Raw genomic sequence first — 115343 nt, 5'->3', positions numbered from 1 at the left:
GCCCTGACAAGGTTAATGATCTGTTCATAAAACAGAAACTGAGGTGACATTTTCGTTTTATAAGTTCAGCCGTAGATCGTCGGTATCACAAACCCACCAAAAACCACTCTATCAATGTGGTTTATTTATACTCCGCTGTATTCGCACACTATTTTGACGCTGCGCAAAAAAATTTTTGCCACAAAGGTGTATTTAAAAGCCGTTCTGAATTCCCGTCAAATTATCGATAAGGAGGACAATACATGAAAACCTACGATCGTAACCGTAACGCTATCTCTACCGGCAGCATGGTTATGGTGGCTGACAATGGCGCGACGGGCGTCATTAAAGCCATCCACGCTGACGGTAAAACGGCTGAGCAGACTCGCCGTGCTGAGTGCGTGGAAATTGAAGGTCATCAGGGGCTATATTGCCCGCTGAGTCTTATTCGTCTGGGCTTTAATTAATCTTAAACGCGGTCACGGAAATAAAATCACCGACCAGCGGTTTGTAAAAGGTCACAAAATAGTGGCCTTTTCCATTCCTGTATTCATTCAATTTGATCCCATCGAGCGTTTTCATACGTTAAGCGGCGTATTATCGCGCCTCTTCAACCCGCTACGGGTAATATACCTTCTGAGTTCAGAGGCATCTTCATGACATGGCAACAATTCAAACAGGCGTGGCTGATTAAATTCTGGTCGCCCGTTCCCGCTGTTATTGCAGCAGGTATCCTCTCCACCTACTACTTCGGTATTACCGGCACCTTTTGGGCCGTCACCGGCGAATTCACCCGCTGGGGCGGACAATTATTGCAGCTAATCGGCGTGCATAGCGAAGAGTGGGGGTATTATAAGCTGATTCATCTCGACGGCTCCCCGCTCACCCGAATCGACGGCATGATGATTATCGGCATGTTCGGCGGCTGCTTCGCCGCCGCGCTATGGGCCAATAACGTTAAGCTGCGTTTTCCTCGCAGCCGGATCCGTATTCTCCAGGCCGTCGCCGGTGGGATTATTGCCGGATTCGGCGCGCGCCTGGCAATGGGCTGCAACCTCGCCGCGTTCTTCACCGGTATTCCGCAGTTTTCTCTTCACGCATGGTTCTTTGCCATCGCCACCGCAATAGGTACATGGTTCGGCGCCCGCTTTACCCTGCTCCCCATCTTCCGTATTCCGGTAAAGATGCAGAAAGTGTCGCAAGCGTCTCCGCTCACGCAAAAACCTGACCAGGCGAGGCGTCGTTTCCGTCTCGGGATGGTCGTCTTTTTCGCCATGATTGCCTGGGGTCTGCTCACTGCGGCTAACCAGCCGAAGCTCGGCTTGGCGCTGCTGTTTGGCGTCGGTTTTGGTCTGCTTATCGAACGCGCGCAGATTTGCTTTACCTCCGCCTTCCGCGATATGTGGATCACCGGTCGTACCAATATGGCAAAAGCGATTATTTTCGGCATGGCCGCCAGCGCCATCGGTATCTTCAGCTATGTGCAGCTCGGCATGGAGCCAAAAATCATGTGGGCGGGCCCCAATGCGGTTATCGGCGGGCTGCTGTTTGGCTTCGGTATTGTGCTGGCGGGCGGCTGCGAGACCGGCTGGATGTACCGTGCCGTAGAAGGCCAGGTGCACTACTGGTGGGTTGGGTTGGGCAACGTGATTGGTTCGACAATCCTCGCATATTACTGGGACGGTCTTTCCCCTGCACTGGCCACTCACTGGGATAAAATCAACCTGTTGGCCACCTTCGGTCCCTTCGGCGGCTTGCTGGTCACCTATCTCTTGTTGCTTGTCGCGCTGATCCTGGTTATTGCCTGGGAAAAACGATTCTTCCGCCGCAAAACCCTCGCGGCCACGGCCGTTAAGGAAACCGCATGAAAACTCTCGTACCCAATTATCGCCTTGATATGGTTGGTGAACCCTGCCCCTATCCGGCCATCGCCACTCTTGAAGCGATGCCTTCGTTAAAGAAAGGCGAAATTCTCGAAGTGGTCAGCGACTGTCCGCAGTCGATTAACAATATTCCGCTGGATGCGAAAAATCACGGCTATACCGTTCTCGACATTCAGCAGGATGGGCCAACCATCCGTTATCTGATTCAAAAATAGCAATAATAAAGCCGGTAGTGATGAGCTACCGGCTGAAGAAACGCTAAAAGCTGCCCGGAGGCGACCGGATTACCAGCCCTTAACCGCATCACCTTTATATAGCTTTTCTGCTGCCGCGGCGACTTCATCGCTCTGGTAAGCTTTGACCAGGTTTTTTACCTTTTCACTGTCTTTATTTTCAATACGACTGGCAAAGATATTCACGTAAGGTGAATCTTTGCTTTCAACAAACAGGCCATTGCGCGACGGCGATAGCCCCACCTGGCTTGAGAAAGTCGTATTGATAATCGCCATGGTTATCTGCTGGTCGTCCAGCGCACGAGTGAGCTGCGGCGCTTCAATTTCGACAATTTTTAGATTTTTCGGGTTGTTGATAATATCCAGAGAAGTTGGCAGCAGACCCACGCCGTCCTTCAGCGTAATCAGCCCCTGTTTTTGCAGCAGGAGCAGAGCACGTCCGAGGTTAGTCGGGTCATTCGGGACCGCAACCTGCGCGCCATCCGGCAGTTGGGCGACCGAGCTGATTTTCTTCGAGTAGGCGGCTATCGGGTAAACGAAAGTCGTTCCCACCTGCACCAGTTTATAACCACGCTCCTGAATTTGTTTGTCGAGATAAGGTTTGTGCTGGAAAGCGTTAGCATCCAGATCGCCATTGTTAAGCGCTTCGTTGGGCAAAACGAAATCATTAAACGTCACCACCTCAACGTCGAGGTTGTACTTCTCTTTCGCCACTTTCTGCGCCACCGCCCATACTTCCTGATCAACGCCTGCGCTAATGCCCACTTTGATGTGATTGGGGTCCTGCTCTCCAGGTTTGCAGGCTGCGAGCAGCAGTGAACTTGCGACAACCAGCGGTACCGCGAATTTCTTTAACGTGAAAACCATATTCCCAGGGTCCTTTTTAAAATAGCCTGCCATTCATTGCAGGAAAACCAGCGCCAGAGACTATAGAAAATCTCATGGGTAAAATTAAATACTGATTCACTATGATTAATAGCGTTTTGCTATGAGCGATTCCGTCGTTCACGCATCTGAGAGGGTAATATTCCCTTCCCTGTCCCTTTTCCATTGTTTTATTCGGTATTTCTCACCCCTTTTAACCATTTATCATTCTGATGTACAATGACGCGCACTTTAACTAAAAAAAGAGTGCGACCATGATTGATATCACTTTGCCATTAACCGACATTCACCGCCACCTTGATGGTAACATCCGGGCTCAAACTATTCTCGATCTTGGCCGTCAGTTCAACCTCGCTCTTCCGGCAGACACCCTCGATGCCTTGCGTCCGCACGTACAGGTCACCAGCAATGAACCTGACCTGGTCAGCTTTCTCTCTAAGTTAGACTGGGGGGTAAAAGTGCTGGCCTCGCTGGAAGCCTGCCGCCGCGTGGCTTATGAAAATCTCGAAGATGCCGCCCGCAACGGCCTGCACTACGTCGAGCTACGTTTCTCTCCGCGCTATATGGCAATGACCCACCAGTTGCCGGTAGCAGGCGTTGTAGAAGCGGTGATCGCCGGAGTGAAAGAAGGCAGCCGCGACTTTAACGTTGAAGCCCGCCTGATTGGCATTCTGAGCCGCACCTTCGGCGAAGCCGCATGTCAGGAAGAGCTGGAAGCGCTGCTCGCCCACCGCGACAGCATTACTGCTCTCGATCTGGCCGGAGATGAACTCGGCTTCCCTGGCAAGCTGTTTATGAACCACTTCAGCCGCGCGCGTGATGCGGGCTGGTGCATCACCGTACATGCGGGTGAAGCCGCTGGCCCGGAAAGCATCTGGCAGGCCATCCGCGAGCTCGGAGCGGAACGTATTGGTCACGGCGTAAAGGCAGTGCAGGATCCGGCATTGATGGACTATCTCGCCGCGCAGCGAATCGGTATTGAGTCCTGCCTGACGTCAAATATTCAGACCAGCACCGTGCCGTCTCTGGCCCAGCATCCGCTGAAAACTTTCCTCGAACACGGCGTGCTGGCCAGTATCAACACCGACGACCCCGCCGTGCAGGGCGTCGATATTATCCACGAATACACCGTCGCCGCCCCGGCTGCCGGGTTGAGCCGCGAGCAAATTCGCCAGGCGCAGATCAACGGTCTGGAACTCGCATTCCTGAGCCAGCAGGAAAAAACGTCGCTAATTCAGCGCGTACAGCAGGCTTAATGGTATCCCCCGTTTTATAGCGGGGGATATTTTAGTTTTGAATGGATTTTTCCGCATGCCAAATTAATTACTTTGAAACAACCCTCCTCTGTAAAAATGGATGATGAATTCATTAAGAATTCATTTTATAACTTCACTTAATAATCTTATTTAATAAATAAAAACCTTGAATTGTCATTTTTACCTTCTATTATTCCGTAAGAAAAGGCGCCACCAGCAACCACCAGTCTTTTTTAAATAAACACCTAATAAAGAGCAAATGAACTCACCTTAAATTTATATTATTTTATAAATGCGCTGACTATATATAAAGTCCCTGAATAACTCGTTCGACCGTATAACGAATTAATCCATGCCGTTGTATTCGGTTATATCGAGCCTATAGTGGGAATCGATGCAATGACCTCAAAGGACGTGAATCTTATGAATATCAAGACAACATTAATTGCCGGTACAACCGTATTATTGCTGGCTTCCCCGCTGGCGCAGGCAGCAGATGGCACCATTACCTTTAACGGCACGATTACGGCATCAACCTGCGTTGTCGCCGGTGCAGCACAAACCGGGCAATCCCATACCACCGCCGCGACGATTACTCTGCCAACCCTGCCGACTTCGGCTTTCGACAGCGGCACCACCATTGCAGGAACCACTAACTTCGAGATCCTGCTGACCGGTTGCCTGGCAACCACCAGCCAGCAAAATGTTCGTACCCTGTTCACTACCGCCGATACCGTTAGCAACGGCGTGATAGTCGCAGGCGCAAATGGCAATAGCGTTGCCGCAGGGAATATTGGCGTTATTCTGCAAACGGAAAAAGGCACCACCATTGATGTGAATGGCGGCACCAACCTCGATCCGGGAGCAGCATTACCGACGACGACTGGCGATGTGACAATGAAATACCAGGCCTCCTATTCCGTGGTTAACAGCGGTTCTCCGGTTACCGCTGGCGCGGTTTATAACACCATAAATTACGAAATCTCTTACTTCTGATCCCGCTTCCCCCGGCAATCGCAGGGGGAAACGCTTGGCGCCAATATTCATGAACGCGACGACGGTACCGGGTCCCGAGTGAGAGTTGGTGTGGATAATTGGGCAAAGCACCATTCCCGGTCCGTTCTCCACCTCGATGAATTATGAAATGGAATACCAGTGATGAATTTTCCGGAGGCATTATGAAATCGATGAAGAATAAAATTAAACCGATCGTAGCAACCGCGTTAATACTTTTGGTATCCCCAACCGGAATAACTGCTGATGGTACGATTAACGTCAGCGGCGCCATCACTGACAGCACTTGCACCGTATTAGGGGTTATTTCTGATAGTGAAATTGGAACAGCTCAACCGGTACTCAATCTGGTAATAACCCTGACCAATCTTTCTGAGGACTCAAACTCCGCCAGCAGCTTTCGCTGGTTCCAGATTCATATCAAAAACTGCTACGCCTCTGCCCAGCGGCAAAATATCCGTATCCGCTTAACCAGCCCGTACGCCGATAGTAGCGGTTATCTTCGCAATGCCATCAGCAACGGTGCGAAAGGAAAGGTCATCATGCTGTATGAACGCAGCGTGATTAACAACAGTAACCAGAGCCTGCCGGTAGGCCAGGGGCGCTCGGCGACAGCATGGTTCAACCTGCCAGCACAGAACGGCGGCGAGGACGGCACGATACGGCTTGGGTTTATCGCCTCCGCCCATACCGCATATGGCGAAACCGCCACGCCAGGCGCGTTTTCCACCAGCGTCGATTATGAAATGGAATATCAGTGATTAACCACAGGGAACATGAAATCGATGAACATTAACCTGCGGACATTCGCCGCCTTGCTGATACTACTGGCGTCGCAGCCGTCAGTGGCCGCCGACGGCGCGCTGAACGTCACCGGAGCGATTACCGATGCCACCTGTACCGTACTGGGCGTGATATCCGACAGCGATATTGGTACCCGGCAGCCACAACTTAGCCCAGTCATTACGCTCACTAACCTTTCCGAGAACAGCAATGCCGTAACCGCTATTAGCCAGTTTCAGATTCACCTTAAGGGATGCTATGCCAGCGCCAGCCAGAAAAATATCCGCATAAAAATGACCAGCCCCTATGCCGACAGCTACGGCAAATTAGCTTTAGCTAATGCCATTCGCGACGGCGCAAAGGGCAAAGTCGTTGTGCTGTATGAGCGAAACATTACATCCGGGGGAGGCGGCCAGTTTATGCCGGTAGGTTATGGCCGTTCGGCGACAGCGTGGAATGACTTACCCACGACAGGTGACGGTATCGTCCGCTTCGGCTTCACAGCTGTCGCCCAGGAGGCCTGGCAGGAAATCATCGCGCCCGGCGCGTTTTCAACCTTTGTCGATTACGAAATGGAATATCAGTAATCAAGCAGCATAAGGCGTGAAGATATAACAATAAATCTAAAGGAACGGGCGTGACAGGTTACGGAAAACAGATTTCAGCTGGTTTTGTTCTCAGCACACTCTTTTCGCTTGTTCATTGCGCGCTTGCGGCCGAGAGTGAATACGAGACGCAGTTTTTGCGCAAAGATAAACGCGGGGTAACAGCAGACGTTTTTCTCTATCACAATGCGGTCACACCGGGCCTGAAAGCGGTCGATTTCACTCTGAACGATCGCTTTATCGATCGTTACTCAATCTTGTTTGTTGAAGACAGACAAAATAAAACGGCTATCCCCTGTCTTTCTACCGCTTTTCTGCATCAGTTGGGGATTCGCACTGAACTGTACAACGGCTGGCGGGATCCGGCAGGTAATGGCGGAAATATCGACCCGTCAACGCTGACGACTAGCCAGTGCGAAGATATAGCCGCCCGAATTCCGGCCGCAGCCGTCAGCTATGACGACAGTCTGCAAACGCTATCGCTTCGGGTACCTCAGGAAGCGGTAAAACGGATGGATTCGGTGATGCTTTCGCCTAAAGAGTGGGATGATGGCGTTGCGAATCTCCGCGCCAGCTATAGCGGCTATTTCTACCAGTCAACGCTCAAAGATGCCGATGAAAACGATGATAAAACCAGCCGCAGCGCGTGGATAAGCCTGAACAGCACGGGCGGAGCCGGTCCCTGGCGATTATTCAGCACCGACTCCTTCAGTAAAAATGAAGATGACGGTTGGGAAACCAACCACGACAGTCTCTATCTGAATCGGGGTATTGCCGCCGCCCGCGGACATATCTCCATTGGCGATATATTCACCCAATCGCGTAGCGCGATCCTCAATAATATTCCCATGCGCGGCGTCTCTCTGGCCACCACGGAGCGGATGCTGCTTGATAACCAGTTTGATTTCTCTCCGGTTATCCGCGGTATTGCCCGCACCAATTCCAAAGTGACCGTGCGCCAGCAAAATACGATCATTTACAGCACCACGGTGACGCCGGGCGCTTTTGCCATTGACGATCTCTCCAGCGCGCGTTCGGGCGCCGAGCTGGAAGTCACTGTCGAAGAAGCGGACGATGCCCGACAGGTATTTCGGGTGCCCTATTCTACGCTCCCCACCATGCTCCGACCCGGCGCGCTACGCTATAGCACAGCCATAGGACAATACCGCGAAAATAGCCATGCCGACGGCGAACCCTGGCTGGGATTTGCTGCCCTGGAGTACGGCTTCGAACAGGTGACTTTGCTCTCCACTCTGCTGACCGCCGAACAGTACCAGTCGTTATCAGCGGGAGCCGCATGGAATTTAGGCTCAATTGGCGCATTTTCAGTGGAACTGGCCGGGGCCAGCTACCGCGAAACCTGGAATAAGAATACCGAGAGCAACGGATCTGCGCTGCGTACCTTGTTCGCGCGCTATTTCGAAACCACAGGGACGAACCTGCAGGTTGCCGGTTATCAATACAATTCGCGCAACTTTATGGATTTCAGCGATTTTATGAATCGCAAAAATCGCGACGAAATGAACGGCTATGATTACGGGCAATCCGGCTGGAACCTTCGCCGCCGTAGCCGTACCGAGCTTAACCTCAGCCAGGAGCTAAGCCAGTACGGCAACCTCTATTTCTCGATCAGCCAGGATCGCTACTACCACTCCACGGAAAAAAACACCTCGTTTACCGGCGGCGGCGGTACGCAAATCGGCCCAGCCAGCGTCTCACTAACCTGGACCTGGACTAAAAACGGCCAGTCTAAAGATAACCTGCTCAATCTGAGCGTCAGCATTCCCTTTAGCTGGGGTGACCGCCAGAGCAGTGCCGGTTCGCTGAATTACGGCCTGACGCGTAACCGGAAAAACCAGTACGGCCAGACGCTGGGATACTCCGGCAATGCGCTGGACAACGCCCTGAATTATTCCGCCAACCTTCAGCGCGATACCGGTGGCGGTACCAGCGAATCGCTGTCGCTAGGCTACGGGACCAGCGTTGGCTCACTGAACGGATCCATTGGGCACAGCGACGACGTCATGCAGTTTTCTGCGGGGATGAGCGGTGGCCTGGTGCTCTATTCCGGCGGCGTGCTGCTGGCCCCCATGCTGGGCGATACCATCGGCATCATTGAAACACCGGATGCAAAAGGCATTCGCGTCACCGGAAGCAGTAACACCAATACTGACCGCTGGGGGCGCACGGTACTTTCGTATATGACGCCTTATCGCTACAACACCTTAACGCTGGATACCAGCAGAACCGATGGCGTGGAGCTGAAAGAGTCTTCCCGCAAGGTTGTCCCTACCCAGGGCGCCGCCGTTTTATTGCATTTCGCTACCCGCATCGGCCGCCGGGCGATGGTCGAGATCCGCAGCATCAAACCTATCCCGCTCGGCGCGCTGGTTTACGTCGAAGGGGAAAAAGATGAAGCGGGGATCGTCGGGAACAAGGGCCTGGCTTATCTCAGCGGGATCGCTGCCGACCGTGAGCAAAAGCTACGGGTACAGTGGGGAGAGACTGCGGCACAGCGCTGCTATTTCCGGCTACCGCCTGCCACCAAAGCGCAGCAGGAGCCGGAAAACTGGTATCAGAAAGTCATCGTTCAATGTCAGCCATTTTAGTAAGGACAACAAAATGAAAGGAAATCATCTTATCAGGACGTTTATTTCGCTGGCTCTCGCCGCCGTGGTAACGCAAACCTCGCATGCCGCCGTACGGCCAATGTTAACCCGCATCGTGGCCTACGCTACGGATAAAGAAACGGCGGTGGATATCATCAACGATGCGCCTCAGGCCTATATGGTTCAGTCATGGCTGGAAGACCTCAACGGTAACGATGATAACCTTCCTCTGATACTGACCCCGCCGGTGATGAAGCTGGAGGGTAAAAAACAGGGCAAGCTGCGCCTGGTGGTGATTCCGGCCCATATCCCCCAGGACAGAGAGTCCGTCTACTGGCTGGCGGTACAGGAAATTCCGCCGAAAGCTTCCGGCGACGGCGGGAATAAACTGGTTATGGCGATCCGCAGCCGGATTAAAGTGTTCGTCCGCCCAACAGGATTGAAAAGTGTGGAGGCCAGAGACGCCGTTAAACAACTGCAATGGCAGGTGGAAAAAAGCGGCGGTAAAACCTGGCTCACGGCGAGCAACCCGACCCCCTATTACATCAGCTTCGGTAAGCTGGCGATAAAACAGGCGGGAAAAGCGGAGGTGATGCTGAATGATAAATTCCATATGCCGCCGCCAAAAGGCAGCCAGCGCTACGAAATCCCGACAACAATGATGGGTGGAGCGGCAACCCTGACTTACAGCGCGGTGAATGATTATGGCGGCACGGGGGAAGAACAGACTGCGCGGGTAAGCTTGTGAAAAGCACACTCAGCGGCCTGATCCTGGCTGGAGGCGTTTTCGCCTTACCGGTATACGCCATCAACATCAGCGAGAACGTCTACTGGTATGACGGAGATAATGCAGGTCAGAAAGCCGCAACCTGCATCTACCACACCCCCGACCGGCAGCCATTCGCCGACGCGCTTACGTTGGTGGTGGATAATTCCCTGGGCTATGGTTCGGTACTTTGGTCCTGGGATTACGCCACTTTTCTGGCGGACTATACCCTCTCCTGCACCGGTTCCGGGATTGACAACTCCAGCAACCGTCTGCAAGACGCCGTTCACGGTAATCCCTCGAACTGGCAGTTGCGCTTAACGGCGCAAGGCGGCAGCGATCTGATGCCCACCACCAACCCCGGCGTCGGTATCCGCTGGTATTTTCGCACCCCGCAAGGGGAAATCGTCAAAGATAAGCCGCAGCAAACCGTCAGCGCAGGCCTGGACGTCAGCGCCAGCGGTGCGGGGCGCTACGTGTTTAATCCGCGCAAAACGGTCACGCTGTCGGCCAGGGCAGAGCTGGTAAATACAGGTAACGTGGCGTACGGCACTCCGATCTCGCCATTAACCACCCAGTCGCAGCTCTGGCTTGAGGCCGGAACAGCCCAAAGCAGCGGCATTAACCTCGGTCAGGGCGGTATTACGCCGGTTACCCCCGCCTGTCGGCTATCAACTAAAGCGTATCTGGTCGATATGGGGCGCTGGGTAGCGCATAACAGCAGGCAGATGCCAGCCAGAGGCGCGGAAACGCCGTTTGAGCTACAGCTGGAGTGCAGCGGTCAGATCGCGCACCTGCGTCTGCGTTTTGAAGACAGCGGCACGCGGACCTCAGCAAACCAGAATGTCTCCCTGTATCGGGAAAGCGACGGCGAAAGCATAGAAGGCCTGGAGGTTGAGATGCTGTTTAATGGTAACCGCATCAACATTGGTGATAGCGAAGCGCTGGATACCGGCGCTCGCGGGCACAGCGTAAACAGCAGCGCAGCGGTTTATGATGCTGCCGCTCCCATCGTACTGACCGCACGTTACGTTCAGCACAACGCCATTACCAGCGGCGGAAAACCCTATATCGGCAATATCAACGGCAAGGTAAATATCTGGGTGACTTATGACTGAAAGCTCCCCCTTCAACACGACGATCTGTTCATATTTTGGGTGCCATACACATTTCTCCCAGCCGATACGCAAGATTAATTCAGGCACAGCGTAGCCCGGTGCCTGGCCGACTCCAACCCCAGCTCAATCAGCTCCATTATCTGAATAGCCTGACCCGCCGGAACCGGATTCTCGCCAACCCCGTTAAGGGCATCGCGAATGGCAGCATAATAGGCCGGATAATTGCCGGGTAGCGTGAGCCAGGGCTCTTCAGTAAGCTCTTCGCCTTCAGCGCGCGTCAGCAGCCCATCGCGCATATCGTAACCCCAATCCTCCTGCGGCAGGCGCTCGCCGCTTTTCAGCCGCTCCTCCTGCGGATCCAGTCCATATTTCACATAGCTCCCCCGCGAGCCGTGAATGATATAGCGGGCCGTTTCAGCGGCGGCCAGCAGCGTACCGTGCAGCACAACGCGGCGCTGGGGGTAAGCCAAAACGGCATGAAAGTAGTCGGTGGACTGGGAGCCAGGACGTAATTGCGCCAGATCAACATGCATGCTGACGGGTAGCCCGAAGAGATTAACCACCTGATCGAGCAGATGCGGGCCAAGATCGTACCAGATACCGCTGCCCGGGCCGCCTTGCTCTCGCCAGCGATTGCGAACCTGCGGACGATAGCGGTCGAAATGCGACTCGAAGTAACAGACTTCACCGAGCAGACCTTCGGTAATCAGCGACTTCACGGTGAGAAAATCGCTGTCCCAGCGGCGGTTATGAAACACGGACAGCAGTCGTCCCTCTCTTTTAGCAATCGCATCAAGTTCGCGCGCCTGTGACAGCGTCACGGTAAAAGGTTTGTCCACCACAACGTGCTTACCCGCCTCCAGCGCCGCTTTTGCCAGCGGGAAATGGGTATCGTTAGGGGTGGGGATCACCACCAGATCGATAGCTGAGTCATCAAAGAGTTGCCTTGGGTCGGAAACGACCTTGTTAGCCGGCCAATCGGCCAACACTTTGCTTTGGTCGCTACTGGAAACCGCTGCCAGCGTCATTCCCGGCGTGCCGCTGATTAACGGCGCATGAAAGGTTTTACTGGCATAACCGTAACCGATCAGCCCTACCCGGATAGCATCACTCATTTTTCAGCCCTCTTAGCGAGATTTCCCTTAGACAATTGCTCAGCATTACGCCATTTGCGCAACTTAAGCCAGGTAACACTTGCGTTAACTCAGTCGTTTAGTACCATTTCAGTCTGGTTTGACAATTTGCAGTAGAGTTATGGAAAACGTTTTTAACCGTATTGTAGAACTTATTGGCTGGATTGTTTTGGGCGTTTCGGCCCTGCTTTTAGTTATCGCCCATCATATTGATAACTACCAGTCCCCGCCTTCCGTTGATGTTGTTCAGACGAAGCCGCTGTCGAAATAAACAGTGACCCGCTTCGCAACTATGCAACCGGTTTCTGAAACCGGTTGCATAGTTGCACATGCTTTTATTACACTCTCTTTATCAATTGATAAGGAGTTTTTTCATGTCCGGATTTCCGCAGCATTTTTTATGGGGAGCCGCTACCGCAGCCTATCAGGTTGAAGGCGGACACGATGCCGACGGCAAAGGCCCTTCTATCTGGGATATTTATTCCCACCTGCCCGGCACCACTTTTCAGGGGACAACGGGCGACATCGCCGTTGACCATTACCACCGCTTTCGCGAAGACGTCGCGCTGATGGCGGAAATGGGTCTGCAAAGCTATCGCTTTTCTATTTCATGGCCCCGCCTGCTGCCCAACGGTCGCGGCGAAGTTAACGAAGCGGGCATTCAATTTTATAGCGACCTGATTGATGAGCTGCTGGCACATAATATTGAGCCGATGATTACCCTGTACCACTGGGATTTACCGCAGGCGCTACAGGATGAAGGCGGCTGGGAAGCACGCAGTACAGCGGAAGCATTCGCTGAGTATGCCCGCCTCTGCTATGAACGTTTTGGTTCCCGCGTCAAGCTGTGGGCAACGTTCAACGAGACCATTGTTTTTATCGGCCATGGGTATATTAACGGCCTTCATCCTCCCGCGGTGCGCGATCCCGCACGCGCAATTCAGGCCTGCCACCACGTCTTTATCGCTCATGCTCTGGCCGTCAAAACGTTTCGTGAAATGGGCGTTCAAGGGAAGATTGGCTTCGTTAACGTCCTGCAGCCGCATACTTCATTAACTGAAAGCGAAGAGGATAAACGGGCAACGGCAATGGCCGACGCCGTCCACACCCACTGGCTCTACGACCCGGTTTTAAAAGGTTGCTACCCCGAAGAACTGTTGCAACAAACCCAGGCGCTCTGGGGTGTTCCGGTGTTTGCTACTGGCGATGATGCTCTGCTACGTGAAAACCGCTGCGACTTTATCGGCCTCAACTACTACCGCCGGGAAACCGTATCAGCACAACCTCCTGAGGTCCCGACCGGCGGCGAGCCGGGAGTGGATGGGCTATTCCACTTCGTACGCAACCCGCAAAGCACCTATACCGAATGGGGCTGGGAAATTTGGCCGCAGGGACTAACCGACGGCATCATGATGATTAAAGAACGTTACGGTGATATTCCGATTTACATTACCGAGAACGGCCTGGGCGCAATAGACCCCATTATTGATGGTGAAGTGGTCGACGATCCGCGCATTGACTACCTCAGCAGCCATATTGATGCCCTGGAAAAAGCCCTTGAACTGGGTGCCGACGTGCGCGGCTACTACCCTTGGTCCTTTATTGATCTTTTAAGCTGGCTCAACGGTTATAAAAAACAGTACGGGTTCGTTTATGTTGATCATCAGCAAAACCTGGCGCGTAAACGAAAAAAGAGTTTTTTTTGGTACCAAAACGTTATTGCCAGCCGAGGCGAACAGCGTTAATCTTCTCTCCCAGGCGCCATCCGGCGCCTGATTCAGTTCTGGAATATTCTTAAATTTCTTTTTAATACGCAGGGAATATTATCTGTTCTTGTTATAAATTTTTACCACCCAAATACCCCATACAGCTTAGCGCATGAAGAAGGTACTGTTGGTTGAGAACAGGTTTACTAAAAGCTGATAATATTCGAATTATTTATTCCGATTATAAAATGGATACGCAAATGACCGTTCAGGACTACTTATTAAAATTCCGTAAAATCAGCTCGCTGGAAAGTCTGGAAAAGCTTTTTGATCATCTCAACTATTCTCTGACCGATAGCGAAGAGATAGTCAACATGTATCGTGCCGCCGACCATCGCCGTGCAGAGCTGGTTTCTGGCGGGAAATTGTTCAACATTGGCGAAGTCCCTAAGTCCGTCTGGCGGTACGTGCAATAAAGACTGTTATCATTCACGCCAGTTGCTTATACTCCCGCCCTGCTTTTATTTATAACTGGCGTTGAATTCGGGAGTCACACAATGTCCTCTCACTCTGCAGAACGTATTGGCGGATGGCTGCTGGCACCGCTGGCATGGTTACTGGTTGCTTTACTTAGTGCCTCATTGTCGCTGCTTATTTTTGCGAATGCTCTGATGTCTTCCCAAACTTATACATTGCTGAGCAATATGAGTACCGGGCATCTGGCGCTCTGGATAGCCTCCCTGGTATTTGCACTGGCCATGTGGTACTACACGCTGTGGCTGACCATTGCCTTTTTCAAACGACGAAAAATCGTGCCGAAGCACTATATTATCTGGCTACTGATAACGCTGCTGCTGGCGGTAAAGGCTTTCGCTTTTTCCCCCATTACGGATACCCTGGCGCTGCGTCAGCTTCTGTTCCCTCTTCTTGCTGCGGCGCTGCTGGCCCCCTACTTCAGGCGTTCTGAACGGGTTAAGCGTACCTTTGTGAATCCGTAATAACCACACAGTTAACCTGTTGTCGCCGGTATCGAATTATTCGATAATAGACGGCTTTTTCTATTTCAGGTCGAATGATGGCTGATTATTTACTGCTCTTTGTTGGCACCGTCCTTGTTAACAACTTCGTGCTGGTGAAGTTTCTTGGATTGTGCCCGTTTATGGGGGTTTCCAAAAAACTGGAAGCCGCTATGGGGATGGGACTCGCCACCACGTTTGTGATGACGCTGGCCTCAATCTGCGCCTGGCTGATTGATACCTGGATCCTCATCCCGCTGGACCTGGTCTACTTACGGACTCTGGCCTTTATCCTGGTCATCGCCGTGGTAGTGCAATTTACCGAAATGGTGGTGCGCAAAACCAGTCCAGCGTTATATCGCCTGTTGGGCATTTTTCTGCCGCTGATCACCACCAACTGTGCGGTGCTCGGCGTGGCGCTACTGAACATTAACCTTGGGCATAATTTCCTGCAATCGGCGCTGTACGGCTTCGCTGCCGCAGTCGGCTTTTCGCTGGTCATGGTACTTTTCGCCTCCATTCGCGAGCGCCTGGTCGTTGCGGATGTGCCTGCGCCTTTTCGCGGCAACGCCATTGCGTTGGTGACTGCAGGTTTGATGTCTCTGGCATTTATGGGCTTTAGTGGTTTGGTGAAGTTGTAATGAACGCTGTGTGGATAGCCGTAGTCGCCATTAGCCTGCTGGGGCTGATTTTCGGCTTAATTCTGGGATATGCTTCCCGTCGTTTTGCGGTTGAAGATGACCCGGTCGTTGAAAAAATTGATGCCCTGCTCCCGCAGAGCCAGTGCGGCCAGTGCGGCTACCCCGGCTGCCGCCCCTACGCGGAAGCCGTTGGCACTCAGGGTGAAAAAATTAACTGCTGCGCCCCCGGCGGCGAAGCGGTAATGCTTAAAATCGCCGAGTTATTAAACGTCGATCCGCAGCCTGTGGACGGCGATGCGCAAGAGGCCGAACCTGTGCGGATGCTGGCGGTAATCGACGAAGCGAACTGCATCGGCTGCACAAAATGCATTCAGGCATGCCCCGTCGACGCCATCGTCGGCGCGACCCGCGCCATGCATACGGTAATGAGCGATCTCTGTACTGGCTGTAACCTTTGCGTCGCGCCGTGTCCGACGCAATGTATTGAGTTACGCCCGGTCGCCGCGACGACAGAAACCTGGAAATGGGATCTCCAGACCATTCCGGTACGCATTATTCCTGTGGAACAACATGTTTAAGCTATTTTCCGCTTTCCGAAAAGACAAAGTCTGGGACTTCAACGGCGGTATCCATCCGCCGGAAATGAAAACCCAGTCAAACGGTACGCCGCTGCGCCAGGTTCCGCTGCCGCAGCGTTTTGTCATCCCGTTGAAACAGCATATCGGCGCTGAGGGTGCCCTGTGCGTACAACCCGGCGATCGCGTCCTGCGCGGCCAGCCTTTAACGCGCGGCTGGGGCAGAATGCTGCCAGTTCACGCCCCAACCTCCGGCACCGTAGCGGCTATTGCCCCTCACTCAACCGCCCATCCTTCCGCGCTAGCGGAAATGAGCGTCATTATTGATGCCGATGGCGAAGACCGCTGGATTGAACGCGATGGCTGGAGCGACTATCAGAATAGGTCGCGGACAGAACTCATCGAACGCATTCACCAGTTCGGCGTGGCCGGACTGGGCGGCGCAGGTTTCCCGACCGGCGCCAAGCTGCGCGGCGGCGGCGACAAAATCGAAACGCTCATTATTAACGCCGCCGAGTGCGAACCCTATATCACCGCCGATGACCGCCTGATGCAGGATTGCGCAGCGCAAATTGTTGATGGTATTCGCATCCTTGCCTATATTCTGCAGCCGGCCCAGGTGCTGATCGGCATCGAAGATAATAAGCCGCAGGCTATTTCAATGCTGCGTGCGGTATTGGCCGATACCCACGGGATTTCTCTGCGCGTGATACCGACGAAATATCCGTCCGGTGGCGCAAAACAGCTGACGCAGATCCTGACCGGAAAACAGGTGCCTCACGGCGGCCGTTCGTCGGATATCGGCGTGTTAATGCAAAACGTAGGTACCGCCTATGCGGTAAAACGCGCAGTAATTGACGGCGAGCCGCTGACGGAGCGCGTGGTGACGCTAACCGGTGAAGCTGTGGCGCGTCCCGGTAACGTCTGGGCGCGTCTCGGCACTCCGGTGAGTCATCTGCTTAAAGATGCGGGTTTTTGCCCGACCGCTGAACCGATGGTCATTATGGGCGGCCCGCTAATGGGCTTCACCCTCCCCTGGCTTGATGTACCAGTGGTCAAAATCACCAACTGCCTGCTGGCTCCTTCGGCAAACGAAATGGGGGAGCAGGAAGAGGAAAAAGGCTGCATTCGCTGTAGCGCCTGCGCCGACGCCTGTCCTGCCGATCTGCTGCCACAGCAGTTGTACTGGTTTAGCAAAGGCCAGCAGCACGACAAAGCAACCAGCCATAACCTGGCGGATTGCATTGAGTGTGGCGCCTGCGCCTGGGTCTGCCCAAGCAGTATTCCGTTGGTGCAGTACTTCCGCCAGGAAAAAGCCGAGATCTACGCAATTGCGCAAGAAGAGAAACGCGCAGCGGAGGCTAAAGTGCGCTTTGAAGCGCGCCAGGCACGTCTGGAGCGGGATAAAGCGGCTCGTCTGGAACGCCATAAGCAAGCGGCGGTACAGCCAGCAGCTAAAGATCAGGACGCCATCAACGCCGCCCTTGCTCGCGTACGTGAGAAACAGCGTGATGCCGCCCAACCCATTATCGTGCTTTCCGGCGCGAAACCGGATAACAGTGAAGCCATCGCCGCTCGCGAAGCTCGCAAGGCCGAGGCGCGCGCGCGCAAAGCTGAGCAATTGGCCGGGAGCCCTATTACCGAACCGTCAACGGACACTGCGGTCGACCCGCGTAAAGCCGCCGTTGAAGCGGCAATCGCCAGAGCCAAAGCCCGCAAAGCTGAACAGCAGGCAGTTCCGACTGAGTCCGCTGTCGCAGAACCGCCCATCGCCGCCGCGGCCGTCGACCCACGCAAAGCCGCCGTCGAGGCGGCAATCGCCAGAGCCAAAGCCCGCAAAGCTGAACAGCAGGCAGTTCCGACTGAGCCTGTCGCCGCAGAACAGCCCACCGCCGCGGCCGTCGACCCGCGCAAAGCTGCCGTCGAGGCGGCAATCGCCAGAGCCAAAGCGCGTAAAGCTGAACAGCAGCAAGCAGTTCCCCCGTCGGCAGCCAATGACGACGCCCGCAAAGCGGCAGTCGCTGAAGCAATCGCCCGCGTTCAGGCCCGGAAAGCATCCCGGCAGGCAGTTAACGAGGATTAAATGGTTTTCAGAATCGCAAGTTCCCCCTATACCCACAACCAGCGCCAGACTTCGCGGATTATGCTGCTGGTGCTGCTCGCCGCCGTGCCCGGCATTGTGGTTCAGACCTGGTTTTTCGGCTGGGGTACCGTGCTACAAATCCTCCTCGCGGCCTTAACGGCATGGGGAGCAGAAGCCGCCATCCTTAAACTGCGCAAACAGAACATTCCGGCGATCCTTGCCGATAACTCCGCGCTGTTGACCGGCCTGCTGCTGGCCGTCAGCATCCCGCCGTTTGCCCCGTGGTGGATGGTGGTGCTGGGTACCGCCTTCGCGGTGATTATTGCCAAGCAGCTGTACGGCGGTTTGGGTCATAACCCTTTTAACCCGGCGATGATTGGCTATGTGGTACTGCTCATCTCCTTCCCGGTACAGATGACCTCCTGGCTGCCGCCGCATGAGATAGCCGCCAATGTTCCTGGGTTCAGCGATGCGCTGCAGGTCATCTTCACCGGCCATACCGCTGCGGGCGGCGATATGAATAGCCTGCGGATTGGTATTGACGGTATCAGCCAGGCCACGCCGCTGGATACCTTTAAAACCTCTCTCCACGCCGGTCATGAGGTGAACGAGATCCTGCAATATCCCATCTACGGCGGCGAACTGGCCGGACTCGGCTGGCAGTGGGTCAACGTCGCATACCTGGCGGGTGGACTGTTCCTGTTGTGGCAGGGGGCTATCCGCTGGCATATCCCGGTGAGCTTTCTGCTGAGCCTTGCCGTTTGCGCCACCCTGGGATGGTTATTCTCCCCGGAAAGCCTCGCCTCGCCGCAAATTCATCTGCTCTCCGGCGCGACGATGCTGGGCGCATTCTTTATTCTGACGGATCCGGTAACCGCCTCCACAACCAACCTCGGCCGTCTGATTTTTGGCGCGCTGGCGGGCCTACTGGTATGGTTGATTCGCAGCTTCGGTGGCTATCCTGATGGCGTGGCCTTTGCCGTTCTGCTGGCAAATATTACCGTTCCATTGATCGATTACTACACGCGTCCGCGCGCGTACGGCCACCGCTGAGGACCCGAACATGTTACAAAGCATGCGCAAGCACGGCATCACGCTGGCACTCTTTGCTGCGGGATCTACCGGGCTGACAGCGGCTATCAATGAGCTGACCAAAAGTACGATTGCAGACCAGGCGGCCCTGCAGCAAAAAGCGTTATTCAACCAGGTGATGCCAGCCAATCTTTATAATAATGATTTGCTGAAAAACTGTTATCTGGTTACCGCCCCGGAGCTGGGCAAAGGCCAACATAAAGTGTGGATTGCTCAAAACAACGAGCAGCCGATTGCCGCCGTGATGGAAGCCACCGCACCGGACGGCTATTCCGGAGCCATTCAGCTACTGGTCGCCGCTGATTTTAAAGGTACCGTACTGGGCACTCGCGTCACTGAACATCACGAGACTCCGGGCCTGGGCGACAAAATAGAGCTCAGAATATCTGACTGGATCACCCTCTTCGCCGGTAAAGTGATTCAGGGGCAACATGACAGTCACTGGGCCGTGAAAAAAGACGGCGGCGATTTTGACCAGTTTACCGGGGCGACGATTACTCCCCGCGCGGTGGTGAACGCCGTTAAGCGCGCTGGCCTGTATGCACAAACGCTGCCCACGCAGATTTCCGCATTCACTCCCTGTGGAGACTAAACCATGAGCGAAGTAAAAGACGTTATTGTTCAGGGGTTGTGGAAAAACAACTCCGCGCTGGTTCAACTGCTGGGGATGTGTCCCCTGCTCGCCGTGACCTCTACCGCCACCAACGCCCTTGGGCTTGGGCTAGCGACGACGCTGGTGCTTACGCTGACGAACCTGACCATTTCCAGCCTGCGCCGCTGGACGCCTGCGGAAATCCGTATTCCAATTTACGTGATGATCATCGCTTCCGTGGTGAGCGTGGTTCAAATGCTGATTAATGCCTATGCGTTTGGCCTTTACCAGTCTCTGGGGATCTTTATCCCGCTTATCGTCACTAACTGCATCGTAGTTGGGCGCGCGGAGGCCTTCGCCGCCAGGAAAGGCCCGGCGCTTTCGGCGCTGGATGGGTTCTCCATCGGCATGGGAGCAACATGCGCCATGTTTGTCCTCGGCTCGATGCGTGAAATCATCGGTAACGGCACCCTATTTGACGGTGCCGATAGTCTGCTCGGTAGCTGGGCCAAAGCGCTGCGAGTAGAAGTATTTCATACGGATACGCCGTTCCTGCTGGCCATGCTGCCGCCAGGCGCTTTTATTGGCCTCGGCATGATGCTGGCGGTAAAATACCTCATCGATGAACGTAGCAAACAGCGCAAGGCAAAAGCGGTACAAGCCGCTATCGTTGCGCCGTCTGATGTGACGGGAAAAGCCTGGGATGAATAAAAGTAAACGCCTGGAGATCCTCACTCGGCTCCGGGATAACGACCCGCACCCCACGACTGAGCTGAACTTTAACTCACCGTTTGAATTATTAATCGCCGTCCTGCTCTCGGCGCAGGCAACCGACGTTAGCGTCAATAAGGCAACGGCAAAGCTCTACCCGGTAGCCAACACGCCAGCGGCGATGTTGGAACTGGGCGTTGAGGGCGTAAAGTCGTATATCAAAACGATTGGCCTGTTTAACAGCAAAGCAGAAAACGTCATTAAGACCTGCCGACTGCTGCTTGAGCAACATAATGGCGAAGTTCCGGAAGACAGAGCCGCGCTTGAGGCACTTCCCGGCGTCGGACGTAAAACCGCGAACGTTGTGTTGAATACCGCCTTCGGCTGGCCGACGATTGCCGTCGACACCCATATCTTTCGCGTTTGCAACCGGACACAATTTGCCCCCGGTAAGAACGTTGAACAAGTCGAAGAAAAGTTGTTAAAGGTCGTTCCTGCAGAATTTAAAGTCGACTGTCATCACTGGTTAATTCTGCACGGTCGTTATACCTGTATCGCCCGTAAACCGCGCTGCGGTTCCTGTCTGATCGAAGACCTTTGCGAGTTCAAAGAGAAGGTTTACCCCTGAAGCGAAACAGAGTCATTACTATTGTTTTGGTCATGACTCTGTATAAACGTGCCCCACCCCGTCATTCAAGCCATAATTCCACGTTTAGACAGGGCAATTATTCGGCGATATAACAAACAGTCAGCTTATTCATTTTTTTCATCGACAAAATTTCTATACATTTGTGATCCAGATCATCTCAGGAATTTATTGTTGATTTCTTGTTACTGAATTAATGCATCGATTTACCTATTCGAATACCGACGCCTGAGATACCAAAACAATAACCCATCAATTTTTAAGATTATGGGCTATAACACTGGATGCAAGCGCTTACAGCAGAAGATATTGCCAATATGCAAATTAATTCGTATGTTGGCAGATAAAAACTCTTTCATTGGCAAAAGGATGAAATTTAACTCTGCATAACATTTGAATGAACCGAGTATTATAACGCGCAGAAGATGTGTAACAGAGTATTACAAAGCTCTTGCCTGAACGACGAGGATAGTGAACATTACCTGCCGTTTTTCCTCCAGAATAACTATAAAGGCGGCGGTCTTCTCAGATTGCGCCCCGAGCACCCCCCGTTAATATGGGATGTAAAAAAAGAGGTATTTGTGTCTACTGCAAACAATAAACCAACAGAAAGCGTGAGTTTGAACGCTTTCAAACAGCCGCGTTCGTTCTATCTCATCTTCTCTATTGAACTGTGGGAGCGTTTTGGTTTCTACGGCCTGCAAGGGATCATGGCCGTCTACCTGGTTAAACAACTGGGTATGTCAGAAGCGGACTCTATCACCCTGTTCTCCTCCTTTAGCGCCCTGGTCTACGGTCTGGTGGCTATTGGCGGCTGGCTGGGTGACAAAGTGCTGGGTACCAAACGTGTCATTATGCTCGGTGCCATCGTTCTGGCTATCGGCTATGGCCTGGTGGCGTGGTCCGGGCACGATGCGGGCATCGTGTATATGGGGATGGCCACTATTGCCGTCGGTAACGGCCTGTTTAAAGCCAACCCATCTTCCCTGCTCTCAACCTGCTATGAAAAGAACGACCCGCGTCTGGACGGTGCATTTACTATGTACTATATGTCCGTCAATATCGGTTCTTTCTTCTCTATGCTGGCCACGCCGTGGCTGGCAGCAAAGTTTGGCTGGAGCGTCGCTTTCGCCCTGAGCTTTGTCGGCCTGGTGATCACCATCATCAACTTCGCTTTCTGCCAGCGCTGGGTTAAACAGTACGGTTCCAAACCTGACTTTGCACCGGTGCATGTAGGTAAACTGCTCGCCACTATCGTTGGCGTGGTGGTACTGGTAGCGGTCGCAACCTGGCTACTGCACAACCAGGGTATCGCACGTATGGCTCTGGGGGTGATTGCGCTGGGTATCATCTTTATCTTCGCTAAAGAAGCCTTTGCGATGCAGGGCGCAGCCCGTCGTAAAATGATCGTGGCGTTCATTCTGATGCTGCAAGCAATCATCTTCTTCGTTCTGTACAGCCAGATGCCGACCTCTCTGAACTTCTTTGCGATTCGTAACGTTGAGCACTCTCTGCTGGGTATCGCTTTCGAACCAGAGCAGTACCAGGCGCTGAACCCATTCTGGATCATTATCGGTAGCCCGATTCTGGCCGCTATCTATAACAAAATGGGTGACACCCTACCGATGCCGATGAAGTTTGCAATTGGTATGGTCTTGTGTTCCGGCGCGTTCCTCGTGCTGCCGCTGGGCGCTAAGTTTGCCAGCGATGCGGGCATCGTGAACGTAAGCTGGCTGGTTATCAGCTATGGCCTGCAGAGTATCGGTGAACTGATGATCTCCGGACTGGGCCTGGCCATGGTTGCACAGCTGGTTCCACAGCGCCTGATGGGCTTCATTATGGGTAGCTGGTTCCTGACCACCGCTGGCGCTAACCTGATTGGCGGCTACGTTGCGAATATGATGGCGGTACCGGAAAACGTGACCGACCCGCTGATGTCGCTGGAAGTCTACGGCCGCGTGTTCCTGCATATCGGTGTCGCCACCGGTGTTATTGCCATCCTGATGCTGCTGACGGCACCGAAGCTAAACCGCATGACCCAGGATGACGATAAAACAGCAAAAGCCAGCGATACCGCCACGGCTTAAGCGCTTCCGGGCAACCCAATAAATTTAAACCGCTAACGCTCTGTTAGCGGTTTTTTTTTGCCCCTGGGCGGACTAACATACAGAAAACCGCAGCCACGAGGAATTACCGATGAAACTGTTCTACAAATCCGGCGCTTGTTCTCTTGCTTCGCACATTGCGCTACGCGAAAGCGGGCTGGACTTCACCCTGCAGGGCGTTGACGTGATGAAAAAACGTCTTGAAAACGGGGATGATTATCTGCTGGTTAACCCGAAGGGTCAGGTACCAGCGCTGCTGCTGGACGATGACGTGCTGCTGACTGAGGGCGTGGCCATTATGCAATATATTGCTGACCGCGTACCGGACCGCCAGCTGCTGGCTCCGGTGGGCAGCATCGCCCGCTATCAGACGCTGGAATGGTTAAACTACGTGGCGACAGAGCTGCATAAAGGCTTCACGCCACTGTTCCGCCCGGACACGCCGGAAGATTTCAAACCCATCGCTCGTGCGCAGCTGGATAAAAAAATGCAGTATGTCGATGAGTGCCTACAGGATAAAGAGTGGCTGAACGGGCACCGTTTCACCATCGCCGATGGCTATCTGTTCACCGTGCTGCGTTGGGCGTATGCCGTGAAGCTGGATATGGAAGGTTATAGCAATATTACGGCCTGGATGAAGCTCGTCTCCGAACGCCCTGCCGTTGCCGCAGCGATGGAAGCCGAAGGGCTGAAGTAACGCTGATGCTTGCCCGACGCTCGTCGGGCAAGTTCCCACGCCTCTTAAAGCTGCGTGGCGCTGAAGTAGTGCTCCGGCTGCGCAATACGATCCTGAGCCGCCACAACCTGTAGTTCATACTCCTGCATGTTTTTCGTCGCCAGCATGATTTCATAGACCGCCGCAGTTACGTGCTCCAGCGCATCGCGCAGAGTCGCGCCCTGCAGCAGCTTAACCAGCAGTAGCCCGCTGGTGACATCGCCGACGCCTACCGGCTGGCGCATGCCAAAATCCACCAGCGGACGGCTGATGTGCCAGGCTTCTTGCGCAGTAACCAGCAGCATCTCAAAACGATCCATGCTCAGCCCGGCACGAGAGAGATGCTTCACCAGTACCACTTCAGGCCCCTGAGTAATCAGTTCACGCGCGGCGGCAACCGCTTCGTTAACGTTCGTTACTGAGTGCCCGCAAAGGATCTCCAGTTCAACCAGATTTGGCGCGATAATATCGCTCGCCGGTAGCGCATAACGCACGTGAAACTCCGCAACGCCTGGCGCGACGATACAACCCTTTTCAGGATGCCCCATGACCGGATCGCAGAAATATTTCGCTGCCGGATTTGCGGCTTTGACCTGACGCACGATACCAAGAATATGTTCGCCCTGTTCAGCCGACCCCAGATATCCGCTCAGCACCGCATCGCAGCGCTGCAGCTGATTAATATCGGCAATCCCCTGAACAATTTCCGTTAAATGCGCTGGCGGCATCACGCAGCCGGTCCATTTTCCGTATTGGGTATGGTTGGAGAATTGTACGGTATTAAGCGGCCAGACGTTGGCGCCAAGACGGCGCATCGGAAATTCAGCGGCGCTATTGCCCGCATGGCCAAACACAACGTGGGACTGGATGGCGAGGATATTCTTCATCTTGATTACCTGAGAGCAAAAAATAAGGGGCGTGGTTTCCCACGCCCCTGCCTTTACGCAATTACTTCCAGCAGACCAGACAGTAATTTTTCTTACCGCGGCGCAGTAAGGTATAGCGGCCGAACAGGCGGTCGCCATCAACAAAAACATATTCCGGGTCGGACTGTTTTTCACCGTTAATGGTCACGGCATTGGACGCGATGGTTTTACGCGCCTGCCCACGGGACGGCTGCAGGTCGGAATCCACCAGCGCCTGCATCAGGTCGGCGCCTTTTTCCATTTCGATCATCGGCACGCCATCCTGCGCCAACTGCTCGAAATCAGCCTCGCTCAAATCGCTCAGGTTGCCGTTGAACAGGCTTTCGGTGATGCGTTTTGCCGCCACCAGGCCTTCTTCACCGTGAACCAGACGCGTCACCTGCTCGGCCAGCACATACTGGGCGCGCGGTGCTTTACCACTATTTTTATCTTCTTCTTCGAGGGCATTGATTTCAGCAATATCCATAAAGGTGAAGAACTTCAGGAAGCGATAAACGTCGGCATCCGCAGTGTTGATCCAGAACTGGTAGAACTTGTACGGACTGGTTTTCTTCGGATCCAACCACACTGCGCCACCTTCGGTTTTACCGAATTTCGTGCCATCGGCTTTGGTGATCAGAGGAACGGTCAGGCCGAAGACCTGATTCTGGTGCAGGCGACGGGTCAGGTCGATACCGGAGGTAATGTTACCCCACTGGTCAGAGCCACCGATTTGCAGCGCCACGCCGTGCAGCTTGTTCAGGCAGGCAAAATCGTAACCCTGCAGCAGGTTGTAGGAGAACTCGGTAAAAGAGATGCCCTGGTCATCGCGGTTCAGACGCTGCTTCACCGCTTCTTTGTTGATCATCTGGTTTACCGAGAAGTGCTTGCCAATGTCACGCAGGAAGGTCAGCACGTTCATGCCGCCGAACCAGTCGTAGTTATTGGCAGCAATAGCAGAGTTGTCACCACAATCAAAGTCGAGGAAAGGCGCGACTTGTTTGCGAATTTTATCTACCCACTCCTGCACGGTATCTTCAGTGTTCAGTTTACGCTCTGCGGCTTTAAAGCTCGGATCGCCAATCAGCCCCGTCGCGCCGCCTACCAGCGCAACAGGTTTATGGCCTGCCTGCTGAAAGCGTTTCAGGCATAACAATGGAACAAGATGCCCCAAGTGCAAGCTGTCGGCGGTAGGGTCGAAGCCGCAATAGAGCGCGATCGGGCCTTGCGCCAGTCGCTCTGCTAACGCTTCCTCGTCCGTCACCTGGGCTACCAGCCCCCGCTCTTGCAATTGTTTAATCAAGTTACTGCTTGCCATCAAATTCTCCATCTATAAACGACTGCACCTCTGCCGGTACACGACTTTTCGCCAGACGCGAAAAAAAATCTATGCAAAATTGTTCAAGCTGCATTGCGGCGGCAGGCCTATGAAGCCCCGGAGCCTACTGAGATCGGTGGCTGGGGTGGGCTGGCGCAGCTAAATAAGGATGCAGCTTGAAAAATGAAGCGTATAGAATAAAGCGCCGGGCCACGTAGCACCAGCGCTTAACACAACATTTTTGCGTCCTTTATGGCGCCAGTCGGTCGATTTGCCAGCCGCTGTTTTGCCGCTGGTAAAGGAAACGATCGTGCAGACGGTGTTCACCGCCCTGCCAGAACTCCATCTGTTCAATACTGACGCGGAATCCGCCCCAGAAGCTCGGCAGAGGGACTTCGCCCTGCTGGAACTTTTGCTTCAGTTCAAGGAACTTACTCTCAAGAATACCGCGAGCCGAAATACGACTGGACTGCTGCGACACCCACGCGCCAATCTGGCTATCGCGCGGACGGCTGTGGAAATACTTCACCACCTCCAGCGTCGACAAACGCTCCGCTTTACCAATAACCATCACCTGCCGCTCCAGCATATGCCAGGGGAAAAGCAGGCTGATGTGAGGATTTTTTTCAATCTGGTGGGCTTTGCGGCTACCGAGGTTGGTATAAAACACCAGGCCTTTCTCGTCGTAGTGCTTGAGCAGAACGATACGCTGGTACGGCTGCGAGTTTTCATCAACGGTCGCGACAACCATTGCCGTTGGGTCAGCGAGTTTCGCATCACAGGCCTGACGTAGCCAGCGTTCAAAGAGTGCCAGAGGTTCGGCAGGAAGGTCGTGGCGACGCAGGCCACCACGGGTATATTCACGGCGCAGATGCGCGATTTGCTGCAGTTCGTCGTTATCAGACATGGCAATAGAGAAAATAATCAAAGGGTAGCGTCATTGTGCGCCCCCATGACTGAAATCTCAACGTTTGGCGGTTTGCAACTGACAGTTTTCCAGCACGATACGATCGCGTTTATAAACGGTGGCGCCATCACCTTTCGACCAGAAAACGTAAACACCATCGGTATAGCGAGCACCCGATGCGGACAGCCCCTGCTGCAAACTCAATTGCTGGTTGTCATAAATAAAGCTGACCTGCTGGCGCGTGTTATTAAGATGAACAGTCAACGGCTTCTGGTCGCATTGGTACTCCAGGGTGTCCGTATTCATCCGTTCAACAAACTGGTTGTAGTAGCTACAGCCCGCGAGCATAAACGGTACAGCAAGAATAAGAATTTTTTTCATTGGTTTGCCTTCGACTTTCCCGGTCCGGGAGGACATTACGCCCTCCGTTAACAGCATCCAGTTTACAAATAAACATGCACAGGTGATTTCAGTTAACTCTGATTCTGCACGGAATTCGCCGGGAAAATAGCCCCCAGAACGGACGCTTGTGAAGCACCGGTAACCGAAGGCAGATTGCCAGGCAACCCGGCGAGCGTCCGCCATGCCAGCCATGCGAAAGCCAGCGCTTCCATATCATCGCCGCTAATCCCTGCTTCATCAGTAGTCGAGACTTCAGTCCCTGGTAGTAAAGCTGCCAAACGCGCCATCAGTAACGGATTACGCGCACCGCCGCCGCAGACCAGCAGTCGCTCGCATCCACCGCTCAGCAGTACCTGTTCGCTGATGCTGACTGCCGTAAGCTCAGCCAGGGTCGTCTGCACGTCCTGTGCGCGAACTCCGGGATAACGCGCCAGAAGCTGCGCCAACCAACCATAATTAAAATACTCCCGACCGGTGCTCTTTGGCGCGGGTAGTGCAAACCACGGATCGCTCAACATATCCTGTAGCAGCGGCAGCAAAACTTTTCCTTCGCTAGCCCACAGCCCATCTTTATCAAAAGGCTTACCGCACTGACGCCAGATCCACGCGTCCATCAGCATATTGCCCGGACCGGTATCGTAACCGCGTACCGGCTGCCCCGGAGCCAGTAAAGAAAGATTGGCAATACCGCCAATATTAAGAATCATCCGCCGTTCTGTCGGGTGCGCCAGTAGAGCATGATGGAACGCTGGCACCAGCGGCGCGCCCTGGCCGCCAAGCGCCATATCGCGGCGGCGAAAATCCCCCACAACCGTCACGCCGGTATGCGCGGCAATCTGGTTGTTGTCGCCAATTTGCATCGTATGTGGCGCATCACCCGTAGGTTCATGCCAGACCGTCTGCCCGTGGCAGCCAATGGCGATAATCTCCGACGCCTGCAAATTCTCCTGGCGCATCAGCGCCAGAACCGCATCGGCGAATAGCCGCCCCAGCCGTGTATCCAGCCGCCCCAGTTGAGATAACGTCAGCTGCTGCCCCTGGCAGATAGCCAGAATCTCTTCCTTAATAGCAACAGGGATGGGATACGTCAGGCTGGCCTGTTGAGCGACCAGATTTTCATTAATTGCTGCGAGAACAACATCAACACCATCAAGGCTGGTGCCGGACATTACGCCGATAAAGCGACCCGATTTCATACGCTTTCCTTCATTCCATGACTCTCGTAGACCCACACTCCACCATAAACCCGGGGGCAATACTATGCTGCTATAATATTTTTTAACAATAGAAGTAAGGTGATTGTTCTTAGCGTAAAGAACTTATGTTTAGTTTAGGTTGAGACGACTCTGATTATTATTTTTTGTATAGTCCCAGCATCTGCTATGCCAGCAGACGCTTAAATGCCATATAATTGGCTACAAGGAAGTTCAATAGAACGCTTCTTGTGAACAGGAGATTCATAAATGATTTTACGTGTTTTGGCTGTCTCGATGATTGGTTTTACGCTTGCAGGCTGCGTCAGTAGCAGCGGCCTCTCTGGTGATGTTTACTCCGCATCTGAAGCCAAACAGGTCCAAAGCGTGACCTACGGCACCATTGTGCATACCCGTGCAGTCCAGATTCAGGGCGGTGACGAGAACAATGCGATTGGTGCTATTGGTGGTGCAGTTCTCGGCGGCTTCCTCGGTAACACCATCGGCGGCGGTACCGGTCGTTCACTGGCAACGGCAGCAGGCGCAGTCGCCGGTGGCGTAGCGGGTCAGGGTGTACAGGGCGCGATGAACAAAACCCAGGGCGTTGAGCTGGAAATCCGCAAAGATGATGGCAATACCATCATGGTAGTGCAGAAGCAAGGTAGCACGCCATTCTCCGTCGGCCAGCGCGTAGCGATTGCCGGCAGCGGTAGCCAGGTTACCGTTTCCCCACGCTAAAACATGCTTATGCGGTCCTCACGGGCCGCATAGCCATACAAATAAAGTATTATTTACCTAAATATATAAATAAAAAGAATATATTTAATTTTTCACTCCTTTTCCCCTTCGACTGTTTGCGCCTGCTCAATAATTCGAACGTTATTATCAAGTACGCTCAGCCTGTATTTATTACACTATTTACGACCATCACGTCGTTTTACTTTCGCCCTTTTATTTAGGGATGCTGACTATGCTTGTTGATTTGAAAAACTTATCTCACCGGATATTTCTTTACGTCGCTGTTTGCGGCCTGTCTATTATTACGATTAATTTACTTGCTGGTTCATTAATTCATCGTATATCTACAACATCGTCGATGCTTTTCCCGGTATTGACTATTTCATTGATGAGTTTTCATATTACCGTCGCCTGCTTTATGTCGATGAAGTATCTCTGTGACAAAAAAAGGCTGTACCTGGCCCCGATCGCTTTCGCTTTTGCCTGTTCGGCCTTGCTGATGCTGGGTACGATCAGTAGCTATCCTGACTGGCTGATGTGCGGTCAGGGTCGCGTCGTCAATCAAAATGATGCGCTGATTTTTTATTTTTTTCGCAACATCATGATGGCGGTGCTATTTATGACGTCGATTATTTTATATCGTACCCGCCACAGAACGATTAGTTCATGGAAAATGCACGCGACGGTACTCAGCAGTTGTGTCATATTTGTCAGTATTATATTAGCATTATCATGGATTCACTCTAGCCACTCGCCGTGGTTAAACATAGAGTTCATTGATAACCTGACTTTCACCTTTACACCGCTTTGGCATAGCCGAATTGGCTGGGTATTAATTATCATATGGTCATTAACGCTGACTTTACTTGTTGGGCTGACTCGACTTCGTAATATATTTTGGTACAGCGGCGCTTTTTTTTGCACTACCTATATATTTACACTGTTCGTTCTGCTCTCCACCGTTCACGATATCAATCACACCTGGAATCAGGCTCGCTTCTTTGAAACGCTAAGCACCCTGTTTCTGATTTTAGTGCTGCTCGGCGATGTTTTTATGCTCTATCGCGAATCAAACAACAAGTATATCCGCTCCTACCAAAACTCCATTCGCGACCCTCTGACCCGGCTGTATAACCGCAGCTATTTTTACGACACTCTCAATGGGTTACTACCGAAGGTCTCTCCTTCGCAGCCGCTATCGGTCATCGTTAGCGATCTCGACCATTTCAAGCGCATCAACGATAACTACGGGCACGTACAGGGGGATAAGGTGATTCAGTTTGCAGCCAGCGTCCTACAAAGCAATGTGCGCCAGGACGACGCCGCAGCGCGTATCGGTGGCGAGGAGTTTGCTCTGCTATTGGTCAATACCAGTGCCAATGAAGCGCTGGCCATCGCCGAACGTATCCGCCAGACCGTCAGCAAAACGCGGGAGGAATTACCTGAAAGAATGACTATCAGTATGGGGGTTTTTACAGCTTACAATGCGGACGTTACGGCAGAAGAGTGCGTTAAGCGCGCAGATACGGCGATGTACGAAGCCAAAAACGCTGGCCGTAATCGCGTTGTAGTCTGGCGTGAATAGATAAGAAAAGAGGCCTTGAGAAGGTTCAAGGCCTCAGTAAGATCAATCTTTTGCCTGGATATCGAGGATGTTGTGTTCAAGTTTACGAATCAAATTAAGCAACGTTTCCACTTCTTGCGCGGAGACGCCAGCCAGAATCTCATCGCGCGTTTTACCAATGACCTCTTCCATTTCATTGATCAAAGGCTCCGCTTTTTCCGTAAGCTTGATACGTTTTGCCCGCCGATCGTTTGCACAGGTCTGGCGAGAAATAAGCCCTTTCTCTTCCAGTTGGTCGAGTGTGCGAACCAGCGAAGGCTGCTCGATACCAATGGCTTTCGCCAGCTGAATCTGCGACTGTTCAGGCGGCAGCTGGTGAATGTTATGCAGCGTGACCCAGTGCGTCTGCGTTAACTCCAGAGGTTTCAGGCGATGGTCGATTAGCGCGCGCCATACGCGTACTAAACGTGCCAGATCAGAACCCAGTGGCGATTCCAATTTCATCTCCTTATAATTAGCTTGCTAAGTTATTATACTGATTTTAGAATAGTGTGCAGCATTTAAATTATCAAAACAAATGAATTACCTGATTCACTAAAATCAAGACAATGATTTACAATGTGAATAATCGCATAACCTGAACATTTATCCTGCAACGGCAAAGGATTTTTGCTTGTGAAACTGAGTATTAACACAGCTGGCTTGTCGCTCCAGGACCTGGTGTTCGGCGCTTCGGTCTACTTTCCGCCTATCTTTAAAGCCGTTCTGCTGGGCTTTTTTATCTGGTTAATTATCCACCGCCAGCTACGCGACTGGATGTACACGGGAGAGATCTGGCATCCCCTGCTCATGGATCTCTCTTTTTTTGCGCTCTCCGTCTGTCTGGCGCTGGTTTTATTGACTGTCTGGTAATGCTCATTTCATGAAGAAGATAAAGTATCTATCCACATTACTGGTCGCTGCACTGGCCATTATTGCCGCCTGGCTGGTCTGGAATTACTACACCCAATCCCCATGGACACGCGATGGAAAGGTTCGCGCCGAACAAGTTGGCGTAACTCCGCAAGTTTCCGGCAGCATCCTGCAGCTCAACGTTCGCGACAACCAACTCGTTAAAGCTGGTGACATACTGTTCAGAATTGATGAAACGCCATATAAAATTGCGTTGCTCAACGCCCAGGCTCAGCTAGCTAAAGCCAAAGCTGAAGTTGCCCGCGCGCAAGCTGAACAGAAAAAAGCCGCCAGCGACGCCAACCGTCGGCGCAATCTTTCACAAAACTTCATCTCTGCAGAAGATTTGGAAAACGCCAACACCGCGCTTCATACCGCAAATACCAATCTTGAAGCGGCGAAAGCCGTGGTTGGGGTAGCGCAGGCTACCCTCGATCATGCCCAATGGCAGCTAACGCAGACTGAAATCAAAGCGCCTGTTGACGGTTGGGTAACCAATCTTTCGACGCGCGTTGGCGACTACGCAGCCGTCGGCCATCCGGTTTTCGCCCTCGTCGACAGCCACTCCTTTTATGTAATAGGCTATTTTGAAGAAACAAAATTGCGCAATATTCGTCCCGGCGATAGCGCGCAAATCATTCTTTATAGTAGCAAACAAAAGTTACAGGGTCACGTAGGCAGTATTGGACGCGCAATTGTCGACCAAAGCGTGGAAAGCAATGGTGGTCTGGTCGCAGATATTAAGCCGAATATTCCATGGGTTCGTCTTGCCCAACGTGTACCAGTGCGTATTGAGTTTGACAACCTGCCGCCGGATACTACGCTGGTCTCTGGTACCACCTGCACTGTCGCTATTGGCCTGCAGTAATGAAGCTGCAGGCCCCTACGTGGCGCTCGCTCCCGTGGATTAAGGCCAGCCGTCCGCAGTGGCGCTATGCCCTGCGAAATGGGATTGCGATGTGCCTGGCGCTGAGCATCGCCTACGGGTTAAACCTTGACGAACCCTACTGGGCGATGACCTCCGCTGCTGTCGTTAGCTTCCCCACCGTCGGCGGCGTTATCAGTAAAAGCTTTGGGCGTATTGCCGGTAGCCTGCTCGGCGCCTGCGCGGCGCTGTTATTAGCCGGACATACCCTCAACGACCCCTGGTTATTTCTCTTTAGCATTTCAGCGTGGATAGCTCTCTGTACATGGGCCTGCGCGATGTTCACCAATAACGTCGCCTACGCCTTCCAGCTCGCAGGCTACACCTGCGCGATTATTGCCTTCCCGGTTATCAATATCACTGACGCTAACGAACTGTGGACCATTGCCCAGTCACGCGTCTGCGAAGTCATCGTCGGTATTCTGTGCGGTGGACTGATGATGATGATCTTACCGAGTACTTCCGACGGCACCACGCTATTAACCGCATTAAAAAACATGCATGCCCGACTGCTGGAGCACGCCAGTCTACTGTGGGTGCCGGAAACCACTGATGCCATCCGCACCGCGCACGAGAGCGTTATTGGGCAAATTCTGACCATGAATCTGCTGCGCATCCAGGCTTTCTGGAGCCACTATCGCTTTCGTCGGCAAAACCCCCTACTAAATTATTTACTGCATCAGCAGTTGCGGATGACCAGCGTAATTTCGAGCCAAAGGCGAATGCTGCTTAACTGGCCCACTGCCCCCGCCAATACCCGAAAAGTCCTGGAAGCTTTACTGAGTGAATTGGCCAATTTAAACGCCGATGTCTATAGCGTTGCCCGCATTATCGCTCCGCTGGCGCCATCTGCCGATTCGGACTATCGGCACATCGCCTTCTGGAAACGACTACGCTACTTTTGCCGGCTCTATCTCGAGAACAGTCGCTGGATTAAGCGCATTGAAAACGCAACGGCGGTGACTGAATTTAACGTGCCTTCAGCGCCAGCGCTAACGCGCCACACTGACCAGGCCGAAGCGTTGTGGAACGGTGTACGCACGTTTTGTGCCCTGGTGATGGTAGGCGCATGGGGGATCAGCACCCAGTGGGAGGCCTGCGCCGCCGCGTTGACCCTGGCAGCTATCTGCTGCGTACTCTATTCAGTCTCTCCCTCGCCGTTTAAGTCATTAACGCTCTTGATGCGCACTCTGGTCCTGCTGTCGCTGTTCAGTTTTGTAGTAAAGTTCGGCCTGATGGTACAGATAACCGATTTATGGCAGTTTTTGCTGTTCCTGTTCCCGCTGTTAACCACCATGCAACTGCTCAAATTACAGATGCCTAAACTGGCCGGACTCTGGGGGCAGTTGATTGTGTTCATGGGTTCTTTTATATCGGTAACCAACCCGCCGGTTTATGATTACGCTTCGTTTCTTAATGATAATCTGGGGAAAATCATCGGAGTAGGCCTTGCCTGGCTGGCTTTCGCTATTATCAGCCCGGGTTCTGACGCGCGTAAAAGCCGCCGCCATATTCGTGCGTTACGGCGTCACTTTGTCGATCAGCTAAGCCGTCGTCCGCAACACAGCGAGCATGAGTTTGAGTCGCTGGTGTACCACCACATCAGTCAACTCAGCAACAGTCAGGATGCGCTGGCGCGCCGCTGGCTGCTGCGCTGGGGCGTGGTGCTGCTCAACTGCTCGCATGTGGTGTGGCAGCTACGTGAGTGGGAAACCCGCTCCGACCCGCTCTCGCAGGTACGTGATTTATGTATTAGCCTGCTGCGGGATGTCATGAGCGAACGCGGCGTACAGCAGCGCCCCCTCGCGGCTACGCTCCAGGAGCTACAGCGCATCTGCGACGCGCTTAACCATCATCATCAGCCTGCAGCCAAAGAGCTGGCGGCAGTTATCTGGCGGTTATGGTGCGCACTGTCGCAACTGGAACAGGCGCCGATTGCCGGGACCATTGCAGAAAGAACATCTTGAGGTGAAACCATATTGAAACGGTATCTCTGTCCATGGCTCCAGAGATACCGGGTTGTGATGATTACGGAACGTCGTATCCTAATGCCGCTTTACGGATACGGAACCACTGCTGGCGGGACATATTGAGCTTCTCAGCCACCAGCGCAGAGCGCACGCGCTCAATCTTTCCAGAGCCGATAATCGGTAACGGCTGCGAAGGCAGGCGCAGGATCCATGCATACACCACCTGCTCGATGCTTTCGGCATTAAGCTCCTGGGCAACACGGGCCAGCTCATCGCGCAGCGGCTGGAAGCTTTCGTCGTTAAACAGACGTCCGCCGCCAAGGCAGGACCAGGCCATCGGCCGGATACGTAACTGCTGAAGCTGATCCAGGGTGCCGTCAAGCAGCAGCGGCTGATGCACCGGAGAAATTTCCACCTGATTAGTCGCCAGAGTAAACGGCAGACGCGATTGCAGCAGGGTAAACTGGGCTGGCGTGAAGTTGGATACGCCGAAGTGGCGCACTTTACCGCTATGATGTAAGGCCAGGAAGGCTTCCGCGACCTCATCAGCGTCCATCAGCGGGTCCGGACGGTGGATAAGCAGCAGGTCGAGATGATCGGTTGCCAGATTGCGCAACGATTGTTCCGCGCTCAGAACAATATGATCGCGGTCGGTAATATAGTGACCGATGGTATTTTCAGGGCGCGCTTTAGTGGCGATCCCGCATTTAGTGACGATTTCCATCCGGCTACGCAGATGCGGGGCCAGCTTCAACGCCTCGCCAAACGCCGCTTCACAGCGATAGTCGCCATAAATGTCGGCGTGATCGATGGTAGTTATACCCAGATCCAGGTGTTGCTCTACAAAGCCCACCAGCTCTTTAGTGGACATATTCCAGTCCATCAGACGCCAGTAGCCCATCACAAAACGAGAGAATTCCGGCCCCTGCGGAGCCATAGCAATACGCTGAACCATAACAGCTTCCTCAACAAAAAAGTGTCCTGAGTATACGCAATTTTATGCTTAAAACAGTGAGGGTTGCTGCGGTTCTTCCGCGCTATCCTGTTTAGCTGCGCGCAATTTGCGCAGCAGACGCTGGCGGCACAAGCGCAGAACTTCCTGCTTTTGCACATCGCTCATTTTTTGCCAGTTAAAACGCTCATCGCGGCTGCGCAGGCACCCCCGGCAGTAGCCGCGTTCATCAGACTGACAAATCCCCCGGCACGGACTCTGTACCGGGAAGAACTCCAGTTGTTCAGCCACTTCGCCTCTCCCACCGCTTGTCTCTTTCTCTATTGAAGACGTTTCACCCGCCGTTCGCAAATTTTGTTCACCGCCCTCTGCGCCAACTGGCATTTTTAATTATCACTTGCATTAGACCAATCGGTCTATTACAGTGAGCGCCATGAACAAACACAGTGAATGTAATACCCGCGAACATATCCTGGTCACCGGCGAGCAGCTCTGCATGCACCGCGGTTTTACCGGGATGGGGCTGAGCGAGCTGCTAAAAACAGCGGAAGTGCCAAAAGGCTCTTTCTATCACTATTTTCGCTCTAAAGAGGCCTTTGGCGTCGCGCTGCTCGATTATCATTACGCCGGATACCTTCAGCGGCTGGTGGAACATTTTGACCACGGCGAGGGAAACTACCGCGACCGCCTGCTGGCCTACTATCAGCATACGCTGACGCAGTTTTCCCAGCAGGGCATTATCAGCGGCTGTTTGACGGTGAAGCTGTCGGCAGAGGTGTGCGATTTGTCAGAAGATATGCGCACCGCGATGGATAAAGGCGCCAGCCAGATTATCGCCCTGCTGGGCGATGCGCTGGAGAAAGGCCGTCAGGAAGGTAGTCTGGTGTTTGACGGCGATGCATTAACGCTCTCGCAGGTGCTTTATTCTCTGTGGCTGGGAGCCAATTTACAGGCCAAGATTACGCGTAGCGCAACGCCGCTGGAAAGTGCCCTTGCCCACGCCAAAAATATTATTGCTGCGCCTGTCGTTTAACAGGCGTTTTTATTTAACCAGTTTCAAGACGACCGGTCTACTCAGGAGTCATTATGTCAGAATCAAAGTTGTTTACCCCGTTGAAAGTGGGTGCGGTAACCGTGCCAAATCGCGTGTTTATGGCTCCGCTGACGCGTCTGCGCAGCATTGAACCAGGCGATATTCCAACCCCGTTAATGGGCGAATACTACCGCCAGCGTGCCAGCTCCGGTCTGATAATTTCGGAGGCTACGCAGATTTCCGCCCAGGCTAAAGGCTACGCGGGCGCACCGGGTCTGCACAGCCCGGAACAGATCGCCGCGTGGAAGAAAATCACCGCTGGCGTACATGCGGAAAACGGTCTTATTGCCGTTCAGCTGTGGCACACCGGCCGCATTTCGCACCACAGCATTCAGCCTGGCGGTGCGGCACCGGTCGCGCCTTCAGCCATTAGCGCAGGAACCCGTACCTCACTACGCGATGAAAACGGCCACGCCATTCGCGTCGATACCTCAATGCCGCGCGCGCTCGAAACCGAAGAGATCCCGGGGATTGTTAATGATTTCCGCCAGGCAGTCGGTAACGCCCGCGATGCCGGTTTTGACCTTGTTGAACTGCACTCCGCCCACGGATATCTGCTGCATCAGTTCCTGTCCCCTTCCTCCAACCATCGTACCGATCAGTACGGCGGCAGCGTTGAAAATCGTGCTCGCCTGGTACTGGAAGTGGTTGATGCCGTGAGCAAAGAGTGGAGTGCTGACCGTATCGGTATTCGCGTCTCGCCAATTGGCAGCTTCCAGAACGTCGATAATGGCCCGAATGAAGAAGCTGATGCGCTGTATCTGATTGAAGAACTGGCTAAACGCGGTATTGCTTACCTGCATATGTCTGAGCCAGATTGGGCTGGCGGCCAGCCGTACAGCGATGAATTCCGCCAGAAAGTGCGCGACCGTTTCCCGGGCGCCATTATCGGCGCTGGCGCGTATACGGTTGAAAAAGCAAACGATCTTATTGGTAAAGGTCTGATTGATGCCGTCGCTTTTGGTCGCGACTATATTGCCAACCCGGATCTGGTGGCGCGTCTGCAGAAAAAAGCCGCACTGAATGAACAGCGCCCGGAAAGCTTCTACGGCGGCGGCGCGGAAGGCTACACCGATTATCCCACTCTGTAATCCCTCCATTGCATTGATAGCGGCGGGTTATCGCCGCTATACTTAACGCTCTGATGTATCAAAATAAACTGCATAGGGGACATTATGCGCCTACTTCACACCATGCTGCGCGTTGGCGACCTGCAACGTTCTATTGAGTTTTACACCAACGTGCTGGGCATGAAACTGCTGCGCACCAGCGAGAACACTGAGTATAAATACTCGCTGGCATTCGTGGGTTACGGCGAAGAAAGCGACACCGCCGTTATTGAGCTGACCTATAACTGGGGCGTTGATAAGTACGATCTCGGTAGCGCCTATGGCCATATCGCGCTGAGCGTTGAAAATGCGGCGGAAGCCTGCGAGCGCATTCGCAAAAACGGCGGTAACGTGACGCGTGAAGCCGGTCCAGTCAAAGGCGGCACTACGGTCATCGCTTTTGTTGAAGATCCGGACGGTTATAAAATCGAACTGATCGAAGAAAAAGACGCCGGAAAAGGTCTCGGCAACTAATCTGCTTCGGGCACCGGCGGTGCCCGCTGTTTTATCCCCCCTTCCTGCTGCAAGGCACGACAAAATTTGCCATAATGCGCGCTACTTTTTTCCAGCTAAGAGAATCTGATGTCCGAGAACGCTCAACTTAATGGTCTGTGCGACCGTTTTCGCGGTTTCTATCCTGTGGTAATTGATGTTGAAACTGCCGGATTTAATGCCAAAACCGACGCCCTGCTGGAGATCGCCGCTATTACGTTGAAAATGGACGAGCAAGGCTGGCTGATGCTGGACGAAACGCTGCATTTTCATGTTGAACCTTTCGAAGGCGCAAACCTGCAGCCCGAAGCCCTGGCATTTAACGGGATTAACCCCAACGATCCTGAGCGCGGCGCAGTCAGCGAATACGACGCGCTGCACGCGATTTTCAAAATGGTACGTAAGGGCATGAAAGAGAGCGATTGCAGCCGTGCCATTATGGTCGCGCATAACGCCACGTTCGATCACAGTTTTACGATGGCGGCAGCAGAACGAGCAGGCCTGAAACGTAACCCTTTTCACCCGTTCGTGACCTTCGATACCGCAGCGCTAAGCGGGCTTGCGCTTGGTCAGACGGTACTGTCAAAAGCGTGTATTGCCGCGGGAATGGAGTTTGATGGTACTCAGGCTCACTCGGCGCTCTACGATACCGAGCAAACTGCACATCTGTTTTGCGAAATCGTTAACCGCTGGAAGCGCCTTGGCGGCTGGCCATTACCCATAGCGGAAGAATAAGAGATAAAAAAAGCGACTCCATCAGAAGTCGCTTTTTTATTGGCAGCAATAATTACTCTGCTTTCGGTTCGTCAGTTTTATACTTGGCGGCCGTTTCTTTGATCAGTTGCTGCAGTTCGCCGCGCTGATACATTTCAATCACGATGTCACAACCGCCGACCAGTTCACCGTCAACCCACAGCTGCGGGAAAGTCGGCCAGTTAGCGTATTTCGGCAGTTCTGCACGAATGTCCGGGTTTTGCAGGATATCGACGTAGGCAAAACGTTCGCCGCAGGCGGAGAGCGCCTGAACAGCCTGAGCGGAGAAACCGCAGCTTGGCAGTTTCGGGGACCCTTTCATATAAAGCAGGATCGGGTTTTCAGCGATTTGACGTTGGATTTTTTCTAAAGTCGTACTCATTGTCGTGCTTCCTTAAACTTCTCTACGGCAGTAATTTGTCATTGTAGCGCCCTGAACGCAGGACCGATAATAACATTTTTTTCACTTGCTACATTTTATCTTCTGTAGGCATAAGATGCCTCAAAAATATCATTTTATTGTCATCCGCAGCAATGCATTGCGCATTTTTCACTCGCCACATCGGCTGCCAGACGCATTTTTTTGCAAATGTTAACCAAACGAGACTTTAGATACAAAAGAGTATTAACTTTCCGGGATTTTATGCTTTAGAATCGATGCGGTTTGTCATTCATCGTCAGGCATCTGTATATGTCTGTAATTTAATCAGGGGATTGCTCAGTGGCGCGTCTTAACAAAATCGCGATTTCGCTCTGTGCATTACTTTTTACATCTATTTCGCTTACGCCGCTGGCGCATGCTTCCGGGCATACGCATGCTTCGGCCACGCCGAAAGCGCATCCGGCCAAAGGCACCACCGCAGAGCGTAAGAAAAAAGCAGCCAGTTCCAAAAGCAAAACCACCGCCAAAACCTCCAACAAGAAAACATCGACTACCAGCCGAACCAAATCTACCGCATCAAGCCAGACTGCCAGCGCCGCAAAAAAATGCGTTCTGCGTAAAGGTTATAAAAAACTGTGCGCCAGCTCAACGAGGCCGGTAGCGGAAAGCAAAATGGCGACGGCAAGCGCGCAGAAAAAATGCGTGGTGCGTAAAGGCTACAAAACCCGCTGTAAACCTGTTGCCGACGAGCCTCTGTTGACTATCGCCGACGCGCACAAAGCTCGGGTACAAAAAGCGCAAACCACGGCTATGTCGAAGCTGATGGATCAAATTGGCAAACCTTATCGCTGGGGCGGCTCCTCCCCGCGCACAGGCTTTGATTGCAGCGGTCTGGTTTACTACGCCTATAAAGATCTGGTCAAAATCCGTATTCCACGTACCGCCAATGAGATGTATCACCTGCGCGACGCCCGTCCGGTGGATCGCGGCGAGCTGCAGAGCGGTGATTTAGTCTTCTTCCGCACCCGCGGACGCGGTACCGCCGATCACGTCGGCGTCTATGTTGGCAACGGTAAGTTCATCCAGTCTCCGCGCACCGGTCGTGATATTCAAATTACCTCATTAAGTGAAGATTACTGGGTACGCCACTACGTCGGCGCGCGCCGCGTCATGACGCCAAAAACTATTCGCTAATTGTGCCTCGTCGCTTCGGTGACGGGGTAACTCTCTCTTTTGCCACATCTTTTAATTTGCTACTATTACCATGCTCAATACATGGTTATTGCGCACATTAACTATAAAAAGGAGAGTAGCAATGTCGTTCGAATTACCTGCATTACCATATGCAAAAGACGCCCTGGCGCCGCACATTTCCGCAGAAACCCTGGAATACCACTACGGTAAACATCACCAGGCCTATGTCACCAACCTAAATAACCTGATCAAAGGCAGCGCATTTGAAGGCAAAAGCTTAGAAGAGATCGTACGTTCTTCTGACGGTGGCATCTTTAACAACGCAGCTCAGGTCTGGAACCACACCTTCTACTGGAACTGCCTCGCGCCAAACGCAGGCGGCGAGCCGGAAGGTGAACTGGCGGCAGCGATCGCTAAATCCTTCGGCAGCTTTGCTGATTTCAAAGCCAAATTCACCGATGCGGCAGTAAAAAACTTCGGCGCGGGCTGGACCTGGCTTGTGAAAAACGCCGACGGTAGCCTGGCTATTGTCTCCACCAGCAACGCAGGAACGCCGCTAACCAGCGACGCCACTCCGCTGCTGACCGTGGATGTCTGGGAACACGCTTATTACATCGACTACCGTAACGCCCGTCCGAACTATCTGGAACATTTCTGGGCGCTGGTGAACTGGAAGTTTGTTGCGGCTAACCTGGCAGCATAAAAGCAAACCGCAGAAGAATTGCTCCTTCTGCGGTTATTTCACTTCACGCGAGATTAGCTATTGGCTAACGCTTCTTCCGGTTGCGCCCGGCCGCTAAACAGTACCAGCAGTAGCGCCACACCCGCGATAATCGCTCCCATCACCGGCACAAACGCATATCCCAGCCCGCCAGAAATCACCGCACCGCCTGCAGCCGCACCCAGGGCATTCCCAAGGTTGAAAGCGCCGATATTCACCGATGATGACAGCCCCGGCGCCTCATGAGCCACGCGCATCACGCGCATCTGCAGAGGTGGAACCACCGCAAAGGTCGCAGCCCCCCAGACAACCATGCTGATAGCCGCACCGAGCTGCGACTGAGCCAGCAGCGGGATAGCCAGCATAATGGCCATTAACAGCAGCAGAAAGCCCTTCAGGGTTCCGGAGACGGAACGGTCGGCAAACTTACCGCCAAGGTAGTTACCCAATGAGAAGCCCACGCCAATCAACACCAGCATCGCGGTCACAAACAGCGGTGATGCGTGGGTGATGGTATGCAGAACCGGTGAAATATAGGTATAAAGCGTGAACATCGCCCCTGCCCCAAGCACGGTTGTCAGCAGCGCCGACAGTACCTGCGGACGCATCAGCACCGAAAGTTCCTGCTTTACGTTCGGACGTTCACCGACGCTGCCTTTCGGCAGGGAAAACCACAGGCCGATCATCGCCACGACGCCCAGCCCCGCCGTGGCAAGGAACGACATGCGCCAGCCGATAGTCTCACCCAGCCAGGTCGCAGCGGGAACGCCGCCGATATTAGCAATCGTCAGCCCCATAAACATCGTCGCTACGGCGCTGGCCTGCTTATGTTTCGGTACCACGCTCGCCGCCACCACGGAGCCTAAGCCGAAGAAAGCGCCATGGTTAAGACTGGTGATAATGCGCGACAGCAGCAGCGTGGTGTAATCCGGCGCAATGGAGGAGAGCACGTTACCAAGGGTAAAAATCGCCATCAGAAAAATCAGCGCATTTCTGCGCGCGCGGTGGGAGAGCAGCAAGGTCATCAGCGGCGCACCGACCATTACGCCGATTGCGTAGGCGCTAATAAGCATTCCCGCCGCCGGAATTGAAACATCCACGCCTTTAGCGATAACCGGTAATAGCCCCATTGGGGAGAACTCGGTCGTACCAATACCAAAGGCACCGATCGCCAGAGCTAGCAGGGGAAAGTTGATTTTCATGCAAGAACTCCATCAGGCCGCCTTGATCGGCGACATTTCATCAGAAGTCAAAAGCATGACATCAATCACAGAAAAACAAAAGTAAACGAAATGGCAAAAGATTTTTGCGAAATTGGTAATAATGAAAGAGGAAAAGGGAGAGAGGCCTCTCCCTTCTAACAAAATTAGTGCAGTACTGCGGTCAGACTTGCGGCGACAATCAAACCCAGAGCAATAATCGTTGTTGTCAGCGAAAACTTTAAATTTGTATCCATCAATTTTCCCCCTATTTATCCCCACATGAAAAGTGAGCTTGCTCATTTTTGCATAGAATAGCGTAAAAATCTTCTGAGATTTAGAGTGATGCACATTTTTGCTCTTCCCCTTTGCCCCAAGATCGGACAAAATCCCACGCTAATTTGAAAGCGTATCGGCCATTGACCCCTTCCTGTCGTTCTGTGTCGTTTTCCCGACGTGATGCCATGATGAATTTTGGCGTCAGGGTGTGTACAGGCAAACGTTTACGTACCGATAAACAGACGATCAGGTCAAGGTCTGGAGTGAGAAGTAATGGCAACTATTAAAGATGTAGCGAAGCGCGCAAACGTTTCCACTACAACGGTATCACATGTAATTAACAAAACGCGTTTCGTTGCGGAAGAGACGCGTAATGCAGTATGGGCGGCAATCAAAGAACTGCACTACTCCCCCAGCGCCGTTGCCCGTAGCCTGAAAGTGAATCACACCAAATCTATTGGTTTGCTGGCAACCAGTAGCGAAGCCGCCTATTTCGCCGAAATTATCGAATCCGTCGAGAAGAGCTGCTTCCAGAAGGGCTACACGCTGATCCTCGGCAACGCGTGGAATGACCCTGAGAAACAGCGCGCTTACCTGTCAATGATGGCACAGAAACGCGTAGACGGCCTGCTGGTGATGTGTTCTGAATATCCGGAATCCGTGTTGAGCATGCTGGAGGAGTATCGCCATATCCCCATGGTGGTGATGGACTGGGGTGAAGCAAAAGCCGATTTTACCGACGCGGTTATCGATAATGCCTTTGAAGGCGGCTATATTGCCGGACGCTACCTTGTTGAGCGCGGCCATCGCGATATCGGCGTGATCCCAGGACCTCTGGAGCGCAATACCGGCGCTGGCCGACTGGCAGGTTTTATGAAAGCCATGGAAGAGGCGCAGGTTAATGTGCCAGAAAACTGGATTGTCCAGGGTGATTTTGAGCCAGAATCCGGCTACCGCGCAATGCAGCAGATTCTCGGCCAGCACCACCGCCCGACGGCGATTTTCTGCGGCGGGGATATTATGGCGATGGGCGCAATTTGCGCAGCGGATGAAATGGGTCTGCGCGTACCGCAGGACATTTCGCTGATCGGTTATGATAATGTGCGCAACGCCCGCTACTTTAGCCCGGCGCTGACCACTATCCATCAGCCGAAAGACTCGCTGGGCGAAGCGGCCTTCAACATGTTGCTGGACCGCATCGTCAATAAGCGTGAAGTCTCTCAGTCGATTGAGGTTCACCCGCGTCTGGTCGAGCGTCGCTCTGTGGCCGACGGCCCGTTTGTCGATTATCGCCGTTAGTCTTCTTTGCGGCGTCGGTTATTCCGGCGCCCGCAGCCACTCCCGATTTAGCGTCTCGCTGTCGCCCAGATAATCCAGCAGCCATAACAGCGCCGGAGAGGCATCGCTTTGCTGCCACGTCAGGCAGCAGGCGGCGTCCGGGAAAGGGTTCTCCAGCTCCAGAGCCGTCCATTCACCGCTATCAAGCCACGGGCGCGCTAAATGCCCCGGCACCATACCGACGCACAGCCCGGCGGAAAGGCACGTTGCAGAGGCGTCCCAATCCGGCACAACCACCCTCTTCTGGTTATCCAGCAGCCAGGTGGTTCGCTTCGGTAGCGAACGTGACGTATCCTCCCTGACCAGCGACGGCCAGTTGCGCAATACATCGTCGCTTAGCGGGCCGGCCATTTTTGCCAGCGGATGATGGCTCGCCACAACGCAGTCCCAGCTCAGCATGCCCATATCGCGAAACGCATAGCGTCCCCCAACCGGAATCGATCGCGTCGCGCCGATAGCTAACTCCACGCGACCATCGGCCAGCGCATCCCAGACGCCGTTAAAGACCTCCTGAAAAACAATTAGCTCAACGTCATCAAAATGACGATAGAAATCAACGATCATTTGCCGCATACGCGTTGGCTTGACGATGTTATCAACCGCGATGGAAAGCTGTCCGCGCCAACCGTTGGCTATCTGCTGGCACTGCTGACGGGTGATCTGCATTTTTTTGATAACAGACCGTCCTTCCTGTAAAAACCAGACTCCGGCAGGCGTTAATTCCACATCGCGATGGCGGCGCTCAAAGAGAGGCACCGCCAGCCACTCTTCCAGCTGACGCACGGTATAGCTGACCGCCGACGGCACGCGGTGCAACTCCTGCGCCGCGGCGCTAAAACTACCGTTGCGGGCGACAGCATCAACAACTTCAAGCGAGTATTCAGACCACATTTTCTGCCTGCAAAATTTTTGAATTCATCTGACAAATATTAGCGTTTCACAAGCGCGAATGCACTCCCTACACTCTGCGGCATCGTACCTGCATCAATAAAAAGAGAATTTTATGCAACAACCTGGGAAAGGATTTTTAGTCTGGCTGGCCGGGCTCAGCGTGCTCGGTTTTCTGGCCACCGATATGTATCTTCCGGCATTCGCCGCTATGCAACAGGATCTGAATACGTCAGCGGCTTCCGTCAGCGCCAGCCTGAGCCTGTTCCTTGCGGGCTTTGCTATCGGGCAACTGTTCTGGGGCCCTGTTTCCGATCGCTATGGACGCAAACCGGTGCTCTTAAGCGGCCTGATTATCTTTGCTATCGGCTGTCTGGGGATGTTGTGGGTCCGCGATGCAACGCTCATGCTGGCGCTGCGCTTTATCCAGGCTCTGGGGGTTTGCGCTGCGGCGGTGACCTGGCAGGCAATGGTTACCGATTACTACCCCGCGCAAAAAACCAACCGAATTTTCGCCGCGATTATGCCCCTGGTGGGCTTATCTCCGGCACTGGCGCCGCTGCTCGGCAGCTGGCTGCTGGTCCATTTTGAATGGCAGGCTATTTTTGCCGTCCTGTTCGCGATTACCCTGCTGCTGATGCTGCCGGCCCTGCGGCTGAAACCGGCAAATAAACCCGTAGTTAACGCCCAGCAAAAGCGGACGTTCCTCACGCTGCTACGCTCGCGCGAATATAGCGGTAATGTGCTGATTTACGCCGCCTGCTCCGCCAGCTTTTTCGCATGGCTGACGGGTTCGCCTTTTATTCTTCACGAGATGGGCTACGGTCCGACCGTTATCGGTCTGAGCTATGTTCCGCAAACTATCGCGTTTCTGGTGGGCGGTTACGGCTGCCGCGCGGCGTTACAGAAATGGCAGGGACAGCAGATTCTCCCCTGGCTACTGACAATTTTTGCCGTCAGCGTGGCTGCCACCTGGCTGGTTGGCCTGCAGGAGAATGCCACGCTTGTCGGCCTGATGATTCCGTTCTGCGCGATGGCTATCGTGAACGGCGGTATTTACCCGATTGTCGTCGCCCAGGCACTGAAGCCGTTCCCGCAGGCTACCGGCCGCGCTGCAGCATTGCAAAATACCTTACAGCTTGGCCTGTGCTTCCTCGCAAGCCTGGTGGTTTCCGCGCTGATAGCCACCCCGCTGTTGACCACCACCAGCGTGATGCTTATCTCTATTGTGCTGGCCGGAATTGGCTATCGCATGCAGCATAGGGCGACGACAATGGCAACAGAATCGTCACACGCATAAGGTAATCTACTCATTGGTGTTAAGGTCCAGTAATTAGCGTGCTAACATATTTTTATTGAAAGCCTGTTTTTAGCGGCCTATACTGGATCCGGCATCACATAAATAGAATATTTAACGAATCTTAACGGGGGCAGGATGCATCCCGTTTCACCATGGAAGGCCTTTCGGCAAGGGTTATCTCCCTTCCTCTGTTCTACGTCGGATAGCAGCCTCACGGATAATCCGTGAGATTTCTCACTAAGCCAAAAAAGCGTCTACGCTGTTTTAAGGTTCTGATCACTTGGGCGTGATGGAGAAGCTATGAGTTCATCGTGTATAGAAGAAGTAAGTGTGCCAAATGATGATTGGTACCGAATTGCAGCTGAATTATTAGGCCGTGCAGGCATCGAGATTAATGGTTCCGCTCCCTCCGATCTGCGGATTAAAAACCCGCTCTTTTTTAAGCGCGTTTTGCAGGAAGGATCGTTAGGGTTAGGCGAGAGCTATATGGACGGCTGGTGGGACTGTGAGCGGTTGGATATATTTTTCCATAAAGTCTTACGCGCTGGTCTGGAAAATCAGCTTCCCCACCATTTTAAAGATACGCTGCGTATTGCCAGCGCTCGCTTATTCAATCTGCAAAGTAAAAAAAGATCCTGGATTGTCGGTAAAGAGCATTACGATTTAGGTAACGATCTCTTCAGCCGTATGCTCGACCCTTTTATGCAGTACTCCTGCGCCTACTGGAAAGACGCGCAGAATCTGGATGATGCGCAGCAAGCAAAATTAGATCTGATCTGTCGCAAACTCCAGCTTGAACCCGGTATGCGGGTGCTGGATATCGGCTGCGGCTGGGGTGGGCTGGCTTACTATATGGCCAAAAACTACCAGGTCAGCGTTGTGGGTGTGACCATTTCTGCTGAACAACAGAAAATGGCCCAGCAGCGTTGCGCCGGGCTGGACGTCACCATTTTGCTCGAAGATTATCGCGATCTTCATGATAGTTTCGACCGTATTGTTTCCGTCGGTATGTTCGAACACGTCGGACCCAAGAATTACGCTACCTATTTTGATGTGGTCGATCGTAATTTAAAACCCGACGGTCGTTTCCTGCTACATACTATCGGCTCGAAAAAAACCGACCACAGCGTTGACCCATGGATTAATAAATATATCTTCCCTAACGGCTGCCTGCCGTCGGTGCGCCATATTGCCGAAGCCAGCGAAACACATTTTGTTATGGAGGACTGGCACAATTTCGGCGCCGACTATGACACCACCCTAATGGCCTGGCATGAGCGTTTCCTCAATAGCTGGCCGGAAATTGCCGACAACTACTCGGATCGATTCAAACGCATGTTTGTCTATTATCTGAATGCCTGTGCTGGCGCTTTCCGCGCCCGTGATATTCAGCTTTGGCAGGTCGTTTTTTCTCGCGGCGCCGAACACGGCCTGCGCGTTGCTCGTTAATCGTACATCCACCTGCGCCGCTGGCGCAGGTCCTTTGTCTTTTACTTGCCGCTACGGCAATAGCCAATACATTTATCAATCCAGCGCAGAACGCTCTCCTGACGGCAAATCGCCCCCTCAAGCACAATAAAATCGCCAAACCGGTCGCTTTCAAGAGGCGGTACCTGCGGATACTGTTCCATGGTTTTTTGTAAAATATTCAACCGTTCAAGATGCTGTATGCGCTGGTTTTCCAGTAGATGGATGCGTGTGTCTAAGTCCAGATAGTGGGAAAAATACATGCGAACCCGAAAAACATCTTTCGCCGTTTTTTCTATCGGCTCGTCTTTATGCAGCCATCGAAGCAGTTCATCCCGCCCGCTATCGGTAATGCTGTACTTCTTCTTTTCCAGAATATCGCCGCTAATCTCAATATCGTAAGTCACCAGCCCGTCGTTATACATGCTCTTCAGTTCGCCATAAATCTGGCTATGTTTAGCGTGCCAGAACTTTGCCAGCTCATGATTAAACGCCTTACTGATATCGTAGCCGGTCATCGCCGCGCGGTTAAGTAAGCCAAGAATGGCATAAGTTAAAACTCTCATTGCGCCTCACCCATGGTCTCTTTGCGTGCAGTATACCACGCGTAACCCCTCCTCTTTCGCCATATTCCCACTTGAACAATCATGTCAAATAAAACATGTAAATATTGACATGATTATTTGTGTGGTTTAGCGTCTCATCAGGATCATTTAAAACCAGCAAATGTTAATAAAACATTGATTTTGTTGCTGAATAGAAAAAATTAATCGAGGATAAATAATGGATTACTCAAGGAAAAGATGGCGGATCCTGATAGCCAGCTGTTTTATCAACCTGTGCGTCGGATCGATGTATGCGTGGAGCATTTTTGCCACGCCTATGGCGGAGTACCTCTCCCAATTGCACAACGCCGACATCACCTCAGCCAACCTGGCTATCGTCTTTGTTATCTGCAACTCCGTTGGCCCCATTACGATGATCGCTGGCGGGAAAATAAACGACACGCTCGGCCCCAGGCTGGTTATCTTTATTGGCGGTTTAATGTTTGGCGGCGGGATGATCCTCTGCGGCTTCGCTTCACAAATCAGCCACCTGATCTGGGCATACGGTATCCTGACCGGGCTGGGTTTAGGTATGGTGTACGGCGCGACAATCAGTACTTCTATCAAATTCTTCCCGGATAAACGCGGTTTTGTCGGGGGTATCACCACCGCGTTGTTTGGCATCAGTTCGGTGATTATTCCGCCCGTTGCCGCACTAATTACCGCGCAGGCCGGTATTTTATCGGCCTTTAAAATCATCGGGCTGGTATTCGCCGTTATCGTCTGCGCCTGCGCGTTTGTCATCGATAAATGCCCAAATGGCTTTATCCCGGATGGCTGGCAACCGCCGCAACAGGCGAGAACCGGGACATCGTCAGGGAATAAAAACTGGCGTCAAATGCTCTCCACCCTCAACTTTTATTTGATGCTCATCATGCTGACCTGCGGCGCGGTCGCCGGGCTGATGTGTATTTCTTTAGCCTCTCCGCTGGCAAAACTCATGGTCGGGATGTCTACCGGCGCAGCAACCCTGGCCGTTTCCATCCTCGCCCTTTTCAACGTGCTAGGGCGAATACTGGCAGGCATTATTTCGGACAAAATTGGCCGAATTAATACCCTGATGCTGGCCTGTATTCTCTCGATTCCCGGCCTCTATGCCCTCTATTGCACAGGTATTGGCGACGATGTGCTGTTTTACGTTGGCATCTCTATTATCGGCCTCTGCTTTGGCGCTTTTATGGGCGTCTTCCCCGGTTTTACGGCCGATCAATTTGGTGCCCAGCATAACAGCGTGAACTTCGGCATCATGTTTTGCGGCTTTGCTATCGCCGGATACGTCGGACCAACCATTATGGCCTCAACGTTTGCCGCTACGCACGGTTACCACAGCGCCTTTCCTATCGGTATCGCATTTAGCGTTGCCGCGCTGCTGCTCGCCTTCATCTTCCGCCTGATAAATAAAAACGCTCAGCTTAAATAAATCCAGGAGAATTCATTCATGAGTATCACCCGAAAATATCCCCATCTCTGCCAGCCCATTAAAATCGGCAATGTCTATTTCAGAAACCGTATGTTTGGCGCGCCAATGGGGGGGACCGATATTACCGCTGACTGCACCATTGGCCCGGCTTCCACAGCATTTTATGAAAACAGGGCCAAAGGCGGCGTCGCTAATGTTACCGTCAGCGAACTGGTGGTTCATCCAAAAACCGAAGGTTCGCATATGTATCATCTGGATCTGCAAACCCCCGGTTCGCTAGCCAGTTTTACCTACACCGCAGATGCCATCCGCCGCCATGGCGCGATCGCCAGCGTTGAACTCTCACATTCTGGTCAATACGCCGGAACGTATCTGACGGATAAGAATAAGAAAGAAGGCCTGTATCAATGGGGCCCCAGCCAGGGCACGCGTCCGGATGGTCGGGAAGTGCATGAACTGACGCCGGACCTGATTCAGGAGATCGTCGCGGCCTATGGCGAAAAAGCTGCGCTGGCTAAAAGAGCGGGGTTTGAGATGGTGATGGTGCACGGCGGGCACGGCTGGCTTATCAATCAGTTTCTCTCTCCGTGGTTTAATCATCGTACCGATAGCTATGGTGGCTCACGGGAAAACCGGGTGCGTTTCGCCATTGAAGTGCTACAAAGCGTCCGTCGCGCCGTAGGCAAAGGCTTTCCCATCGAATTTCGGATGAGCGGCTCCGAACTCTTCGAGGGCGGATATGATTTACAGGAAGGTATTGAAATCGCCAAACTGCTGGAAAGCCACGTTGATATTCTTCATGTTTCCGCAGGAACCTATCAGCGTGGGTTTGGCGTGACGCATCCTTCAATGTTTTTGCCACACGGCAGTAACGTCTATTTGGCTGCCGAAATTAAAAAGCATGTTCAGGTCCCCGTAGCTACCGTCGGTGGGTTAAACGATCCGCAAATGATGGAAGAGATCATCGCTTCAGGTAAGGCGGATATTGTGGAGATGGCCCGCGCGCTGCTTGCAGACCCCGAGCTACCGAAAAAAGTGATGGCGAATCAGGACGACACAATTATTCGCTGCCTGCGTTGCTTTACCTGCATGGCGGAACGCGCGGAAACATCAACCCGCCGCTGCACCGTCAATCCGCTTATTGGCCGGGAGCGCGATGGGTTGGAAATCCAGCCCGCGCCGCAGAAAAAGCGCGTGCTGGTGGTTGGCGCTGGCCCTGGTGGATTACAGGCGGCCTGGACGGCGGCAAGACGTGGGCACGACGTTATTCTCTGTGAGAAAAATGATGAGGTTGGCGGGATTCTTATTGGTGAACAGGCTATTTCTTTCAAATATGAAATGTATCAACTGGGCGTGACACTGGGGAAACTTTGCACCGATGCGGGCGTTGATATTCGCTTAAATACTGCGGTCACTCCAGAACTGGCGGATGAGCTAAACCCGGATGCGCTGATTATCGCAGCCGGTTCTGAACCCAATGTTCCGCCAATCAAAGGTATCCACAACGACAACGTAGTGCTGATCAATAATTTTCACTTACATCATGAAGCGCTTCCCGATGAGATCGTTGTCCTTGGCGGCGGTCTGGCAGGTTGTGAAGTGGCAATTCATCTTGCCCGTGAGGGCAAACAAGTCAAACTTGTGGAGATGAATGACTCGCTCTCACCCGATGCGAATATCCGCCACCGTCCGCTGCTACTGGAAGAAATTGCTAAATCCGGCATTAACGTTTTCTGCCAGCACCGGGCGCAGGAAATCACCAAAGACGGGGTGATATGCATAGACAGTAACGGTAACAACGTGAATATCGCCGGGAAAACTGTGATTTGCGCTCTGGGACAACGCGCGCGCCATGAAACGATTGAACAGCTGCGCGACTGCGCTCCATGGGTTGCACAGGTGGGAGATTGCGTAAAAGTATCAACAATTACGACCGCAATTTATCAAGGCCACCACGCGGCAATGGATATTTGATGGAGTAAAATGACAGCCCGGCGACTCGTCCCGGGCTGTAAAATATTGCTATTCTGCCGCCGTTTTCAGTGCCGCCTCTTTCGCCGCCAGTACGCGCTCAACGGTATCAATCACCGCCTGAGTCTGCGGATCGATTTCAATATTCACCCTATCTCCCAGCTTCTTCGCACCAAGGGTCGTGCGCTGTAGCGTTTCCGGGATTAAATGCACGCAAAAGCGCGTTGGCGTCACTTCACCAACGGTGAGGCTAATACCATCCACCCCGATATACCCTTTATAAAGGATATATTTCATCAACGTCGGATCCTGAACCTTAAACCAAATCTGGCGGTTATTCTCCGAGGTCAGAATTTTCACCACTTCAGCGGTGGTCATAATATGACCAGACATCAGGTGGCCGCCAATTTCGTCGCTAAACTTAGCCGCACGCTCAACGTTTACGCAGTCACCTTCACGAATCGCGCCTAAATTGGTTATCCGCAGAGTTTCTTTCATCAGATCAAAACTCACCCGCGCGCCGTCAATATCCGTGACGGTCAAACAACAACCATTGTGCGCCACCGAAGCCCCTGTTTCGAGCCCTGCAAGCATATGCTCAGGCAGCTCCACCACATGGGTACGAAAATTAGGTTTTTCGTCAATGGACAGCACTTTCGCAGTGCCCTGCACAATACCAGTAAACATATTTTGCTCCTGTATAAATTCGTGACGGTATCAGTACCGTTTTCAGCTATGACGAACAATAACAGGTGGCAAAACAGGTTGCCAGCGCACAACGTGTGCTGGGATTTTTTCACTGGCTAAATAGCTAATCCTCGCTACAATAGTCTGGCAAATCCCTCTGCTTTTTCTTCTTGCTGCCATTCAGGGCGGCTTTTTTAGTCCCAAAATAACAACAATATAAAGGTGTTCACGTGCAGAAGTATTTTATTGAAGCGCGTCAGTTATTAGCACTGGCTATACCCGTTATTCTCGCCCAGGTCGCCCAAACCGCCATGGGTTTCGTCGATACCGTGATGGCGGGCGGCTACAGCGCCACCGATATGGCGGCCGTGGCTATCGGTACCTCCATCTGGCTACCAGCGATCCTCTTTGGTCATGGCCTGCTGTTGGCCCTGACGCCCGTTATTGCTCAGCTAAATGGTTCAGGCCGTCGCGACCGTATCGCCCACCAGGTGCGCCAGGGATTCTGGCTGGCGGGCTTTGTCTCTATTCTGGTGATGGTGGTGCTATGGAACGCCGGTTACATCATCAGCTCAATGCATAACATCGACCCGGCGATGGCGGATAAGGCGGTCGGTTACCTGCGTGCGCTGCTGTGGGGAGCACCCGGCTACCTCTTCTTCCAGGTCGCCCGTAATCAGTGTGAAGGTCTGGCAAAAACCAAACCGGGTATGGTGATGGGATTTATTGGCCTGCTGGTCAATATTCCGGTGAACTACATTTTTATCTACGGCCACTTCGGCATGCCCGAACTCGGCGGCATTGGCTGCGGCGTGGCAACCGCATCGGTTTACTGGGTGATGTTCTTCAGCATGATCTTCTGGGTGCGTCGAGCCCGCTCAATGCGTGATATTCGTAGCCACGAGCGTTTTAGTAAACCGGACTTTACCGTCATTAAGCGCCTGGTACAGCTGGGTCTGCCAATTGCGCTGGCGCTGTTTTTTGAAGTTACTCTGTTCGCCGTTGTGGCGCTGCTGGTTTCGCCATTGGGGATCATCGATGTGGCAGGCCATCAAATTGCCCTTAACTTTAGCTCGCTAATGTTCGTGCTGCCTCTCTCTCTTGCCGCGGCGGTCACTATTCGCGTCGGTTTCCGTCTCGGGCAGGGTTCGACCCTGGAGGCACAAACCTCAGCCAGAACCGGCGTGGGCGTCGGCGTATGCATGGCCGTAATTACAGCAATTTTCACCATTCTGATGCGTAAGCAAATCGCACTGCTTTACAACGACAACCCGGAGGTCATTACGCTGGCATCCCAGTTGATGCTGCTCGCGGCGATTTACCAGATCTCTGACTCCATCCAGGTTATCGGTAGCGGGATCTTACGCGGTTATAAAGATACCCGTTCAATATTCTTTATTACTTTTACCGCCTATTGGGTTCTGGGACTGCCGAGCGGCTATCTTCTGGCTTTAACTGATATCGTGGTGCCACGTATGGGCCCGGCTGGTTTCTGGTGCGGATTTATTATCGGTTTAACCTCTGCGGCCATTATGATGATGCTGCGCATGCGCTTCCTGCAACGTCAGCCTTCCAGCGTGATATTGCAACGCGCAGCACGGTAATCTGATATACGACAACGGCGCTGATTCAGCGCCGTGATTCGTCGTTGATGCAGAAATATTCTTTTGCATCAGTAAAATATAAGCAATATGGATAAAACTTCTGCGATTGCGTCAAATCTGGAAGAAAAGTGACGTTTGCCTCTTGCCACAACCCCTCCCTGCCGCTAATATGCGTCCCCGTTGCCACTGCAACATTGCGTTCATAGCTCAGTTGGTTAGAGCACCACCTTGACATGGTGGGGGTCGTTGGTTCGAGTCCAATTGAACGCACCATAATGCGTTTATAGCTCAGTTGGTTAGAGCACCACCTTGACATGGTGGGGGTCGTTGGTTCGAGTCCAATTAAACGCACCAAAATGCGTCCGTAGCTCAGTTGGTTAGAGCACCACCTTGACATGGTGGGGGTCGGTGGTTCGAGTCCACTCGGACGCACCATTTAGTTTATTGCTGAATGGTGCTTTTTCTTCCCTTCTCTTTTCAGATATCCCTCTTTATATCAAACGCTGAATATTTCGATGTCCGTTGCGAATTGAACGCTCTCTGTCTATTCGTTGCTCCTGTCGATTTCGCATTCTTCCGCCATGGTCTATACCTTATGCATCTTCCCACATGCAGGAGCGATCATGACAAGCAAAAAGATTCTGATGCTGGTCGGCGACTACGCCGAAGATTACGAAACGATGGTGCCATTTCAGGCGTTGCAGATGATTGGTCATCAGGTTGACGCGGTCTGCCCCGATAAGACCAAAGGCGACTACATCACTACGGCAATTCATGATTTTGACGGTGCCCAGACCTACAGCGAAAAGCCAGGCCACCGTTTTACTCTCAATGCCGATTTTTCCGCCGCAAAAGAACAGGACTATGATGCCCTGCTGATCCCCGGCGGACGCGCGCCGGAATATTTGCGATTAAATGACGAAGTGATCAAGCTGGTGCAGGCGTTTGACGCCGCGCGTAAGCCAATCGCCGCGGTTTGCCACGGCCCTCAGCTGTTGGCTGCCGCTGGAATACTAAAAGGCCGCACCTGCAGCGCCTACCCCGCCTGCGCGCCGGAAGTACGGCTCGCGGGTGGACATTACGCCGATATCGGCATTGATCAGGCGCACATTGATGGTAACCTGGTCACCGCCCCGGCCTGGCCCGCGCATCCGCAATGGCTGGCGAAATTTGCAGAAGTGCTGCAGCAATAAAGCGTAAAACCGACACGAAGGGTCGCCTAACCAGCGGCCCGTTTGCACGCACGGTTAAGTTTATTGTGAGTCAGCTCATGTTTTATAAAAATACGATTGACTTAATCCCGGAGCAAAAATACTTTACGCCCATCTGATATCGATTTCATAACCATCATGGCAACCATAAAAGACGTAGCAGAAAAAGCAGGTCTGTCGGTCACGACGGTCTCCCGTTTCCTCAACAATCATCCTTATATCTCTGAAGATAAAAAGGAAAAGATCCTCGCGGCGATGAAAGAGCTGGATTACGAGCCAAGTACCGTCGCGCAGCAGATGCGCGGGGTGAAAACCCACAGGATTGGCGTTCTCATCTCCAGAATAACAAACCCATTTTTTGCCAGCCTGGTTGATGCGCTTGAAGTTACCGCGCGCAAAAATGGCTATTCGGTGCTAATTGTGCAAAACCACGATAGCGCCGGCGAGGAAGAAAGCTGCCTCGACCTGCTGAAGAAAAAAATCATCGATGGTCTTATCTTATGCGCCGTTGAGAATGACAAAGAGGTTATTGAGCAGTACCAGAAATATGGCCCTATCCTGTTGTGCAACACCAGCATCGACGACACCAGCCTGCCCGTGGTCAGAATGAACGATGAACTGGCAACCTATAACGCCGTTAGCTGGTTACTCAGCAAAGGGTATAAACAAATCGCCTACTCCACCGGCGGCACATTCCAGCAAAAAGGTCACGGCAGCAGAAGGAACCGCGGTTTTATTGCCGCCATGCAGGCCGGGCAGCAGGCGATTAAGGACAATCTTGTTTTTCGCAACGTCCACACCTGGCGCGACGGGCAGCGTCTGGCTGAGCAAATCCTGCTAATGGATAAAAACGAGCGGCCTGACGCAATTTTCGCCGGTAGCGACGAAGTCGCCTGCGGTTTAATTTCCGCCCTCTCAGCGAAAGGTGTCAGCATTCCCGGAGAAATAGCGGTAATGGGCTTTGATAATTTGCCCGTGGCCGAGATGGTTCATATTCCGCTAACGACCGTTAGTCAGCCTATCGAACAGCTGGGCCGAATTTCTGTAGAACGCCTGCTGGCCTTGATCAATCACACGCAGTATCGCTACGACGAGGAAGACCTGAAGTCGGAACTGGTTATCAGGGCATCGGCGTAATTTTTTTTAACTCAATATGGTATCGATTTCATACTCAGGAGAAATGATGACACAACCTCATCAAAGCGCATGGTGGAAAGAATCCATCATTTATCAGGTTTACCCAAAAAGCTTTTATGACAGCAATAACGACGGTATTGGCGATATTCCGGGCATTATCGCTAAACTGCCGTATCTCAAAATGCTGGGTATCACCATGATTTGGGTCTCGCCGTTCTACCGCTCGCCGGGAGCTGACAATGGTTACGATATTGCGGACTACTATGCGGTGAATACCGATTTAGGCCAGATGCAGGATGTTGACGACCTGATTAAACAGGCAGGCGTGTTGGGAATTCAGGTAATGGTCGATCTGGTGGTCAACCATACCAGCGATGAGCACTGTTGGTTCCAGGCCGCGCTAGCGGATCCTCAATCAAAATATCGTGATTACTACATTTTCAAACCTGCGGTTGCGGGAGATGCGCCAAATAACTGGCGTTCAATTTTTGGCGGCAGCGCATGGGAAAAAGTCCCGGGCGAAGAGATGTACTATTTGCACGTTTTTCATAAAAAACAGCCGGATCTTAACTGGGAAAACCCGCAGCTGCGCCAGGAAATCTACGCCATGATTAACTGGTGGCTCGATAAAGGCATCGCCGGTTTTCGTATTGATGCAATTACGTTTATTAAAAAGGATCAGGACTACGCCTCCCTGCCCGCAGACGGTGTTGATGGTCTGGCCTCTATTAAAGGGAAATCGCGTAACCGTCCTGGCATTGAACGGTTTCTGCATGAGCTAAAAGAACAGACCTTCAATCGCTACCGTTGCGTCACCGTCGGCGAAGCGCCGGGCGTGCCGCTGGAGGAGTACGACAGCTATATTGGGCCAGACGGCTATTTCAATATGATTTTCGATTTTCACGCAGCGGATATTGATGTTGAAAACGGTTCTGAATGGTTTAAGCAGCGCAACTGGAGCGTTCGCGAATTCAGAGAAGCACTGTTTGCCAGCCAGCGGGCTTTTTGTCAGGCAGGCTGGGGAACAACGTTTATTGAAAACCACGACCAGCCCCGCGCGCTGTCCAAGCTTATTCGCGACGCTGATTATCAAAACGACATCGGTGCTAAAGCGCTGGCGGCAATGTACTTCTTTATGCAGGGAACACCGTTTATTTATCAGGGTCAGGAACTGGGGATGAAAAATTTTAGTCGGAAATCTATCGACGAATTTGATGATATTTCCAGCATTGATAACTACCACCGCTCCCTGGCAGAAGGTTTCACCGAAGAGCAGGCGCTAGGCTTTATTAATCAGCGCTCCCGCGACAATTCGCGGACGCCCTTCCCATGGTCTGAAAGCATTAACGGTGGATTTAACCAGGGCACGCAACCCTGGCTGGCATTTTCCACAACCGACTTTAGCATTAATGCGAAAAACCAGGTTGACAACCCGTACTCGGTATTCTCCTTTTACCAGACCATGATCGCCTTAAGAAATAAACTCTATCCTCAAGCGCTTATCTATGGTTCATTCACAGCAATAGAGAACGTTGACGATCGTATCATTGCTTACCAAAGAACAACGGAGACCGAACGTTTTATCTCGATAACAAATTTGAGCGCCCAGCATCTCCCCTTTGCTATTCCGGCAGGAGACGTTGTTCTCAATAATTATGCCGACATTGGCACAACCCTAAAACCCTATCAAACCATTCTCGTTAAGGAATGAGTTAAATATGAACAAATATAAAAATATTGCCGTTGAAATTGTTAACACTATTGGCAAGGAAAACATTGCCTCAGCAACCCACTGCGCCACGCGTTTACGTTTGCAGGTAAAAGACAGGCAAAGAATCGATGATGATAAAATCCGCAATATCAGCGAAGTCAAAGGCGTATTTTATAATTCAGGGCAGTACCAGATAATCCTTGGAACCGGGATCGTCAATAAGGTTTACCAGGAGTTTGTTAATGAATTCCAGGTTGCCGAAGTCAGCAAAGATGAAATGACGAAACAGAGTACGGGGCGGCTGCAGCGGGGAATACGCAATTTATCGGATGTCTTTGTGCCGATTGTGCCGGTGCTCGGGGCCACCGGCCTGTTTCTCGGTCTGAAGGGCGTCATTTTTAATGACACCGTCCAGGCGTGGTTCGGCAGTAGCGTCCATGAAGTCCCCGTGGCCCTGCAAACGCTGACGACGGTGCTGTGCGATACCGCTTTCGCTTTTCTGGCGGCATTTATTTGTTGGTCGGCATTTAAAAAATTCGGCGGCACGCCGATTATCGGCTTTTTAATCGGCCTGATGCTGGTCTCCCCTGCGCTACCGAACGCCTACGACGTGGCGTATGGCAACAGCAGCCCGATTTATGTGTTTGGCTTTATTCCGCTGGTAGGCTATCAGGGTTCAATTCTGACCGCCCTGATAACCGGCATTATCGGTGCAAAGCTGGAAATCTTTTTCCGCCGGGTCATGCCAAACTCAATGGATCTTATTTTTACGCCGTTTATCGTTATCCTTATCGCAGTTGCCATCGCTTTATTGGTTTTAGGACCATTGGTCCATGGATTCGAACATTATGCGGTAATGGCGATTCAACAGTTTCTGACGCTGCCTGCGGGTATTGGCGGTCTGTTAATCGGCTTTATCTATCCCATTGCCGTGATGACCGGGATGCATCATATGTTTATTATGATCGAAACTTCGCTTATTGCCGGAACCGGATTTAATCCATTAATTACGGTTTGCGCGATGTACGGATTTGCCAACGCTGCAGTGTGTCTGGCTATTTCGTTAAAATCCAGAAATATCGCCTTTAAAACCGCCGGTATTTCCGCCACCATAACTCAACTGTTGGGTGTTTCTGAACCTGCTTTATTTGGTATTGTCATGCAGTCCGGACTGCGCGCTATTATGGTGATGCTTACCAGCTCGGCGCTGGGCGGTATGATTCTGTCGCTACTGTCGATAAAAGCCAACTCTTACGGCCTGGCGGTATTGCTTTCGCCGCTAATGTACCTCTACGATCGCTATCAGTTTATTACCTATATCACCGTCGGGATCGCCGTTTTTATCTTTGCCTTTATTCTCACGTTTATTCTTGTCAAAACCAATAAAACCGCTAAAGAGGCCTGATTAATCATAAATTCTGACTATTGATTTAATACCCGATTAAAAAACCCATTTTAATGGCACAGTAATATGTGCTCTGCACCCGTGCGTCCAGAGCACAGTTCCCCCTGTACAGGTATAAATGATGAAAGCTTATATGCTTACGCTCTGCGCGCTGGCTTTGCCAGCATCAGCCGTTGCGGCAGATGCGACCCTAAATGAAATTAACGCCCGGCTTGAAAGACTTGAGACCGAATTAAAACAATCGCGAATCCAATTACAAGACGCCACGCGAAAAATAGACAGTGCAGAAAAAAGAGCGGCCAGCGCCGAAAAAAACGCGGCGCGCGCGCAAGAGAGATTGCAGGCCGTCGAACACAAAACCGAGCAAGACCTGGCATTAATAAAAAACCAGCCGGCACAAAACATCGTCGCCCAGGAGAATAATCAGGACATTAAGTTCGGCGGCTACGCGCGCAGCGGAATATTAACCAGCAAAGGAACCACCAGCACCGTGGGGCCATCGCTGACCCCAGCGGGAAGTACCGGTGGAAGCGTAGGACGTCTTGGCAATGAATCCGATACCTACGTTACCGCCGATATCAACTACCGGCGAACATATGATAACAATAGCCAGCTGCGGTATTACATGAAAATCGCCGAATGGGATAAAACCTATAATACAGACAGTTCTTTCAACGGTCGGATGAATGTGCGCCAGGCGTTTGTTGAAATGAGCGATATGCCATCTTTTACCGGTGCATTTAAACATGCCACCTTGTGGGCCGGGAAGCGGGAAGACCGGGATAATTTTGATATTCACTGGCTTGATTCCGACATGATGAATTTAATCGGTACCGGGGCCGGTATTTATGATGTGAATTTCTGGGACGATATAAAAACCAATCTCGCGGTATACGGACGTAATTTCAATGATATCGATACAATGGAGAACGTTGAATATAACAACATGACCGGTGCGGATAATACTTATATTCAAAACTACACCTTCTCGCTTAACAACAGGTTGGGTCACTGGCAGTGGATGCTCAATGGTCTCTATTCGCAGGACAACGATAAACGCATTAACGACGGACTAGCCTCGGATAAGGCGGCCTCACAGGGGTTCAACACCATGCTGGCGTATCATGGCGACAGTTTCTATGGCCTGCGACCCGGAAGTACGAAAACAGCGCTGCTTTATGGACGCGCTCTGGGGGCAGAAGTTCGCGGGCCGGGTTCCGATGGCTATCTGATTGACCCGGCCTGGACCGTGAAGTTTGCCTCTTATGGTATTACCTCACTGACCGACAGCCTGAGCCTCGCGCCGCTGCTCGTCGCGCAGAGCAGCAATAACCGCTATATCGATTCCGATCATTATGACTGGGTGACCCTGAACGCGAGGGTAATTCAGCAAATTAATCAGAATTTCGCCCTGCAATATGAAACCAGCTACCAGTATATGAATATTGACCCGAAAGGGTTTAACGGTAACAAGGCCGCCAGCGGCAGTTATTACAAGCTAACGTTTGCCCCGACCTTCAAAATGCAGAACGTGACGGATTTCTTTGAACGGCCAGAAATTCGTTTTTTCGCCACCTGGATGACCTGGGACAAATCGCTGGATAACTACTCATCTACGGATACCTTCGGCAGCGCCGGGTATCACAGCGCGGGCACGCTATTTTTTGGCGCCCAGCTGGAAACCTGGTTCTAAAACTGGCTCCTCTTCTGAATCTGCTTCGGAAGAGGGGCACCTCAATTGGCCCCTCCCGCTATTTTCAACCACACTGTATCAGGCGTATGGACAGCGATAATACAGAGATTCAATACCACAGCGAGTCAGTCAATATGAAAAAAATTGCCATCATTGGTGCCGGTCCAACCGGAATTTATACTCTGTTTGCGCTACTCAAGCACAATGAACCGCTGGACATATCGATTTATGAGCAGGCCGAGGAAGCAGGCGTGGGCATGCCCTACAGTGATGAAGAAAACTCACGCATGATGCTGGCCAATATCGCCAGCATAGAAATCCCCCCCATCCTGAGCAGCTATCTTGACTGGCTTAAAACCCAAAGTCAGGCGCATCTTACGCGCTATGGTGTGGATTATGACGCATTGCACGAGCGTCAGTTTTTGCCGCGTATCCTTCTTGGCGAATACTTTCGCGACCAGTTTCTCGGGCTGGTCGCTCAGGCTAAAGAGCGGGATTTTCGCGTGCAGGTTAATGAATCCTGCACGGTCACCGATCTGGAAGTGACCGGTGAAGGCGTCAGGCTGTGGGTCGATGACGAACCCATCGCCGAATCCTTTGATCTCGCGGTCATTGCCACAGGTCACGTCTGGCCCGATGAAGAGGAGTCAACCCAAACCTGGTTTCCCAGCCCCTGGTCCGGGCTGATGGAAGCCACCATTCCGCCCTGCCGGGTGGGAATTATGGGCACCTCACTAAGCGGAATTGATGCCGCGATGGCCGTCGCCGTCCAGCACGGTCGGTTTATCGGGTCCGACGACGAGGCGCTCACCTTCAGGCTGGACGATACGAGCAAAGCGCTAAAAATAGTGCTGATGTCACGCTCCGGCATTCTCCCCGAGGCTGATTTTTACTGCCCTATCCCCTGGGAGCCGTTGAGTATCGTCACCGAAAGCATGATGGAACAAACCATCGCCGCGGGGAGCGACGGTTTGCTTGACCGGGTATTCGAGTTAGTGGCACAGGAAATCGCGCTTGCCGACCCCCTATGGAGCGAAAATATCGCCCTTCGCAGCCTTAACGCCGACAGCTTCAGCGAGACGTGGTTTCAAAAACGCCAACAGCATAATCCTTTCCACTGGGCGCAGGCTAACCTCGAGGAAGTCGAACGTAATAAACGTGAGCAATACACGGTTCCCTGGCGCTACGTCATTCTACGGTTGCATGAAGCCGTTCAGGCAATGGTCCCACATCTCAATGACGCCGATCAAGAGCGTTTCAGCAAAGGCCTTGCCCGGGTATTTATTGACTGTTATGCCGCCATTCCCTCTGAATCTATCCGCCGACTGCTGGCGTTGCGCGAAGCAGGAGTCATTAGCATTCTCGCTTTAGGGAAAGATTATGAAATGACAACGCAGCAGGAAAAAACGGTGATTCTCAGCCAGCAAAATCAGTATACATATGATGTATTTATCGATGCCCGAGGGCAGAAATCACTGAAAAACAGTGACCTGCCCTTCCCGCATTTAAGAGAACAGCTGCTCGCTACCGGTGAAGAGATCCCGGAAGTTGGCGACGACTATACGCTGATGGAACCTGCGGAAGTGCGCGGACGCATCGCCTTTGCCGCTATTCCCTGGCTGATGCACGACCAGCCTTTTGTCCAGGGAATTACCGCCTGTGCCGAAATCGGCGCGGCGATAGCGAAAGCAATATCGCAGCCAGCGAACCGCTCACGCAGGCGTTTATCCCCGCTCGATCTTTAAGAGAGAAAATAGCCGCCCTTAAGCAGGCGGCATTTCTAGCGTTTTTCAGGTTGGGGATGCCAGGGATCTTTTTTATGATCTTCGCTGTCATCTCTTTTGCGCGGGACTTCACCCTGCTCGCGCGGGTCCTCTTTTGACGGATGACGACCTCGTTTATCCGGGTCGGCTGAATGCTGTACGGACATCAATTCCTCCTGCATGAGCGGTTATTTCTGAATTCTGTCCACCCGCACCACCGGCGGCGTCATTTTCTTATCCAGGCTGCCGTTAATGCTGATCATCTGATCGGGTTTCACTTCGCGGCCATCAAAAACCGCAGCGGGAATAATCACTGCAATAGTGTCGGTTTTATCGCGAAAGCTGTAGCGGTCGTTACCGTGCTGATCAATGAGATTTCCGCGTAAAGAGATGGTTGCCCCGTCATGCATTTCCAGGGCCTGGCGCACGGTCATGATCCGCCCGTCTTCAGTCCCACGGTAGCCATCATCAATCTTATGCGGCGGCGGCGGAGCGGCATCTTTTTTAAATCCACCGTCATCCGCGGCATAAACCCCCAGAGCCATCAGCGAACAGAAAAGAATAGGTAGTAACTTTTTCATCAACAACACCTCCGGCGTATTTTCCCCTTGTCTTAATAAGTCTGGTTGCTGAAGTTCATTTTCACAAGTTCGGTACTTTATGAAGCATCCTGGAAATATTTTTCACACCTTTTCAGTTCGTGAAAATATTACCGCTGCGGATCAATAAAAACACGCTGAATATATCTCCAGGCTGGCGATAGAATAATCCTAAAATGCTAAGTCATTCTACCGCATCACATTTCGAAAACTTTCCCGGCAATCAACAAATTACCGCCAAACAATTAACGAAGCTGCTGGAATTATAATTAAAAACCCGTTCACTTATTCATCGCTAATCCTCAATACGCTGACCCGGCGACTACGCTTAATCTTTTAACACGAGGAGGTCAGTATGAGCGACAACGCTAAAAATACCGCGCAGTATCCCCGTCCCCCCTTTGTTGACCAGCCGCAATCGCCGCCGGGCCTTGCCGAAGAGATGAAGCCGCAGCCGGATCACGGTGAACTGAGCTATGTCGGTTCCGGTCGGCTGGCGGGTAAGCGCGCGCTGATAACCGGCGGTGATTCCGGAATTGGGCGCGCGGTAGCCATCGCCTTCGCCCGTGAGGGTGCCGATGTGGCGATAAATTATCTGCCGGAAGAGGAGTCCGATGCGGAAACCGTGATTGCCCTGATTCAGGCCGAAGGATGTAAAGCCGTCGCGATTCCGGGAGATGTGCGCAACGAATCATTCTGTGAAACCCTGGTGGAGCAGGCCGCCAGCGAACTTGGCGGGCTGGATATCCTGGTCAATAATGCCGGACGCCAGCAATATTGCGAGTCGCTCGAAGAGTTAACCACCGCAGACTTTGACGCCACTTTCAAAACCAACGTCTATGCGGCCTTCTGGATAACCAAAGCCGCCCTGCGTCATTTAAAAGAACACAGCACGATTATTAACACTTCATCAGTGCAGGCCTTTAAGCCAAGCCCCATTCTGCTGGACTACGCACAAACCAAAGCGTGCCTGGTGGCGTTCACCAAGTCACTGGCTAAACAGCTAGGGCCGAAAGGTATTCGGGTTAACGCTGTCGCACCCGGCCCTTACTGGACGGTGCTACAGTCAAGCGGCGGCCAGCCGGATGAGAAAGTTCGTCAGTTCGGCGCCGATACGCCGCTGGGTCGACCAGGGCAACCGGTGGAGATTGCGCCGCTGTACGTTACGCTCGCTTCTGATGCCTGTTCCTTCACCTCCGGTCAGGTATGGTGCTCTGACGGCGGCGACGGGGTGCTATAACGCGGAATACTGACTTTGCTGTCTTGATGCGCATAAGATAGATAAGTCAGAATTGACTGGCGACAGGGCTCGGGGGTTGCAGGGCTTCCGTGCCCTGAAGCGGCAGGTTTATTCGAAAAAGACTTCAGGATTCTCCGACAGCGAAACAAAGTTTTTACTATTTTTATCCAGCGCGCGAATATCACCGCTTTCAATATCGTAGAACCAACCATGCAGACGCAAAGTATTGTCGCGCAGGCCAACGGCAACCGAGGGATGGGTTTTGATATTGTTCAACTGGGCGATGACGTTTTCCTGCACCATCCCGTTCACTTTATCGGTTTCATTTGCCCAGGTTTTCTTCTCGACTACCGCTCTTGCCGCATCGGCATAGTGCAGCCAGTGGGAAACTGCGGGCATTGAATCCAGGCACTGACAGGTGGCGATCGCTTTCATTGCACCGCAGTTGGAGTGGCCGCAAATCACAATATCGGTAACGCCCAGGGCGACGACGGCGTACTCAATAGTGGCGGAGACCCCACCCGGCTCAGGCCCGAAAGAGGGCACGATATTTCCGGCGTTACGAATAACAAACAGCTGACCCGGCTCCTGCTGGGTGACCAGCTCGGGCACCAGTCGGCTATCTGAACAAGAGATAAACAGCGCTTTGGGATTCTGGCTGGAGGCCAGGCTGCGGAAAAGCTCTTTACGTTGCGGGAAAATCTCTTTCTGGAAGTTGAGGAAGCCCTCAATGATATGTTGCATAGCAGTGTCTCTTTTCTCTGTTTTAATGACGATATGACAAAGATCACATTCAGCCAGTGTATCACTGACGTGCGAAATGGGAATCGTTATTCGAAAATGAGATTAAACATCGCCCCGTAAAGCCTGGTGACAGCGCAGTAAAGATTGTTTATTTTTCACTGGTAAAACAATTACGAGCGAATGTCATATGCGACTTAAGCGCTCAACGTTAACCAGGAGCGTTTATGTTCTTATCCAGCCTGATGGCCATCGCTGCCGTACTGATTATGGGTGTCATCAGCCCCGGTCCGAGCTTTATCTACGTCGCCCGCAACGCGGTGGCCCGTTCGCGTCTTCACGGTCTGGTCACCGCCCTGGGAACCGGAACCGGCGCGGCTATCTTTTCAATTATGGCAATGATGGGATTGCAAAAAGTGCTGACGGCGGTACCGGAAATGTTTATCGGCCTGAAGGTCGCTGGTGGCCTGTATCTATTATGGCTGGGCTATAAAATCTATCGCGGCGCAGCGCAGCCGATGGACTTTGCGGCTGGCGGTATGGCGGCTGAGCATTCGCTGCTGAAAACGTTCCGCGACGGCCTCTATACCCAACTCAGCAACCCAAAAACGGCGCTGGTTTTCGCTTCTATTTTTACTGCTCTGCTGCCGGAGCGCATTCCGCTGGCGTTTTATTACATCGTGCCGCTGATGAGCTTTCTGATTGACGTGAGCTGGTATTCACTGGTGGCCCTGGTGCTCTCTTCTGCCCGACCGCGCGGCGTCTATCTGCGTATGAAGCGTAAAATCGATATTGTCACCGCCACGGTGCTGGGCGCGCTCGGCCTGCGCCTGATTGCGACTTCATTCTCAAAGTAAGCCAACACACCGCTTAAACGGTATAAATACGGATATCGTGTTCGCTAAACGCGTCGCGATATTCCCGACTAATGTTTTCCTCAACCACCAGCACATCAATGGCGCTGCTTTCGACCACCACAAAGCGCGCCACCGCTGGGATTTTATCGGAAGTCAGGCCAACAATGATTTCACTGCACTGCTTTATCACCGCTTTTTTAAACTCACAGTCAGGATAGTCGAAGCCCGTCAGACCAGATTCCGGAGCCATGGCGCAGCCGCCGATAAATCCCTGGTCAAAGAGCATCCCCTTGACCTGTGCTACAGCCGACGCGCCGACGCATCCGCCGGCGGCGCGCTGGATCTGGCCGCCGAGCATCACGACGTCATAAAGCGGCTTTCTTAGCAACACTGCGGCGATTTCCGGTGAGTTAGTCACCACGGTTAACGCCAGCTCAGCGGGGAGCGCTTCCGCCATGGCCAGATTGGTGGTTCCGGTGTCGATAAAAATGCAGCCGCCGGGCTTCACCAGCTTTGCACATTTCTGCGCGATTCTGATTTTTGTTGCCGTATTCTTCTCTTTACGTTCGCTATAATCCCCCGCCTCCGGCAGAGTCATCACCGCACCGCCGTAGACCTTTTTACAGTATCCCTCCCGGCTAAGTTCATGTAAATCACGGCGAATAGTATGTTCGGATACATTCAGGCGCCTGGCTAGATCGGCGCAAACCACCCTGCCGTTCTCCTGCAGGATCTGGCAAATAAGCGCTTGTCGTTGTTTGGGGAAAGCAGCATAATCGAGCACAAAAAACTCCTGATAAAATCTTCATCGAGCAACAAAGTGCATAATCGTGCATTATTGCCCTGACTGTCAACACACACTATAAAGAGGTTTGCCATGAAAATTGCCCACATTGCCCTATGGACCCGCCAGCTTGAGCAACAGGCCCACTTTTGGGTTGCTTTCTTCGGCGGTAAAATAAACGAGAAGTACTGCAGCCAAACCAACCCTGGGTTCGAGTCTTATTTCGTGAAGATCGGCGAGGATATCGCCATTGAACTGATGACCAAACCGGGCCTTAGCGAGAAAACTGCGGATAATAACCATACTGGTTGGGTTCACCTGGCAATCGCGGTCGGCGGCGCTGAGAACGTCGACAGGCTGGCGAAGCGCGCTGGTGCCCAGGGTATCCTGGTTTCCGCGCCGCGCACGACCGGTGATGGCTACTATGAAGCGGTGATTAAAGACCCCGATGGCAACCTGATTGAAATCGTCGCATAGCCCAGGCAAATAATGAACAGGAGAGACCCGTGGCCAACTATCGCGTTATTGATAAACAAAACTGGCCGCGAAAAGATCATTTTGATTTTTATCGCGGTTTTGCCAACCCCTGCTTTAATCTCTGCGTTCCCATAGAAGCGCAGCGATTGTACGAATGTGCAAAAGACCGCGATGTCTCTTTTTTCCAGTTAGCGCTCTACGCGTTGGTCCGCGCAGCGAATGGCGTGCCGCAGTTAAAACAGCGGCTGCTTGGCGACGATATTATCGAGTATGACCAGTTGGCGGTGATGACGCCGGTCATGACCGCGCAGGAAGGTTTCCGCCAGGTGTGGTGCGATAACGCCGCTGATTTCGCCGCCTTTAGCCATGCCGCTACACCCAACATTGAGGCGGCCAAACATACCGCACCGGCACCGCTTATCGTCAACGGTGAGAATTTCTTCTGCGCCAGCTGCCTGCCGTGGCTGCATTTCAGCGCCATCACCCACGCCGAGTATTACGTCGGCGCGGCGGTGCCCGCCCTCACCTGGGGCAAACTGAAAAACGGTATTATTCCGGTTGCGGGTAAATTCAACCACGCCTTTGTCGACGGCCTGCACGCCAGCCGTTTTTTTGCCCGAGTCGAAGAGGGTTTTGCCGAGCCGGATACGCTGTGGCAACCGCAGTTTGTTGAGGAGAAATGATGAGCAAAACGTTAACCGGCGGCTGCCTGTGCGGCCATATTCGCTTCACCGCTATCAATCCGGGCAGTCCGCACAGCTGCTCTTGCGATATGTGCCAGAAACATACTGGCGCACAGACGACGGTATGGCTGGAGTTCTCCTCAAACGAGGTCACCTGGACAGGCGAAGGCGGTCAGCCCGCAAGCTGGCGCTCTTCACCGAATACCCGCCGCGCTTTTTGTCCACGCTGCGGCAGTTCGCTGGGGGCCATCGATGATGGGCCGGTCATCGCCCTGCTCACCGGCACCTTCGACCAACCTGCAAATGAAGCCTTCACCCCCAAGTTTCACTCATTTGAGGATATGAAGCCCGAATGGTGGCGGCGACTCTGCCCGGATGCCGGGTAATGGTTAAACGGCTGCCAGACCAATTGGCTGGTAGCCCTGCCATTCTGGCTTTGCAGGCTCACCTCCGGCGTTTCGGCTACCACAAACTGAATATCATGCACTTCAATATTCGATTTCCCTGCATTGCCGCCGATATATACCCGCCGTCTTTCAAATTGCTTCTTTGTTGACTACGTTCGTTCCCCCCAGTTTTGTAGGCCGGGTAAGGCGTCAGCCGTCGCCCGGCAGAAACGCGAGCATAATCTTTAAACCTGGTTTGTCATCAGTCTCAAACCGCCCACTAAGGGGCGGTTTAGTTTGTACCCTAAAAGAGAAATGTAGCTTACTCTTCCAGCGCGTAAGCAATAATGTCATCGCCGACGTCCGGCGAGTGGCTAGCGCCACCGGCGGAGATCACCACATACTCTTTACCGGTCTTCGGTGATTTGTAGATAAGCGGAGCCGCCACTGCACCTACCGGCAGACGAGCGCGCCACAGCTCTTTACCCGTGGCGGAATCCAGCGCGCGCAGGTAGTTGTCCTGGGTTCCGGCAAAGAACACCAACCCGGAAGCGGTCGACGTCGGGCCGCCCAGCGTCGGCATTCCCAGTGGGATATGCATATGCGTTTTCAGCCCCAGCGGACCGGTATCCTCCACCGAGCCCATCGGTACCTGCCACATTAGCTGGCGAGTATTAAGGTCAATGGCGCTCATCGTGCCAAACGGCGGCGTATTGCATGGCACGCCCAGCGCCGACTGCAAAATATCGATCCGCACGCCGCCGTAAGGCCCGGCGATTTGCGGACGCACGGTTCCCATAAAGCCAGGAACTTCGTCAGTGGAAACTTTATATTTCGCCATGTCCTCTTTACGCACCAGCGACATTCTCAGCGGCATGCGCATATCGTTGACGAATAGCGTACCGGTGCGCTCATCAATGGTGATACCGCCCCAGTTCATACCGCCCAGCAGGCTCGGCCATTCAATATACGGTGTCTCTGATGGTGGCGTGTACATCCCCAGATAAGTCGATTCTTTGAAATCGATACGACACATCAACTGATCAAACGGCGTCACACCCCACATCGATTTCTCGGTTAACGGTTCAACGCCAAGCTGCGGCATACCGGTGGAGAATGGCTGGGTTGTTGAGAGACGCTCCCCTTCCGCACCATCGTGAGCGACAGGCCGTTCTTCGACCTGGGTCACCGGCTTACCGGTACGACGGTCCAGAACATAAATCTGCCCGGTTTTGGTAGTCTGGATCAGTACCGGGACCTCTTCGCCCTGTTCATCCTTCATATGGAACAGTACTGGCTGTGACGGCAGGTCATAGTCCCAGATATCATGATGCACGGTCTGGAAGACCCACTTAGTTTCCCCGGTGCTGGCATCCACCACCACCACGGAGGAGCCGTATTTCTCTTTAGCCTCGTTGCGATCGCCACCCCAGTAATCCGGCGGACCGTTACCGGTCGGCAGATAAACCAGGTTCAGTTCCTTATCAAAGCCCGGTACCGTCCAGACGTTCGGCGTTTCGAGGGTGTAAACACGGCCTTTTTCTGGATCGGTAATGTTTTCCGGCTGGCCTACGTCCCAGGCCCAGACCACTTTACCGTTACGCACGTCAAACGCGCGCACCACGCCGGACGGCTCACCATGCACGATATCACGCACCCAGCCGCCAAGCACCGCAATGTGCCCCATGATCACCGGCGTAGAGGTTGGGTGGTAGCGTTTGCTGTTTTCGGTGTTGTCCATCCCCTGCTTGAGGTAGACGCTGCCGTGGTCACCAAAGTCATCACACAGCGCGCCGGTTTTGGCATTCAGCGCAATCAGACGCGCATCGACCGTAGAGACCAGAATACGCTGCGGGCACTGCTGCAACGCCGGGCTGGTCTTCTCTTCAGCACTCAGTGAATCATCGCTTTGCACATCATAATAGCCAACACCGCGACAGGTGACATGTTCGGCGGTCTGCGCATGCGGGTCAAAGCGCCAACGCGCTTTACCGGTATCTGCATCCAGCGCAGTAACAACGTTCAGCGGCGTACAGGAGTACAGCGTGTCGCCGATTTGTAGCGGCGTATTCTCATCGACGCCAATTCCGGCACCGGTAAGACGCCGCCCGGTGTGGTAGGTCCAGGCCACCTTCAGGTTTTTAACGTTTTCTGGAGTGATATCATCGTAAGGCGCAAAACGGGTACCAGACGCATCGCGGCCAAAGAACTCCCAGTTATCGCTTTTCGACGCCAGAGTCGGCGTTTTGTCGTCGCTCGCCTTTACCACGCCGTTATGAATACCGCCGTGCGGGTAAAACGCAGAAATCAGGGTTGCCAGCAGCACGAGGAAAATAGCCGACGCGCTCCAGTTGGCATAACGCATCCGCATACGTTGCATCGGTAGCGTCGCCGACAGCCACAGCGCCAGCATAAGCATCAGCGCAGGAACCACCAACCGCGGGATCAGGCCCCAGTAGCTGAACTGCACTTCATACAGCGCCCAGCAAAGAGTCAACAAGAAAGTCAGAATAGCGAAAGGAAGGACGTATTTACTGCGGGTGAGGTAGCCGATGGCGATAAGAAGATAAGCAATACCAGCTAACAGATACCAGGCGCTACCGCCCAGTGAGAGGAGTTTGCCCCCCCAGATTGTGAAAAAGAGTCCTATGCCAAAGCTAAGTAATACAAAGAGTAATCGGTAAACGGTGAAGAAAATCCCTCTCCCGCTACCTTGTTGTTCGTCCATATTTCATCCCATACGACGTTAGTCGAAAAAACCAAAACATCATTTATAAACAGCGCTTTATTCAAATATGAAAAGCACAGACCGCATATCATGTTGGTTGGACGCTCCCGGACAGAGCGAAGAACGTAAGGAATTATATGCATTTGTAAAAATCATGTAAAACTATCAAGCATGAAATGTTTAAAATTTTTTAATTTATAAAAGTAAGTTGATATACAAAGTGGTTGTAAGTTTGAGTGTGAGTTGTGTCGAGGAGAAAAAGTTGAGCATTCAAGGATTGCCTGGCGGCTGTCCCGCAATCACTGGAATATCCATCGTTAAAACAACAAAACACCCGTGCTTACCGCTCTGTGCTACAAAAGCCCTTACCGGGTGCATCCCTCCGTCATTTTGCCTATACTTGCTCACGGTCAAAACTGAACTTAAGTGGGAAACTCATGGAAATTGATCTCGACAACCTGGTCTTTAGCGGACTGGAAGAAGCGCAAGAGCGTAACGCTGAACGCCTTGAAGATGCGGATAAAAAAGCGCAGGCCATCATTGCCGATGATGATTGCGGCGACGCATGTAAAATCTAATCGCAAAACCGGCAGCCCTGCCGGTTTTCTTGTCTTTCCTTCCTGGATTGACGAAGTCAAATAAAACCACAAAAAAGCCATATCAAAGAAAATATTTCTCTCAGTTAACGTTTTTACAAATCAAAGATGCAACTTTTTTCTCTGCCGAGTGCGGTAACATTCTTACTATCGTTTCTGCCGTTCGGAGCAGCGTCGTTCTGACAAACTCGGGCCGCAGACGCACATTAAGGTCGAGAAATACTCACTAACTCGACGGACATTTTTCTGTACCGACCCAGAGGCTCAGTCATGTCACACCGGGAAAGCCGTGTTGAATGGAACACATTTATTAATGCGTTAAAACAGGAAGTCAAACCCGCTTTAGGCTGTACCGAACCCGTGTCGGTTGCCCTCGCCTGCGCCGTGGCGGCGCAGCAGCTATCAGGCGCAATTGTGCGTATCGAAGCGGCGGTCTCGCCGAATTTAATGAAAAACGGTATGGGTGTGACAATTCCGGGTACGGGTATGACCGGGCTGCCTATCGCGGCAGCCTTAGGCGCCATCGCCGGCGATCCGCAGGCCAAACTCGAAGTGCTTAAAAAAGCGACGCCGCGAGAGATTGACGCCGCCAGAGCGCTACTGGAGGTTGGTGCCGTACGCGTGTCATTGCAGGAACCCTGCGATGAAATCCTCTATGTTCGAGCTAAAGTCTACGCCGGAGATCAGCACGCCACGGTCACCATTGTGGGCGATCACACCAACGTGGTGGCGATTGAAAAGATGGGTCAGCCTCTGTTTATCAAACCACAGAACAATGCCTGTGAAGATGTCATTAACCCGCTGGATCGGGTCGCCTGCAGCTCGCTACGCAGCATCTACGATTTCATTTGTGAAGTACCTTCGCAAGAGCTCGACTTTATTCTCGAAGCCGGTTCAATGAACAACGCCCTTTCGAGGAAAGGTCTATCAAAGGAATGGGGTCTGCATATTGGGCCGACGCTAAAGCGCCAGGTCGATAAGGGATTAGTTTCCGACGATATGTTTACCGAGATCCTCTACCGAACCAGCGCCGCATCAGATGCGCGAATGGGCGGAGCAACGCTACCCGCAATGACCAACTCCGGCTCAGGCAACCAGGGGATAACGGCAACAATGCCGGTCGTGGTCGCCGCCGAACGTCTTAACGCCAGCCAGCAACAGCTGGCCCGCGCGCTGGCGCTCTCGCATCTGGTGGCGATTTATATTCACTGTAAACTTCCACGACTCTCGGCCCTGTGCGCCACGACCACTGCCGGAATGGGTGCTGCAGCAGGGATTATCTGGTTAATGGACGGCAGCTTTGACACTATCGCCATGGCGGTCAATAACATGATTGGCGACGTCAGCGGCATCATTTGCGATGGCGCATCCGGCAGTTGTTCAATGAAAGTGTCCACCAGCATCTCTTCTGCCTGGAAAGCTATTCTGTTGGCGTTGGATAATTCTGTCGTCTCCGGAAACGACGGTATCGTCGAGCGCGATGTGGAAAACTCTATTCGTAATCTTTGCGCTATCGCCGGGCAGGCTATGCAGCACACTGACCGACAAATTATCGAAATCATGGCGCACAAGCGTTACTAGACTGCTTGCGCGGCTTTATAAGTCGGACAAAGCGCCAGCCTTTGTCCGACTTAATATGTAAACAATACCCCGCCCCTTTTATCATTCCCTGACCATCACGCGCAAAAAAACCACTCGGCCGCTGACGCTGGAGTGGTTTGAATTTTCGTATAACGCGATAAATCAGACGTGGGGATAGTAAGCAAAGAGCGCCGGTGCGCCGCCGGTATGGATAAACATCACTGGCCCGCTACCATTGAAGCGCGATTTTTTCACGCCATCAATCAGACCGGCCATCGCCTTGCCGGTATATACCGGATCTAACATAATGCCTTCCAGACGCGCCAGCAGTTCCACCGCATGCATCCCTTCGGTATTCGGCGTACCGTAGCGTGGCGCAAAGTAGTCATCCCACAGCGTCAGCGGCGACAGTGACGCCACGCCCAGCATTGCGGATAGTTCGCGCTGTAGCTTATCCACTTTGGGTAGCTGATCGCCAACAAGACGGGAAACGGTCACGCCGACGACCTCCACATCAGGCTGGCAATGGGCAAATCCTACGGCCAGCCCGGCATGCGTCCCCGCGCTGCCGGAAGGCACCACCACGGACTGCACATTAAGGTTCTTCTGGTCACACTGTTCTGCTATCTCCAGCGCACATTCAACGTAGCCCAGTGAACCCAGCGCATTCGAGCCGCCGACGGGAACAACATAGGTCTTCGCACCTGTAGCCGAAAGTCGTTCGCTAAACTGCCGCAGCTGCGCGTCCGGATCGTTGAGTTCATCAACCATTTCAACCTGGCAACCCATCAGGCTAAACAGCAGATGGTTGCCATTATAGAGATAGTTCGGTTCTGTGGTCTGAATCGGATTTTCCAGCAACGCTGCGCATTTCAGTCCTAAATGTGCGGCCACGGCGGCGGTCTGACGCACGTGGTTGGACTGAATCGCCCCGGCGGTCACCAGCGTATCGCAGCCTTGACTGAGGGCATCGGCCGCCAGAAACTCCAGCTTTCTGAGCTTATTGCCGCCCATACCAAGATGTGAAACATCATCGCGTTTAATATAGATATCGCGCTGTAAATATTCCGACAGCCGCTTCAGATGCTGAACGGGCGTGACGCCCCCTACCAGCGCGACGCGCGATAAGCTATGCAGATAGTTTTTTACAGACATAGACCTTCCCTTCATATAAAAACGGCGGCTGATAAGCCGCCGCAGAGTCGTATTGACAGTGAATTAACCTTGCCAGGCCACCGCTTCAATTTCCACCTTCACATCTTTTGGCAAGCGGGCAACCTCCACGCAAGAACGCGCCGGGAAAGAAGCATTACGCTGGGTGAAGAATTCAGCATAGGCATTATTAATCGCGGCGAATTCATTCAGATCTTTTACAAAGATAGTCATCTTACAAATATTGTCGACCGTCAGTCCTCCAGCTTCAATGATGGCCTGAATATTCTCCAGGCTCTGCCGGGTTTGACCTTCTGCACATTCAGGAATATTTCCCGTCTGCGGATTAATAGGCAATTGACCAGAAGTAAAAATTAAATTGCCGACTTGTGCTCCCTGAATATAGGGGCCAATGGCTTGTGGAGCATTTTCAGTCGCAATAACCTTAGTCATAGCTAATCCTTAAATAGTGTTTGGGTTAAAGAGTAAAACCGACAATTAAATAGACAATAAGAGCAAGTCCACCGGTCACCAGCGCATAAGGCATCTGGGTACGAATATGTTCAATATGGTCACAGTTGGTGGCCATCGAAGCAACGATAGCATCGCTGGAGATAGGTGAAGTCATATCGCCAAAAATTGAACCAGAAATAGCCGCGCCGATCATAAAGTGTGGATCGATACCTAACGATACGCCCAGTTGAACGCCAATCGGGATCATAATGGCGAAGGTTCCCCAGGAGGTCCCTGTGGCCAGAGACATCACCGCCGCAATCAGGAAGATAAAACCTATTGAGAAGCCAGAGGGAATAACCCCGGAAGTAATTGAGGCAATATACTGCCCGGTATTCAGTTCCGCCGAGATATGCCCCATCAGGAAAGCCAGAATCATGATTGAGCTAATTTTAACCATGCTGGCATAGCCGATATACAGCTCTTTGAAAAAATTCTCAACGTTAAGAATGCCACGCACTCTGAACCAGACAAATGAAACCACGGTCCCAAACATCACGCCAGAATAAACCGACATCGAACCACTGCCTTTGGAGAACTGACCATCGCCGGTGATATACAGAACAACGGGAACCATTAATACGGTGGAAAGAATCGGGATAAAGAAATTCAGCAGCGAGTTACATGCCGGATGGTCAATAACCGGATCCACATCTTCTTCGCCATGCTCTTGCTCTATTTCCGTTAATGCGGTTTCAAATTTTACTTCAGCCTTTTTCATCGGTCCCCAGCTACAGCCAGAGAGGATGTAAAAAAGCACTGAGGCTAATGAAAACCAGGCCATGGTGTTCCAGACCATCGAGCTGGCCAATACTTCAAAAGGTTCACCGGTCAAATAACCCTGTGCAATCTGTACGCCGATAACCCCCATCATCGCCGCCCCCCAGCCGTTGATCATCACCGATGAGCAGACGGAAACGCAGGAAGTCTGGATAATATAGGACATCTTTTCCGGCGAGACTTTGTAGCGCCGGGCAAGATTTTTTGTGGATGCACCGGCGATCAGCTGGTTTATTGAACTCTCAATAAAGATTAATGATGTCACCACCATCGCCAGCAGCTGCACCGACTTTTTATTAGTGACAAAATCATTTTTCTCCGAGAGAAACTGCACCAGCTTACGCACGCCGCCGGTGACCACAATCAGGCGCATAATACCGCCGATCATCACCATAAAAATAATCGTTCGCGCATTACCGGCGGAAGCGAATGTTTCGATAATTCCGTTCAGGGTGCCGCCAACCCCCTGGATAATACTGTGGTTAATCACCGCGTAGCCGACAAAAATACCGGTCAGCAGAGAGAGGATGACCTGGCGGGTCAGGATCGCCAGAATAATAGTGACCAGCGGGGTAATAATCGTCCAGATGCCATAATCATGCATGATGGTTATCCTGTGTGAGGTCCATAGCGGCGAAGGCAATGTCCAGGTCCTGTAGCAGATCATCGATATGTTCAATGCCGACGGAAAAACGCAGCGTGGTGTCATAAACCCCAATAGCTTCTCGCTCTTCTTTTGACATCGAACCGTGGGACATGGAGGCCGAATGGTTAATCATGCTCTCCACCCCGCCCAGCGATTCCGCCAACACAAAATAGTGCAACCCGCCGATAAAGCGCTTCAGACTCTGGAGGTCGCCTTTCAACGTTGCGGTCACCACCGCGCCGCCTGAGCGCATTTGCGCCTTGCACAGCTGATGCTGAGGATGCGACGGCAAACCAGGATAATAGACGCTGGCGATCGCTGGATGGTTCTCCAGATATTCCGCCACGCGCAGCGCGTTGCTGCACTGGCGTTCCATGCGTAGATCCAGCGTTTTCATGCCACGCAGGGCAAGATAGGCATCAAAGGGTGAAGCAATAGAACCAATGGTGGTTTTGATAAAGTCGAGGCGTGAAGCTAATGCTTCACTATTGGTGATGACTGCGCCGCCAATTAAATCAGAATGTCCGCCAACGTATTTACTGGTCGAGAGCATCACCATATCCGCGCCCATTTCAAGCGGCTTATGATTCCAGGCGCTGGCGAAAGTATTATCCACGCAGGTCATAATGGCGTGTTCTTTAGCAATACGACAAACCTTTGCAATATCGACCAGCTCCAGCAATGGGTTGGTCGGCGTTTCAATCCAGATTAAGGCCGTATTCTCCTGGATACTATCAATTAGACTTTCTTCATCATTAAGATCAATATAGGAAATTGTCGCTCCGGTGGTGAGCGTTTTTAACTTTTCAAACAGCCGCCACGTTCCTCCATAGACACCTTTCATGGCGATAATATGGGCATCTTTTGGCAATAGTTCCATCACAATATTCGTGGCGGCCATTCCCGATGCCGTAGCGGTGGCATAAATCCCCCCTTCCAGTTCAGCAAGGGCAGATTCATAAGCTTTACGCGTTGGGTTAGAAACACGGGAATAACAAAAATCACCACCTTCGTGAAGGTTGGGTTGTATAAATGAGCTAGCCGTAACTATTGGTGTAAATATGGCATTGTTTACCGGGTCGGACTGGCTTCCTGCATGAACTGCCAGGGTAGCAATATCTTTAGTTCTTGTTTTCATAGGGTACACTCAAACTATTATTAGTCATAAAATATCGTGAGCTATATTTACGCTGCTTCCGAAGTTGGCGAATAAAACAGCAGCCAAAACTCCGCTTAATGGCTAAAAATAAATAGCCATTGGGTTGTGAACATCATGATTGTTATCCTTCAACCACAGTTAAAATGTATATTAGGCGGGGAAGAAAATCTTACCTATTTTCCCTCTAATAAGGCAAAAATGGAGAAAATTGTTCTCCACCAATCAAAGGATAACATCACTAACTGATTGATAAATAACAATTCAATTTCAAATGGTGATTTGAATCACAAAAAAATAGGGAATAAATGCACTCTTTTACACCTCGAAAACATCTTTATCCGAGATCGCTACAGATGAAACTGGTACGTTCCGCTGAATGTAGTGAACGATAATCGACAGGCGAACAGTGTGCTCATTAGATATCCAATTTTTGGGGACAGCTCACTAGCGGGGAATTTTCTATATACAAACAGGCCCGGGATTGCCAACGGCATCCCAGGCGGGCAATTAGTAAGAACTTTTTGAATCGACGCTGCTGCTCTGAGCGCTCAGGCCCAGCACTTCCGGAGTGGAACGGTAGCCAATCCCCATCCGGTCGATGCCCATATCAATCAGTTGCAGGAAGTGTTCGCGGGTGCGAATGCAACCAGAGCCTTTGACCTTGCAGCGACCTTCTGCTGCCTTCATCATGACGGCAATAATTTCAGGCGTTGCCCCTTTGCTTTCCCCGCCGGTATAGAAGCCGGTTGAGGTTTTCACAAAATCAACACCAGCGCGGCAGGCATATTCGGTTGCTTTTGCCACCTGCTCGGCAGTGAGCGCATCTGTTTCAAAAATCACTTTAACCAGCGAGCCGTAGCGGTGGGCAACGTCTACAACCGCACGAATATCCTTTTCAAACTCTTCCCACATACCGCTGCGGATAAAGCCGTAGTTAGCGACAATATCCAGGTCTTCTACATCACCCTGCTGACAGATAATGTCGGCCTGCGCGGCTTTTGATGCGGTAGACGAGTTGCCAAATGGGAAATCGCAGACCACGCAGATGCCTGTTCCCGTGCCTTTACACAACTCACGGGCAACGTCCAGATAAGCAGGGTTGATGCAGACCGTTTTGCATTTGTAATCAATCCCTTCCTGAATGTATTTGCGGACTTCTTGCAGGGTAAACTCAGGTTTCAGCACCGACTGGTCAATGTACTGGCCCAGTTCTGCGGGGGTCATATCTGCGGCTTTTTTATTCGGTTTCATAGCATAGTTCCTTTTAAGTGGCATTTTGTATCATTTGTATGATACATATCATGCAATATATGATGCCGGCTATGAGTTGATCCAGATCGAATTTTTGCAACGCGCGCGAGAGAAAAGGTGAAAAATGGAAGCACGCCGCAAGTTAGCGCAGAATGTATGACGGAGATAATTGGCAGAGAAAAAGAAAGGGCCGGAGCGGCCCTAGCGTTTTAGCTGACGGGAAAAATCGATTCGCGACTTGCCCGCATTCTGATTAGCATTGAAAAGATCGATCCTGAAGCTGCATTTATCGGCCCGGGTTACCGATGTGGTGTATTCAAAGACAAACCCCGTTTCGAGGAAGGAAATACGTTCTATCTGATATCCCGCCATCACTTTATCGTGGCACTGTAGATGGTGCGCCGCCGGTTTATTAATGATGATGGCATCAATATTTTCCGTCGCATGGGCGATATTCAGGCCATACTGGTTTTTCAGCACGTCATAGAGTGAGCCCACTTCAAAATCATACTGCTCTATACCCTGACAAAGATTATAAGGAATCGCCGTTGTTTCAAGCAGTAGAGGCGTATCGTCGCCGTAGCGAACACGCCTAAGCAAAAAGACTTTTCTCTGGCCTTCCGGAAGATTTAATTTGTTGGCGACAACCTCATCGGCTTCAACAATGGCGGATTGCAACACCACCGAGCGGGGTTTAATTCCCTGCTCGCGCATGCTGTCGGTAAAGTTATACAGCGAGTTTAATTTGCGGTTAATTTTCTTGTCGGCAATAAATGAACCTTTCCCGCGCTGACGAACGATAAGCCCCTCTTCCAGCAGCTCATTCATTGCCAGCCTGACAGTGGTTCGGCTGATTTTCAGGATGTCACATAGTTCGTTTTCAGTCACCATTTTGTCATTCACCCGGAACACGCCAAGTCGAATCTGATGCCGGATAAAAGAGGCGATCTGAGAGTACATTGATGGTCCGGCATCATCATTGAAGCGAAAGTTCTCTTTAATATAGAGTCCGGTGTCCATAGATTTCCCGTCATGTTAAAAATATGCCCTATACGTATCATACAATACATGACGCTGGCAGGAAACGGCAACGCGGTGATGAGAGCATCTTACCTGCCAGCTAACTGTGCGCTAACTCTTTGATATATCGGTTAACGATAGCGATTCACTGACATAGGAGAGGTTTTAACCAGCTTAAGTGATAAACTCAGCAATTGAAGAGTTTCTCCACCATGAATCCCAAATTCTATCAGTTTTCAATGACGGTATATGCCGATGACTAAAATAAAGAAAACCCTTTATATCAGCGATCTTGACGGTACCCTGCTCAACAAAGAAGGAAAACTTTCCGCCTATACCCGCGAAGCCATTGGCAACTTCGCTAAAAATGGCGTTCTGTTTACTTGCGCCACTGGCAGAACGTTAAGCTCAGTCAAAATGCTGTTGGGCGATGCTAAGTTTTCCTGCCCGGGCGTATTCAGCGACGGTCTGTTAACCTTTGATATGCAGACCGACACCATTATTCAGGCCTCCGTCCTGCCGCAACGACTTATTGAACAGATAGCGGAAAAGCTGAATGAGTTCAATAATGACGGCTTCCTGTACTGCATCAACGGTAGCGAATATGCGCTTTTTTATACCGCGAAAAGCCATGCCCTGAGCCAGCATTTTATTAAGAGCAAAGCCCCCTTTTTAAAAGACAATATTTTTAAAATTGAGCACTTCTCAGCGCTACCACCAGAATACCTACCGTTGTATTTTGTCGCCTACGATGAGTACGACAGACTGACGCCGCTGCAAAAGTCGGTCAATACCATTCATGATATTCACTGCCTGTTAAATCGTGACCTGTATCACGCGCAGGGCAATGTTTATTTTATGAATATTCTCACCGATTCAACATCTAAGCACTCGGCAATTCACCATCTCAAACAGCATCTGGGCGTTGATGAAGTGGTGGCTTTTGGCGATAACTATAACGATCTGCCGATGCTTGCCAGCGCCGATCGATGCTACGTTCCGCAAAATGCGATTCCGGAAGCCAAAAAGCTAGCAACGCAGGTAATCCCCTCCTGTGACCAGGATTCGGTGGTGAAATTCATCGAAGCGGAAACGCAGAGATAATGAATTCAAACAAATTCAGATGCTGGCTCTATACGAGCCAGTATGGTGAATACTTCAATATGCCTGCTTTTAACGCCAGGCTAATAGCAACTATTTCCACCACAGGGTAATCAGAAAGAGCTATTTACAGCAAAGTACTGTATGGTCGTAAGCCCTTCAATCAGGAAATATCATATGTCAGAACGCAAAGATGCTAAAACTCGCCGTAATTATCTCGTAAAATGCTCCTGTCCTAATTGCTCCCAGGATTCAGAGCACAGTTTCAGCCGAGTGCAAAAAGGTGCTCAGCTCATTTGCCCCTATTGCCATAAGCTCTTCCAGTCTTCATCCAGAACCGCCGCATAAACTATCCCTTACCAGATGCCGATTGCTTCGCATGATTGAACAATAATCAGCCAGCGCTGATAACGCGTTTAACTTTTTTGGGCTGAGGGAAAGCCCGCAAGCATGCGGGTTTTATTTCTATTTAAATAGACATCCCGTTTACTTACTGTATAGTCGTCCCGGTTTTCATATTTAAAAGGTATTTCTTTGTTCCAAAAAATGACAGGTATTGTCAAAACATTTGATAGTAAAACAGGCAAAGGTCTGATAATCCCCTCCGATGGTCGTAAAGACGTTCAGGTTCATATTTCCGCATTATCCCCCGGTGAGCCAACCACAATCCGTCCCGGTATTCGCGTCGAATTTCGTCGGGTAAACGGACTGCGTGGTCCAACTGCAGCAAACGTCTATCTTTCTTAAACCATATTAAAAAGCATCTGTTTTTACTGATGCCTTGCCTCGGTAATACCGACGTGGTTTTTTGCCCAGATTGTTGGCGGTCACCCTCGTTCGCTCTCCCCTCTTATTGCTTTAAATTTGTGACCAATCTCGCAAACTCATTGCAAAAGCAAAAAAGTAAAAAAACATTTTAAATCAATTCAGTACTCAATGTTTTCATCAGCAATAAATATGACAAAAGTCACAAAATCACAATCAGGTCACTATTTTTATGAAAAGGTCACTTTTTTACTATGTCATAGCCATTGCGAACAGGGAAAGATAGCGAGATCGGTATTCAATTGACGAGCGCGAAAGCATTCAGGAGTCGAGATGGCGGTGGTCATAACCTATACATGCGAGATTAACGAAGGCATTCATGCCCGACCGGCCGGATACATCGCACGGCTATGCAACCTGTTTCAGGCCACGATCGACTGGGAAAACACCCGAACGGGGCTGCAGGCTAATGCCAAAAGCGCCCTCTCGCTGATCGCCAGCGACACGCTATTAAACGATACATGCCGTATCACCCTTTGCGGCGAAGATGAACAGCAGGCCTCCGCTCAGCTTCATGCGCTGCTTTCCGATCTCCCGACCTTCAGCCTTGAGCCGGAGCCTGTGACGACGCAGGGCTATCTGCCCCGCTGCCTACGGGAGCTAAACCCGCAGGTGATTCAGGGAACCCGTATCAATAAAGGCGTCGCCATTGCAAAGCCACAAGTGATGCAGAGTCTGACTTTCGCTGACATTATTGCCCGCACGCCTCGCCACACCAGCAGTCCCGAAAGCGAAAAAGCCCGTTTTCTTGCCGGATTAGATTTATTACGCATAGAGAAAGAGGCAGCGCTCAGGCAAACTCGGGGCATTGAACACGACCTTGTGGCGGCGCATCTCTCCTTGATAACCGACATCGCGTTTCAGGATAGCGCATTCGGTTATCTGAATAACAGGATGAATGCCTGGTCCGCCATCGCTCAGGCGTCCCTCGACTTTTGCCATCAGCTTGAGCGCGCTTCCAGCCACTATCTGCAGGAGCGCTCGCTGGATATTCTCGATATTGCCACGCAGCTCATCAGCGCAGTTTATGGCGAACAGACCCTGGCTTATCGTCCGCCTTCGCTAAATGAACCGGCCATTGTTTTCGCCAGCCATTTAACCCCCAGCCAATTTTTGGCGTTAGATCGAAACCGGCTTGCTGGTCTGGTGCTGTCCTCTACCGGGAAAACCTCCCATACGGCAATTCTGGCTCGTTCGTTGGGTATCCCAACCCTGGCCGATATCGATTTTTCAACGCTGGCGCTTGAGGCAGATCAGCAGATAGTTATCGATGGCGAGCCGGGGATCCTGATTATCCGCCCGGATGAAAAAGTTCTGCGTTACTACCGCCTGGAAATTGCCGCCCAGCAGGAAATGCAGCAGCAGTTACTGGCAAACGCTTCAGCGCCGGCAAAGACCCATGACGGGCATCGCATAGAGATAGCGGCTAACATCGCCAGCCTTGCCGAAGCGCAAGCGGCCTTTGACAACGGCGCAGAAAGCATCGGTCTGTTTCGCACTGAAATAACATTTATGGGCCGCGAGTCTGCGCCCTCTTGTGACGAGCTGGCCGACCTGTATAAGCCGGTTGTTGCCCTGGCGGGCGGGAAGGCAGTTATCTTTCGCACCTTTGATATCGGCGGCGATAAGCCGGTCGAATACCTTAGCGTCAATCACGAAGAAAACCCATTTCTCGGCTTCCGGGCGGTACGTATTTATCCACAGTACCGTGATCTTTTCGCCGCCCAGTTGAAGGCTATTCTGCTTGCCTCAGCGGCAGGGAAGGCCAAAATTATGCTGCCGATGATCTCCCGGGTGGAAGAGCTTATCTGGTGCAGAGAGGTGCTGGAATCGGTCAAACAGGAGATGCGGCGCGAGAGGTTAGCATTTGATGAACAGATAGCCCTCGGCATTATGCTGGAGGTCCCTTCGGTGCTGTTCTCCATGGCGGAAATGGCCGAACACGCCGATTTTTTCAGCATTGGCAGTAACGACCTGACGCAGTACTTTTTCGCCGCAGACCGGGGTAATGCTCAGGTAAAGAGCCTCTACGACAGCTACGCGCCGCCGTTTTTACGCGCCCTGCAGTTTGCGGTCAGCGAGGCACATCGCGCCGGAAAGCCTATCGGGCTATGCGGCGAGCTTGCCGCCGACGAAACCATTCTCCCGCTGCTTGTCGGTATTGGCTTTGATGAATTGAGTATGAACTGCGCGGCTATTCCGGGCGTTAAGCACGCCCTGCGCGAACTCAGCATCAATGATTGTCGGGCGCTGGCGCTGAACCTGGTAGAAAAACAAAACGCGCATCAGGTCAAAACCGCCTTACAAATGCCGGACGCTCGTGCGGTGAAAAAGCCGCTGCTATCGCCGGAAATGATTTTATGGGGAATTGATGTCGCCGATAAAAATGAGGCGATCAAAATGATGGTTGATAATCTGTGGCTACAGCAGCGCACCGACGCGCGAGACAAGCTCTGCGACGATATCTGGGCTCGTGAAGTCCCCTTTCCTACCGTCGTCGGTTCAGGTTTTGCTATCCCCCATGCGCAGACGGACTCTATCCGGGATTCTGCCATCAGTATTGCCACGCTCAGGCAGCCCATTGCCTGGGGCGGCGTCATGGTGGACACCCTGTTTATGCTGACAATTAGCAAATCTGCGCAGGATAACGAGCATATGAAGTACTTCTCCACCCTGGCGCGCATGCTCATGAATGATGAATTTGTCAGCCGAATTAAAGCGGCAAAAAGCCCGAAAGCACTTTACACGTTGATATCCAGAACTCTGGCCTTCTGAGCAGCAAACGTTACGAGGCTGACATGTTAAAACTATTAAAAAATACTAAACGGCATTTTATGACCGGCGTCTCCTACATGATCCCGTTTGTCGTCGCCGGCGGCGTTCTGCTGGCGTTGGCGGTGATGTTCAACGGAGAAGCGGCAGTACCAGACCACGGCTTTCTGAAGGCCATGTCGCAAATCGGTATGGCGGGTTTAACCCTGTTTATCCCCATCCTGTCAGGGTTTATCGCTTATTCGATGGTCGATAAACCAGGCATCGCACCCGGCGCCATTGGCGGGCTAATGGCTTATCAGATGGGCGCCGGATTTTTAGGCGGCATGCTCTCCGGGATTATTGCCGGGCTGGTAGTCTATGTTCTGCTGAACCAGATCGCGCGGCTCAGGATCCCCCATTTTCTGCGCATGGTATTACCGATATTTATTATTCCGCTCATCGGGACATTCCTCACCGGCATGGCGGTGTATTACATTATTGGCGATCCGATTGCCGGAGTGATGAAGTGGCTTAGCGTCTGGCTTGGCAATATGCAGGGCGCGTCGTTTATTATCCTCGGTACTATTCTTGGCTGCATGATCGCCGTCGACATGGGCGGGCCAATGAACAAAACCGCCTTTTTCTTTGCCGTTGCGCTGATCTCGACCAATCCGCAGTTGATGGCCGCGGTGGCCGCCGCCGACTGTACGCCACCATTGGGGCTGGCGCTGGCGACCTTTCTGTTTAAAGACATCTTTAATGATGTTGAGCGGGAAGCCGGAAAACCTGCTGTGATTATGGGATTTATGGGGATTACGGAGGGAGCTATTCCGTTTGCGGCGGCGGATCCAGTAAGAGTGATCCCGGCGATTATGTTCGGTAGTGCGGTCGCCGCGATCCTCTCGTTGTGGTTTGGCGCAACTAACGCCGCGCCCTGGGGCGGGCTAATTGTATTACCGGTAGTCAGTAACCATTTTGGTTATATCGTCTCGGTGATAGCCGGAACCATCGCCACCGCCGTTGCGGTGAAGGTCCTGAAAACTGTTATCAAACCACGGGCATAATATGGCGACTTTTATTCAATCTATCCTCAGCGAATTCAGCGCACAGGGTTCAATAAACGAAAGCCTACTGGTGGCCAACGGCAATGCGCAAGCCCCGGCGATGGCCTACCATCTGCACGTACCGCGCATCGAGCTGACGGTAAAGGGTGCGCTCAGCATGCTACTGCCGAAAGGCGTGGACCGAATCGTTAAATATGAACGTCCGGTCGGCACCATCACCTATATTCCCGCCAACAGCTGGAATTCGCCGCAGTGGGAAAGCCCGGTTATCTGCATGTCGGTGGTTTTCTGGAAGCAGGACGTTGGTTTTAGCATCAGCAACTGGGACGGTACGCAGTTTAAAGAAGTGGAGAAGTATAATCTGCAAAATTCCAGCAGTACGGTTCGCGACCGGCTGCTTGAACTGGCCGAATCCCTGGCGTGGTCGCAGGATAATACCAGCGAGACCTTTGCCCACATTGTCTATGCGCTGATTAACGATCTGCTGTATCAAATTACCGATGGTCTGAATAACCAGCGCGGCCCCTTCTCTCTGTTGGACGAAATTAAGAGTCATATCGATAGCCACTACCATACGGACATTAGCCGGGAAAGCGTCGCCGAGACCTTTAATATCTCTCCCGGCTATCTGTCGCGTCTGTTTTCGAAGGAGTCAGACGTGAAATTTAATGAATATCTCAAGTTAGCCCGCATCTCGCGCTCGAAAGCGCTGCTAACCAATACCAATCTGAAAATAAACGAGGTTTCAGAGAAGTGCGGTTTCACTGATACCAACTATTTCTGCAAGGTATTTCGCGATATCAACGACTGTACGCCGCTCGAGTACCGGCGCAAAAATAAGGGAGCAAGCTTATGACCACTCGTGCAGGAAGAGATGAGATCCAGCCCTTCTCCAGCGAACGTAATCTGCATATTGTGGCGGTGACCGCGTGCGCGACCGGCGTGGCTCACACCTATATGGCCGCAGAGCAGCTGGAAAAACTGGCGAAGCAGTATCACTTTGCGATCAAAATAGAGACCCAGGGCGTGCTGGGGCTTAAGAACCCAATTACCGATAAAGATATTTTCGAATCAGAGCTCGCTATTATTGCCTCCGACATTACGATCGATAACCCCTCACGTTTCGACGGCTGTCGTATTCTGAACGTCTGCATTAATTCACTGCTGCTTAAACCAGCGGAGGTTATCGCCGCCATGCGCAAGTCGCTGAATCTGCCGAGAGGCAACGTTATTGACCTGTAGCTGTTTTTATCCCGGATCGCGCCGCAAGCGGCTTATCCAGGCTACCCGACTCCAGACCGTACAGAGTCGTAGCCCCGGTAAGCGCAGCGCCACCGGGGGAGCGGTGTCTAAAATGTCCAGCGGAATGAAGCATATCACCCCCTCAGTCAGGGGTAAGTTTTCAGTCGGGCAGCGCATCAAGCTCTGCAATCCGCTCCCCACCGCGCTGTTCAAGAAACGCTAATACCTGACGCACTGAGGTATTCAGGATCCTTGATGGCGGAAAATCAGCCTCCACCAGCAGATGCTGACAGGCGCTAAAATCCCCCAGAGAAAACGCGCTGTGTGAATCGCTACCCAACGAGAGAAGTCCACCGCTATCGCGCACAGCGGCGACAATTTTGCGACAGTTCCCCTCGCTGCCCTGGCGCGACTGGACAAAAGAGGCATTATTGACCTCCAGCGCCACATGACACGCCTTCGCCGCGGCCACCACCGCCGGGATATCAATCGGATACTCCGGGTTACCGGGGTGGCTGATGATATGCACCTTCCCGCTCGCTATCACTGCAATCAGCGCATCGGTATTGGTGGTAATATCCGCAGGCGCAAACACCTGCTTGTGGAATCCGGCAATCACTAAATCCAGCGACGCGCGCATTTTGTCGCTGCAGTCGGTCTCACCGCCGGGTTTGATATTGGCCTCAATACCGCGCAGGATCCCCACACCATCAACAATGCGCGGCAGTACGCGCAAATTGTTGAAGTGGAACGGATGCGGTGCATCAACCATTTCCGGGCCATGGTCGGTGATGGCGATCAGGCGAATATGATTCCGCACCGCGGCGGCGATATAGTCATGCACCGTGCTGTAGGCGTGGGTGCTGGCCAGGGTGTGCATATGAAGATCGACGGGATACATGTTATTTCTCCCTTAATGAAAAGCGGCCCCTTAGCATGTAAGAGGCCGTCAAAGATTAAGCCAGCAGCGCTTTTGCCTGCTGCAACACCGCCTCAACGGTAATACCGAACGTCTGATAAAGCTGTTCCGCCGGAGCGGACTCACCGTAGCTCTGCATACCGATAATCGCGCCGTTCAGCCCGACATATTTAAACCAGTAATCCGCGATCCCCGCTTCCACGGCAATACGCGCAGACACCGCCTGCGGCAGCACCGCTTCACGATACGCCTCATCCTGCTTGTCGAAGACATCGGTGGACGGCATCGAGACCACCCGCGCCTTCACACCTTCAGCCATCAGTTGCTGCCATGCGGCTACCGCCAGCTCAACTTCGGAACCGGTCGCGATAAGAATCAACTGCGGTTGCCCGTCACAATCCTTCAATACATAGCCGCCACGCGCAATATCCTGCACCTGCTGCCAGGTCCGTTCCTGTTGGGTCAGGTTTTGCCGGGAGAAAATCAGCGCCGTCGGTCCATCCTGCCGCTCAACGCCATACTTCCACGCTACCGCCGATTCCACCTGATCGCAGGGCCGCCAGGTGCTGAGGTTCGGCGTCAGGCGCAACGAAGCAATCTGTTCAACCGGTTGATGGGTCGGGCCATCTTCGCCCAGGCCAATGGAGTCATGGGTATAAACCATCACCTGGCGCTGCTTCATCAGCGCCGCCATGCGCACCGCGTTGCGTGCGTATTCGACAAACATCAGGAAAGTCGAGGTATACGGCAGGAAGCCGCCGTGCAGCGCAATACCGTTGGCGATGGCGGTCATACCGAACTCGCGCACGCCGTAGTGAATGTAGTTCCCGGCGGGCTCTTCGTTAATCGCTTTAGACCCGGACCACAAGGTCAGGTTTGATGGAGCCAGATCCGCAGAGCCGCCGAGGAATTCCGGCAACAGCGGACCAAAGGCTTCAATCGCATTCTGCGAGGCTTTGCGGCTGGCGATTTTCGCCGGTTTGGCCTGTAATTTTTCAATAAACGCCTGCGCCTTGCTGGCAAATTCTGCGGGCAGTTGCCCCTTCATTCTGCGGGTATATTCGCCAGCCAGCTCGGGGAAGGCTTGAGCGTAGGCGGCAAACTTCTCGTTCCACGCAGCCTCCTTCGCCTGCCCTGATTTGCGAGCATCCCACTGCGCGGCTATCTCTGAGGGGATAACAAACGGTGGATGCGGCCAGCCCAGCGCCTCACGCGTCGCCGCCACTTCAGCCTCGCCCAGAGGCGCGCCGTGGACATCATGAGTACCCGCTTTATGCGGCGAGCCAAAACCAATCACCGTTTTGCAGATAATTAACGTCGGCATGGTGGTAATCGACTTTGCAACATCAATCGCGGCACGGATGGATTCAGGATCGTGCCCATCGACGCCGCGCACCACGTGCCAGCCGTAGGCCTCGAAGCGTTTAGCGGTATCATCGGTGAACCATCCCTCAACGTGGCCATCAATAGAGATGCCGTTATCGTCGTAGAACGCCACCAGCTTGCCGAGCTTCAACGTCCCCGCCAGAGAGCACACTTCATGTGAAATGCCCTCCATCATGCAGCCGTCGCCCATAAAGGCATATGTGAAGTGATCGACGATTTCATGACCCGGACGGTTAAATTGCGCCGCGAGGGTTTTCTCGGCAATCGCCATGCCGACCGCGTTGGCAATCCCCTGGCCCAATGGCCCGGTGGTGGTTTCCACGCCAGGGGTGTAGCCGACTTCCGGGTGGCCCGGCGTTTTCGAATGCAGCTGACGGAAGTTTTTCAGCTCATCGATTGGCAGATCGTAGCCGGTAAGGTGCAGCAGGCTGTAGATCAGCATCGAGCCGTGACCGTTGGAGAGTACAAAACGGTCGCGGTTGGCCCATGCGGGATTAGTCGGGTTGTGGTTGAGAAAATCTCGCCACAGCACCTCGGCAATATCCGCCATTCCCATAGGGGCGCCCGGATGGCCTGAGTTCGCCCGCTGCACGGCATCAACGCTCAGCATACGGATGGCATTGGCCAGGGTTTTTCGTGATGACATTTAAAACTCCCTCTGAATCTTAAGGAAAAAATCCGCCTCACCCTTTCGCGTTGCGCTCAGGTCAAGGTAGTTATCAATGGTTTGCCAGGTATCGATATCGTGAACCACCGACTGACGGGTCAACACTTCAACCACCACACATCCCGCATGAGTGGCGGAAAGCAGACCGGCAGAGGAATCTTCAAAAGCGAGGCAGTTAGCAGGTGAAAGACCGAGTCGGGCTGCCCCCGTCAGGAATGGTTCCGGATGCGGCTTGCCGTGGTGAATATCTTCGCTGGTCACCAGCACCGGCGGAAACGGAAAACCGGCTTGTCGGATCCGTGCCGAAGCCACCTTCAGCGATCCGGAAGTCACAATAGCCCAGGGGGCCTGCAACTGCTCCAGTTGGTGGAGAAAATCAACCGCGCCATTCACTGCGGTAATGCCATCAGTATTGCGCGCTTCAAACTCTTCCAGCGCGAGAAATTCATCGTAAATGATCTGTTCGCTGGCATCGGGCATAAAATGGCGCAGCGTGCTCAGAGCGGGCTTACCGTGGAGATAATGGCATACCGCCTGCGGATCCAGCCCTTTTTTAGTCGCCCATAAACTCCAGGAAGCCTCAACGAAATCCAGCGAGTTTACCAGCGTCCCGTCTAAATCCAGCAATATTCCACGAAAATGCATCGTACTTACCACGGCAAAATAAATAGAGTGTGTTTTATTTTGTACTCCATTAACCGGTAGCCAATAAATAGAAAGAAAGACACTTTAATAGCAATTGGGTGACCACTATCCGATGATTAATAAGAGTGTGATAGCAATCACAAGGGTTAATATTATCTAATTTTATGACTGCGATCACAAAATAATAATCAGGCTTTTTTATTCAAGCAAAGGTCACTTTTTTTCTATTCAAAGCTAACTGAGAACGATGAAGGATATAAAACATGAAATGCAGATACCCACATCTGCAAAGAAAATTAATTAGCCCTGGCTAAATGATTATCGGGAGCAATGATGTCAGAGATAATAACGTATCAATGTGATCTAAAGGATGGTATTCACGCCAGACCGGCGGGACATATCGAACGGCTGTGCAATACATTTCAATCTACGGTGTGCTGGAATAATATTCGCAGCGGCATTCAGGGTAATGGTAAAAGCGCCCTCTCGATTGTCGCCACCGATACCTTATTCAACGACGCCTGTGAAATTACCATCAGCGGAAAAGATGCTGCAAACGCTGCCCAACAGCTGAGTGCGCTGATCAAAAAATTGCCCTCTTTCGAAGTCAGTCAGGTAGAAGAAACAACAGCGCCAGCAGGCTATCTCCCGCGTTCGCTGCGGGAAACTCAGCTCAGTTTTATTCAGGGTTCACGCATCAGCGGTGGTGTTGCCATTGCCAGACCCGTTCGAATTCAGAGCCTGTCACTGGATGAAATGCTGACGCGTAACCCGGGCGGTGAATATTCCACTGAGCGCCAGCAGCGTATTTTTCTGGCGGGTTTAGAAACGCTCAAACATGATAAACAGACCGCGCTGGAAACCCAAAAAGGCGTTGAGCATGATATCCTGCAAGCGCATTTATCAATAATTACCGACGCAACCTTCCAGAGCCATATCTCCACCGCGATTGCTGGCGGAGAAAATACCTGGAATGCGGTCATTAAGGCTGCCATAGAGTTCTGTGAAATTCTTAATCGCTCATCGAGTAAATATATTAAAGAGCGGACCCTTGACGTTCTTGACATTACAGGTCAATTGCTCACGTCGATTTATGGCGCTGGCGTATTACCACAAAACAGCCTTGAATTAACACAGCCATCGATTATTCTGGCCAATAGCCTGACGCCGAGTCAGTTCCTCGGCATCAATAAAGAGTATCTTGCCGGAATGGTGTTATCCGCCACCGGTAAAACATCGCACACAGCTATTCTGGCCCGTTCGCTTGGTATCCCAACCCTGACGGATATCGATTTTTCAACCCTGGCGCTGAATGCAGAAAATGACATTATTATTGACGGTAATCCGGGAATTCTGATTACCGCGCCGGATGAGAAAGTCCTGCGCTATTACCAAAATGAAATTGCCGTCCAGCAGAGCATGCAGCAGCAAATGCTGGCTAACGTCCACCAACCGGCAGTGACCCGCGATAATCATAGCATCGAAATCGCGGCCAACATTGCCAGCCTGGCGGAAGCCGAAGCCGCGTTCAACAACGGCGCTGAAGGTATTGGGCTGTTCCGTACCGAAATGTCATTTATGGACCGCGAAACTGCACCGGACTACCGTGAACTGGCGGAGCTTTACGCTCAGGTGATGCAGGTTGCGCATGGGAAGCCGGTTATCTTCCGCACCTTTGACATTGGCGGCGATAAACCCGTCGACTATATGAGCCTCGGTGAAGAAGAGAACCCGTTTCTCGGCTTCCGGGCAGTACGCACCTATCCGCGCTATCGCGAGCTTTTCGCCATGCAGCTCAAGGCCATCCTCAGCGCCTCGGCATTTGGCAATGCCAAAATCATGATTCCGATGATCGCCAACGTTGACGAAGTTATCTGGTGCCGTGAAGTGCTGGAGGAAGTGAAAAGCGCGATGCGCAGCGAGGGATTGGCGTTCGACGATGAGATTTCGCTCGGCGTGATGCTGGAAGTGCCCTCCGTCATCTTCGCAATTCGTGAAATAGCCGAATACGCGGACTTCTTCAGCGTCGGCAGTAACGACCTGACGCAGTACTTTTTTGCCGCCGACCGCGGAAATACTCAGGTTGAAGCGGTGTACGACAACTATGCCCCGGCATTCCTTCGCGCCATGCAGTATGCCGCCGATGAAGTCCATCGTGCTGGCAAGTGGATAGGTATCTGCGGGGAGCTGGGCGCCAGCAAAGATTTTCTGCCGCTGTTCGTCGGCATGGGCTTTGACGAACTCAGCATGAGCGGCACCTCGATTCCGGGCGTTAAACATACGCTGCGGGAGCTGAGTTTCGCTAAATGCCAGGGCGTGGCGCAGGATATCGTGGCGTTAAAACGCTCCGCTGATGTCAAAGCTGCGCTGCGTTCTCCGGACGTAAAAGCGGTCGGCAAAATGCCAATCCTCGCCCCGGAGTTCATTCTCTGCGAACTACAGGCCCGCGACAAAAACGAAGTTATCAAAAAGATGACCGACAATCTGTGGCTGCACCATCGCACCGAGAATCGGGAGCAATTAACCGACGATATCTGGGCGCGCGAGGACTCATTCTCCACCGCCGTGGGCTATGGCTTCGCCATTCCGCACACCAAGTCGGACCATATTCACTACTCCACCATCAGTATGGCAACTCTTGCGTCGCCCATCATGTGGGGCGATCAGGAAGTCGAAACCGTATTCATGCTCACGGTCAGTAAATCCGCCGACCCTAATGAGCATATGAAATATTTCTCCACGCTTGCCAGAAAGCTAATGAAAGAGGATTTCCGCAATGAAATAAAACAGGCCGAAAACGTCAACGTACTCTACAACCTGATGGCCAATACTCTGGCCGTATGAAATCAGGAAATTATTAAGCCATATTTAAAATTACAGCCAAATAAAAAATCAGGAGTCACTCATGAAAATTGTCGGAGTCGCAGCATGCATTACCGGAGTCGCCCACACCTATATGGCCCAGGAAGCGATTGAGCAGGAGTGTAAAAAAAGAGGTTATGACGTCAAAGTCGAAACTCAGGGCGGCATGGGGATTGAAAATGAATTAAGCGAAGATGAGATTGCCGAAGCCGATGTCGTTATTCTGGCGATTGCTATTGGTATTGAAGGCGTCGAGCGTTTTGAAGAAAAAGAAGACGCCGGGCTGGTTATTTCGCTCAACCCGGCGGAAGTGGTTCGCGATCCGGCGGCTATTATTGACCGGGCTGAGAAACTGGCAAAATAAACCAACCCGCCGGTCCTGATTTACTTTCGGCATTCGGTACCGGCGAATAATAACGTTAATTAAATTTCTGCGAACGCTGTATTTCAATTATGACGCAAAAGCGCCCGGGGATGACTACGCCCGTATACCGTGGTCACCCCATAAAAATACAGGGTATCGGGAGGATAAAAAATGTCGGAAAAAGCAAAAGCCATTAAGGATGATTTAGTCAAAGCGTTCAGCACTGGCGTGTCATATATGATGCCGGTGGTGGTGGTCGGCGGCATCTGTCTGGCGCTCTCCCTGATTGGCGGCGAGCCGGTTGCGGGCAAAGGCATGGTCGTCACCAACCCATTCTTATTAAACCTTGGCGCTATCGGTAGCGCGGGCCTCGGGATGATGATCCCGGTGCTGGCGGCCTATATCTCCTACTCTATCGCCGGTAAACCGGGCCTGACACCGGGTTTAATCACCGGCTTTATGGCCAGCACGCCGTTGGGCGCGGACCACGTGGTAACCGGTTTTCTCGGCGCGATGCTGCTCGGTATTCTCAGCGGCTACGTTGCTAAATGGGTAAAAACCTGGAAAGTCGGCAAAGTGCTGATGCCGGTTATGCCAATCATGATTATTCCCATCGTTTCAAGCGTTATTGTCGGCATGCTCTATCTGTACGTGCTGATTGGGCCCATCGGTTTTGCCATGAAATGGCTGGTTTCCATGCTCTCTAATATGCAGGGAAGCAGCGGCGTCGTATTAGGTTTAATTCTCGGTGCCATGGCGGCCTTTGATATGGGCGGGCCGGTCAATAAAACCGCAACGGCATTTACCCTCGCATTAATGGCAGAAGGTATTTATGGCCCAAATGGTGCTTACCGTATTGCCTGCGCTATTCCACCGCTCGGCATTGCTCTCTCGACTTTTATTTCTCAGCGTAAATGGGCTGAAGATGAAAGACGAATGGGGACCTCTGCTGCCTTTATGGGATTAATTGGCATTACCGAAGGGGCGATTCCTTTCGCCGTTAAAAACCTGAAGACCGTTCTGCCGTCAATTATTATCGGTAGCGCCGTCGGTGCCGGTCTGGCTATGGTTCACGGTGTCGAATCTATGGTTCCCCACGGTGGATTAATTGCCATAGCTGGCGTCAATAAAGCACCAATGTGGTACGTCATCGATATGCTTATCGGCGTTATTGTCACCGCCATCTGCCTGCATATTCTGCGCCCCAACATTAGCGAGCCGGTAAAAAAAGAGTCGGCTAAAAAAACAATCACTTCTGATATGAATAAAGTCTGAGGAGTTATCATGAAAAACACAATGAAACAGTACGTCGATTATATTGTTAACGGTGGCAAATCCACTATGTTGGGAATTGGCCCCATGTCTCCGGCGTTAATTCAGGCCTGCTTTGAGCTGGGTAAAGAAAAAGATCTGCCGCTGATGTTTATTGCCAGCCGCAACCAGGTTGATGCCGATGAATTTGGCGCGGGTTACGTTAATAACTGGGATCAGTTTCGCTTTGCTGCCGACCTGAAAGCGATGGCGGAAAAAGTCGGCTTCGACGGCGATTACTTCCTCTGCCGCGACCACGGTGGCCCATGGCAGCGCGATAAAGAGCGTAAAGACCACATTCCGGAAGCCGAAGCGATGGAACTGGCACGCCGCTCTTATCAGATTGATATGGACGCCGGTTTCGACCTGCTGCATATCGACCCGACGAAAGACCCGTACGTTGTTGGTAAAGTCATTGATATTGAACTGGTTCTGAGCCGCACCGTTGAGCTGATTCGCTTCTGCGAAGAGTACCGCAAGGCCAATAACCTGAAAGAGTTCTTCTATGAAGTCGGTACCGAAGAGACCAACGGCGGCCTGACCGACGTCAGCGCCTATGAAGGGTTTATTATCGAGCTGAATAAGCGTCTTGCTGCCGAATCGCTGCCGCAGCCGCTGTTTATCGTCGGCCAAACCGGCACCCTGACCCGTCTGACCAAAAACGTTGGCCACTTCAACGATAAGCAGTCCGCAGAGCTTTCGGCTATCAGCACCCGTCACGGCGTCGGCCTGAAAGAGCATAACGGCGACTACCTGCCGGATGAAATTTTACTGAAGCATCCGGGTCTGGGCATCACCGCGATGAACGTCGCTCCGGCCTACGGCACCATTGAAACCCGCGCTTATCTGAAGCTGGCGGAAGTCGAGAAAGATCTGGCGGCAAAAGGCTTTATCAAGTCGGCGTCTGATTTAAAAACCGTCCTGACCCGCGAGTGCGTACTGAGCCACAAATGGGAAAAATGGATGACCGATGAGCACAAAAACAAGTCCGAAGAGCAGATCTTTAACGAGCCGGAATTGTTGAAAGAGATTCTTGAACTCAGCGGCCACTACAACTACGAAAAACCGGACGTTGTCAAAGAGATGCAAACCATGTTTGCCAATCTGAAGTCGTTTGGCGTCGAGCCTGAGCGTTACGTGGTCAATAAAATTAAAGATATGATCCAGAACGAAGCCGAATGCTTCAATATGCCAGGCCTGACCTCCCGCGTCGCGCAGGCAAAATAATCCCCCACCCAACCGACAATAAGGAGCGGGCCTTGCCTTCTCCTTGTTGTTTCCAGCTCTATTATTGAAAAACAGGTCATAGCGATGAATCAGCTTGAACAACTAAAGCAGCGGACAACCATTGTTGCCGACAGCGGGGACATTGACAGCATTATGGCTTATCAGCCTGAAGATGCGACCACCAACCCTTCGCTTATTTATAAAGCGGCGCAGCTTCCGCAGTACCAAAAACTGGTGAAAGATGCCGTCGCAGCGGTGAGGTCTCGCCAGAGTGGAAAAACGGTACAGCCTGCGGATATTGCCGATTATCTGGCGGTAAGTATCGGAGCGTTGATCCTGAAAAGCGTTCCCGGGCGTATTTCAACGGAAGTGGATGCCCGCCTCTCATTTGATACTCAGGCCAGCATAGCTAAAGCGCGGGAAATCATTGTGCTGTATGAAGAGAAAGGGATCGGTAAAGATCGGGTTTTAATTAAGCTCGCTGCCACCTGGCAAGGGATCCGCGCGGCAGAAACGCTGGAAAAAGAGGGTATCCAGTGCAACCTGACGCTGCTTTTCTCCTTTGCCCAGGCCAGAGCCTGCGCCGATGCTGGTGTTTTTCTGATTTCCCCATTTGTCGGTCGCATCTACGACTGGTACAAGAAAAACACCCCTGATACCACCTTCACCGTCGATAACGATCCGGGCGTCGAGTCGGTACAGAAGATCTATCGCTTCTATAAAATGCACGGTTACCGGACGGTGGTGATGGGGGCCAGCTTCCGCACGCCGGAACAGGTGCTGGCGCTTAACGGCTGCGATCGTCTGACCGTTTCCCCGGCGCTGCTGGCGCAATTGCAGCAAACCCAGGGGCCGGTACCTGCACCGTTGACGTATGAAGGTGAAGTTCAGCCAAAGCCCGCCGCCATGAGTGAAGCGGAGTTTTATTGGGCGCATCATCAGGATGCGATGGCGGTGGAAAAGCTCGCCGAAGGTATTCGCCTGTTTGCCGTGGACCAGAACAGCCTTGAGGCGCTGCTGAGCCAGTATCTGTAAGTGAAACATCCCGGGTGGCGGCTGACGCCTTACCCGGGCTACCACTATTTTCCCGGAGGCGGCGCTAACGCGCCTGTCCGGGCTACAAGACTGCTCGCGCGTGAGGAAACTATTTCTGCGCCAGTTGGCTAAACACTGTCTGGAGCTCCTCGGGCTTGCGCAGGCCCTGATGCAAATCCAGCACCGTGCCATGGCTATCAATCAATATTGACGTTGGGGTGCCGATAACCTGATAGCGCTCTTGGGTCATTTTGAGCTGATCGCGCAGCACCGGATAGGTGACACCATGCTTAGCCAACAGCGGCGCGATATCGACGGATTCCGGGTCGGTATTGACGCCGACCACCACCAGTTTATCCGGCCAGCGCTGGCTGAGCGCCTGTAAGGTATCCATCTCCGCCAGGCAGCCGCCGCAGCTTGATGACCAGAAATTGAGATACACCGCCTTGCCCTGCCAGCGCTCAAGGCTGGCAGATTCCCCCTGCAAATCAAACGCCGCCAGCGCGGGTGCCGCCTCGCCGCGCGTCAGCTTTTCCTCTTTGCAGCCGCCGAGCAGCACCAGCAGCAGGACAAGCATCACTTTAGGCATGCGCATGATGATTCACCTCCTCTCCCAGATACTTTCCGTGCTGCAAACGCACGATGCGATCGGCGAACTGCCCCAGCGCCGGGTTGTGGGTCACCATCACAATGGTGCGCCCCTGGCGGTGCAAATCGGTCAGCAGATCCAGCACCCGCTGTTCGTTCTCTTCATCGAGGTTACCGGTTGGCTCATCGGCAAAAATAACCGGCGGCTCGTTAACCAACGCCCGGGCAATGCAGACGCGCTGCTGTTCCCCGCCCGACAGCTGGCTCGGTAGATGAGTCACGCGATGCTCAAGGCCGACCTGAGCCAGCACCGCTCTGGCGGCAGCTTCATCCACCACGCTGTGGTAATGCTGCGCCAGCATGATATTTTCCAGCGCCGTCAGAAACGGGATCAGGTGGAACTGCTGGAACACAAGGCCAATTTTCTGCGCGCGAAAGCGGCGGCGCCCCTCTTCGTCCAGCGCCGCCGCGTCGGTTCCGTCGAGGATCACCTGCCCTTCGCTGGCGGTATCCAGACAAGTGAGAATATTCATCAGCGTCGTTTTCCCGGAACCGGAGGCCCCCATAATGGCAACAAATTCACCGCGGGCGATGCGCAGGTTGATATCTTCCAGCGCGGTCACTTCCCCGAACCGCTTATATAAATGACGTGTTTCAATCGCCATCTGACGCAAAGATGTGACGGTCATGGCGTTACTCTCCTTTCAACACTTTCGCAGGTTCGACGCTCACCGCGCGCCGCACCGGAACAATGGCCGCCAGCAGGGCGACCAGTAAAGACAGAACCAGGGTAATCGGCAGCACCGGCAGGCGCAGCGAGATACTGGCGTTAAACACCGTTAATCCCAGCAGCTGTGCCAGCAGATAGCCCAGCACCCAACCGCAAACCACCGCCGCAAAAGTGATAATGCTGGTCTCCAGTAACATCTGGCGGGTAATATCGCCGTTGCTGGCCCCCAGCGCTTTTTGCAGGGCAAACTCTCGGGAGCGTTCACCGACAATCGCCATTAGGGTGGTGTTCACGCACAGGGATGAGAGCGCGAGGATAACTATCGATACCAGTCCCATCAGCCCCTTAATTTTATCCAGCACCTGCCCTTCGGATGCCGACACTTTACGCACCGGACGAATCTCAAGGTCAGTGTATTGCCGCTGTAACTGGCTGGCGTAGCTCTCCACCTGACCAAGGTCATTGCTGACGCTCAGCAGCCCGTGGCTGATAACGCCGGGCTTTTGCAGCCACGACTGCGCCACGTCAAGACTGACGATCAGCATATTGTCGGTCGCGTCCCCGGCTTCTACGATGCCCTTAATCAGCAGTTTCTTGCGCCGACTATGGTCCACCAGCGTCACGCTATCGCCAATATTCAGCGCCAGACGCTGCGCCAGCTTCACGCCAATCATCGCGTTGCGATCGTCAAAACTAACGCCGATCCAGCTACCGTTGACCTGCCAGTAGGGCACCAGTTTTTGCAGCGACTCAAACCACACGCCGACCATCACCACTTTTTCCAGCTCGGTGCGCGCGGTACCGTACAGCCAAGGGCTGGCGCCGTGAATCAGTCCACCCGGTGCGCCGTCAAGAATCGCCTGCAGCTCCGGCTGCGGCATGCTGGTGCCATGGCCCGGACCAATGTAGAAGTTGGCGCCAAAGGTGCGCAACTCCTCGCTCATTTTGCTATTAATGTCGAACCACACTGCTGAGAGCGCCGTGACGATGGTCGCGCCGACCGCCAGCGCGGCAAACACCACGCTGACCCGCTGCATACGCAGCCGCAGCGCCCGCCATACTAATAACCACAGCATGTCGCGCTTAGCGGCCATACAGCACCTCCACAGGATAAAGACGGGCAATACGCCGCGCCGGGAACCAGGTGCCGATTAACGCAATCAGCACCGCAATCACCAGCACGCAGGGCACCACCACCCAGGCAAAATTAAGCGGCGTATCAAACAGCATCAGGCCAATAGCCTTCGCCAGCCCCCATCCGGCGATGCAGCCAAATGCTCCACCGGCCAGGCCGCCCAGCGCCGCCTCAAGATAGAACAGCAGCAGAATTTGCCACTGCCGCGCGCCCAGCGCTTTCATCAGGCCAATTTCTTTGGCGCGTTCCATAATGGTGCTGGTCATCAGTGAGGCGATGCCCATCGCGGCGGCGGCCAGCGCGGCTAAAGTTACCACGCCCATTAACAGCTGAATTTTATCGATAACCACGCCTTCCGAAGCAGCAACCTGCCATACAGGACGCACCTCCGCACCGGAAATCGCCTCCTCAAGCTGATGGGCGATAGACGACACATAGGCGGTGCAGTACCACAGATCGTACTCTTCGGCATTCAGCGCTTCGAGATCCTCACGCGCCCGACGCGACAGTTCGTTTTCCGGTACCGTCAGCGCCGACACGCGGATCGCCTGCACTTTCCCCGGTAGCCCCAGCAGTTGCTGCACCACGCTAAGCGGCATGACCAGTTGGTTATCTTCATCGCCGCCGCTGGATAAAATACCGCTCACCTGCACGTTCACCACGTTATCCGCGACCTTTAACGCCAGGCGATCGCCTGGCTTCCAGCCGTAATTTCGCGCCAGCGCGTGGCCGACCAGGGTTTGCGGTGTCTCACCGACCGGCTCCTGCGGCCATTCGCCGCTCACCTGCCAGAACGGGCTGACCGTCCGCTGCCCGGTTGCGTATCCCTCTTCATCTGGTATGGTGACAGGCTGGCTAAAGAAGGTCCCCAGCACGCGGATATCATGGCCATCCACGCTCACTTCGCCGCCGAGCATCGGTGCGAAGCCAACAATGTTGTTGCGCCAGAAGATATCTTTGATATTCGGCAGCTCGGATTCATCCAGAAAATCGTCGCTGGCCAGCGGGTTGCTTTGTTCGCTAAACAGCGCGGGCAACGCCGCCTGCCCTGCAGGCTCAATCAGAATATTGGCGCCGTAGGATTTCAGCTCCCGGGACATTTTGTCGCCGATGTCGATAGAAACCGCCAGCAGCGCCGATATCAGGCTGGTCGCCAGAAACACGGTCAATACCGCCAGCGCTTTACGCCGCAGATTGCGCCCCCATGACTGGTAGATCATTCGCCACAGCATCGCTACTCCTCCTTCACTGCGTCAGGAACAAACTGCTCTGGCGCATTGCGGAAACGGTCATAGTTCGCTTCTGATGAGAAGAACCAGGTTTTACCGCCATAGCTGTATTTGAAGTCGGCGCTGGTGTTGGTCAGCGTTGAACCATCCACCGGGTCGGTCACTTTAATGGTCAGGACGGTAGAGAAATAGTTCCCCCCCACGGCCAGCGCCGCGCCGGGTATCGTCAGCTCTTTGTCATCGTTGCGCCAGTCGTCGATCGGCACCGGGTTGCATCCACCGGGTTTGCCAATGGAGGGGATAAAGATGTGCACGCCGCAGGCAACGCAAATCACCTGATTGCCTTCCATCACATAGCCCTGATCGCCGCACAGCAGGCAGGCGTCGAACACCACGCCGAAACGCAGTTTGTCGGGATAGCGGTTGATGATAAAAAAGCGGATCGCTTTGCCGTCATCCGCCACCCAGACGAAGCGATGCAGTTTGCCATCGCGCACCTGGTCGACCGGAATATGCACCTGACCATCAGCGGCCAGCGTGACCGGCTGCGCCTCGGACAAACGCGGCGGCTGCGAAGCTACCAGATCCCACCATAGCTGGCCGCCGATAATCGCCAGCGCGCAGCAAATAGTCGTGAGCCACAGCCGGGTCGCCCCACGGCGTTCGGCCAGCGCCAGACGGCGGGAAATCGGCTCTTCCGTCGCTTTTACATTGCGGTAATAGCGGCGCAGCCCCGGGATCCAGAACAGGCACATTAACAGCAGTACCGCGGCGGCGGCCCAGTTATACATCGCCGCATTGTTAGTCACCTTGGCGACGAAGCTCAGCAGCGGCTTGAGCAGCGGCACCACCTGTAGCTTCATCAACAGCAGCAGCAAATTCCCGCTCAGCGGCAGCCACAACAAGACCATCATCAGCAGGGTCAGCGGCCAGTAGAACCCGCGCATTCTGCGCAACAGCATGGCGCAGAGCGCACACGCCAGGCACAAAAGCGCGAACGCCAGCACCAGCGCGGTCAGATTCAGCAGTAGATCGGTATTCAGCACGTGCGTGGAGGTCAGGCCGCCGAGGTTCGGATCCAGCGCCCAGTGACGGGCCGCGCCGAAGGTCAGAACCCATTGCCACAGATAGCGAACGCGCGGCGTTGACCACCAGAAGCTCAGCAAAAATAGTAGAGAAACGAGGATCTCCGCGCCAACCAGCAGAAGCTCCAGCGACTGGCTCGGGCGAATAAACAGCCCGGCGAGCAGTCCGCCAGCCAGCGCGGTGAGCAACGTCCAGACCAGCGGGCGCAGTGTGGGAGGGTTGCCGCGTCCCCAGAGTACGGCGGAGAGCAGCGCAATGCAGAAAAAGACCTGTAGCGTCGTGACGAAAAAATAGCTCATGACTTCAACTCAGTACGGCGGGTGAATAACATAAAGCAGGATGACCCGTCGGCCATCCTGCGTAATAGATGCTTAGTTCAGGCCGACATACTTAAACTCATAGCTCACATCAAACGGCTTCCACCAGCGGCCGACGCCGGTTTCGCTATCGGTATGACGGTGCATCCCGGCTTTTGACGGCGGGTCAATATGGTAGGTCACTTTGTAGTTACCGACGCCCATCATCTTGATGTTCGCGCCGTAGTGCGGGCCATCGCTCGCCACCATCGGCATAAATGTACCTTCTTGTTTTTCGCCGGTGTCGCTATTGACCAGGGTATAGGCGATGGTCAGATAAGGGATCCATTCACCCGCGCCAAAACCATTTTTACCGCCTTCCACCGCATGAATATCGGCTTCCAGATGGATATCCGATTTCGCTGCCGGCAAACCCATACCGCGCGGTTCCATATCGATCGGTTGCAGATAAACCGCGGCGATCTCCATCTCATTCATGGTGACCGGCTCACCAGCCGGATACTCTTTAAAGGCCAGTGCCGCAGGTGCGGTGAAAATGCTGGCAACGGTCGCGCTGATAATCAGGGTCTTCTTAATGGTCATCTGACTCATCCTCTCGTCTTAAAATGATTAGGAACTTGTTTTTATGGTCTCACCTGGTGCCTGGCGGCGGCGCATGATCCATAGCGCCACCAGCGCCGCGATCAGCAATACAATCTGCGGCAATAGCGTTTCCACATAGGGGTAAATCCCCAGCCAGCTGATTTCGGGCATCCCGTTAATCAACGTTGGCTGGAATAGTTTGCCCTCCACCAGTTCCAGTACCCCTTTACCGGCGAAAACAAACGCCATCAGGTACATAAAACCGCCGGTGAACATGAAGAAGGGTTTAAGCGGCAGTCGAACCACCGAGTAGCGCATGACGAGCCAGGCAATGAGCAGAACCACGCAGCCGATAACAAACCCGGCACCGATGGCCAGATGACCCGGCAGCCCCTGGGCATCGCCAATCAGGGCGTAGTAGAACAGCACCGTTTCGGCACCTTCGCGGTAGACTGCAAGGAAGCTGGTCAACCACAGCCCTACCAGCGATCCGCGCGACAGCGAATGAGAGAGTTTGCCCTCAAGCCAGGCTTTCCAGTGGCGAGCTTCAACCTTCGACAGCAGCCAGTAGCTCATAAAGAACAGCATCACCACGGCAATCAGCATGGTGATCCCCTCCAGCAGCTCTCGGCTGGCGCCGGAGTTGGTAAACAACAGCTGGAAGATAAACGCCGTCGCCACGCTGGCCACCAGCGCCACAATCACCGACTGGCGAATCAGCGGCAGCTTGTCGTGATGGTTGTTTTTAACCAGGTAAGCGACGATAGCCGCCACAATCAGCAGCGCTTCCAGCCCTTCACGCACGATAATCATCAGGCTGTAGAGCAGCAGGCTCCACTGGGTCTCTTCGCCCTCACCCAGCATGGTTACCGCTTTTTGCAGGTCCTGCTCAAGAGCGGCGGCTTCGGCAACCAGTTTTTCCTGCGGCTGGTTAGCCTTCATCAGGCTGACCATGCGGGTAAAGTGCGCCTCAAGAGAGGTTTTAAACGCCGAGTCGCGGGAGCCGATTTTGTTCTCCATTCCGGTGGCTTCAAAACGGTCAAAGTAGGTGTCCTGGACATCAAGAATCGCGTCCTGCCCTTCCCCGTTCTGATAACGCGCCAGAGCGGCATTGATGCTTTGGTTAATCCCGGCAGCGACGCTCGCCCAATCCGCCCGGGCTCCCGTATCCTCGATCTGTGTGGCGTTGTCTGCACTAGCCGGAGCGCTTACCGGCTGATCGTCACGGGTCGTGGGCAGGCCCGGCAGAATATCCTCCAGATCCTGCAATAACGTGGTGACCTGATAGGAAACATCGTTCAGGCGGTCCGGCTGGGAGGTCAGGGTAATCAGTGCGGTAAACTGCTGGTTGATGGCGGCAGCCTCTTTCGCCGAACGGTTTTGCCGCACGGAGGTTTCCATTTCGGAGTTTTTGAAGCCCTGATAATGCGCCTGCTGCACCTGCTGGCTGGCCTGCGCGTAGTGACCGGCCTGATAATCCGTTACCGCCTGGGCCAGCATATCGTCAATGGTGCGGAAGCTATCCTGCCAGTGCAGCGCAATGTCATCGCGCGACAGCGCGGTATGCTGCTCTTCGGCAACCAGTCGATGCCCGCCATCAAGCACAGGCTCAACTTCGCGCAGCGCCTGCTTTAGCCCATCGATACGCGCCTGAACTTCGCTTAGCGGCTTACCCTCGCCGATCATGCGACGGATCTCACCGAAGGTACTCTCCATCTCGTAGCTTTTACGCGCCGAAATGTTAATGCGGATTGGCCCTTCGAGGTTTTCAAACACTTCAAAGTAGGCCATTTGCACCTCACGGCGCGCTTCGGTATTTTTTTGCTGCTGATAGAATTCGGCTGTTTTATCAAGGCGTTGCTCAATGTCCTCGATATATGGCGCATAGTGAGTCTGCGCCATCGCGCACGCGCTGCCAAACAAAAGACTCAACAGCATTAGCAGCAGAAAAGAACGAGGACCAGCCATGACGCATCCCATCAGAGTTAATGATAATGATTATCGTTGTCATTTTTACTCGTAATGTACATGACCTGGATCATGAAAATGTCAAACTGTGACAATTTGTGTAAAATGTTGCAAAGAAACGAAGATTAATAACTTTAAGTTATTAGCTTTATTCCCTGACTTTTCCCCGCCAAATATCTTCATCGAAAGCATAAAAAACCGGCGCTGTAATAGCACCGGTTATTTGCCGAGTATTTTGTCGCCCGAGCTTTTAACGATTTAATATTTCAGGATTTTGCTGTAGCCGCTGAAGAAACTTACCGTATCCCTGCTCACCCACCCAGTAATTAATACTCTTCTCGACGCCGGTTGAAGTCAGGGTCGCGCCGCTAATTCCATCCACCGTATAGTCATCATGCTGGCCGGGATTATTCTGAATAACCTTTAGCGCCGGCTGGCCGTTATTATCGCGTATTTTCTTGCCTGGCCATTGGCTACGCCAGTCCGGGTCTTCGACTCTTGCACCCAGCAGCGGCGTTTCATTCTGCTGGTAATACAACAGGTCTTTTACCGTTCGGCCATCGGTCCCAAGGGCGATTAAGGCATACATCATCGACTTCGCGCCTTTGCCGTAAACCGGAAGTATAACTTGCTGAATTTCATTATTATTATCTCGAACAACGTAAACCTCACCCAGCGAACAGCGCTGGCGGATTTGCGCCGGATCGCGCGCGGCTGCCAGTTCGACACAGCGTTTTTGCGCGCCGCTATTGGCTCCCTGCGCTAAAAGTTGGCCGCTATCAAGATTCACCTGACGCACCGTCACGCGCTTTTGATAGAGTGATTTCAGCGCCTGCGGATCGCGTTGTCCATTGCGCGTTAAGCCTGCGACCTGGAGTACCGCGGCTTCTGTTTCCGCGTTTTCCGGTACGGCAAAATTGTCTTTGGACAGTAAAAACCAGGCGGCAACAATTGCAAAAATAAGAATACAAAAAACCATCAAAACTAAAACAATAATTTTACCTTTACGCATGCGCTTACTTTTCCCATCGGTTGGCATCTGCAATATAGAGTGCAACCATTCCCATTCTTTTGTCTAGCCCCCGAATAACTCACACTTTCAAGAAATGAAATCCGCTGAGGATAAAAAAGCCCTAATAAATATTTCATTCATCCACGGTAAATATAAAAAATAACCGTTTTCACCAGCCCAACATTAGAATAAATAATATTCAGCAAGCGCCCTGCGTTTCAGCCTTCTGAGAAATGTAAAAAAACGCCCGCACGCTGGTTTTTACTAAGATTAATCTTATAATCGGAGGATAAAACAACCCACCTGCAACCGTCACCTTGGGATAAGAGACAACCATGTCCAGACCTACGGCGCTGTATGTTCCACATGTTTTAAGCGCGGCGGATATCGCGCCCGAAGAGCGCTATCAAAAGCTCTCGCAGAATATTAATTGCTACGGTATCGAGGTTGTTAACAATCGACGACCGGAAGAGATTATTGCCAGGCATAAAACCATCTCTGGCGTTAATGGAGATTATTGTAGTGCAATGGGCTCAAGAAACGAAACAATATTCGACCCACATCTGGCGGCAGAATCCTCGATCTATATTTCGCTGATCGTTCAGGGCAACCAAATCATTCGTGGTCGAAAAGAGTCTGTCACGTCGCAGGTGAACGAGGGTATGTTAATTGTTCATCAACGTAACGACTATTACCACTATCAATGTAATGACGTAAAGCAACTGTATGTCATTCCTCGTAGCGATAAGATTAACGAGGTTTTTAGTGGAAAACTAAACAGCCCGATGGTCTCTTTAGAAAATCATCACCTCGCGAGTTTTTTGAAATCACATATGCTATTGCTGGATGCGCAATCCGCAACGCTTTCGACTAAAGAGACGGCGACCATTGTTGATGGGCTACATAATATGGCATTCATTATGCTGGCCGATGTCGCCAAAGAAAAAGGCTTATTTATTCCAGGCAAACTGAGCCATCTTTACAATGGCGCAAAGTCCTTTATTTTGCAAAATTATCATCAACATAGCCTTTCCCCGGAAGCCCTGACGCAAAGCCTTCGTTGTTCGCGAGCCAGTCTTGACAGAGCCTTTAATGAGCAGAAGACTTCGGTGATGGCGCTAATCAGGGATATACGTCTGGAGGCGGCGCGGGAAATGCTGGAAAATAATCTTCAGCTGCGCATTGAGCAGATTTCATGGATTTGTGGTTTTGTCAGTCATCCATTATTCAGTAAGCAGTTCCGTGAGAAATATCATGCCTCACCGAAAACATGGCGCGACAATTATAATAAGGCGGGCTAGCCCGCCTTTCGATAGCGCCATTATCGCTGACGAAAAGGGCGAAAACGTTTAGCCCGGCGTTCTTTTATATAGCTTAGCAAGCTATAGACTGAGATTCCCAGCAGTAAAATAGCGATGGTTATCAGAAAAATGGTACTGATATTCATTGTTGCGCTCTCTTTTCCCCGTCATAATTCGAGCTGCATGTGTGTTGGCTTTCCTCGTTCACCCCAGTCACTTACTTCAGTAAGCTCCCGGGGATTCACTGCGTCGCCGCCTTCCTGCAACTCGAATTATTTAGGGGGTATATCCCCATCATGTTCGACAGGTAAGATTTATTATGAGTTTTTATAATAATGGTTCTTAACAGCACCACCAGACTTCCGGGCCTCAACTCTGTTCCCTCCCCCTCAGTTCATTTCTTCCCTGCAACGTGCAAACCTTGATCTTCTCTGGTCCGGAGAGCAGCATGGAAACGCAAACACAATAAAACAATAACCCACGACACCGTAACAGGAGAGAATCAGTGCAAACAGGACATCGCTTCCAGGCCACGGATCTGCATCAGTTTGTTAAAACGCTTTTTAGCCATATGGGAAGCTCTCCCACCGAAGCATCGCTTATTGCCGACCATCTGATTGCCGCCAACCTGGCCGGACATGATTCCCACGGCGTAGGTATGATCCCGAGCTACGTGCGTTCCCACGCGCTGGGCTATTTACAGCTCAACCGTCACGCCAGCGTGATGAAAGATGCTGGAGCCGTCGTCACGCTGGACGGCAACGGTGGGTTCGGCCAGGTAGTGGCCCACGAAGCCATGCAGATGGGCATCGAAAAAGCGAAACAGCACGGTATGGCCGCCGTCGCACTGCGTAACGCGCACCACATAGGCCGCATCGGCTACTGGGCGGAACAGTGCGCGGCCGCCGGGATGATCTCTATCCATTTCGTTAACGTCGTCGGCAACATAATGGTCGCACCGTTTCGCGGTAAAGACAGCCGCTTCGGTACCAACCCGCTGTGCGTGGTTTTCCCGCGCGAAGGCCATCCTCCGCTGCTGCTGGATTATGCCACCAGCGCTATCGCCTTTGGTAAGACCCGCGTCGCGTGGCACAAAGGCGTTCCGGTACCGCCAGGTTCATTGATTGACGCTCAGGGCGTTCCTACTACCGACCCCGCAGTGATGCAGACTTCACCGCTCGGCGCGCTGCTGACTTTTGCCGAGCATAAAGGCTATGCGCTGGCGACGCTGTGTGAAGTTATCGGCGGCGCGGTATCCGGTGGGAAAACCTCGCATAAAGAGAACCTGCAGGGCAGCGTTGACGCGATTTTTAACTGTATGACAACCATTATTCTCAGCCCTGACGCTTTCGATGCGCCGGATATGCAGCGTGAGACCGAAGCATTTATTGACTGGTGCAAACAGTCGCCGCACGACCCGGAGACGCCGATTCTCGCGCCTGGTGAGTGGGAAGAAGCCAACCGTCAGGAGCGTCTGGCGCAGGGTATTCCGCTGGATGCCGGAAGCTGGCAGGCCATTTGCGCTGCTGCTGAGGAGGTGGGGTTACCCGCAGAGACTCTCGCTCAGCTACGGCTGAAGCTGGCCTGACCAACCCCTGCATGACGCCCAACCGGGCGTCATGTCATCGTCATTAGTGTCGACATCACTGCCTCGCAGCCTTCCCCGTAAAAAATCTCCTTTAAATTCAATTAATTAAAACCTGGCACAGCGTATGCATAACGCTCCTGTCATTTGCCGGTACGCTGGCTTATGGCGCCCTGACAAAGGCGGGCCGGGCCCGGTCTGTCCAATGTTGTTTATTCTCTGTTAACAGGTCTGTTACTGATGAAAAAAATCACGAGCGTTTGCCCTTATTGCGGGGCCGGTTGCAAACTTAAGCTGGTCGTTGATAACAATAAAATTATCCGTGCCGAAGCCGCAGATGGCGTCACCAACCAAAATCAGCTATGCCTCAAAGGCTACTACGGCTGGGACTTCCTCAACGATACGCAACTGCTGACGCCGCGCCTGCAACAACCGATGATTCGCTACCAGAAAGGCGGCAAGTTCACCCCGGTCAGTTGGGATGAGGCTATCCGCTATACGGCGAAAAAACTGCGTGAAATAAAAGAGAAACATGGCCCGCGTGCCATTATGACCACCGGTTCATCGCGCGGTACCGGCAATGAAACCAACTATGTGATGCAAAAATTCGCCCGTGGGGTGCTCAACACCAATAACGTCGACTGCTGCGCCCGCGTTTGCCACGGCCCGTCGGTCGCCGGTCTTCAGCTGGCACTCGGCAACGGTGCGATGAGCAACTCGATTAGCGATATCGAAAACTCGAAATGTCTGCTGGTATTCGGCTACAACTGCGCCGACTCCCACCCTATCGTCGCCCGTCGGGTGATTAAAGCCCGCGAAAACGGCGCGAAAATCATCGTCTGCGACCCGCGCCGTATCGAAACCGCCCGCATTGCCGATCGTCATCTGCAACTTAATAACGGCAGCAATATGGCGCTGGTCAACGCCTTCGCTCACGTCCTGCTGGAAGAGGATCTGTATAACCACGATTATGTCGACCGCTTTACCGAAGGGCTGGACGCCTATCGTGAACTGGTTAAAGACTATTCTCCCGAAGCCGTGGAAACGATAGTCGGCGTTCCGGCAAATGAGATTCGCCAGGCGATGCGCATGTTTGCTGCCGCACCTTCCGCCACCATTATGTGGGGCATGGGCGTGACCCAGTTTGGTCAGGCAGTGGATGTGGTCAGAGGGCTGGCGAGCCTCGCGTTGCTAACCGGCAATCTGGGGCGCGCTAACGTTGGCGTCGGCCCGGTGCGCGGGCAAAACAACGTCCAGGGCGCCTGCGATATGGGCGTGTTACCCAATATGTTCCCTGGCTATCAGGATGTCACCGACGCCAGCGTTCGCGCCAAATTCGCCAAAGCCTGGGGTATTGATCCCGCGTTGATGGACGACAAAGTTGGGACCCGCATCACCGAGGTGCCGCACAAAGCGCTGACCGGCGAGATCAAAGCCTACTACATCATGGGCGAAGACCCGCTACAGACCGAGGCCGATCTGGGCCTGGTGCGCAAAGGGATCGAAGCGCTCGATTTTGTGGTGGTGCAGGATATCTTTATGACCAAAACAGCAGAAATCGCCGATGTGCTGTTGCCCGCCACCTCCTGGGGCGAACACGGTGGCGTCTTTACCTGCGCCGACCGCGGTTTCCAGCGCTTCGAGCAGGCGATTATTGCCACCGGCAACGTGAAACGCGACTGGGAAATCATCAGTCTGCTGGCCAGCGAAATGGGCTACCCGATGCATTACGATAACAACCAGCAGATCTGGGATGAAATGCGCGAACTGTGCCCGCTGTTCTATGGCGTCACTTATGAAAAAATGGGTGATATAAACCACGTGCAGTGGCCGTGCCCGACGCTGGATCACCCCGGCACGCCGTGGCTGTATAAAGATAATCACTTCGATACGCCAACCGGTAAAGGCCAGCTGTTTGCCGCACCGTGGCGCGCTCCTGCCGAGACGCCGGATGAAGAGTATCCGCTGGTGCTATGTACCGTTCGCGAAGTCGGTCACTACTCATGCCGTTCAATGACCGGCAACTGCGCGGCCCTGCAGTCGCTCGCCGATGAACCGGGTCGGGTGCAAATCAACCGCGCCGACGCACAGAAACTCGGTGTCGCCGACCAGCAGCTGGTGTGGGTTAGTTCGCGACGTGGCAAGGTGATCACCCGAGCTGACATTAGCGATCGCATTAACGCAGGTGCCGTGTATATGACCTATCAGTGGTGGGTCGGAGCCTGTAACGAGCTGACTCAGGATAACCTCGACCCGATCTCGAAAACGCCGGAAACCAAATATTGTGCAGTGAAGGTGGAAGCGATTGAGGATCAGCGCTGGGCCGAGCAGTACGCCTGGACAAGCTACAGCGAGATGAAAGCCCGTCTGAAAGCGGCGGTTAACGTGTAAAACGACGCCGGGAGGGTGCCGGGCGGCGGCTAACGCCTTGCCCGGCCTACGGGATCGCAGTTTGTAGCCCGGACAGGTGCGCAGCACCGCCTCCGGGAAACGCATCTTAAGCCAGCAACTTTTCCACCAGCGCCGTCCACAGCGTTACGCCGTGTGGGATCAGTTCATCATTGAAATCATATCCGGCATTGTGCAGCGGCTTCGAGGCCGTCTCGCCGTCGGTACCGATCCAGAAATAGGCTCCAGGACAGGCTTCCAGCATGCAGGCAAAATCCTCCGATGCCATTGATGGATTTCCGTTCCAGCTCACCGCAGATTCTCCCAGCAGCGCGGTCGCCGCATCGCGAACCTTTTGCGCTTCAACAGGATCGTTAGTCGTCACTGGATAACCCGGATACCAGGAGATGTCTCCTTCAACGTCAGACACCTGCGGCTGGGCGGCGACATAGCTCTCAATCAGTCCCCTTACCCGCTCGCGCACCTGATTATTCAGGCAGCGGAAGGTTCCGCGTAGCACCACTTTGTCCGGCAGAACGTTAATCGCCTCCCCGCCAACAATCTGGGTAATGCTGACCACCGTCGACTCCTGCGGCGACAGACGACGCGAAGGAATCGTTTGTAGCGCCATAATTAGCTGCGCCGCGGCGACAATCGGGTCCGCCCCGCGTTCCGGCATCGCCGCATGACAGCTTTTCCCGGTCAGGGTGATTTCAAACGCATCAAGAGAGGCCATCATCGCCCCGCTGTTAATCGCCACCTGGCCCAGCGGCATACCCGGCCAGTTATGTAACGCGTAGATAGCGTCCATCGGGAAGCGCTCAAACAGCCCTTCCTCAACCATTTTACGCGCGCCGCCAAGGTTCTCCTCAGCGGGCTGAAACACAAAATGAACGGTGCCGCGAAAGCGGCGAGTTTGCGCCAGATGCGCCGCTGTCGCCAGCAGCATAGCGCTATGCCCATCGTGACCGCAGGCGTGCATCACGCCAGGATTACGTGATTTATAGCTGACGTCGCCCTGCTCGGTTATCGGCAGCGCGTCCATATCAGCCCGCAGACCAATCACCGGACCGGGACCATTCTCCAGCGTCGCGACGACCCCAGTCCCCGCCAGCCCGCTATGGACCTGAAGTCCAAATGAAGTGAGCAATTCAGCCACGCGGCGCGAGGTTTCCTGTTCCTGATACCCCAGTTCAGGGCAAGCATGAAAATCACGTCGCCAGCGAATGGCCTCAGCGATCAGTGAAGAGGATACTGCCATGTCTTACTCCTTTCCTGCACAGCATTAGCGCTGAACCAGTGTTTTATTCAATAATTCGCGGTTATAGATTATCGACCATCTTATTGGTTATATCCTTTCGCCTGCCCGCTGACAACTTCCGAAAAATCCGGTGCCAACGCCCATTCCCACTGCATTCAGCCAGCACTGCATTTTATTGTAGTCATATCAACGGTGACATAAGGCGTGCGATTAATTATTATGCAGCTACACGGGCGTTTTGCCGAATAATTCACTCCACAAACCTCCTTAACCGGAAATAAAATGTTCAACCCAGAGCAGAATCGTCTTGCCCCCACGCTGGCGATGATTATGGCGGCTTCATTAGTGGGATTTATCACCGGATACACGGTGCCCTTGATCAGTCTTGAGCTGGCGCAGCAGCAGATTGATACCATTTACGTCGGCCTGCTGGCCGCGCTACCGCCAGCGGGGATGATGATATCCTCCTTCCTCTCACCGGCGCTGTGCCGGCGCTTTGAGATGGGTCTTCTGCTCTCGGTCAGCCTGGTGGCGCTGGCGGTGGCGACGATCGCCTCCTGCCTCTCTTTTGATATCGCCCATCTCCTGCTGCCACGGCTGGTTACCGGCCTCGCTTCAGGGGTCATTATCGTTATTGGCGAAAGCTGGATCACCGGCGGCGCGGCGGGTAAAAACCGGGCAACGTTGACCGGAATTTATGCCTCCGCCTTTACCGGCTGTCAGCTGGCGGGACCGCTGCTGATCTCCGCCGGAGAGGCCTGGCAATCCTGGACGCTGCTGCTGGTTGGGATCGTCACTCTGGCCTGTCTGCTGATGCTGCGCCATCTGCCTTCCGGCAGCCGCGAACGGCTGGCCGAACACGCCAGCTGGCGCAGCCTCGGGGCCTTTTTGCCGGTACTGGCCTCCGGCGTGTTCTGTTTTGCGTTTTTTGATGCCAGCATTCTGGCGCTGCTGCCGCTCTGGGGTATGGATAAAGGGCTGAATGAAGCGATGGCGGTACTGCTGGTCACGGTGGTATTGACCGGCGATGCCGTTTTCCAGGCACCGCTGGGCTGGATTGCCGACCGCTTCGGCATCCGCCGCGTGCATTTAACCTGCGCGGTAGTCTTCTGCCTCGCCCTGCTGGCGTTGCCTTTCCTGCTGGCATCGCATATCCAGCTGATTATCGGCTGCCTGATTCTGGGAGCGGCGGCAGGCGCGCTCTATACACTGTCGCTGGTCCGCGCCGGTAAAACCTTCTCCGGGCAGAAGCTGATTATGATCAACGCCCTGCTTGGATTCTTTTGGTCAGCGGGCAGCGTGGCGGGTCCGGTGGTCAGCAGCCTGCTGATTAGCATCGCAGGCTATGATGGTCTGGTGATGACGCTGTTTGCCAGCGGCGCGCTGTTCCTGCTGATTCAGTGCTTCGGCAAAAGCGAGAAAGCGCTGATGGCCAATGAACAACTGTCGAATGCTGACGAAGAGGAAGCCGAGGTCGCACAGTAAAAAAAATAGCGGGCCTGTTACAGGCCCGCAGTCATCTCAGGATGCAACAAACGCCACCGCTTCTATCTCAACCAGCGCATCTTTTGGCAGCCGCCCCACCTGCACACAGGAACGGGCCGGAGCAATTTTACCGGCAAAAAAATCGCCATAAACCGCGTTAAAATCGACAAAATCCGCCATATCGGCAAGAAAACAGGTGGTTTTAATCACCGAGTTGAACGATGCCCCTGACTGTTCCAGAACCGCCTGGAGATTAAGCAACGCCTGGCGGGTTTGCGCCTGAATACCGCCATCGGGGAAAGCCATCGTTTCAGCCACGAGCGGCAACTGGCCGGAGGTAAACACCAGATTTCCCAGCGTCACGCCTTGTGAATAGGGTCCGATGGCTGCCGGTGCACGCTCGGTATGGATAGCCACTTGCATAATTGTTCTCCTCAATTTTTACGTTACTTCTGCTGTTCGTGATTTTCTCTTTTTACCCGTGCAGGTGCGTCAGCGCTTGCTGTAAATCTTTAATCAGATCGTCAGGATCTTCGAGACCGATTTGCAGGCGGAACGCCTGTCCCGGCCACGGCCAATGATATTCCGGCCTCCCGTTCGCTGGATTAAATGGAATCGCCAGACTTTCGAAACCGCCCCACGAAAAACCGATCCCGAAGTACTCCAGGCTATCGATAAACTTCTCCAC

At 52.8% G+C, this 115343-nt stretch carries 111 protein-coding genes, 3 tRNA genes and 1 pseudogene (1 of these 115 running past the window's edge); 72 read left to right on the top strand and 43 right to left on the bottom strand.

Annotated features, from left to right (window positions below; translation table 11 throughout):
- Positions 1 to 242: 242 nt before the first annotated feature.
- The 3 genes from ydfZ (at position 243) to yedF (ending at position 2077) form a co-directional block, all read left to right on the top strand.
- Positions 243 to 446: a putative selenium delivery protein YdfZ gene (gene ydfZ, locus FN082_RS06155; RefSeq protein WP_142981301.1), complete on the top strand. Its 204-nt coding sequence runs from the start codon at positions 243 to 245 to the stop codon at positions 444 to 446.
- Positions 447 to 635: 189 nt separating this feature from the next.
- Positions 636 to 1847 carry a selenium metabolism membrane protein YedE/FdhT gene (gene yedE / locus FN082_RS06150; protein ID WP_142981300.1) on the top strand — a complete coding sequence of 404 codons (1212 nt, stop codon included), beginning with the start codon at positions 636 to 638 and terminating at the stop codon, positions 1845 to 1847.
- On the top strand, positions 1844 to 2077 hold the full coding sequence (yedF, locus tag FN082_RS06145; RefSeq protein WP_139540046.1) for a sulfurtransferase-like selenium metabolism protein YedF: 234 nt from the start codon (positions 1844 to 1846) through the stop codon (positions 2075 to 2077). Before yedE ends, yedF begins: the two co-directional genes overlap by 4 nt.
- A 69-nt stretch (positions 2078 to 2146) precedes the next feature.
- Here the strand turns inward: yedF and metQ are convergent, their stop codons facing one another.
- A complete protein-coding gene (gene metQ, locus FN082_RS06140; protein WP_139540047.1) occupies positions 2147 to 2962 on the bottom strand; it encodes a methionine ABC transporter substrate-binding lipoprotein MetQ in 816 nt (271 codons plus the stop codon).
- Between the two features lie 272 nt (positions 2963 to 3234).
- On the opposite strand from metQ, the gene add reads away from it, so the two are divergent.
- The 7 genes from add (at position 3235) to FN082_RS06105 (ending at position 11131) form a co-directional block, all read left to right on the top strand.
- Positions 3235 to 4236: an adenosine deaminase gene (gene add / locus FN082_RS06135; RefSeq protein WP_142981299.1), complete on the top strand. Its 1002-nt coding sequence runs from the start codon at positions 3235 to 3237 to the stop codon at positions 4234 to 4236.
- A gap of 423 nt (positions 4237 to 4659) precedes the next feature.
- A complete protein-coding gene (locus tag FN082_RS06130) occupies positions 4660 to 5232 on the top strand; it encodes a fimbrial protein (RefSeq protein ID WP_139540049.1) in 573 nt (190 codons plus the stop codon).
- Between the two features lie 182 nt (positions 5233 to 5414).
- The gene (locus tag FN082_RS06125) at positions 5415 to 6011 is read left to right on the top strand and encodes a fimbrial protein (protein ID WP_142981298.1); all 597 of its coding nucleotides are present in this window, start codon (positions 5415 to 5417) and stop codon (positions 6009 to 6011) included.
- Positions 6012 to 6026: 15 nt separating this feature from the next.
- Entirely contained in the window at positions 6027 to 6620 is a 594-nt protein-coding gene (locus FN082_RS06120; protein WP_142981297.1) for a fimbrial protein, read from the top strand.
- Positions 6621 to 6670: 50 nt separating this feature from the next.
- Positions 6671 to 9247, top strand: a complete 2577-nt coding sequence (locus FN082_RS06115; protein ID WP_142981296.1) for a fimbria/pilus outer membrane usher protein — start codon at positions 6671 to 6673, stop codon at positions 9245 to 9247.
- A 13-nt stretch (positions 9248 to 9260) separates the two neighbouring features.
- A complete protein-coding gene (locus tag FN082_RS06110) occupies positions 9261 to 9995 on the top strand; it encodes a fimbrial biogenesis chaperone (protein ID WP_142981295.1) in 735 nt (244 codons plus the stop codon).
- Positions 9992 to 11131 (top strand): fimbrial protein, encoded by a 1140-nt coding sequence (locus tag FN082_RS06105; protein WP_142981294.1) that lies wholly within the window; start codon positions 9992 to 9994, stop codon positions 11129 to 11131. The genes FN082_RS06110 and FN082_RS06105 overlap by 4 nt, the downstream gene beginning before the upstream one ends.
- A 74-nt stretch (positions 11132 to 11205) precedes the next feature.
- Here the strand turns inward: FN082_RS06105 and FN082_RS06100 are convergent, their stop codons facing one another.
- Complete coding sequence (locus tag FN082_RS06100; RefSeq protein ID WP_142981293.1) at positions 11206 to 12246, bottom strand: oxidoreductase; 1041 nt, start codon at positions 12244 to 12246, stop codon at positions 11206 to 11208.
- A gap of 139 nt (positions 12247 to 12385) precedes the next feature.
- On the opposite strand from FN082_RS06100, the gene blr reads away from it, so the two are divergent.
- The 13 genes from blr to gstA all read left to right on the top strand — a co-directional run bounded on the left by blr (position 12386) and on the right by gstA (position 24128).
- Entirely contained in the window at positions 12386 to 12535 is a 150-nt protein-coding gene (blr, locus tag FN082_RS06095) for a division septum protein Blr (protein ID WP_004119556.1), read from the top strand.
- Between the two features lie 103 nt (positions 12536 to 12638).
- Positions 12639 to 14009 carry a GH1 family beta-glucosidase gene (locus tag FN082_RS06090; RefSeq protein ID WP_142981292.1) on the top strand — a complete coding sequence of 457 codons (1371 nt, stop codon included), beginning with the start codon at positions 12639 to 12641 and terminating at the stop codon, positions 14007 to 14009.
- A gap of 221 nt (positions 14010 to 14230) precedes the next feature.
- Entirely contained in the window at positions 14231 to 14446 is a 216-nt protein-coding gene (ydgT, locus tag FN082_RS06085; protein ID WP_138358917.1) for a transcription modulator YdgT, read from the top strand.
- A gap of 81 nt (positions 14447 to 14527) precedes the next feature.
- Positions 14528 to 14968 (top strand): DUF2569 domain-containing protein, encoded by a 441-nt coding sequence (locus FN082_RS06080; protein WP_139540057.1) that lies wholly within the window; start codon positions 14528 to 14530, stop codon positions 14966 to 14968.
- A 77-nt stretch (positions 14969 to 15045) separates the two neighbouring features.
- On the top strand, positions 15046 to 15627 hold the full coding sequence (rsxA, locus tag FN082_RS06075; protein ID WP_004102633.1) for an electron transport complex subunit RsxA: 582 nt from the start codon (positions 15046 to 15048) through the stop codon (positions 15625 to 15627).
- On the top strand, positions 15627 to 16205 hold the full coding sequence (rsxB, locus tag FN082_RS06070; RefSeq protein ID WP_139540058.1) for an electron transport complex subunit RsxB: 579 nt from the start codon (positions 15627 to 15629) through the stop codon (positions 16203 to 16205). Before rsxA ends, rsxB begins: the two co-directional genes overlap by 1 nt.
- Positions 16198 to 18285, top strand: a complete 2088-nt coding sequence (gene rsxC, locus FN082_RS06065) for an electron transport complex subunit RsxC (protein ID WP_142981291.1) — start codon at positions 16198 to 16200, stop codon at positions 18283 to 18285. Before rsxB ends, rsxC begins: the two co-directional genes overlap by 8 nt.
- Positions 18286 to 19338: an electron transport complex subunit RsxD gene (gene rsxD / locus FN082_RS06060; RefSeq protein WP_142981290.1), complete on the top strand. Its 1053-nt coding sequence runs from the start codon at positions 18286 to 18288 to the stop codon at positions 19336 to 19338. It begins immediately after the preceding gene.
- A gap of 10 nt (positions 19339 to 19348) precedes the next feature.
- Positions 19349 to 19969 (top strand): electron transport complex subunit RsxG, encoded by a 621-nt coding sequence (gene rsxG / locus FN082_RS06055; protein WP_139540061.1) that lies wholly within the window; start codon positions 19349 to 19351, stop codon positions 19967 to 19969.
- Between the two features lie 3 nt (positions 19970 to 19972).
- On the top strand, positions 19973 to 20680 hold the full coding sequence (locus FN082_RS06050; protein ID WP_142981289.1) for an electron transport complex subunit E: 708 nt from the start codon (positions 19973 to 19975) through the stop codon (positions 20678 to 20680).
- Positions 20673 to 21308 (top strand): endonuclease III, encoded by a 636-nt coding sequence (nth, locus tag FN082_RS06045; RefSeq protein ID WP_139540063.1) that lies wholly within the window; start codon positions 20673 to 20675, stop codon positions 21306 to 21308. Before FN082_RS06050 ends, nth begins: the two co-directional genes overlap by 8 nt.
- Positions 21309 to 21907: 599 nt before the next feature.
- Positions 21908 to 23413 (top strand): dipeptide/tripeptide permease DtpA, encoded by a 1506-nt coding sequence (gene dtpA / locus FN082_RS06040; protein ID WP_139540064.1) that lies wholly within the window; start codon positions 21908 to 21910, stop codon positions 23411 to 23413.
- A 109-nt stretch (positions 23414 to 23522) separates the two neighbouring features.
- Entirely contained in the window at positions 23523 to 24128 is a 606-nt protein-coding gene (gene gstA, locus FN082_RS06035) for a glutathione transferase GstA (protein WP_142981288.1), read from the top strand.
- A 44-nt stretch (positions 24129 to 24172) separates the two neighbouring features.
- Here gstA and pdxY read toward each other — a convergent pair whose 3' ends face one another.
- The 5 genes from pdxY to anmK form a co-directional block, all read right to left on the bottom strand.
- The gene (gene pdxY / locus FN082_RS06030) at positions 24173 to 25033 is read right to left on the bottom strand and encodes a pyridoxal kinase PdxY (RefSeq protein WP_142981287.1); all 861 of its coding nucleotides are present in this window, start codon (positions 25031 to 25033) and stop codon (positions 24173 to 24175) included.
- A gap of 61 nt (positions 25034 to 25094) precedes the next feature.
- Positions 25095 to 26369 carry a tyrosine--tRNA ligase gene (tyrS, locus tag FN082_RS06025; protein ID WP_139540067.1) on the bottom strand — a complete coding sequence of 425 codons (1275 nt, stop codon included), beginning with the start codon at positions 26367 to 26369 and terminating at the stop codon, positions 25095 to 25097.
- Positions 26370 to 26619: 250 nt separating this feature from the next.
- Positions 26620 to 27276 (bottom strand): pyridoxamine 5'-phosphate oxidase, encoded by a 657-nt coding sequence (gene pdxH, locus FN082_RS06020; protein WP_139540119.1) that lies wholly within the window; start codon positions 27274 to 27276, stop codon positions 26620 to 26622.
- Positions 27277 to 27333: 57 nt separating this feature from the next.
- Complete coding sequence (mliC, locus tag FN082_RS06015) at positions 27334 to 27657, bottom strand: C-type lysozyme inhibitor (RefSeq protein WP_139540068.1); 324 nt, start codon at positions 27655 to 27657, stop codon at positions 27334 to 27336.
- A gap of 92 nt (positions 27658 to 27749) precedes the next feature.
- Positions 27750 to 28874: an anhydro-N-acetylmuramic acid kinase gene (gene anmK, locus FN082_RS06010; protein ID WP_139540069.1), complete on the bottom strand. Its 1125-nt coding sequence runs from the start codon at positions 28872 to 28874 to the stop codon at positions 27750 to 27752.
- A gap of 267 nt (positions 28875 to 29141) precedes the next feature.
- Here anmK and slyB point away from each other — a divergent pair, with 267 nt between their 5' ends.
- Both slyB and FN082_RS06000 read left to right on the top strand, forming a co-directional pair.
- Positions 29142 to 29609, top strand: a complete 468-nt coding sequence (gene slyB, locus FN082_RS06005; RefSeq protein WP_112214400.1) for an outer membrane lipoprotein SlyB — start codon at positions 29142 to 29144, stop codon at positions 29607 to 29609.
- A gap of 232 nt (positions 29610 to 29841) precedes the next feature.
- Entirely contained in the window at positions 29842 to 31194 is a 1353-nt protein-coding gene (locus FN082_RS06000) for a sensor domain-containing diguanylate cyclase (RefSeq protein WP_142981286.1), read from the top strand.
- Positions 31195 to 31236: 42 nt separating this feature from the next.
- Here FN082_RS06000 and slyA read toward each other — a convergent pair whose 3' ends face one another.
- Positions 31237 to 31677 (bottom strand): transcriptional regulator SlyA, encoded by a 441-nt coding sequence (gene slyA, locus FN082_RS05995; RefSeq protein WP_139540071.1) that lies wholly within the window; start codon positions 31675 to 31677, stop codon positions 31237 to 31239.
- Positions 31678 to 31848: 171 nt separating this feature from the next.
- Here slyA and FN082_RS05990 point away from each other — a divergent pair, with 171 nt between their 5' ends.
- The 3 genes from FN082_RS05990 to FN082_RS05980 are packed head-to-tail and all read left to right on the top strand — an operon-like array spanning position 31849 to position 35016.
- Positions 31849 to 32085, top strand: coding sequence for a DUF1656 domain-containing protein (locus FN082_RS05990; RefSeq protein WP_139540072.1), 237 nt, complete (start codon positions 31849 to 31851; stop codon positions 32083 to 32085).
- Positions 32086 to 32095: 10 nt separating this feature from the next.
- Positions 32096 to 32992 (top strand): efflux RND transporter periplasmic adaptor subunit, encoded by an 897-nt coding sequence (locus FN082_RS05985; protein ID WP_142981285.1) that lies wholly within the window; start codon positions 32096 to 32098, stop codon positions 32990 to 32992.
- Entirely contained in the window at positions 32992 to 35016 is a 2025-nt protein-coding gene (locus tag FN082_RS05980; RefSeq protein ID WP_142981284.1) for an FUSC family protein, read from the top strand. Before FN082_RS05985 ends, FN082_RS05980 begins: the two co-directional genes overlap by 1 nt.
- A 61-nt stretch (positions 35017 to 35077) precedes the next feature.
- On the opposite strand, the gene FN082_RS05975 is transcribed toward FN082_RS05980, so the two are convergent.
- Positions 35078 to 35974: an aldo/keto reductase gene (locus FN082_RS05975; protein WP_139540075.1), complete on the bottom strand. Its 897-nt coding sequence runs from the start codon at positions 35972 to 35974 to the stop codon at positions 35078 to 35080.
- Between the two features lie 48 nt (positions 35975 to 36022).
- On the bottom strand, positions 36023 to 36262 hold the full coding sequence (locus FN082_RS05970) for a DUF1289 domain-containing protein (RefSeq protein WP_139540076.1): 240 nt from the start codon (positions 36260 to 36262) through the stop codon (positions 36023 to 36025).
- A gap of 142 nt (positions 36263 to 36404) precedes the next feature.
- On the opposite strand from FN082_RS05970, the gene FN082_RS05965 reads away from it, so the two are divergent.
- The 4 genes from FN082_RS05965 to rnt all read left to right on the top strand — a co-directional run bounded on the left by FN082_RS05965 (position 36405) and on the right by rnt (position 39400).
- Complete coding sequence (locus FN082_RS05965) at positions 36405 to 37004, top strand: TetR/AcrR family transcriptional regulator (RefSeq protein ID WP_142981283.1); 600 nt, start codon at positions 36405 to 36407, stop codon at positions 37002 to 37004.
- 53 nt (positions 37005 to 37057) lie between these two features.
- On the top strand, positions 37058 to 38155 hold the full coding sequence (nemA, locus tag FN082_RS05960; protein ID WP_139540078.1) for an alkene reductase: 1098 nt from the start codon (positions 37058 to 37060) through the stop codon (positions 38153 to 38155).
- A gap of 84 nt (positions 38156 to 38239) precedes the next feature.
- Positions 38240 to 38647: a lactoylglutathione lyase gene (gene gloA, locus FN082_RS05955; RefSeq protein ID WP_139540079.1), complete on the top strand. Its 408-nt coding sequence runs from the start codon at positions 38240 to 38242 to the stop codon at positions 38645 to 38647.
- Positions 38648 to 38755: 108 nt separating this feature from the next.
- Positions 38756 to 39400, top strand: coding sequence for a ribonuclease T (rnt, locus tag FN082_RS05950; RefSeq protein WP_139540080.1), 645 nt, complete (start codon positions 38756 to 38758; stop codon positions 39398 to 39400).
- A gap of 52 nt (positions 39401 to 39452) precedes the next feature.
- Here the strand turns inward: rnt and grxD are convergent, their stop codons facing one another.
- Complete coding sequence (grxD, locus tag FN082_RS05945) at positions 39453 to 39800, bottom strand: monothiol glutaredoxin 4 (RefSeq protein ID WP_004102692.1); 348 nt, start codon at positions 39798 to 39800, stop codon at positions 39453 to 39455.
- Between the two features lie 339 nt (positions 39801 to 40139).
- On the opposite strand from grxD, the gene FN082_RS05940 reads away from it, so the two are divergent.
- Together FN082_RS05940 and sodB are read left to right on the top strand one after the other, a co-directional pair.
- Positions 40140 to 40994: a C40 family peptidase gene (locus FN082_RS05940; protein WP_142462874.1), complete on the top strand. Its 855-nt coding sequence runs from the start codon at positions 40140 to 40142 to the stop codon at positions 40992 to 40994.
- A 121-nt stretch (positions 40995 to 41115) separates the two neighbouring features.
- Entirely contained in the window at positions 41116 to 41697 is a 582-nt protein-coding gene (gene sodB / locus FN082_RS05935) for a superoxide dismutase [Fe] (RefSeq protein ID WP_142462875.1), read from the top strand.
- A 53-nt stretch (positions 41698 to 41750) separates the two neighbouring features.
- Here sodB and FN082_RS05930 read toward each other — a convergent pair whose 3' ends face one another.
- Together FN082_RS05930 and cydH are read right to left on the bottom strand one after the other, a co-directional pair.
- Entirely contained in the window at positions 41751 to 42917 is a 1167-nt protein-coding gene (locus tag FN082_RS05930; protein WP_139540084.1) for an MFS transporter, read from the bottom strand.
- 164 nt (positions 42918 to 43081) lie between these two features.
- Positions 43082 to 43171 carry a cytochrome bd-I oxidase subunit CydH gene (cydH, locus tag FN082_RS05925; RefSeq protein ID WP_139540085.1) on the bottom strand — a complete coding sequence of 30 codons (90 nt, stop codon included), beginning with the start codon at positions 43169 to 43171 and terminating at the stop codon, positions 43082 to 43084.
- Positions 43172 to 43466: 295 nt separating this feature from the next.
- Between cydH and purR the strand changes: the two genes are divergently transcribed.
- Complete coding sequence (purR, locus tag FN082_RS05920) at positions 43467 to 44492, top strand: HTH-type transcriptional repressor PurR (protein ID WP_142462876.1); 1026 nt, start codon at positions 43467 to 43469, stop codon at positions 44490 to 44492.
- A gap of 18 nt (positions 44493 to 44510) precedes the next feature.
- Here purR and punR read toward each other — a convergent pair whose 3' ends face one another.
- Positions 44511 to 45422, bottom strand: coding sequence for a DNA-binding transcriptional activator PunR (gene punR / locus FN082_RS05915; RefSeq protein WP_139540087.1), 912 nt, complete (start codon positions 45420 to 45422; stop codon positions 44511 to 44513).
- Positions 45423 to 45534: 112 nt separating this feature from the next.
- Here punR and punC point away from each other — a divergent pair, with 112 nt between their 5' ends.
- Together punC and cfa are read left to right on the top strand one after the other, a co-directional pair.
- Positions 45535 to 46719 carry a purine nucleoside transporter PunC gene (gene punC / locus FN082_RS05910; protein WP_142981282.1) on the top strand — a complete coding sequence of 395 codons (1185 nt, stop codon included), beginning with the start codon at positions 45535 to 45537 and terminating at the stop codon, positions 46717 to 46719.
- Positions 46720 to 47019: 300 nt separating this feature from the next.
- Positions 47020 to 48168, top strand: coding sequence for a cyclopropane fatty acyl phospholipid synthase (gene cfa, locus FN082_RS05905; protein WP_139540089.1), 1149 nt, complete (start codon positions 47020 to 47022; stop codon positions 48166 to 48168).
- 41 nt (positions 48169 to 48209) lie between these two features.
- On the opposite strand, the gene FN082_RS05900 is transcribed toward cfa, so the two are convergent.
- Positions 48210 to 48752, bottom strand: a complete 543-nt coding sequence (locus FN082_RS05900; RefSeq protein ID WP_139540090.1) for a PadR family transcriptional regulator — start codon at positions 48750 to 48752, stop codon at positions 48210 to 48212.
- Positions 48753 to 48969: 217 nt separating this feature from the next.
- Between FN082_RS05900 and FN082_RS05895 the strand changes: the two genes are divergently transcribed.
- Together FN082_RS05895 and FN082_RS05890 are read left to right on the top strand one after the other, a co-directional pair.
- Positions 48970 to 50211, top strand: coding sequence for an L-lactate MFS transporter (locus tag FN082_RS05895; protein ID WP_139540091.1), 1242 nt, complete (start codon positions 48970 to 48972; stop codon positions 50209 to 50211).
- A gap of 18 nt (positions 50212 to 50229) precedes the next feature.
- Positions 50230 to 52185 (top strand): NAD(P)/FAD-dependent oxidoreductase, encoded by a 1956-nt coding sequence (locus FN082_RS05890; RefSeq protein ID WP_208436569.1) that lies wholly within the window; start codon positions 50230 to 50232, stop codon positions 52183 to 52185.
- 48 nt (positions 52186 to 52233) lie between these two features.
- Here FN082_RS05890 and FN082_RS05885 read toward each other — a convergent pair whose 3' ends face one another.
- A complete protein-coding gene (locus FN082_RS05885) occupies positions 52234 to 52869 on the bottom strand; it encodes a riboflavin synthase subunit alpha (protein ID WP_142462880.1) in 636 nt (211 codons plus the stop codon).
- 230 nt (positions 52870 to 53099) lie between these two features.
- Here FN082_RS05885 and mdtK point away from each other — a divergent pair, with 230 nt between their 5' ends.
- From mdtK to FN082_RS05835, 10 genes are all read left to right on the top strand, one after another.
- The gene (gene mdtK / locus FN082_RS05880; RefSeq protein ID WP_139540093.1) at positions 53100 to 54473 is read left to right on the top strand and encodes an MdtK family multidrug efflux MATE transporter; all 1374 of its coding nucleotides are present in this window, start codon (positions 53100 to 53102) and stop codon (positions 54471 to 54473) included.
- 196 nt (positions 54474 to 54669) lie between these two features.
- Positions 54670 to 54746: transfer RNA gene (locus FN082_RS05875), tRNA-Val, on the top strand.
- A 4-nt stretch (positions 54747 to 54750) separates the two neighbouring features.
- A tRNA-Val gene (locus tag FN082_RS05870) sits at positions 54751 to 54827 on the top strand.
- 4 nt (positions 54828 to 54831) lie between these two features.
- Positions 54832 to 54908: transfer RNA gene (locus FN082_RS05865), tRNA-Val, on the top strand.
- A gap of 188 nt (positions 54909 to 55096) precedes the next feature.
- A complete protein-coding gene (locus tag FN082_RS05860) occupies positions 55097 to 55666 on the top strand; it encodes a DJ-1/PfpI family protein (protein ID WP_139537432.1) in 570 nt (189 codons plus the stop codon).
- A 156-nt stretch (positions 55667 to 55822) separates the two neighbouring features.
- Positions 55823 to 56821, top strand: coding sequence for a LacI family DNA-binding transcriptional regulator (locus FN082_RS05855; protein WP_139537433.1), 999 nt, complete (start codon positions 55823 to 55825; stop codon positions 56819 to 56821).
- 43 nt (positions 56822 to 56864) lie between these two features.
- Positions 56865 to 58532, top strand: a complete 1668-nt coding sequence (locus tag FN082_RS05850) for a glycoside hydrolase family 13 protein (protein ID WP_235891681.1) — start codon at positions 56865 to 56867, stop codon at positions 58530 to 58532.
- 7 nt (positions 58533 to 58539) lie between these two features.
- Positions 58540 to 59937: a PTS transporter subunit EIIC gene (locus FN082_RS05845; RefSeq protein WP_139537434.1), complete on the top strand. Its 1398-nt coding sequence runs from the start codon at positions 58540 to 58542 to the stop codon at positions 59935 to 59937.
- Positions 59938 to 60055: 118 nt separating this feature from the next.
- Positions 60056 to 61630 (top strand): carbohydrate porin, encoded by a 1575-nt coding sequence (locus tag FN082_RS05840; RefSeq protein ID WP_142981281.1) that lies wholly within the window; start codon positions 60056 to 60058, stop codon positions 61628 to 61630.
- A 134-nt stretch (positions 61631 to 61764) separates the two neighbouring features.
- Complete coding sequence (locus tag FN082_RS05835) at positions 61765 to 63375, top strand: FAD-NAD(P)-binding protein (RefSeq protein ID WP_142981280.1); 1611 nt, start codon at positions 61765 to 61767, stop codon at positions 63373 to 63375.
- Between the two features lie 35 nt (positions 63376 to 63410).
- On the opposite strand, the gene FN082_RS29950 is transcribed toward FN082_RS05835, so the two are convergent.
- Together FN082_RS29950 and FN082_RS05830 are read right to left on the bottom strand one after the other, a co-directional pair.
- Positions 63411 to 63560, bottom strand: coding sequence for a hypothetical protein (locus tag FN082_RS29950; protein WP_185932107.1), 150 nt, complete (start codon positions 63558 to 63560; stop codon positions 63411 to 63413).
- Positions 63561 to 63581: 21 nt separating this feature from the next.
- Positions 63582 to 63974, bottom strand: a complete 393-nt coding sequence (locus FN082_RS05830; protein ID WP_142462884.1) for a YdeI family stress tolerance OB fold protein — start codon at positions 63972 to 63974, stop codon at positions 63582 to 63584.
- Positions 63975 to 64347: 373 nt separating this feature from the next.
- On the opposite strand from FN082_RS05830, the gene FN082_RS05825 reads away from it, so the two are divergent.
- Complete coding sequence (locus FN082_RS05825; protein WP_142981279.1) at positions 64348 to 65232, top strand: SDR family oxidoreductase; 885 nt, start codon at positions 64348 to 64350, stop codon at positions 65230 to 65232.
- Positions 65233 to 65340: 108 nt separating this feature from the next.
- Here FN082_RS05825 and FN082_RS05820 read toward each other — a convergent pair whose 3' ends face one another.
- Entirely contained in the window at positions 65341 to 65976 is a 636-nt protein-coding gene (locus FN082_RS05820; protein WP_139537437.1) for a carbonic anhydrase, read from the bottom strand.
- A gap of 224 nt (positions 65977 to 66200) precedes the next feature.
- On the opposite strand from FN082_RS05820, the gene FN082_RS05815 reads away from it, so the two are divergent.
- Positions 66201 to 66830, top strand: coding sequence for a LysE family translocator (locus tag FN082_RS05815; RefSeq protein WP_142981278.1), 630 nt, complete (start codon positions 66201 to 66203; stop codon positions 66828 to 66830).
- Between the two features lie 13 nt (positions 66831 to 66843).
- Here FN082_RS05815 and FN082_RS05810 read toward each other — a convergent pair whose 3' ends face one another.
- A complete protein-coding gene (locus tag FN082_RS05810; protein WP_139537439.1) occupies positions 66844 to 67614 on the bottom strand; it encodes a DeoR/GlpR family DNA-binding transcription regulator in 771 nt (256 codons plus the stop codon).
- A 93-nt stretch (positions 67615 to 67707) separates the two neighbouring features.
- Between FN082_RS05810 and FN082_RS05805 the strand changes: the two genes are divergently transcribed.
- Genes FN082_RS05805 through FN082_RS05795 form a run of 3 tightly spaced genes read left to right on the top strand, consistent with a single transcriptional unit; the run spans position 67708 to position 69160 of the window.
- Entirely contained in the window at positions 67708 to 68091 is a 384-nt protein-coding gene (locus FN082_RS05805) for a VOC family protein (protein WP_139537440.1), read from the top strand.
- A 29-nt stretch (positions 68092 to 68120) separates the two neighbouring features.
- Positions 68121 to 68774, top strand: coding sequence for a CatA-like O-acetyltransferase, family 1 (locus FN082_RS05800; RefSeq protein ID WP_142981277.1), 654 nt, complete (start codon positions 68121 to 68123; stop codon positions 68772 to 68774).
- Entirely contained in the window at positions 68774 to 69160 is a 387-nt protein-coding gene (locus tag FN082_RS05795) for a GFA family protein (RefSeq protein ID WP_142981276.1), read from the top strand. The genes FN082_RS05800 and FN082_RS05795 overlap by 1 nt, the downstream gene beginning before the upstream one ends.
- Positions 69161 to 69222: 62 nt before the next feature.
- On the opposite strand, the pseudogene FN082_RS30145 reads toward FN082_RS05795, so the two are convergent.
- Positions 69223 to 69294: pseudogene (locus tag FN082_RS30145) on the bottom strand (DUF1543 domain-containing protein); the annotation flags it as partial.
- A 188-nt stretch (positions 69295 to 69482) separates the two neighbouring features.
- The gene (locus tag FN082_RS05785; protein WP_142981275.1) at positions 69483 to 71888 is read right to left on the bottom strand and encodes a membrane-bound PQQ-dependent dehydrogenase, glucose/quinate/shikimate family; all 2406 of its coding nucleotides are present in this window, start codon (positions 71886 to 71888) and stop codon (positions 69483 to 69485) included.
- Positions 71889 to 72325: 437 nt separating this feature from the next.
- Here FN082_RS05785 and FN082_RS05780 point away from each other — a divergent pair, with 437 nt between their 5' ends.
- Positions 72326 to 72466, top strand: coding sequence for a hypothetical protein (locus FN082_RS05780; RefSeq protein WP_139528818.1), 141 nt, complete (start codon positions 72326 to 72328; stop codon positions 72464 to 72466).
- A gap of 288 nt (positions 72467 to 72754) precedes the next feature.
- A complete protein-coding gene (locus FN082_RS05775) occupies positions 72755 to 74065 on the top strand; it encodes an L-cysteine desulfidase family protein (protein ID WP_139537445.1) in 1311 nt (436 codons plus the stop codon).
- 162 nt (positions 74066 to 74227) lie between these two features.
- Here the strand turns inward: FN082_RS05775 and FN082_RS05770 are convergent, their stop codons facing one another.
- The 6 genes from FN082_RS05770 to FN082_RS05745 all read right to left on the bottom strand — a co-directional run bounded on the left by FN082_RS05770 (position 74228) and on the right by FN082_RS05745 (position 80586).
- Positions 74228 to 75220 carry a D-cysteine desulfhydrase gene (locus FN082_RS05770; RefSeq protein WP_142981274.1) on the bottom strand — a complete coding sequence of 331 codons (993 nt, stop codon included), beginning with the start codon at positions 75218 to 75220 and terminating at the stop codon, positions 74228 to 74230.
- Between the two features lie 63 nt (positions 75221 to 75283).
- Entirely contained in the window at positions 75284 to 75670 is a 387-nt protein-coding gene (locus FN082_RS05765; RefSeq protein WP_139537447.1) for a RidA family protein, read from the bottom strand.
- Between the two features lie 25 nt (positions 75671 to 75695).
- Positions 75696 to 77114: a Na+/H+ antiporter NhaC family protein gene (locus FN082_RS05760; RefSeq protein WP_139537448.1), complete on the bottom strand. Its 1419-nt coding sequence runs from the start codon at positions 77112 to 77114 to the stop codon at positions 75696 to 75698.
- The gene (locus tag FN082_RS05755) at positions 77107 to 78294 is read right to left on the bottom strand and encodes a trans-sulfuration enzyme family protein (protein ID WP_139537449.1); all 1188 of its coding nucleotides are present in this window, start codon (positions 78292 to 78294) and stop codon (positions 77107 to 77109) included. Before FN082_RS05755 ends, FN082_RS05760 begins: the two co-directional genes overlap by 8 nt.
- A gap of 528 nt (positions 78295 to 78822) precedes the next feature.
- The gene (gene deoC / locus FN082_RS05750) at positions 78823 to 79566 is read right to left on the bottom strand and encodes a deoxyribose-phosphate aldolase (RefSeq protein WP_139537450.1); all 744 of its coding nucleotides are present in this window, start codon (positions 79564 to 79566) and stop codon (positions 78823 to 78825) included.
- Positions 79567 to 79767: 201 nt separating this feature from the next.
- Positions 79768 to 80586 carry a GntR family transcriptional regulator gene (locus FN082_RS05745; RefSeq protein WP_139537451.1) on the bottom strand — a complete coding sequence of 273 codons (819 nt, stop codon included), beginning with the start codon at positions 80584 to 80586 and terminating at the stop codon, positions 79768 to 79770.
- A gap of 255 nt (positions 80587 to 80841) precedes the next feature.
- Between FN082_RS05745 and FN082_RS05740 the strand changes: the two genes are divergently transcribed.
- The 7 genes from FN082_RS05740 to FN082_RS05715 all read left to right on the top strand — a co-directional run bounded on the left by FN082_RS05740 (position 80842) and on the right by FN082_RS05715 (position 87572).
- Positions 80842 to 81690, top strand: coding sequence for an HAD family hydrolase (locus FN082_RS05740; RefSeq protein WP_180349520.1), 849 nt, complete (start codon positions 80842 to 80844; stop codon positions 81688 to 81690).
- Positions 81691 to 81831: 141 nt separating this feature from the next.
- Positions 81832 to 82035, top strand: a complete 204-nt coding sequence (locus FN082_RS30140) for a YnfU family zinc-binding protein (RefSeq protein WP_323808951.1) — start codon at positions 81832 to 81834, stop codon at positions 82033 to 82035.
- Positions 82036 to 82221: 186 nt separating this feature from the next.
- A complete protein-coding gene (cspF, locus tag FN082_RS05735; protein ID WP_139537453.1) occupies positions 82222 to 82434 on the top strand; it encodes a cold shock-like protein CspF in 213 nt (70 codons plus the stop codon).
- 351 nt (positions 82435 to 82785) lie between these two features.
- Positions 82786 to 85287, top strand: a complete 2502-nt coding sequence (ptsP, locus tag FN082_RS05730) for a phosphoenolpyruvate--protein phosphotransferase (RefSeq protein ID WP_142981273.1) — start codon at positions 82786 to 82788, stop codon at positions 85285 to 85287.
- A 23-nt stretch (positions 85288 to 85310) separates the two neighbouring features.
- The gene (locus FN082_RS05725; protein ID WP_142981272.1) at positions 85311 to 86330 is read left to right on the top strand and encodes a PTS fructose transporter subunit IIC; all 1020 of its coding nucleotides are present in this window, start codon (positions 85311 to 85313) and stop codon (positions 86328 to 86330) included.
- Position 86331: 1 nt separating this feature from the next.
- Positions 86332 to 87186: a helix-turn-helix transcriptional regulator gene (locus FN082_RS05720; protein ID WP_139537456.1), complete on the top strand. Its 855-nt coding sequence runs from the start codon at positions 86332 to 86334 to the stop codon at positions 87184 to 87186.
- Positions 87183 to 87572, top strand: a complete 390-nt coding sequence (locus FN082_RS05715) for a PTS fructose transporter subunit IIB (protein ID WP_112213477.1) — start codon at positions 87183 to 87185, stop codon at positions 87570 to 87572. The genes FN082_RS05720 and FN082_RS05715 overlap by 4 nt, the downstream gene beginning before the upstream one ends.
- Before the next feature lie 160 nt (positions 87573 to 87732).
- Here the strand turns inward: FN082_RS05715 and FN082_RS05710 are convergent, their stop codons facing one another.
- From FN082_RS05710 to FN082_RS05700, 3 genes are read right to left on the bottom strand one after another with little or no spacing between them, the layout of a single operon-like run.
- Entirely contained in the window at positions 87733 to 88473 is a 741-nt protein-coding gene (locus tag FN082_RS05710; RefSeq protein WP_139537457.1) for a phosphatase, read from the bottom strand.
- Positions 88474 to 88528: 55 nt separating this feature from the next.
- Complete coding sequence (tkt, locus tag FN082_RS05705) at positions 88529 to 90523, bottom strand: transketolase (RefSeq protein ID WP_142462894.1); 1995 nt, start codon at positions 90521 to 90523, stop codon at positions 88529 to 88531.
- The gene (locus tag FN082_RS05700; RefSeq protein ID WP_235892116.1) at positions 90524 to 91189 is read right to left on the bottom strand and encodes an HAD-IA family hydrolase; all 666 of its coding nucleotides are present in this window, start codon (positions 91187 to 91189) and stop codon (positions 90524 to 90526) included. It lies immediately after the preceding gene.
- 333 nt (positions 91190 to 91522) lie between these two features.
- On the opposite strand from FN082_RS05700, the gene ptsP (FN082_RS05695) reads away from it, so the two are divergent.
- The 5 genes from ptsP (FN082_RS05695) to tal all read left to right on the top strand — a co-directional run bounded on the left by ptsP (FN082_RS05695) (position 91523) and on the right by tal (position 97988).
- On the top strand, positions 91523 to 94033 hold the full coding sequence (gene ptsP, locus FN082_RS05695; RefSeq protein ID WP_142981270.1) for a phosphoenolpyruvate--protein phosphotransferase: 2511 nt from the start codon (positions 91523 to 91525) through the stop codon (positions 94031 to 94033).
- A 61-nt stretch (positions 94034 to 94094) separates the two neighbouring features.
- Positions 94095 to 94415 (top strand): PTS fructose transporter subunit IIB, encoded by a 321-nt coding sequence (locus tag FN082_RS05690; protein WP_139537461.1) that lies wholly within the window; start codon positions 94095 to 94097, stop codon positions 94413 to 94415.
- Between the two features lie 171 nt (positions 94416 to 94586).
- A complete protein-coding gene (locus FN082_RS05685) occupies positions 94587 to 95690 on the top strand; it encodes a PTS fructose transporter subunit IIC (RefSeq protein ID WP_139537462.1) in 1104 nt (367 codons plus the stop codon).
- Between the two features lie 9 nt (positions 95691 to 95699).
- Positions 95700 to 96953, top strand: coding sequence for a class II D-tagatose-bisphosphate aldolase non-catalytic subunit (locus FN082_RS05680; protein ID WP_142462897.1), 1254 nt, complete (start codon positions 95700 to 95702; stop codon positions 96951 to 96953).
- Positions 96954 to 97037: 84 nt separating this feature from the next.
- Positions 97038 to 97988 (top strand): transaldolase, encoded by a 951-nt coding sequence (gene tal / locus FN082_RS05675; RefSeq protein WP_142981269.1) that lies wholly within the window; start codon positions 97038 to 97040, stop codon positions 97986 to 97988.
- 109 nt (positions 97989 to 98097) lie between these two features.
- On the opposite strand, the gene FN082_RS05670 is transcribed toward tal, so the two are convergent.
- The 8 genes from FN082_RS05670 to nqrC all read right to left on the bottom strand — a co-directional run bounded on the left by FN082_RS05670 (position 98098) and on the right by nqrC (position 106635).
- On the bottom strand, positions 98098 to 98583 hold the full coding sequence (locus FN082_RS05670; protein WP_142462899.1) for a TlpA family protein disulfide reductase: 486 nt from the start codon (positions 98581 to 98583) through the stop codon (positions 98098 to 98100).
- Positions 98570 to 99265 (bottom strand): ABC transporter ATP-binding protein, encoded by a 696-nt coding sequence (locus FN082_RS05665; RefSeq protein ID WP_064176584.1) that lies wholly within the window; start codon positions 99263 to 99265, stop codon positions 98570 to 98572. Before FN082_RS05665 ends, FN082_RS05670 begins: the two co-directional genes overlap by 14 nt.
- A gap of 4 nt (positions 99266 to 99269) precedes the next feature.
- Complete coding sequence (locus FN082_RS05660) at positions 99270 to 100400, bottom strand: ABC transporter permease (RefSeq protein WP_142981268.1); 1131 nt, start codon at positions 100398 to 100400, stop codon at positions 99270 to 99272.
- Positions 100390 to 101673, bottom strand: coding sequence for an ABC transporter permease (locus FN082_RS05655; protein WP_139537466.1), 1284 nt, complete (start codon positions 101671 to 101673; stop codon positions 100390 to 100392). The genes FN082_RS05660 and FN082_RS05655 overlap by 11 nt, the downstream gene beginning before the upstream one ends.
- A gap of 2 nt (positions 101674 to 101675) precedes the next feature.
- Positions 101676 to 103055 carry a Fe-S-containing protein gene (locus FN082_RS05650; RefSeq protein WP_139537467.1) on the bottom strand — a complete coding sequence of 460 codons (1380 nt, stop codon included), beginning with the start codon at positions 103053 to 103055 and terminating at the stop codon, positions 101676 to 101678.
- Between the two features lie 72 nt (positions 103056 to 103127).
- Entirely contained in the window at positions 103128 to 103655 is a 528-nt protein-coding gene (locus FN082_RS05645) for an iron transporter (protein ID WP_064176588.1), read from the bottom strand.
- A 27-nt stretch (positions 103656 to 103682) separates the two neighbouring features.
- Complete coding sequence (locus FN082_RS05640; protein WP_139537468.1) at positions 103683 to 105623, bottom strand: FTR1 family iron permease; 1941 nt, start codon at positions 105621 to 105623, stop codon at positions 103683 to 103685.
- Between the two features lie 250 nt (positions 105624 to 105873).
- Positions 105874 to 106635, bottom strand: coding sequence for an NADH:ubiquinone reductase (Na(+)-transporting) subunit C (gene nqrC, locus FN082_RS05635; protein ID WP_139537469.1), 762 nt, complete (start codon positions 106633 to 106635; stop codon positions 105874 to 105876).
- A gap of 335 nt (positions 106636 to 106970) precedes the next feature.
- Between nqrC and FN082_RS05630 the strand changes: the two genes are divergently transcribed.
- Positions 106971 to 107936 (top strand): helix-turn-helix domain-containing protein, encoded by a 966-nt coding sequence (locus FN082_RS05630; RefSeq protein ID WP_139537470.1) that lies wholly within the window; start codon positions 106971 to 106973, stop codon positions 107934 to 107936.
- A gap of 20 nt (positions 107937 to 107956) precedes the next feature.
- Here the strand turns inward: FN082_RS05630 and FN082_RS05625 are convergent, their stop codons facing one another.
- A complete protein-coding gene (locus FN082_RS05625) occupies positions 107957 to 108082 on the bottom strand; it encodes a small membrane protein (protein WP_139537471.1) in 126 nt (41 codons plus the stop codon).
- Between the two features lie 359 nt (positions 108083 to 108441).
- Here FN082_RS05625 and FN082_RS05620 point away from each other — a divergent pair, with 359 nt between their 5' ends.
- Both FN082_RS05620 and fdhF read left to right on the top strand, forming a co-directional pair.
- Positions 108442 to 109524 (top strand): malate/lactate/ureidoglycolate dehydrogenase, encoded by a 1083-nt coding sequence (locus tag FN082_RS05620; protein ID WP_139537472.1) that lies wholly within the window; start codon positions 108442 to 108444, stop codon positions 109522 to 109524.
- 237 nt (positions 109525 to 109761) lie between these two features.
- Positions 109762 to 111912 (top strand): formate dehydrogenase subunit alpha, encoded by a 2151-nt coding sequence (fdhF, locus tag FN082_RS05615; RefSeq protein WP_142981267.1) that lies wholly within the window; start codon positions 109762 to 109764, stop codon positions 111910 to 111912.
- 106 nt (positions 111913 to 112018) lie between these two features.
- Here fdhF and FN082_RS05610 read toward each other — a convergent pair whose 3' ends face one another.
- Complete coding sequence (locus FN082_RS05610; RefSeq protein WP_142465225.1) at positions 112019 to 113170, bottom strand: M20 aminoacylase family protein; 1152 nt, start codon at positions 113168 to 113170, stop codon at positions 112019 to 112021.
- A 282-nt stretch (positions 113171 to 113452) separates the two neighbouring features.
- Between FN082_RS05610 and FN082_RS05605 the strand changes: the two genes are divergently transcribed.
- Positions 113453 to 114655 carry an MFS transporter gene (locus FN082_RS05605; RefSeq protein ID WP_142462907.1) on the top strand — a complete coding sequence of 401 codons (1203 nt, stop codon included), beginning with the start codon at positions 113453 to 113455 and terminating at the stop codon, positions 114653 to 114655.
- Between the two features lie 36 nt (positions 114656 to 114691).
- On the opposite strand, the gene FN082_RS05600 is transcribed toward FN082_RS05605, so the two are convergent.
- Complete coding sequence (locus FN082_RS05600) at positions 114692 to 115078, bottom strand: RidA family protein (RefSeq protein WP_139537476.1); 387 nt, start codon at positions 115076 to 115078, stop codon at positions 114692 to 114694.
- Positions 115079 to 115130: 52 nt separating this feature from the next.
- On the bottom strand, positions 115131 to 115343 hold the final stretch of the coding sequence (gene metC, locus FN082_RS05595) for a cystathionine beta-lyase (protein ID WP_139537477.1). Its footprint extends 993 nt past the window's final position; 213 of the gene's 1206 nt are visible here — the last part of the coding sequence; its start codon lies beyond the right edge, outside the window; the stop codon is at positions 115131 to 115133.

Source organism: Klebsiella spallanzanii (genome assembly GCF_902158555.1).
GTDB classification, from domain to species: domain Bacteria; phylum Pseudomonadota; class Gammaproteobacteria; order Enterobacterales; family Enterobacteriaceae; genus Klebsiella; species Klebsiella spallanzanii.
This window is presented reverse-complemented; position numbering and strand designations above follow the sequence as displayed.

Excerpts from the sequence above, each read along its gene's own strand:
- ydfZ (WP_142981301.1), top strand. The coding sequence starts at position 243 with ATGAAAACCTACGATCGTAACCGTAACGCTATCTCTACCGGCAGCATG.
- yedE (WP_142981300.1), top strand. The coding sequence starts at position 636 with ATGACATGGCAACAATTCAAACAGGCGTGGCTGATTAAATTCTGGTCG.
- yedF (WP_139540046.1), top strand. The coding sequence starts at position 1,844 with ATGAAAACTCTCGTACCCAATTATCGCCTTGATATGGTTGGTGAACCC.
- metQ (WP_139540047.1), bottom strand. The coding sequence starts at position 2,962 with ATGGTTTTCACGTTAAAGAAATTCGCGGTACCGCTGGTTGTCGCAAGT.
- add (WP_142981299.1), top strand. The coding sequence starts at position 3,235 with ATGATTGATATCACTTTGCCATTAACCGACATTCACCGCCACCTTGAT.
- FN082_RS06130 (WP_139540049.1), top strand. The coding sequence starts at position 4,660 with ATGAATATCAAGACAACATTAATTGCCGGTACAACCGTATTATTGCTG.
- FN082_RS06125 (WP_142981298.1), top strand. The coding sequence starts at position 5,415 with ATGAAATCGATGAAGAATAAAATTAAACCGATCGTAGCAACCGCGTTA.
- FN082_RS06120 (WP_142981297.1), top strand. The coding sequence starts at position 6,027 with ATGAAATCGATGAACATTAACCTGCGGACATTCGCCGCCTTGCTGATA.
- FN082_RS06110 (WP_142981295.1), top strand. The coding sequence starts at position 9,261 with ATGAAAGGAAATCATCTTATCAGGACGTTTATTTCGCTGGCTCTCGCC.
- FN082_RS06100 (WP_142981293.1), bottom strand. The coding sequence starts at position 12,246 with ATGAGTGATGCTATCCGGGTAGGGCTGATCGGTTACGGTTATGCCAGT.
- blr (WP_004119556.1), top strand. The coding sequence starts at position 12,386 with ATGGAAAACGTTTTTAACCGTATTGTAGAACTTATTGGCTGGATTGTT.
- FN082_RS06090 (WP_142981292.1), top strand. The coding sequence starts at position 12,639 with ATGTCCGGATTTCCGCAGCATTTTTTATGGGGAGCCGCTACCGCAGCC.
- ydgT (WP_138358917.1), top strand. The coding sequence starts at position 14,231 with ATGACCGTTCAGGACTACTTATTAAAATTCCGTAAAATCAGCTCGCTG.
- FN082_RS06080 (WP_139540057.1), top strand. The coding sequence starts at position 14,528 with ATGTCCTCTCACTCTGCAGAACGTATTGGCGGATGGCTGCTGGCACCG.
- rsxA (WP_004102633.1), top strand. The coding sequence starts at position 15,046 with ATGGCTGATTATTTACTGCTCTTTGTTGGCACCGTCCTTGTTAACAAC.
- rsxB (WP_139540058.1), top strand. The coding sequence starts at position 15,627 with ATGAACGCTGTGTGGATAGCCGTAGTCGCCATTAGCCTGCTGGGGCTG.
- rsxC (WP_142981291.1), top strand. The coding sequence starts at position 16,198 with ATGTTTAAGCTATTTTCCGCTTTCCGAAAAGACAAAGTCTGGGACTTC.
- rsxD (WP_142981290.1), top strand. The coding sequence starts at position 18,286 with ATGGTTTTCAGAATCGCAAGTTCCCCCTATACCCACAACCAGCGCCAG.
- rsxG (WP_139540061.1), top strand. The coding sequence starts at position 19,349 with ATGTTACAAAGCATGCGCAAGCACGGCATCACGCTGGCACTCTTTGCT.
- FN082_RS06050 (WP_142981289.1), top strand. The coding sequence starts at position 19,973 with ATGAGCGAAGTAAAAGACGTTATTGTTCAGGGGTTGTGGAAAAACAAC.
- nth (WP_139540063.1), top strand. The coding sequence starts at position 20,673 with ATGAATAAAAGTAAACGCCTGGAGATCCTCACTCGGCTCCGGGATAAC.
- gstA (WP_142981288.1), top strand. The coding sequence starts at position 23,523 with ATGAAACTGTTCTACAAATCCGGCGCTTGTTCTCTTGCTTCGCACATT.
- pdxY (WP_142981287.1), bottom strand. The coding sequence starts at position 25,033 with ATGAAGAATATCCTCGCCATCCAGTCCCACGTTGTGTTTGGCCATGCG.
- tyrS (WP_139540067.1), bottom strand. The coding sequence starts at position 26,369 with ATGGCAAGCAGTAACTTGATTAAACAATTGCAAGAGCGGGGGCTGGTA.
- pdxH (WP_139540119.1), bottom strand. The coding sequence starts at position 27,276 with ATGTCTGATAACGACGAACTGCAGCAAATCGCGCATCTGCGCCGTGAA.
- mliC (WP_139540068.1), bottom strand. The coding sequence starts at position 27,657 with ATGAAAAAAATTCTTATTCTTGCTGTACCGTTTATGCTCGCGGGCTGT.
- anmK (WP_139540069.1), bottom strand. The coding sequence starts at position 28,874 with ATGAAATCGGGTCGCTTTATCGGCGTAATGTCCGGCACCAGCCTTGAT.
- slyB (WP_112214400.1), top strand. The coding sequence starts at position 29,142 with ATGATTTTACGTGTTTTGGCTGTCTCGATGATTGGTTTTACGCTTGCA.
- FN082_RS06000 (WP_142981286.1), top strand. The coding sequence starts at position 29,842 with ATGCTTGTTGATTTGAAAAACTTATCTCACCGGATATTTCTTTACGTC.
- slyA (WP_139540071.1), bottom strand. The coding sequence starts at position 31,677 with ATGAAATTGGAATCGCCACTGGGTTCTGATCTGGCACGTTTAGTACGC.
- FN082_RS05985 (WP_142981285.1), top strand. The coding sequence starts at position 32,096 with ATGAAGAAGATAAAGTATCTATCCACATTACTGGTCGCTGCACTGGCC.
- FN082_RS05980 (WP_142981284.1), top strand. The coding sequence starts at position 32,992 with ATGAAGCTGCAGGCCCCTACGTGGCGCTCGCTCCCGTGGATTAAGGCC.
- FN082_RS05975 (WP_139540075.1), bottom strand. The coding sequence starts at position 35,974 with ATGGTTCAGCGTATTGCTATGGCTCCGCAGGGGCCGGAATTCTCTCGT.
- FN082_RS05965 (WP_142981283.1), top strand. The coding sequence starts at position 36,405 with ATGAACAAACACAGTGAATGTAATACCCGCGAACATATCCTGGTCACC.
- nemA (WP_139540078.1), top strand. The coding sequence starts at position 37,058 with ATGTCAGAATCAAAGTTGTTTACCCCGTTGAAAGTGGGTGCGGTAACC.
- gloA (WP_139540079.1), top strand. The coding sequence starts at position 38,240 with ATGCGCCTACTTCACACCATGCTGCGCGTTGGCGACCTGCAACGTTCT.
- rnt (WP_139540080.1), top strand. The coding sequence starts at position 38,756 with ATGTCCGAGAACGCTCAACTTAATGGTCTGTGCGACCGTTTTCGCGGT.
- grxD (WP_004102692.1), bottom strand. The coding sequence starts at position 39,800 with ATGAGTACGACTTTAGAAAAAATCCAACGTCAAATCGCTGAAAACCCG.
- sodB (WP_142462875.1), top strand. The coding sequence starts at position 41,116 with ATGTCGTTCGAATTACCTGCATTACCATATGCAAAAGACGCCCTGGCG.
- FN082_RS05930 (WP_139540084.1), bottom strand. The coding sequence starts at position 42,917 with ATGAAAATCAACTTTCCCCTGCTAGCTCTGGCGATCGGTGCCTTTGGT.
- cydH (WP_139540085.1), bottom strand. The coding sequence starts at position 43,171 with ATGGATACAAATTTAAAGTTTTCGCTGACAACAACGATTATTGCTCTG.
- purR (WP_142462876.1), top strand. The coding sequence starts at position 43,467 with ATGGCAACTATTAAAGATGTAGCGAAGCGCGCAAACGTTTCCACTACA.
- punR (WP_139540087.1), bottom strand. The coding sequence starts at position 45,422 with ATGTGGTCTGAATACTCGCTTGAAGTTGTTGATGCTGTCGCCCGCAAC.
- punC (WP_142981282.1), top strand. The coding sequence starts at position 45,535 with ATGCAACAACCTGGGAAAGGATTTTTAGTCTGGCTGGCCGGGCTCAGC.
- cfa (WP_139540089.1), top strand. The coding sequence starts at position 47,020 with ATGAGTTCATCGTGTATAGAAGAAGTAAGTGTGCCAAATGATGATTGG.
- FN082_RS05900 (WP_139540090.1), bottom strand. The coding sequence starts at position 48,752 with ATGAGAGTTTTAACTTATGCCATTCTTGGCTTACTTAACCGCGCGGCG.
- FN082_RS05895 (WP_139540091.1), top strand. The coding sequence starts at position 48,970 with ATGGATTACTCAAGGAAAAGATGGCGGATCCTGATAGCCAGCTGTTTT.
- FN082_RS05890 (WP_208436569.1), top strand. The coding sequence starts at position 50,230 with ATGAGTATCACCCGAAAATATCCCCATCTCTGCCAGCCCATTAAAATC.
- FN082_RS05885 (WP_142462880.1), bottom strand. The coding sequence starts at position 52,869 with ATGTTTACTGGTATTGTGCAGGGCACTGCGAAAGTGCTGTCCATTGAC.
- FN082_RS05860 (WP_139537432.1), top strand. The coding sequence starts at position 55,097 with ATGACAAGCAAAAAGATTCTGATGCTGGTCGGCGACTACGCCGAAGAT.
- FN082_RS05855 (WP_139537433.1), top strand. The coding sequence starts at position 55,823 with ATGGCAACCATAAAAGACGTAGCAGAAAAAGCAGGTCTGTCGGTCACG.
- FN082_RS05850 (WP_235891681.1), top strand. The coding sequence starts at position 56,865 with ATGATGACACAACCTCATCAAAGCGCATGGTGGAAAGAATCCATCATT.
- FN082_RS05845 (WP_139537434.1), top strand. The coding sequence starts at position 58,540 with ATGAACAAATATAAAAATATTGCCGTTGAAATTGTTAACACTATTGGC.
- FN082_RS05840 (WP_142981281.1), top strand. The coding sequence starts at position 60,056 with ATGATGAAAGCTTATATGCTTACGCTCTGCGCGCTGGCTTTGCCAGCA.
- FN082_RS05835 (WP_142981280.1), top strand. The coding sequence starts at position 61,765 with ATGAAAAAAATTGCCATCATTGGTGCCGGTCCAACCGGAATTTATACT.
- FN082_RS29950 (WP_185932107.1), bottom strand. The coding sequence starts at position 63,560 with ATGTCCGTACAGCATTCAGCCGACCCGGATAAACGAGGTCGTCATCCG.
- FN082_RS05830 (WP_142462884.1), bottom strand. The coding sequence starts at position 63,974 with ATGAAAAAGTTACTACCTATTCTTTTCTGTTCGCTGATGGCTCTGGGG.
- FN082_RS05825 (WP_142981279.1), top strand. The coding sequence starts at position 64,348 with ATGAGCGACAACGCTAAAAATACCGCGCAGTATCCCCGTCCCCCCTTT.
- FN082_RS05820 (WP_139537437.1), bottom strand. The coding sequence starts at position 65,976 with ATGCAACATATCATTGAGGGCTTCCTCAACTTCCAGAAAGAGATTTTC.
- FN082_RS05815 (WP_142981278.1), top strand. The coding sequence starts at position 66,201 with ATGTTCTTATCCAGCCTGATGGCCATCGCTGCCGTACTGATTATGGGT.
- FN082_RS05805 (WP_139537440.1), top strand. The coding sequence starts at position 67,708 with ATGAAAATTGCCCACATTGCCCTATGGACCCGCCAGCTTGAGCAACAG.
- FN082_RS05795 (WP_142981276.1), top strand. The coding sequence starts at position 68,774 with ATGAGCAAAACGTTAACCGGCGGCTGCCTGTGCGGCCATATTCGCTTC.
- FN082_RS05785 (WP_142981275.1), bottom strand. The coding sequence starts at position 71,888 with ATGGACGAACAACAAGGTAGCGGGAGAGGGATTTTCTTCACCGTTTAC.
- FN082_RS05780 (WP_139528818.1), top strand. The coding sequence starts at position 72,326 with ATGGAAATTGATCTCGACAACCTGGTCTTTAGCGGACTGGAAGAAGCG.
- FN082_RS05775 (WP_139537445.1), top strand. The coding sequence starts at position 72,755 with ATGTCACACCGGGAAAGCCGTGTTGAATGGAACACATTTATTAATGCG.
- FN082_RS05770 (WP_142981274.1), bottom strand. The coding sequence starts at position 75,220 with ATGTCTGTAAAAAACTATCTGCATAGCTTATCGCGCGTCGCGCTGGTA.
- FN082_RS05765 (WP_139537447.1), bottom strand. The coding sequence starts at position 75,670 with ATGACTAAGGTTATTGCGACTGAAAATGCTCCACAAGCCATTGGCCCC.
- FN082_RS05760 (WP_139537448.1), bottom strand. The coding sequence starts at position 77,114 with ATGCATGATTATGGCATCTGGACGATTATTACCCCGCTGGTCACTATT.
- FN082_RS05755 (WP_139537449.1), bottom strand. The coding sequence starts at position 78,294 with ATGAAAACAAGAACTAAAGATATTGCTACCCTGGCAGTTCATGCAGGA.
- deoC (WP_139537450.1), bottom strand. The coding sequence starts at position 79,566 with ATGAAACCGAATAAAAAAGCCGCAGATATGACCCCCGCAGAACTGGGC.
- FN082_RS05745 (WP_139537451.1), bottom strand. The coding sequence starts at position 80,586 with ATGGACACCGGACTCTATATTAAAGAGAACTTTCGCTTCAATGATGAT.
- FN082_RS05740 (WP_180349520.1), top strand. The coding sequence starts at position 80,842 with ATGACTAAAATAAAGAAAACCCTTTATATCAGCGATCTTGACGGTACC.
- FN082_RS30140 (WP_323808951.1), top strand. The coding sequence starts at position 81,832 with ATGGTCGTAAGCCCTTCAATCAGGAAATATCATATGTCAGAACGCAAA.
- ptsP (WP_142981273.1), top strand. The coding sequence starts at position 82,786 with ATGGCGGTGGTCATAACCTATACATGCGAGATTAACGAAGGCATTCAT.
- FN082_RS05725 (WP_142981272.1), top strand. The coding sequence starts at position 85,311 with ATGTTAAAACTATTAAAAAATACTAAACGGCATTTTATGACCGGCGTC.
- FN082_RS05720 (WP_139537456.1), top strand. The coding sequence starts at position 86,332 with ATGGCGACTTTTATTCAATCTATCCTCAGCGAATTCAGCGCACAGGGT.
- FN082_RS05715 (WP_112213477.1), top strand. The coding sequence starts at position 87,183 with ATGACCACTCGTGCAGGAAGAGATGAGATCCAGCCCTTCTCCAGCGAA.
- FN082_RS05710 (WP_139537457.1), bottom strand. The coding sequence starts at position 88,473 with ATGTATCCCGTCGATCTTCATATGCACACCCTGGCCAGCACCCACGCC.
- tkt (WP_142462894.1), bottom strand. The coding sequence starts at position 90,523 with ATGTCATCACGAAAAACCCTGGCCAATGCCATCCGTATGCTGAGCGTT.
- FN082_RS05700 (WP_235892116.1), bottom strand. The coding sequence starts at position 91,189 with ATGCATTTTCGTGGAATATTGCTGGATTTAGACGGGACGCTGGTAAAC.
- ptsP (WP_142981270.1), top strand. The coding sequence starts at position 91,523 with ATGTCAGAGATAATAACGTATCAATGTGATCTAAAGGATGGTATTCAC.
- FN082_RS05690 (WP_139537461.1), top strand. The coding sequence starts at position 94,095 with ATGAAAATTGTCGGAGTCGCAGCATGCATTACCGGAGTCGCCCACACC.
- FN082_RS05685 (WP_139537462.1), top strand. The coding sequence starts at position 94,587 with ATGTCGGAAAAAGCAAAAGCCATTAAGGATGATTTAGTCAAAGCGTTC.
- FN082_RS05680 (WP_142462897.1), top strand. The coding sequence starts at position 95,700 with ATGAAAAACACAATGAAACAGTACGTCGATTATATTGTTAACGGTGGC.
- tal (WP_142981269.1), top strand. The coding sequence starts at position 97,038 with ATGAATCAGCTTGAACAACTAAAGCAGCGGACAACCATTGTTGCCGAC.
- FN082_RS05670 (WP_142462899.1), bottom strand. The coding sequence starts at position 98,583 with ATGCGCATGCCTAAAGTGATGCTTGTCCTGCTGCTGGTGCTGCTCGGC.
- FN082_RS05665 (WP_064176584.1), bottom strand. The coding sequence starts at position 99,265 with ATGACCGTCACATCTTTGCGTCAGATGGCGATTGAAACACGTCATTTA.
- FN082_RS05660 (WP_142981268.1), bottom strand. The coding sequence starts at position 100,400 with ATGGCCGCTAAGCGCGACATGCTGTGGTTATTAGTATGGCGGGCGCTG.
- FN082_RS05655 (WP_139537466.1), bottom strand. The coding sequence starts at position 101,673 with ATGCTGTGGCGAATGATCTACCAGTCATGGGGGCGCAATCTGCGGCGT.
- FN082_RS05650 (WP_139537467.1), bottom strand. The coding sequence starts at position 103,055 with ATGAGCTATTTTTTCGTCACGACGCTACAGGTCTTTTTCTGCATTGCG.
- FN082_RS05645 (WP_064176588.1), bottom strand. The coding sequence starts at position 103,655 with ATGACCATTAAGAAGACCCTGATTATCAGCGCGACCGTTGCCAGCATT.
- FN082_RS05640 (WP_139537468.1), bottom strand. The coding sequence starts at position 105,623 with ATGGCTGGTCCTCGTTCTTTTCTGCTGCTAATGCTGTTGAGTCTTTTG.
- nqrC (WP_139537469.1), bottom strand. The coding sequence starts at position 106,635 with ATGCGTAAAGGTAAAATTATTGTTTTAGTTTTGATGGTTTTTTGTATT.
- FN082_RS05630 (WP_139537470.1), top strand. The coding sequence starts at position 106,971 with ATGTCCAGACCTACGGCGCTGTATGTTCCACATGTTTTAAGCGCGGCG.
- FN082_RS05625 (WP_139537471.1), bottom strand. The coding sequence starts at position 108,082 with ATGAATATCAGTACCATTTTTCTGATAACCATCGCTATTTTACTGCTG.
- fdhF (WP_142981267.1), top strand. The coding sequence starts at position 109,762 with ATGAAAAAAATCACGAGCGTTTGCCCTTATTGCGGGGCCGGTTGCAAA.
- FN082_RS05610 (WP_142465225.1), bottom strand. The coding sequence starts at position 113,170 with ATGGCAGTATCCTCTTCACTGATCGCTGAGGCCATTCGCTGGCGACGT.
- FN082_RS05605 (WP_142462907.1), top strand. The coding sequence starts at position 113,453 with ATGTTCAACCCAGAGCAGAATCGTCTTGCCCCCACGCTGGCGATGATT.
- FN082_RS05600 (WP_139537476.1), bottom strand. The coding sequence starts at position 115,078 with ATGCAAGTGGCTATCCATACCGAGCGTGCACCGGCAGCCATCGGACCC.